This window comes from Sphingobium sp. (assembly GCF_032153725.1).
Classification (GTDB): domain Bacteria; phylum Pseudomonadota; class Alphaproteobacteria; order Sphingomonadales; family Sphingomonadaceae; genus Sphingobium.
This window is the reverse complement of record NZ_JALDYQ010000007.1, coordinates 1-91,097: the sequence shown is the minus strand read 5'-3', so window position 1 is coordinate 91,097 and position 91,097 is coordinate 1. Positions and strand designations below refer to the sequence as shown.

Sequence of the window (91,097 nt, the reverse complement as noted above, 5' to 3'; positions counted from 1 at the left end):
CGTTGACAACTCATTCTGGCACATCCGATGCCGTCGGGGGTCGTCCACATCATCATGTGTGAAGAATGGCCAGGAACCCGATCTCGCCACCAAGGTGCCTGGGATCGGCTGCGATGGTCTTGAGCGTCGCTGCGACGGCGTCGAACAAGATCGCATAGACCACCGCCTTGTTGTGGAACGCGATCTCGGCGACTTCGCTCGGCACCGTGAACACGACGTGGAAATAGGGCACTGGCATCAGATCGGCTTGACGGTCAGCGAGCCACCGTTCGCGCGTCGCGCTCTGGCACTTCGGGCAATGCCGGTTGCGGCAAGAGTTGTATGCGACGCGGGCATGCGCGCAGTCCTCGCAGGCCTCGACATGACCACCAAGCGCAGCGGTTCGGCAGAGTTCGATCGCCGACATGACGCGCCGCTCGGCGCGGCCAAGATGGCCGTCATGGGCTTGCGCATAGGCATGACCATGGCGGCGGAAAATATCCGCCACCTCCAGATCGGAACGCATGGTCCCGGCTCAGGCGGGCGGCACCACCTCAAGGGTCAAACGGTCGAGCGGGCTCTGCGCCGCAGCGATCGTAGTCGTGGCAACCTGGGTATAGCGCGCCGTCGTCGAGAGACTGTTGTGCCCCAGCAGCACTTGGATGATGCGGATATCGACGCCGCTCTCGAGCAGATGGGTGGCGAAGCTGTGGCGCAGCGTGTGCACGCGGGACTGTCCGATATTTTGTGCGCGAGGCCGGTTATCGTCATCAGATGACGAACCGTTCGCCGAAGATCACGGCGAACTGGGTCTTTGCCTCGGCCCATTCGCGCGGCGGCCGTTTCCATTCGGCGGCTGCCTTGTTGAGGACGAGGTATAGCAGCTTCATCGCGGCGTCGTCACCCGGGAAGTGGCCACGGGTGCGGACGGCGCGACGCAGTTTCGAGTTCAAGGCCTCGATGGCGTTGGTAACCGGTATGAGGCTCCCCGGTGCCAACGTTCCTGCTGCGACTCTCCGGGTTGCGGTATATGGTGCGACCATCCGGGACAGAGGCACCGGGAGCACGAAAGTGTGGGCAGGCCGATGTATACGATGAGCTGAGAGCTCGAGTTAGTAGCTGGCCGCCTCTGCGACTCGCCCGGTTGCGCCGAGAGCGCGAATCCGTAGGTGTCGTGTCGCCCATCGCTCCCGTCTTTGACTGACAGGAGGACCCAATGCGACGTGTGATCGGAATGGATATCCACCGAACCTTTGGTGAGGTGGTAATTTGGGAAGACGGCAAGCTCAGGCATGCCGGTCGGGTCGACATGACCCGAACGGCGCTGGAAGGCTTCGGCAAGAGCTTGTGCGCGAGCGATGAGGTCGTGATCGAGGCAACGGGCAACTGCATGGCGGTGTCGCGCGTGTTGTCGCCGTTTGTGACGCGGGTGGTGATCGCCAACCCGCTACAGGTGAAGGCGATCGCGCACGCGCATGTGAAGACCGACAAGGTCGATGCGGGCACTTTGGCGAGCCTGTATGCGGCGGGCTACTTGCCCGAAATCTGGACGCCGGATGCGGTGACGGAGCGCAAGCGCCGTCTCGTTGCGCGCCGCTATCAGATCGTCCGGCACCGGACACGGATCAAGAACGAGGTGCATGCCATCCTGCACGCACACCTGATCCCGCCCTGTCCGCATGCCGACCTGTTCAGCAAGGTCGGGCGCGCCTGGCTCGAGCGGCAGCCAATACCTGATGACGAGCAGGTCGCGATCGAACGACATGTGCGCGAACTGGACCGGATGGGCGAAGATCTTGGCGCTCTCGACAAGGAGATCGCCGCTGAGGCGCTCGACGATGCCTCGGTTGCGCGGCTGATCACGATCACCGGCGTCAACCTGACGGTCGCCACTGGCCTCGTCGCCGCGATCGGCGATATCAAGCGCTTCTCGAGTCCGCAGAAGCTGGTGAGCTACTTCGGCCTCAATCCGCGGGTTCGTCAGTCGGGGCTCGGGGCTGCCCATCATGGACGCATCAGCAAGTCCGGGCGCAGCCACGCCCGCGCGATGCTGGTCGAAGCCGCCTGGGCGGCAGCAAAGGCGCCGGGTCCGCTGCATGCCTTCTTCGTGCGGATCAGGGCGAAGCGTGGGCACCAGATCGCCGCTGTCGCACTCGCCCGCAAGCTCACCGTGCTCTGCTGGCACCTGCTGACGAAGGAGACCGATTATCGGTGGGCCCGTCCGGCGCTGGTCGCCACGAAGCGTCGCGCCATGGAACTGCGCTCCGGCCAGCCGCAGAAGAAGGGCAACACGCCGGGTCCGGCGCACGCCTACAACATCAAGGCGCTCCGAGATCAGGAAATGGATGTCGCGCGACACGCCGAGCAAGCATACGAGCACTTCGTGACGCAATGGGAAACACGACCGAAGGTGCGCGGACGCTCCAAGCCGGCAGAGCTATGAAAAGGCGGCCTGGCGGAACTTGCAGCCGGAGTTCCGCTCTTCGCCACGGAGTCGCCCGCGCACGAGGTCCATAGCACATTTTTGCACCTGAAGTCTTGTCGACCTCATCCGTGGTGTAGATGATCCGGCGCACCCCTTCCGGGAACGCGAAGAACGGGATCACCTGGTCCCAGTGCCGCCGCCAGCTCTGGGCGATCGCGGGGTGCCGCTTGCCCCAATGCCCCGCCTCGAACGCGTCGAGCGCCGCCAGGCCGGCCTCGGCGGTTTCGGCGCGGTAGACGCTCCGGAGCGCCTGGGCGATCGGCTTGCGGTCCTTCCACGACGCGAAGCTCATGCTGTTCCTGAGCAGGTGGACGATGCAGGTTTGAACGATCGTTTCGGGGAATGCGGCGTTGATCGCTTCCGGGAAGCCCTTCAGACCATCGACGACCGCGATCAGGATGTCGGCGACGCCGCGATTCTTGAGCTCGTTCATCACGCGCAGCCAGAACTTCGCGCCCTCGGTCTGCTCGATCCAGATGCCGAGGATTTCCTTCGTGCCGTCGGGCAGGATGCCGAGTGCGATGTAAACGGCCTTGTTGCGAACGAAGCCCTCGTCGCGGATTTTGACGCGGATCGCGTCGAAGAACACCAGCGGGTAGCACGCGTCGAGCGGCCGACCCTGCCATTCGGCGACGGTCTCCAGAACGGCGTCGGTGATCGTCGAGATCAGGTCCGGCGATACGTCGATCCCGTACAGCTCCTCGAGATGCCCCCGGATCTCGCGCACCGTCATCCCGCGTGCATACATCGACACGATCTTGTCGTCGAAGTCGGGAAAGCGGCGCTGGTATTTGGCGATCAGCTTCGGATCGAACGTCCCGGCCCGATCGCGCGGAACGTCCAGCGTCACTTTCGACGTGCCTGTCAGCATCGTCTTCTTTGACGAGCCGTTGCGGCGATTTATAGCGCCTTCGGCGCCCTCGCTCTCCAGATGATCGTCCAGCTCCGCTGACAGCATCCGCTCCGACAGCGCCTTCTTCAACTCGTCGATCAGACCGTCTTTTGCGAACAACTCCTGCGGATCACGACCAGCCAGCAGCTGGTCCAGCACGTCCTTGTCGATTGCCATATCGATGGTCCTTCCCGTTCCATCCTATGACCTCGCGCACAAAATTACCGACAGTCCCTGTGCACGCTGACCTTCTTGGTCAATCCCGCCGCCTTGGTGGCTGAGCGGCAAGCCGAATGGAGCACAGTCAGGCTCACCGCCTCCGATACGCGCAGTCCCGCGGCATAGGCAGTGGTCAGCGCGGCACGCGACTTCAAGGACGGCACCGCCTCAAGAAAGCGTACCACCTCGTCAGGGCTCAAGATCTCCGGCAGCTTGCGAGGCGTGCGCGCATAGGCGATCCGCTCAGGTATCTCGCCCCGGTTCAACGTCACGCCATAGAAAAAGCGCAATGCGCATACGGTCTGGTTCAGCGATGGCCAGGAAATCCCCTGTGATACGAGATAGACCTGAAATGCCCGGACATCCTCGAGCCCAAGCCGATCCGGTGAGCGTCCGAAGTAGCGACTGAACTTCGTGACGGCGTGAAGGTAGGAACGCTGGGTGGCCGGCGACAAGTTGCGCAACATCATGTCGTCGATCATACGGCGGCGCAGCGCGCTCACCGCTGTTGTGGTATCAGCCATGGGGTGGTCTCCTGGTAAGGGGTTGGTCTCAGCAACCAAACCTTCCCATCAGGAGGCCATTCCAACCAATACGCACGCCTCTCCCGCGTCAGCGGGTTCGTTCAATCCCCCGCGTGAGTCAGCCTCATCGGGACATGGTATAAGGGCGGTAGCCGCGATCTATGTGGATACGTATGCACACGCAATAAGCCCATGTCGGAAATCGGCCTGATTGTGCCGGACCGACCTACAATTTCGCCACGGCGTAGGGCAAGGCGCCATCGCAATTGGCTTGCCAAGATGGGCATTTGTCTTCCGACCGTCCAGTCCGGTGATCGGTCCGTCAATGCGGGCAATTTGAAAAGCAGAATGGCGCCGCGACCATGGAGCGCGGCGCCATTCGAACGCTTGCCTATGACAGCTTAGTACTTGAAGCCTGCCGTCACGCCGAACTGACGTGGGGCTGCCGGCGCAGCGATGTCGCTTGCGCCGCCCTGACCAGTGTATTGAACGTAATAATAATGGTTTGTCAGGTTGGTGCCCCAGACGCGAATGGTAAACTTGTCGTTCTGGTCAGTCCAGGAGAGAGACGCATTGACCAGTGCATAGGCATTGTTGTGCGTGCGATTGTCTATTTCGAAATAGGACTTCGAAGAGTAGTAGACGTTGCTGGCCAGAGCGAACTTTCCGACAGAGCTCGGGATTGTGTAGACGAAACCTACCGATCCGCTGATCGCCGGCGAGTTCGGCGTGTGGTTGCCCTTCGCATTGTAAGGCACTGTGGTCGGTAGTCCGGTCGATGGGTCGCAGAAGAAGCCGCCGCTGTCGTTCAGCCCTGTCGCAAGATTGAGGCAGGTGTTGGGCGCGCCAGGAAAGTCCCGGAGCTTCGAGTGTATCGTACCGATGTTGCCGTTGATCAGCAGGTTATCCGTAACCTGAGCCAGCAGATCAGCCTCGACGCCATACATTTGGGCGCCTAGCGGGCTATTGAAGGTAACGCCGTTACCCGCAATGATCTTCTGGAACTGCATGTTCTTGAAGTCGTAGTAGTAGCCTCCGACGTTAAACCGGACCTTGCCGTCGGCAAGTTCGGTCTTCAGTCCAACTTCGTAGGCGTTCAGCTTTTCCGGCTGAAAAGGATTGCTCGCGTTGAGCGGCATGGAGATGGCGGACAGGTCAAAACCGCCCGACTTCCGACCGCGATTCCAGGAAACATAGGCCATGATATCCCTGGTGAACTTGTGGTCAAGCGAGACGCGGAAGGTTGGCGCATCTTTCTTCAAGGTTGCGCTTATCGGCCCGCCGATCCCCGGCACGATGACGTTCGTTCCGCCGAAATAGGTGGTTCCTGCAAAATTGACCTTGTCCCAGGTGTAGCGGCCACCAACGGTCAAGTTGGTTTTGTCGAAAATGGGGTATGTGCCCTGGGCGAAAACCGCGAATGACGTGCTCTTGGTATGGTCCCGGAGATCGAAGCCGCCGGTGCTGCTGCACGTGCTCGAAATGGCGCAACCCGGAAAATTAGGATCAAGAAGCTGGCCGAACAAGATTTGGGGAGCGTTACCCGCCTTGTAATTGAAATAATAGGCACCAACCAGCCATTGCAATTTGGACGAGGAGGGCGAAAGGAGATGCACCTCCTGGCTATACATCTTCGCTTCCTGGTTTAGTATGGCACTGAGCCCCGTCCACGGCGAAAGATCTTGGTCAAGGGTCCAGTAGCCGTTCGTTTCGCGATAGGCGCTGATGCTCTTGACCTGGAGGGGGCCGAAATCATTCTCAACCGTTAGCGAGGCACCGCCTGTCTTGACGCCGGATTTCTGTTCGAAATCGTTGTTCGTGTTGTACTTCCCGGGATAGGGATCACCCATGCCGGTTGCCAAAATCAGCGGAAAATTGACATTTGTCGTTCCCGGAGGATTCTGCCCGTTGACGGCGCCGCTCTTGAGACGCGTCCAGTCACCCGCGAGCTTAATCGTAGCGGTGCCGAGATTAAACACGAGCTTGCTGCGGAACCCCAGATTGTATTCGCCGACCGTATCCTTGCCGGTGAAGATGTTCTTACCCCAACCATCACCCTGATTTTTGTAGAGCGCAGCGAAATTGAAGCCGATATTGTCGGTCAGCGGTGCGGAAACATAGCCTTGCGCCGAAAGCGTATTGTAATTTGCGTAGCCGATCTCGAAATTGCCTTCAGGCGAACTGCCGGGATCCTTAGTAAGGATTTGGATCACGCCGCCCGTCGCGTTGCGGCCGAACAGGGTCCCCTGTGGTCCCTTAAGAACCTCAATCCGTTCTATATTGTTGAAGTCAAATAGATTTCCAAAAGCGGAAGGATAATACACGCCATCGACATAGATCGCGACCGAAGGCTCGGCGTTCGGCGCGCCGTTCGACGAACCCAAGCCGCGCAGATAGGGCTGTGCCAGATCCGCCTGATGGGTTATCACCAAGCTTGGCACGGCAATCTGCAAGCTGGCCGTGCCGGTAATGCCCTGCGTCTTGGCGGCATCGCCGGAGATCGCGCTGATGGCGATCGGAACGTCCTGAATCTTCTGCGAGCGCCTGTTCGCCGTGACGACAATATCGCCAATGCTTGTCGTCTCGTTGTCGGTTTTCTGACCGTTTAGGTCAGTGCTGGTAGCCGCGTTCTGGGCAAGCGCCGGAGCGGTGAATGCAACTAACCCCGTGCTGGCCAGGAAAAGTGCGAGAACGCGCCTTAACCTCGGCGCCGAGAGGGCCGACGATTCCTCGTATCTACCAATCATGTAATCCTCCCCTTTTCGAAGTTGTTTTTACCATCAGGCCGCATGCAGCGAGACGTCCCGGCACCGCCTCCGAACGACCGGTCGATATCCTCGTTGCTACAAAATAAGAGGGTTGTCAATTGAGAATGCGGCCGATCCGATCTTCCGTTCCGCCATGTGGCAGGCAGTTGGCGGACGCCCGGCGCGCGACCTGACACAGACGCATTGCTGTTCCGCCATCGTCCCGCATTTCCACGGTTGCACACCGCAACGCCCGCCCTGCCGGGGACTTATACCAAGTCTCAGTGATGGTTACTCATGAGCCCAGTTGCGTAATCCTATGGACATGATGCGCCATGGCTGGTCGACGAGGCGGTTCCAGGCGAAGCAGCAGTGGTCGAGGATGTCGGCGTAGGATCTGAAGATCCTGTTCGAGAGCCAGTTATCGCGCATGAACTGCCTTGCGTCAGGGGAACCCCTGGAAAGGAGAACGGAATGTAGATCCTGAACCTTGCGGACGATCGAATTGACACCGTCCGCGCCGACGATGATGTTCGCGCCCAGCCGGGCGGGGTTTTCGATCTTTACGCCGTGATGCATCGTGACTCCCGCTTTCTCGGCAAGCGCCTGCAGCGTGCCCCGGGGGGGTGACCCTGTAGGTGCTGAACGTTTCGAACGCCCGGCGCAATTCGTCTGCCTTTTCCATCCTGCCCTTATCCTCGTTGCCGGGTTTCACCCGATTCGTGTTCAATCCCGAAACTGTCCGGCCAGCGCCATGGTCCGCTGGAGCACGCCGTCCGCCCGGGACGGATCAAGCGACGCGGGGCCCATCGCCATCATCCCGCCATCGACGACGAAATTCTGGCCGGTGATCCAGCCGGCTTCGTCGGAAGCCAGGAACAAGGCCATGTTCGCGATGTCGAGCGGGGTTCCCGCCCGAGGCAGGAGCTGGGCATCGCCGAAGATCTCCGAGACTTGGGGCAGCATGGCGTCCACCTTGTCCCGCCCGACACCGAAGAAGCCGGTTATGCCGGGCGTCGGGACGATGCCGGGGCTGATCGCATTGACACGCACTCGGTCGAGGCTGAATTCAGCCGCCGCCATCTGTACCAGTTGCAGGACCGCCGCCTTGGCCACCGAGTAGGCCGTGCTCGCGACGCCGGGCCGCAGACCTGCGATCGAGGCGGTGACCATGATCGAGCCGCCGCCCGCCGTGCGCAAGTGCGGCAGCGCGTGCTTCATGCCGAACATGGCGGCGCGGGGAATCAGCGCCATCACCGCGTCCCATCCGGCCTCATCCATCTGCGCGATCGGGGCCAACGTGCCGGCGCCTCCGGCATTGGCGAAGAGGACGTCGAGGCCACCGAACCGGTCCGCCGCGGCGTCGATTGCCGCCTGGAAGCTGTCCTCGGAGGTCACGTCGCAATGGATGTGGAAAGCCTCTCCGCCGATCTCTGCCGCTAGCGCATTGCCCGGCTCGCCCAACACGTCGGCAATTGCCACCCGCGCGCCCTGCCGGGCGAAAAGCCGCGCCGTTTCAGCGCCCAGGCCCGAGGCCGCGCCCGTGATCAGAACGGCCTTTCCTTCAAGCCTACCGCTCATGCTTCTCCCTTTCAGGGGGCGCGGTTCCGGACGGTCGCAGGCATTTGCGCGAGTCTCTCATCCAGCCGGCTCCCACGCCCGGGTTCTCTGCCTCGGGCGAGAGCGACGGTATTTAAATTACCATGGCAGTCAATAAAAATCGCCGGGCCATGTCGCGGGGGCCTTGTCGACGCCTTCGAAAGGTGGTGTCCCCGATCCTATCCGGATTTTCCGTGATATCGCCGGGGGGGGGGGCATATTAACAGTCAATTTAATTTGACGGAGTGGGACTGCATCATGGAAAACAAGGTAACCCGCAACAAGGCTGCGGTGCAGGCATGGCTCGACGTGCTGGCGCGCGGCGCGGTCGATGAATGGGACGCTATCGTCGATCCCGACGTTTCGGTGGACGTGGTGTTCATGCCGGGAAATACCGGACCGCTGGTGGGAAGGGACGCGAATCGAGCGCACATCGGCGAGTTCTGGAAGGTCTGGAAGAGTTTTGCGTTCCACGACGTTGAAATCCACGCGACCGAGAATTCGGACGTGCTGTTCGTGACGGCGCGATCGGAAGCGCAAACCGCATGGGATGCGCCTTATGCCAATACCTATGTCTTCCGGATGAAGCTGCGCGACGGGCGGATCGCGGAGCACAGGGAATTCTTCAACCCGCTTCGGGTGCTCGAAACCTTCAAGGACCATCTGCCGGCCTGAAACGGCCAGCGAGATCGGTGTGTCCCATCAGGATTCCGCGAGTTCCGGCCGGTAGATGCTGCGCACATAGTCCTCGACGCTGCGCGGCTCGCGGCCGAGCAGCCAGCGCAGCACATTGGAATTGCCCATGTAAACGTGGGCGCCATACCAGCGCTCGATCGCCACAAGCACTTCGCGGGCGAAGGCGCGGCCAGCGGGATCGTCCAGTCCGTGCGCCGATCCAATCGGCGGCCCGTCTTCCGCTGCCCATATCCGCATGAATTCGGGCCCGGTCACGGGCTTGGCTACCACCAGCCTGCCGCACACTTCGGAAATGACCTGCGCGAGTTCGGAGGCGTCGATGCTCTGTGGGCGCCCGCAGAGCTCGTACCGCGCGTAATGGTGAGCTTCCCCTTCGCGCAGCACCCTTGCGGCGGCTTCCGCCACATCGCGCAGGTCCACCACTGAATGGCGCTGTTCATGGCCGTACGCGACAGGCAGTTCGCCGGTGCGGAAGGTGGAGGGCGGCACCAGCGTCTGCATATAGTCGCATGGCTGCAGGATGGTCCACTTGAGCCGCGAGGAGACGAGCATCTCCTCTACATCGCGCTTGGATGCATGCTGCAGCAGGTCCGAGATGATCGGGTGCAGCAATGTGCTGAAAACCACGTGGCCGACGCCGTGGCGCTCCGCCTGAAAGATGATCTCGCCGCCGATGTCGCGCTCCCAATAAGCGAGCCCGCCCGGGCAGACGTGGAAGATCGCGTCCACGCCTTCGACGGCGCGGGCAATATCGTCCGCATTGCGGATATCGCCGATCATCACTTCGGCGACCCCTGTCGCGAGCAGTTCCGCCTCGCTGCCGGGCCGCCCCCGAATGGCCCGGATCCGATGGCCATCCGCCACCAGCAGAGGGATTACCTGGCGCGCGACATTGCCGTTGGCGGCGGTGACGAGGACTTTCATGCACGATCTCCCTCTGGTCCGGCTCGTGCCACGGACGAGGCCCTTATAATTATCCTGCCTGTCAATTGTTAACCCTTCTTGTCAAGCGCAACGGACGGATGAAAAAAATTGAGTGCCCTGTAATATATGTTGACGGTCGGCGGCTCGGTCGGCACATTTCGGGCACCGAACGGCCCGGCGGACCAGAATGGCGTAAGCGGCAGGCAGGAAAATTGCCGCCGCACGAGGAGAGAGCGACATGACAGGCCGTCTTGACGGGAAGATCGCGATTGTGACTGGCGGGGCCAGCGGGATTGGCCTTGCCATCGCCAGGGGCTTCGCGCGGGAAGGCGCGCACGTATGCATCGCCGATCTCGATCATGCGAGACGGCAGCGGGAGGCGTCGGCCCGGAGGCCTTCGGCCATGGCGTCGACGTTACCGATCCGGCCTCTGTCGCAAAGCTTGTCGAGGCAGTGGTGGCACGGACTGGTCGTCTCGACATTCTTGTGAACAGCGCCGGGGTGTTCGGCATGGGGGCTATCGTCGATCTGACGCCGGAGGATTTCGACCTGGTCTTCGCGGTGAACGCCAAGGGCACCCTGCTGATGATCCAGGGTGCGGTACGCCAGATGATGGCGCAGGGGACCGGCGGCGCAATAGTCACCATCGCTTCCGATGCGGGCCGGCGGCCGACGCCGGGCGCGGCCTGCTATTCCGCGTCCAAAGCGGCCGCGATCTCGATTTCGCAAGTCACCGCGTTGGAATTCGCGGCAGCCGGCATCCGCTCGAACTGCATCGCGCCCGGCATCGTGCGCACGCCGATGTGGGACCATGTCGAGACGCAGTTTTCGGCCGTGCTGAACGTGCAGCCGGGCAGCGCTGAGCAGGCCCAGGTGAGGCTGACACCGCTCGGTCGCATGGCGGAGCCCGAAGACCTTGTCGAGGCGGCGATCATGTTCGCCAGCCCTGCCTCCTCATATGTCACCGGGCAGACGCTCAACGTCGACGGCGGCATGTTCTGCAACTGACAGTTCGTTCAGACCTTCAGCACTTTCATCGTATCGACGCCAAGATCTTCCATCACCCGGATCGCCACTGCACGACCGCCGCCGTTGATGCCGCCGCCGGGATGCATGAACGGGCCGGACAGATAGAGGCCGTCGGCGCCGGGCACGCGGTAACCCGATAGCTGCGGCGTCGGCCGCATGCCCAGTGACTGATAGACATAGTTGCCCATGCCGAAGACGTCTCCGTTGCGGAACGAGGGGGAATAGCGCGCCATGTCGAGCGGCGATTCCACATATCGCGCCAGCACGTTCGCGCCCTCAAGATTGGCCGCGAAGCGGGAGAGCGAGGTCATATAGCGGTCCGCCATCTCTTCCTTGATCGCGTCCCAGCCCTCGGGCCCGGTGTCCTTCAGCGCATAGGGCACGCCGAAATAGAAGAAGGCGACGTGCTTGCCGTCCGGGGCCATGCCCGGATCGAAGTTGGTCGGGATCACTCCGGCTCCGCTGAACAGGCGCGGCAGCATGCCGTACCGCAAGTCGTCGAAACTCTTGCGGTAGTCATGCATTTCGGCGCGATCGATCAGGTAGAAGTGCTGGCACTGGTTGATGGCGGCGCCGCCGTGCCATTCCACCTTGTCTCCAAGCGCGAGATGGATCGTTAGGTCGGCAATATCGCTGCTATGGGTTCTTTCAGCCGCCTGCGTCAGTGCGGGATCCAGCCCTTCGACCATCTCGCCGAGCCGGTGTGGGGGGATCCCCGCGACAACAGCCTTGCGGGCGGCGATGATCTCTCCGTCATCTGTCTCGACCGCCCTCGCACTGCCGCCCGAATTGACGATCCTGCGTACCCGCACGCCTGTGCGGATCTCGCTCCCGTGATCCTCGATGCAGCGGATCAGGGCATCGGCGATGGCTTGCGTGCCGCCGATCGCGGGGCCGACTTCGGCAAGATGGGTCGCGCCGATCAGGAACATCAGCGAATTGCCGGTACCCTTGCTTTCAGGTACTACCCCGGCATCGCCGACCCACTTCATCATGTGCATGATGACCTTGGGGTGTTCGAAGTTCTCGACGATCAGGTCATAACTGCTCTTCATCATCGAGACGATGAAATCGGCGCCTAAGGGCATCTGTTCCATCAGGCTGATGAAGGCGCCGAAACTGCCCGGGGGACGCCCCATTCCCATGCCCATCAGCGGCATGATGGCCCGCATCCGCAGGGCCAGGCGGCGATAGGCCGCGGCGTCCTTTTCGGACATCGCGGCGATTGACGCGCACGTGCGGTCCAGGTCGACGAAGAAGGAAAGCGTGTCCCCATCGTCGAACATCGTGAGACAGGTGAGTTCACCGCTGGCCATCTTGAGCCCGTATTTGGATTTAAGCTCAAGCTCGTCGTGTGTGAGGATCGGGCTGCCGTGCAGGATTCCCGGCACTTGGGCATGAATGTTGTGCCGGAAGCCGGGGAGCGTCGCTTCGCGCGTGATACCACCGCCGCCGGGCCGGTCATGCTGTTCCAGCACCAGCACGCCAATGCCGGCGCGCGCGAGGTATGCCGCGCAGGAAAGCGTGTTGTGGCCGGCGCCCACGATCACCACGTCGAATTGCGTCATCGAAGCATCTCCCATTCCGTTTCACGGCGCTGGCGCGAGGGGCCCAGGCAGAGCTTCTCCAATAACGCATCGATACGAATGCCGCCGTGTCGCGCTCAATATCCAATATTTTTATTTGCACCCCTGATATAATTATCCCTAAAGGGGCCGGGCATGATCGCGCAACATGTTTCGGGTTGTTCGCTGCATATCGCAGCCCGGAACAGGGAGTGCATTTTATTGATGACGATGATAATATATTGGGTCGGCGGCCCCGGTGGAGAGGAACTGCGCCAGTGACATGTCGCCAGCCTGCCCGCGAAATGCCGGCCCGTCTCGCTCCGTTGGGAAATGTGGAATGACCGAAGCACCGCGAACGCTTTTCCAGAAGGTCTGGGACGCGCATGTCGTTCAGGAACTGGGCAATGGCGCCGTCCTGCTTTATATTGATCGCCATCTCGTCAACGAGGTCACCAGCCCTCAGGCTTTCGAAGGGCTGCTCCTCGCGGGGCGCTCCGTGCGGCGGCCGGGCAATACTATTGCAGTCGCCGATCACAACGTGCCCACGGACAACCGCGCGGCGGGAGTTTCGGCCATCACCGAACCCGGCAGCCGGCTGCAGGTCGAAACGCTGGAGGCCAATGCCGCTCAATTCGGTGTGCCCTATGTGCCGCTGGTCAGCCGGCTGCAGGGCATCGTTCACATCATCGGCCCGGAACTGGGCCTGACCCTGCCGGGCTCGACGATCGTGTGCGGGGACAGCCACACCTCTACGCACGGAGCCTTCGGCGCGCTGGCGTTCGGGATCGGCACGAGCGAGGTCGAACACGTGCTGGCGACGCAGACGCTTGTGCAGCAGGCCGCTAAGGCGATGCTGGTGAAGATCGAAGGCAGGCCGGGCGCGGGCGTGACCGCGAAGGATTTGATCCTCGCTGTCATCGGCCAGATCGGTACCGCGGGCGCGACCGGCCATGTGATCGAATATGCCGGCGACGTGGTGACCGGGCTCGACATGCCCGGCCGCATGACGCTGTGCAACATGTCGATTGAGGCCGGCGCCCGGGCGGGAATGATCGCACCGGACGAAAAGACCTATCGCTGGCTCGAGGGCCGGACGCTGGCGCCGCATGGGGCCGCCTTTGAAGAAGCGCGCCGCTATTGGGAGACGCTAAAGAGCGATCCCGGCGCGCGCTTCGACAAGGTGGTTACCATCGATGCCGCGCGGATCGCGCCAATGGTGACATGGGGCACCAGCCCGGAAGCGGTGACGACCATCGACGGAATCGTGCCCGATCCGGCGGCGCTTGCCGATGCGGCCAAGCGCCGCCAGGCAGAGGCGATGCTCGCCTACATGGACCTGGCGCCGGGCACGCCCCTGAAGGGACTTCCGATCGATATGGCTTTCATCGGCAGTTGCACGAATGGGCGGCTGGAAGACCTGCGCGCGGCCGCGGCCGTGATTGGCGGACGCCACGTCGCCGATCATGTCCGGGCTCTGGTCGTTCCCGGTTCGGGCACCGTGAAGGCGGCGGCGGAAGCCGAAGGACTGGACCGCGTGTTCATCGACGCCGGTTTCGAATGGCGCGATCCGGGCTGCTCGATGTGCCTGGGCATGAATCCGGACAAGCTTGCTCCGGGGCAGCGCTGCGCCTCGACGTCGAACCGAAATTTCGAAGGGCGCCAAGGCCCTGGTGGCCGCACCCACCTCATGTCCCCAGCAATGGCGGCGGCTGCCGCGCTGGCCGGAAAGATCGTCGATTCGCGGGAGTTTGCGTGATGGAAGCCTTTACCTCGCTCACGGCAATCGCCGCGCCCCTGCCACTCGCCAACGTCGATACCGACAAGATCCTGCCCGCGCGCTTCCTCACGACGATCCAGCGTGCCGGACTGGGCAAGGCGCTGTTCGCTTCGTTGCGGATCGATGACGATTTCGTGCTCAACAAGACGCCATGGAACGAGGCGCGTATCCTTGTCGCAGGCGACAATTTCGGGTGTGGTTCCAGCCGGGAGCACGCGCCCTGGGCGCTGCTCGATTTCGGCATCCGCTGCGTGATCGCACCCGGCATCGCCGACATCTTCTACAACAACTGCTTCAAGAACGGCATCCTGCCCATCGTTCTGCCCGAGGCGGAGGTCGAGGAATTGATGCGCCTCGCGTCGGACGCGGGCAGCGCCACCATGAGCGTGGACCTGGTGGGGCAGACGATAGAGGCAGGTGGGCGCACATTCGCGTTCGAAGTTGATCCCAAGCGCAAGCATGACCTGTTGGGCGGCATCGACGAGATCTCCGATACCTTGGTCCGCGGTGCCAGTATTGACGCGTTCGAAGCGAACGAACGGCGGATGCGTCCCTGGCAGCCGCAGATCAGCCTGGCGGCTTTGGCTTAAGGCTGATCCTGGCTCGCTCCACTTCGCCGGGCCCGAATTCCTATGGCTTCGCCTCCGGTGCTCGATCGCCGGAACGCATCATGTCGAGCTGCCGCATCACATAGTCGCCACGGCGCATCCCCTCGAACCAGGCCATATCGCGGTCCTGCTTCAGGATCGCGTGGATGATGTCGTGCCCTTGCTGCTTCCAGGCAGCAGCGCCGGACTCCCTCGTATGGAAAATCAGGTGAAGATCCTCGCTGTATAGCCGCATGGGGACGCGAGCGAGGAGCACGGTCAGCGGACGCTTCACCGTGCGGAACACGATGTCGTGAAACCTGACTTCGAACGCCACGTGCGCTTCGGGCCTGGCGCAGGTGTCGATCACGGCAAGCCGTGGGACGTGGAAAGGCGTCATGTCGAAGGCAAGGCAAGTTATAAGGAAGTGATGTGCGCGCCGGCTCCCCCCGCCGCAGACCGAATTCTTCGAGGGTGGAATCATCAACTTCGTGTTCCGCGAAATGTGAACGCGTCCCGGTCTTGATCAGCGCGCGGGCGCGGGATCACGCTGGTCGGCGTCGCCAATACCGCCGCGCGTACTCCGATCCGCAGCCATGTTTACGGCGCGATGATGAGCAGCAACGCCACCAGGGAACAGATGTTCGATTTCGTGTTGCAATATGCGCCGCATTCGGGCCGGCCAATGGTCTCGGTCGTCCACTCGACGGTGTTCGAACAGGCTCCCCGCGTCGAACAGGGCTTGGCCTTCGAAGCTTGAGGAGCAAATTAAATGAGCACCCCATCGGATATGACCGGTAAGGCCGCGCTCATCATCGGGACCGCTTCAGGTCGGGGGGCGGGCGGCGGCGCTGCGGCTGGCGCGGCCCGGCGTGATGGCGGCTTCGTTGATGTCAACGCTCCGCTTACTGGCCAATTATCTCCCTCGGCATCTGTCGTCCGGTCCGCCCCCACCCGCCCTGTCCTTGAGCTTTCCTTCGCACACTTTTGCCAGCACGCAGCAGGCGTCCTTGCCTGCGTTTCTAGCGCTCATCCAGTCGGCTATCGACGAGGGCGCGCACCTGGTGACCGGTGGCCCAGGAAAGCCGGACGGCATGGATCGCGGCTACTTCCGCCCGACTGTCCTCGCGGGGTGAAGCCGGGGATGCGGATCTGGCTCGGCTCTGGCAGTGCCTGCCGACAGTTGGAAAAACACTGATTGCCGCTACGAGTGTCAAGCCGCCTTCATGGCCGCCGGCAGGCGGAAAATCCACTTATTCCCCTGTCCAAATTTCCCGGGCTACCTCTCGACTTCGGGCGCCTGCATGGCACTCGGTAGCTGATCTTTGGCACTTGCAGTGCAGGACGCGGGCTACTTTCACATCCATCATTCAGGTGATGAAACATAATAGCAAGACCTCACGGAGAGGGGCTCCGTCAGTCCGCGACGGACATGCCGATGTTTTCGGCGAGGCGGATCGGGTGGTGCGCACGGTTTGCTCGCCCGATTGCACCGGCACGTGCGGCGTCAACGCCTTCGTGAAGGACGGGCGCCTGATCAAGCTTGAACCCGCGAGTTATCCCGATCCGCGATTTGAGCGCATCTGCCTCAAGGGCATCGCCATGGCGACCCAGCGGCTGCACCACCCCGACCGCCTGACCCATCCCCTGATCCGCGCCGGTGCGCGCGGCGAAGGGAAATGGCGGCGCGTAAGCTGGAAGGAGGCCTATGCCTATATCGGCGAACGCCTGAACCGAAACATCGAGAAATATGGCGCCCGCAGCAATGCGTGGATCAACAGCGGCGCCAATTACGGCTACCGCGCCATGACATCGAGCAAGCGCGTGGCCAATTGCCTGGGCGGGACACACTTCACCACCATGGCGGTCTCGTCTGACTGGGCCGGTTACATCGGCTATTTTTCGATCCTGGGCGATTACGGCCGCGCAAATGATATCTCCGAGGTCACAGGCGCCCGATATCTTATCAGCGCCGGCCGGAACATGGCCGATACGGCGCATAGCGAGATGCATTTCCTGTTCGACGCCATGGAGAACGGAACCAAATTCGTGATGATCGACCCCCGCTTTTCCCGGTCGGCGGCCAAGGCCGACGAGTGGGTGCCGATCCGCCCCGGCACCGATACGGCGCTGGTGATGGGTATGATCAACGTCATCGTGACCGATGGGTTGATGAAGAGCGATTATGCGGTTCGGCACAGCAACGCTCCATTCCTGGTCCGCAGCGACAACCGCGCCATGCTTCGGGCGCGCGATCTCAGCGAGGATGGCGGCGACGCCTACATGGTCTGGGATGAAGCAATCCAGCGCGTTTCGACCGTCTCGGATGCGACGGCGCCCCGCCTGATGAGCCGTTGCGTAGTAACCGGTGTGGACGGCGCGCAGATCGAATGCCGGACTGCATTCGACGCATTATGGGAAGGCTTGAGCGATTTCACGCCGGAGCACGCCTCGTCAGTTTGCGGCGTGCCGGCCGAACAGATTCGCCGCATTGCGCGGGAATATGCGACCACCGAACCAGCCTGGATATGGCTGGGCCAGGGTTCTCAACGCTACCATCACGGCCATATTACTTTCCGCGCATGGATTACCCTGGCCTCGCTGTGCGGCAACATTGGCAAACCATATGCGGGCGCCAGCCTGCTTGACGGTCCGCTGTTCACGATGTTCAAAACCCCGGCGCCGGACTGGCTCTCGCCGGGCGGGAAAGAGGGGCACTCGCTTCCCGGCAGTCGGCTCATGCAGACGCTGGTCGATGATGATCCTTATCCTGTGCGTTCGCTCTGGACCGCAGCCACCGGATTCGCCACGCAGACCCCGTTTTTCGCGCGATTCGTCAAAGAGGCACTACCGCGGCTCGAATTGTTCGTCGTCAGCGAGCAGATGATGACCGGTGCCGCCGAATATGCCGATGTCGTTCTCCCCTGCGTCTCCTATTTCGAGGACGATTGGGATCTCGTCGGAAGTGCGGAAAGCTGGTTCATGCAGCTTCGCCGTCGCGCGGTCGATCCTGTCGGGGAAAGCCGCAACGATTTCGATATCTACGGCGGGCTCTGCGAGCATCTCGGCATAGGCGAAGACTGGCGGATGACTCCAGAGGAATCGTGCCGCCAACTCATCGACACCCATCCTGCGCCGATCATCAACGGGCTGGATTGGGACACGCTGTGCCGCGACGGGATCGTATCACTGCCGGTCGAGCGGCCCTACACGCCTTACCGCGACATGAAGTTCAACACGCCTTCGGGCCGGATCGAGCTCTATCAGGAGCAATTCGCCGATCTGGGCGAGGAAATCCTCGTCTACAAGGAACCTTTGGAAGGCGCGCGCAGCCCGGGCGCCGACAAATATCCGTTCCAGCTCATCAGCTACAAGCATGTCCATACGGCGCACGGCACGCATGTCATGCTGCCGTTGATACAGGAAGTTCTGCCCGGACCCCGGGTCGAGATCGCGGTCACCGATGCCGAGCGGATCGGAATTACCGAAGACGATCTGGTCGAAGTCTTCAACGAGCGCGGCAGCTTTCAGGCGAGAGCGACGATCACCAACGCACTGCAACCGGGCGTGCTCGGGCTCGCCCAAGGCTGGTGGAAAAAGCATTTCCACGCCGGCCATCCTTCCACTCTGGGCCATGTTCCGGTCAACGCCGTGCAGTCCCGTGTGATCGAAACCAACGTGCCGTTATGGGATATTCACTGTCAGATACGACCTGTCGAGACGAGCCCGTCGTAAAGTATCCACGAAGTCACAAAGTAATGATAAAAAGAGGGAGAGAGTTATGAAACACAAAACCAGATTATTGATCACAGCTTGCGCGATATTGGCATCTTCAGAAACAGCCATCGCTCAGGCGCCAGCCGAACGAAAGGCTGCCCAGGTTTCGCAACCGCAGGAACAGGGTGTCCTTGAGGACATCGTTGTTACTGCGCAGAAGCGAAGCGAACGGTTGCAGGACGTTCCGATCGCCATCACGGCGGTCTCCTCGACTGCCATCGAGCGCGGCAGGATCTCAACAACACAGGATCTTCAGCTGCTCGTTCCCTCGCTGCAATATACCAGCCTCGGAACTTCCGCGACGCCGTTCCTGCGCGGGGTAGGCAGCGACATCGCCATGCCGAATGCCGAGGCGAGCGTCGCCACTTATATCGACGGGGTCTACGTCGCACATACGGTGGCCGCCATCCAGCAACTGCTCGGTGTCGAACGGGTAGAGGTGCTGAAGGGACCGCAAGGCACGCTCTACGGCCGCAATGCGACTGGGGGAGCGATCAGCGTCATCACACGGACGCCCATGCAGGAGCTGGAGGCGGGCGGAACGCTCACCTACGGCAATTATGACCGCATCGAGGGCAGCGCCTATCTTTCCGGGGGAATCGCCGACAATCTGGTGGTGGGGGTCTATGCCGCTGGATCGATGCGCGACACCTTCGTGAAACATATCACCCCGGCGACGACGGACCAGCCGGACAAGGAGAAGAGCCTGGCGGTTCGCGGGAAATTTGTCTTCTCCCCCACCGAGACGCTGAAGCTAACCGGCAGCATCGAGCATGTCGAGGTTCGCAGTCCCGAAGGCGGCACCTTCCGGAACGTCCAGAGCGACTCCGTCCTCTACAACCCGCTTGTGTTCGATCAGCCCCGGATCATCGAGCGCCGCGTGGCGGTCAACGATCATCCCAGCTACTCTCGCTCGAATCAGACCTCGGCCGCGCTGCGCACAGAGGCGGATTTCGACAGCGTAAGATTGCTTGCCATTACCGGCTATCGCAAGAGCACATTCCGGCTCTCTTCGGATCTCGATGGCACCCAGCTGCCGTTTCTGGCAATCTTCGGCGATCAGTTCGGTAAGCAATTTTCGCAGGAGGTCCAGCTTCTTTCCGGGCCGGGTTCGCCTGTAGAATGGATTGCTGGCGCCTATTATTTCAACCAGCGCGCCGGGTTCAACCCCGTTACCACCCTGTCCAACCTCCTCTTCCCATCCCCGGTTACCGGGCTGTCGAACATCGCGGCGGTCCGCACGCGGTCCTATGCCGCCTTCGCCCAGGCGACAGTACCGATCAACCAGTTTCGGATCACGCTCGGCGGCCGCTACACGGTGGATAAAAAGCGCATTGAGGACGCCTCCTCGTTCGCAGTCGACGCCGCTGGAAACCTGGTCGGGGCAGCGACGCCTTTTCCCGACGAGGCGAAAACCTGGCGCGCATTTACACCAAAGCTGACTGTGGATTACAAGACGGGGACGACACTCTTCTATGCGACCGCAAGCAAGGGCTTCAAATCAGGGGCTTTCAACATCGCAACCCCCGCCGACAACGGCCCGGTCAATCCCGAAAAGCTGACGGCGTTTGAAATCGGCTCCAAATCCCGGTTCAACGGCGGGCGCATCGCGTTCGAGACCTCCGCCTATTATTACAAAATGAAAGATCTTCAGGTTCAGGTTTTCGATCCGAGCAGGAGCGCATCGGCGCTGTTGGAGAATGCGGCTTCCGCCGAGCTTTACGGCATCGAAGCCTCTTTGTCCGCGACGTTAACAAGCGAGCTGACCCTGAACACGGCGGTCGCCTGGGAGCATACGCGCTACAAAAATTATCCGCAGGCCGCAGGCTTCGTCACGACACCGGGAGATTTCAACCAGTCCTCCACGGTCGACGCCACTGGCTTCAAACTGCCGCAGGCACCCGAGTGGGTGGTGAGCAGTTCACTGGACTATCGCAAGGAACTGGCGAACGGCGGAATCATCGGGGCGAGCGGAAGCTGGTATTATAATGACGGCTTTTTCTGGCATACGGATGGTAGCCGCCAGAAAAGCTACCATCTTGTCAAATTGTCGCTGGATTACACTTTGCCTGGCGAGCATATCATGTTGCGGGCCTTCGTCACGAACCTGACGCAGGCAAAGCGGGCGAACTCGGTCTTCTATACGCCCACATCGCTTCTGTATCAGGAAGCCGAACCGCGCATGTACGGCATCACCGCCATATTCACCTACTGAAGCATCGGTTGCCGGCTGCTTGAGAGGAGCAGCCGGCCCTGCCGGGGGAAGAAAGGATTCCGCGGCCGGGCACAAGAACTTCATCGGAAGCGCGGTATATAGTCGGAGATACGAAAATGAGCAGTGAAGAAAGAAATCTTGCCATAGACAATATGTTGGCAAAGAATGCACTAAATGATCTGGTAATGCGTTTCTGCAGGGCGGCCGATCGACGCGACTATGATCTCCTTCGTACATTCTTTCACGACGATGCCGTATATAAAGTTGGCAATGTATTTTCCGGATCTGTTGATGAGTGCCTGGAATGGCTGTCGGGTGCCATGGAAGCTTTTGAGCTTACCAATCACTTCGTTTGCAACGCCTCATACCGGATCGATGGAGATCGAGCGGATGGGGAGCTTTACTTCATCGCATATCATCGCACCATTGGCGCAGAACTCATAGCAAATCAGCGCACCAGTAGCGCGGAGCCAAAGCATCTCATCGTGACAGGGCGCTATCTCGACAACTACGAATGCCGGCATGGCGAGTGGAAGCTCGCCTGCAGACATCTGGCCTGGGACGCTGCTTTTACTGCGGAAGTGGCGGAAGCGGACGCGCGCCTGCTGCAGTCGTTCGGTGAGACAGGCGGATTGGAGAATGATCTATCCTACAGAGCCTTGCCGTTGATGGCGAGAGGACGTTAGCCGCTCTGTGATCTCCATCAGGAAGTGGGATCTGGGATGTACGGCATCACCGCCAAGTGCGCTTGCTGAAGCTTCGTCGCTGGCTGCTCGAGAAGGGGCAGCGGGAAGGGACGCGCCGAATGCCATGATCATCGCCTGGGACGTCGGGGAGAAGATGTTATGAACAAGCAGCTGGCCTTCGTCATCGACATGAAGCGTTGCATTGGGTGCGATACGTGCGTGATTGCGTGCAAGGTTGAGAATGATGTGGAGAGCGGTCGTTTCCGGCTGAAGGTTCTGGATTCGAACCGCGATCCGATTTTCGAGAAGCCGCAGGGGGTTTTTCCCAACCTGTCGCAGCAATGGCTGCCGACCATGTGCCACCACTGTGTGGATGCGCCCTGCATCAGCGCCTGCCCGACGAACACGCTGTGGCGACGGGACGAGGACGGGCTGGTGATGTTGGACGAGGACAAGTGCATCGGCTGCCAGCGCTGCGGCGAGGCGTGCCCTTATGATGCGCTGTCGTTCGATGCGGAGCATGGCACAGCGGACAAATGCACGGCGTGCGCGCACCGGCTGGAGGTCAATGAAGCGCCGAGCTGCCAGGTCGTCTGCCCGACGCGGGCGATCCACTTTGGCGACATCCACGATCCGGGGTCGAAGGTGGCGCAGTTGCTGGCCACGCGCGAGCACAAGGTGCTGGCGGAGAGTCGGGGCGCCAAGCCGCAAATCTATTATCTGGAGCCTTGAGAGATGGAGAGCAGCGGTTGGCAGACGCGCGACGAGCGTCTGGTCGTCATCGGAGGCGGCCAGGCTGCGGCGCAGATCATCGATGAAGCCCGCCGTCGCGGCTACGAGGGAGGCATTACGCTGGTCAGCGAGGAAGCGGTACTGCCCTATCAGCGCCCTCCGCTGTCCAAGCAATATCTGACGGGCCTGCACGATCAGGACTGGCTGTTGTACCGGCACCGGTCCTTCTACGAGAGATATGCCGTCGATGTGCGGCTGGGGCGCCGTGCGACGGCTATCGACCGCGCGGCTCAAAGCGTCACGCTCGATGACCGCACCGTCCTGCCCTATGACAAGCTGGCGATCGCCACCGGAACCCGCTCCCGCTTGCTCGACCTGCCAGGTGCCGATTTGCCCAATATCTTCTCGATCCGGACGCTGGACGATGTCGACCGGCTGCGGGTGCGCCTCGCCGAAAGCCGCAGCGCGGTCATCATCGGCGGCGGCTTCATCGGGCTGGAAACAGCGGCGATGCTGGTCCAGTCCGGGCTCGACGTGACCCTGCTCGCTGCATCGGATCGCCTGATCCCCAAGCTCGTGGACGGCGAGATGGCGGGCTTCCTGCTCGACCAGCATCTGATGCATGGCGTCAGCATCGTGCTGCGCGCCGAGGTGGCGGAATTGCGTCCGCTCGCCGATGGGGCGGTCGTGGTGAAATTGGCCGACGGGCGCGTCTTTGCCGGAGACATGGTGCTGGTCGGCATCGGCGCGATCCCCAATGTCGAGCTGGCGCAGGCCGCCGGCGTCGAATGCGACAATGGCATCGTCGTCGATGAGCTTGCCCGCACCAATGATCCGAACATCGTCGCGGCAGGCGACTGCACCAACCATCCCAATCCCCTGACCGGCAAGCGGCTGCGGCTCGAGACGGTCCACAATGCTGTCGAGCAGGGCCGAACCGCGGGCGCCACTATTGCGGGGCATGAACTTCCCTATATCCAGTCGCCCTGGGTCTGGTCGGATCAGTACAAGCTGCGCCTGCAATCGGTCGGCGTCTCCGAAGGCTACGACCGCACGGTGCTGCGCGGAAAGCCCGCCGACGGGCGCTTCAGCCTGTTCTACTATCGCGGCGAGGATCTGCTCGCGGTCAACTGCATCAACCAGCCGCTCGTCTTCGGCGCGGTGCGCCGTATCCTCAACGAACGCATCCCGCTCCACCCCGACGAGGCTGCCGATCCCGGCTTCGACCTCACCCGCCTGCCGCTCCCGACCGCAACCCTCGACTTCGATATCCCATGGCCAAGCAAATTCGAAAAAGAACAGACTCTCGTCGAATGGGGATTTGAGTAACGGCCAAAGATAAGCTGGAAAGGCAACCTTCCGCAGTCAGGCTTCAGCCCCGCATATCTCGGGGACTACACCCGAATTGGGCCTTGAAACTGCGGGAGAAGGAGACCGGGTTCTCGAACCCGCAGCGATACGCCACCTCCGCTATCGAAAGTCGAGGTGAATCACGCAATTCGAACGCAGCCCGATCCAGTCTCAGCATGCGCAGCATTTCGGCAAAGCCCTGCCCGGTTCCTTCGAAATGCCTGTAGAGCTGGCGCCGGGACATTCCGCACCCAACCGCGACCTGTTCAGACGTGAGGGCAGGATCGGAGAGATGCTGCTGGAGATAATCCCGAACTGTCTCCATCTGTTCGCTGGTAATGTCACTCACGCAATCCGATTGAACCCGCATCATCGTGGTCTGGATCAGTCGCGCATATTCTGGCAGCAAAGAACGAAGGGACTGGTCAGTCTCATCGCGCAGAGAGCAATCGGCCAACGCGCGCAACGAACTGGCCAGAACCGCACCCGCACCCCGATATGCCGGGATGGCGCAGCCATAAGGCGCTGGTTCGCCGAGTTCAGTCTCCAGTGCAGTGCGCGGCACGTGAGCGATTAAATAATCAAATTCAGATGGGGGCCTGAAGTCACTGCAATCTATAAACCGCAAAAGACCGATTGTGCCCGGTTTGCCAATGGATGCGGAATTCATTGCGGATATCGATCGTCCGAATGACAATACCAGAACCGCGTAGTCCGATGGCGGTCGCGCTCCAAATTCCCAACGTATATCGACGCCTTGACTTGTAGATCTAACGAAATACCAATCTGCAAGCCAAGAGAGGCGACAAGCGTAACGCTCCTTCCTGCCACCGGGAAAATCGGCACGCCACTGCTTCGCCACCTTGCAAAGCTCGTCTGGCATGCGCTGAAGGGTGGCGCGATCCACGAAAGAGAGAAAAGGTCTCGAAAGTCCCACCCTATGGCGCCTCCCCATGCATCCTCTTTTTTTGGAACCTAGCACGTATGAATTTTTTGAGAAAGGCTCGTTGGGTTCATCCCTGACCACGCGCGCCTCCGCAACAAGAAGATGTTCAAGCGGATCGTCGAAATTATCGCAGAAATCGGCCTCAAACGTCCGATCACCGTAACCAGCGTCAGGACGAAGATGGACCGCTCTACGATCTTGCACGTGGGCGCCGATTGGGAGCCTGTTGGGCGAACGCTTCTAGATTCAATTCCGGAAAGAGAAGCTTTTGGCCCGGTCGCGACAATCACTCTTACTCGTCCCTTGTTGAAGGCATAGCTCTGGCGAATGACACGGAATATGGCCCGTCGGCGGCGATCCGCAGGCGGCTGCGGCGGTTGCCCGGAAATTGCGGGCCGAGGTCGTGACCATTCAACGGCTGGGCGGCAAGTCTGGCCGTTCCCTTCGGCGGTTTCAGGAAATCGGGCAACGGGCGCGAGGGCGGCGCGATCGGCCTCACCGAATTCATGTAAGTCAAATCGATCTGCGGCATGCCGGCAGGGTGAACCGGCATGGCTCCAGACCAAGATGCTTTCGGCGGACCGGTTTGGGCCTATAGTTCTGCCTGGAGCAGCTTCTTCAAGACACGGCGGGCCAGCAGGCCGCCCATGTCGCCGTTGAAGCTCACTTCGGTGGATTCGCCTTTACCCATGTCGAGCGCAGCATTCGCCTGGATGTTTTCCAGCATGACCTTGTCCTCGCGGAAGATGAAATCAAGGCCGACCGCCAACTCTTCGGGAGAAGCGTCGGTGCCGTAATCGCGTGCGAAAATCCACCAGTAATGCGTGATGCCGGGCGCGGCCGGCGTGACGAGATGGGTGATCCAGCTCGTGTAATTCGTGCGCTCCTGCCCGGTTGCTTCCCGGTCATACAGTTCCACATGTCCCACATGGACGGCCGGCGTTTCGAACCAGGCGTTGATGACGCGGTTGAAGCGGTGATCCACGCCGACGACCGCGCGCTCGACCGCCGTAAGCTGTGTGTCCTCCTTGCGCATCAGGAATGAAACCCTGTCGCCATCCCGCGAGAACTTGGCCACCGGCGTGTCGTCGACCCCCAGCGAGTTGCGATGCGTGTAATTGAAATGCGTGAGGTCGAGGAGATTCTCGTGGATCAGGAAGTAGTTCGCATCAATCGGCGTGGAACCGCGCGCGACCAGATGGTCCGCATTTTCCGCCCAGTCGAACCGATAGGGCTTGGGTGCATCCGCAATCCCTTCGGGATCGCCCATCCAGATCCAGATGAAGGGAAACTGCTCGATCACCGGGTAGGAGCGCACCTTCGCTTCTTCGGGCACTTTATCCTGTGTCGGAAAGACGTGGCATTTGCCGTTCGCGCCGAAGCGGGCGCCATGGTATCCGCAGACAAGCTCGTTGCCTTCGACATATCCCTTGGAAAGCGAAGCCCAGCGATGGGGGCAGCGATCCGCCAATGCTGCGGCGCGCCCATCTCCCGTACGATAAAGCACGATGGCTTCGCCCAGCAGCCGGCGCGCAATGGGCTGGCTTCCAATCTCGTCGATCGTGCCTGCGACCCACCAGCAGTTACGCGGGTAATTAGGCTCGGTAATCTCATCGAAGCGCCGCTTCGCACCAATCACAGCAGGTTCTCCCGTTTTGCCCTTTGGCCAGATTGTGATCTCATCGAACTGGCGGAGCAAATCGGCGTCATAATAGTGAGCGCCAATATCTTGTTTAATCGTGCCAATCGGGCGTTTTGCAGGTTGTTGCCGCGATAGGTTTTGGCCAAATCGCCATTTCCGACGTTCCGGCACACATCAATTTGTCACCACGTCGAATCGGGCCATTCCCGCCTGGGGGGAGGGGGGAATGTAGCGGAAAGCACGAACGGAGGGATGAATGACTGATTGCAGCGCCGAAGACAGTATCCGCCGACTGATCGAGTCTTGGGTGATCTGGCGCGATACCGGGGATTTCGATCGACTGGCGGGGGCTTGGCATGCCGACGGCAGAATGATCACGACCGGAGGCGAGGCCTCGGCGGCCGAATTCGTGAGCAACGCCAGACGCGCCTGGGACGCGGGGCTCGACGTCGTCCATACCATCGGCGGACTGGCGATTGAGATCGTCGGGGAGCGCGCGGTCGCGCATTCGCGCCTGATGATCTCGCAGCGTGTCAGCCTCGACGGAATAGCCTGCGACGTCGAGTGCCGGGGGCGTTTCATCGACCTGCTCGAATGCCGGGATGGGCGCTGGGCGATTGTGCTGCGGCATCCGGCCTATGATCGTGACCGGATCGTGGCCTGCAGCGGGCAGGTGTTGCCACCGCTCGATCCGGAGCGTCTCGCGCGCTTTCCTACCGGCTACCGGCACCTTGCCTATGTCCAGTCGTTGATGGGCATGCAGGTGCACGACGACCTGCCGGGGCGGACCGGACCGGCGATGGAAGCACTGAGTGCAAAAGCGCGGGCATGGCTTGACGGTGACTAATTTCCCGCCGCAAGCTATCCGTTCTGCTCGGCCTGAATACGCCTTAGCTGGCAACGGAGTTCTTCAGGGATGGGAACCGCGGCTTTCTTTTCCTGATCGTAGGCAACGACGGTCAGCGACGCGGAGAAGGCCTGGCGCCTCTTTTTTTCGTGCCGTGCTTCCACGGCCAGGGTCAGGGTGCGCGTGCTGATATTCGCCAACCGGACCTCGATGTCGAACTGATCGTCGGGCTCGAGCATTCCGGTGAAGTCGAACGACATCGCGCGCATCGGATAGACGACCTGCTTTCGCAACGGATGGGGGCGATCCGAATGCTGGAGGACATGTTTGAACCAGTAGTCCATCGCCGAGACGACATATTCGGCGAAGCGCGGTGTATAGACCACGCCCGCCGGATCGCACTCGCCCCAACTCACGCGTCGGCGGACAATCAGCGGATCGGTGGAGATCAGATGTTCGCTTGCATCGTTCATCTCAGTCGTCACTGACGATCCGCAATACGTCACGGCCATATTCCTCGATGCGGCCCTGGAAGCCGCCGCACAGGGCGCTGTTCCAGAGTGCCGGGCCAAGGCCTAGCGCGCGGCGCTCGAAGCGCAGTTCGTTTTCGGACTTGATGGTCCAGTAGCCTGAGCGCGGGGCTTCGACCGTGCAGCCGCCGGTCTTGCGCGCGCCGTCGAGCAGAGGGGTGAATTCGGGAATGTCGGGTACGAAGATCTGTACGCCCATTGTTCAGGCCGCTTTCCCGAGCCTGCGGGCGACGAGCTCGCCCTTGGCTTTCCATACCGGCTCGATGGCGGTCAGCTTCTCGCCCCTGGCGGCCATTTCCTCCTCGAGCGCGATCGCTGCCTCGAGCGTGAGTTCGGCATCGCTCACGTCGATCGGCACGAAGGAGCGCAACGGCCGGCCGATCTCGAGATAATAGCCGTTCGGATCGCGGAAGTAGATCGATTCCACCACTTCGTGCTCGATCTGATACATGATCTCGACGCCGTTATCCTCCAGGCGCTTGCGCCAGGTCTCCAGCTCTTCCTTGGTTTCGACCCGCCAGGCATTGTGATGCGCGTCGTTGTCGAACTCGGGCCGATGGTGCAGGTGATCGGGCTGCTCATGGCCGAGGTAATAGAAGAAGGCGATAGTCGAACCGTTGCCGCTGTCGAAGAAGAAGTGCAGGAAATCGGGATGGTAACCCCGGCCCCAGCCGCGCGCCGAGACACAGTGGACCAGTTCCAACCCCAGGACGTCCCGATAGAAAGCTACGGTCTCCTTCAGCTTCCAGGTCGGCCGTGCCATGTGGTGCGCGCCGTTCAGCTTGAGTGCCATATCGGTCATTTCGTCGCTCCTGCCGGTTCGGGCTGGTCAGCTGCCAAGCGCTCGGTGATGTCCTTGCGCAATGCCGCCTTGTCGAGCTTGCCGATCTTGGTGGTCGGCAGGTCGTCGATCGCTTCGATGCGTTCGGGCCATTTGAACTTGGCCATTCCGATGCCCTGCAGGTGTTCCTGCATCTCGGGCACTTCGGGCTTGTCGAATCCCCCGCGCAGCGTGACGTAGGCGCAGACGCGTTCGCCCAGCACCGGATCGGGCATGCCGACGACGGCGCAACTGGCAACCGCCGGGTGCGACATCACAGCATGCTCGACTTCCTCGCAGTTGATCTTTTCCGCCCCGCGGTCGACCACGTCCTTGGTGCGTCCGGCGAAGGCATAGTACATCGTGCCGTCGATCACCCGCGTTTCGAGCAGGTCTCCCGGCTTGTAGAAGCCGTCCGGGGTGAAGGCGTCGCGGTTGCGTTCCGGCGCATTGTAATAACCGCTGAGCGTATAGGGGCCGCGCGCCTGCATTTCCCCGATTTCGCCCGGCTCCGCCGGCTCCAGGGTGCCCGGCTTCACCAGCCGGATCTCGTCCACCGGCGACATCGGCCGGCCCACCGTCCAGTCCAGCGCCTCGTCCGGGTCGCCCTCGCGGCAATAGAGATTCATGCCTTCAGACATGCCGAACATGTTGTAGGCCGGCTTGCGGTACTTCTCGCGCAGCAGCTTGGCCGAGTCCGGGGTCCAGAAAAAGCGCACCCGGTCAATTGCGCCGGGCGCCAGCTCGATCATGCCCTCCAGGCGGGGAACGAGGGCGCGAATGATCGCGACCACTGTCGGCGGATGGGCGCGTGCGACCTCAGCCCAGCTTTCCACCTTCATGTCCCGCGAAATCGTGTAGCAGCCTCCGGTGATCAGCATGGGCATCAGGCAGCAGATCATCGCTGCGTTGTGGATGATCGGCATTTGCATGAACATCACGTCATCGGCGCGATAGTCCAGGGTCTGCGCTGTGAGCCGGGCATTGAGCAGATAGTCATTCTGCATGCGCGGGATCACCTTGGGAACGCCGGTGGTGCCGCCGGAAAGCTGGAAGATGGCAACCTGGTACGGGTCGCGCGGCACTTCGGCTACTTTCCGCTTCGCCTCCGCTGGATCCTGATCCGCGATCAGATCCTCCAACCGCGGCACGCCTTCGGTCGGTTGTCCGCGAACGCTGATGATCCGGCGGATGGTCGGCACTTCGTCACGCGCCATGCGCGTGGCAAAGTCGATCAGGTCGCACTTCGCTTCGTCGCCCTGCACGATATGGGCGCGAGCGTCCACGTGGCGGCCGATGTAGCCGATCTCCGCTTCGCGATGCGCAGGCAGCGTGCAGGTGGGAATCAGCCCGGCCTTCATGCAGCCAATGATGGCAATGACCTCTTCGGGCGAGTTGTGGAGTTGGAACAGCACCCGCTCATAGGGCTTGAGGCCCAGATCGATCAGCGCGCCGGCGAAGCGGTCGCTTGCCTCGTCTACTTCGGCATAGGTCATCACCCGATCCGCCGTGGCGAGACAGGGGCGGTCCGCATTGGCGGCGAAGCTGGCGATCAGTTCGTCGATGATACCGGTTGTCGGAAGGTTGCCCGCGGCGACGTAGGCTTCCAACCGGTCCTGCGGGCAATAGACGACACCGGGAAGGGGCTCGCGAACGCCGATCATGCCGGAACCTCCACGAAGTGGGCATCGAGCCAGCCGACGATCGCCCTGGCGGCGATGTCCTGCCCGCTTTCCTCATCGAGACGCAGCGACTGGCCATGGTGGTTGCCGCGAATGTCGATGCGCTGTTTGTCGGTCGCTGCAATGGCGTCCTGGATCCTGGCGACATCGGAGGGAAAAACGCTGTTGTCGCCGGTGTAGTAGATGGTCAGGCTGGGTTGGGTGATCGAAGGCCCCGCCTTGTCGAAGCTGGCGTTGCTGGACAGCGCCGACCAGGTCGAAAGCCAGCTTTCCGGCGTGCAGACGCGCGCGAAGCCGACGCTGCCGACATTCGATGTGACGGGCTTCGCGCCCCAGACGCTGCCCCAGCGCCGGTCCGAGGAATCGAGCGACGTATCGAAGCAGCGCGGATCGGCATCGGTGCGCCAGACCTCGAAGATGCCCGAGTAGGTGGAGGCATAGCGGCTCTCGATCGGCTCGCCCGCCGCTTCCTGCTTGCGCGCGGCCATGCGGATATTGATCAGCGCGCGAGCCTTGGCGTCGATCTTTTCCACGCGCGCGCGCTGGGCGGCGCGGTAGCGATCGAGGAATTCAGCCGGGTAGCTCGCGCCGCTGTCCTTGCCGTCCTTGAAGCCGTTGTCCGCGCTGAACGGATCGAGCGCCGGATCGATCGAAAAGGGATCGTCCTCATCGGTTATCGAAGGATCGATCATGTTCATCAGGAGCACGCCCTGGCCGGGGTGCGGCGCGACGAATACGAAGCCGTCTGGAACCGGCATTTCGGCCTCCGCGAGCTTCACCGGCTTGCCGCCCGGCGTGCGTGCGATACGGTTTTCCGGCGCGGCGACGGCCTGCTGGTTATAGAAGGCGAACAGGCTTGCGCCGCCGCTGTTGCCCAGCATGACGACGTTTTCGAAACCGAGGCGCTTCAGTTCGACCACGCCTGCGGCGACGTCGAGAATAGCGCTCTCGTGTTCCAGGCGAAGGTCGTTGCCCACGGTACGCGGCCCCTGGGTCCAGACGGCATAGCCAGCGTTGACGAGGTGTGGGACCATGTAGTGCGTCACTAACAGTTCGCGCGGGTGCATGATGAATACCGCCGTACGTTCTCCGCCCTTGCGGTGCAGATAGCCGATCACCGGCGCATCATCCGCAGTGCGGAGCGGGTGCACGGATGTCCGCATATCCTCCGATACGAGTTCGGGGTTCCAACTTGCTCCCCGCAGTCCCGCCGTTACGCGTCGCTCCAGTTTGTCCTGACCGTCCGTCATCGCTTCATCCCGAACATGTTAGCATTCGCTATCGTTTTCAATCGCCGGCACCAACGGCATGAGGCTCCGACATCCGCGGATCGTTCCGGCCGGGTGGCCGGAGCAACCGTCTCAGCAGAACATTTCAGTGGGCGGTCCGCCCAGCGCCACCGAGCCAAAGCTCGCGAACGCCGAATCGAGATTGCCGCCAGGATGCGCCGAGATGGCGTAAACGTCGCGAAGCGCACGCTGTACGGTCGCTTCGTCCTTCAGGCCGCGTCCACCCGCCATCTGCATCATGCTGTCGAGCACTTCGCGGCAGGTGAAAGCGATGAATGCCTGGTTGCGGCGATTGCGTGTACGGATCTCGTCGCTTGCGGATTTGCCGGCCATGACCAACGCTTCCGATTCCTGCAAGCTCGATTGGTAAAGCAGTTCGCAGGCGTCCAGCTTCACCGAGATTTCGGCGAGCCGCTGCTGGATGGCCGGTATGCGCGCCGCGAAGATCGGATCCTTGCTGGCGGCCTTTTCGCGCATCGCGGCGACGGTATCGTTATAGGCCGCACGCGTGATACCCGTCGTCGGGGCGAGGATGGAAAATCCGAACAGCAGCCAGATCGAGGTGCGATACAGCGGATTGCCGTGGATCGCCGCGCCGGGTGTCTTTCCGTTCATGACATCGGCGTTGTCGAGCATGCGTTCGTCGGGAACGAACATATCCTCGACCTTCACTGTCTTCGAGCCGGTGCCCGACAGACCCATCATGTACCAATCGTCGACGATCTCGTATTCGCTGCGTTCGAGCATGAACAGGCCGAGACGCGGCGGACCGCCTTCGCCAAAGATGAGGGAGCCCACCACGACCCAGTCGCAATGGTCAATACCCGAGCAGAAGCCCCACTGGCCGGTCAGCCGGTAGCCGCCGTCAACCTTCGTGACTTTGCCCTGGGGCTGATAGCTCGACGCGCAAAGCGGACGCGGTGAGGCCCAATAGGTGTCCTGCACGGCCTTGGGATAAAGGCCGACCAGATGGTCATGGCTGTTGGTGACGCAGTAGACCCACGCAGTCGAGCCATCGCCTTCTGCAAGGATTTGGCCGATCTGGAATACCAGCGACATGTCAAGTTCGGGCCCACCGTAGAGGGCGGAGCGCGTCAGGCCCATCAGCCCGGCATCCTGCAGCCGCTGGATCACGCTTTCCGGGACCATGCGGGCGCGGTTGATGTCCGCGCTCATGGCCCGCAATTCGGGAACGAGGGCTCGGGCCGATGCCAGGATCTGCGATACGTCGGGAGATTTAAGCGTGGGCGCCGTTGCCATCCTGTCCTCACATTACGCGTTCAATGCAACCGTGGCTCCTCCGGCGGTCGGGTGGAATCCGCAGTTCTTCTCTTTTGCAATTTGCTCGCAGATAGCTCGCCTTGTCAATATATATTATCTGGGATAAAAATTAAACGGGTTCGCATTCCAGGGTGCGCGCGGATGTCAAGGGGGCGGGATTCCTGGCCGGCCCACGTCCTCGGGCAGTTCCGGAAATGCGTGTGTCGCCAGATCCATTTGTCCGGTTTGCGCTTGCAGCCTCTCGACAAGACCAGTTGCTCTGGTGTAGTTGCAATTGAATAATTGTCATGAATGTTAATTTGACTGGGGCAGGCGCTCGTTGCTGGTGTCCCATCAGATCGGGAGAGGTGACGCACAATGTCTGCAAAATTCGACGTCGTGATCGTGGGTGCCGGTCACAATTGCCTGACCGCGGCGGCTTATCTGGCCCGGAGCGGCGTTTCGGTGCAAGTGCTCGAGCAGCATGATTTCATTGGCGGCGGCACCGTCAGTCGCGAACTGACCGTCCCCGGCTTCATCCATGATCCGCACGCAACGGGTATTGCGCACCTTCAGGCGCATCCGATTGTCACGCATGACGAGCTGGGCCTGATATCGCGCCACGGTCTCGAATTCGCCTATCCCGACGCGAGTTTCATGACCGTGTTCGACGATGGCGAGACCTTGTCGTGCTATAAGGATCTGGATCGTACATGCGCGGAAATTGCCCGTTTCAGCGAGCCCGATGCCGCCTCCTACCGCCGCATGGCGGAATTTATGGCAGGAATCGGACCGGTCGTTGGCATGGCAATGAACCGTCCGGCGCCCGGTTTCGGCGCTTTCGTCGCCATGCTTGAGCAAATGCCGGTCGGCCGCGAGTTGCTGCTGGCCATGCTCAAGAGCGCCTATGACGTCGTGATCGAGAATTTCGAGCACCCCCGGGTGCGGATGCACTTCCTTAAATGGGCGGCCGAGACGCTGTGCGGGCCCGAGGAAAAGACCACCGGCATCAACATGTTCTTCCTGATCGGATCGTCCCACTCGGCGCCGGGCGGCCTGGTCAAGGGCGGCACGCAAAAGCTCAGCAATGCGCTACGCGCCGCGATCGAGGACAATGGCGGCGAGATTCGCTGCGGAGCCCAAGTAAAACGCGTGCTGGTGAGCGGCGGCACTGCGCGCGCGGTCGAACTGGCTGACGGCGAAGTAATCGAGGCGCGCAAGGCGGTGATCGCGGCTATTCATCCGCACATGCTGGGTGCGATGGTCGAGGGTATCGATTCCGGCGTGGCCGCCCGGGCTGCCGCAACGCATGGCAGCCTGTACGCAGAGGTCAGCTTTCACTGTGCGCTATCGGAGCGGCCGAAATGGAATTGCGGCGAAGGACCGAACAATTCGCTCGGGGTTAATCTCATCGACTCGATGGAGTTCGAGGAATTCCGCCGCATTTTCGACGATCTGCGCTATGGCGACATCCCGAAGCGCTTCATCGGACATGTCGCGTGCCATACCAATCTTGATCCGAGCCGCGCGCCCGAAAGCAAGCATACGCTCTATTACATCCATCTCGTGCCCTTCGAACTGCGTGGCGGAGCGCAGCGTTGGGACGAGGTCAAGGAAAAGCATGCAGACTACCTGCTCGAGCGGCTCGGTCGCTATGCGCCGAACGTGCCCGGCGCGGTCATGGGACGGCACATTGAAAGCCCGCTCGACATGCAGCGTTATTCGCGCAGTTTTACGCGCGGCGACGTGATGGGGCTTGGCTCTTACATCTACCAGTCGCTGGGTATGCGCCCGACGATGGAACTGGCGCAGTACCGTGTTCCCGGCGCGCAGGGGCTTTATCTTTGCGGCCCCTTCATGCATCCCGGCGGCGGCGTCACCGGCGGCGGGCGTCCTGTGGCCATGCGGGTGATGGACGATCTGGGCGTGGACTACAGCAAGGTTATCCGGGCCTGATCGTAATCGGATCAGGAACGATTCGAACTTCGAGGAGCGGCGAGTTGCAGGCAACATTAGCGGGGCTGAGAGTCCTCGAAATCGGCCATTTCGTGGCGGCCCCTTTCTGTACGCGCCTGCTGGCCGATCTTGGTGCCGACGTGATCAAGATTGAGCCCAAGGGCGGCGATCCCGTGCGAGACTGGGGCGAAAAGGTCGAAGGCCGTTCGCTTTGGTGGTCGATGCATGGCCGCAACAAACGCAGCGTCACGCTTGACCTCAAGTCCGACAGCGGACGCGAGATTGTCAAGAAGCTGTCCGGCGAATGCGATGTGGTGGTCGAGAATTTTCGGCCCGGGCAACTGGCCAGGCTGGGACTGGCGCCGGAGGCGCTGCGAGGCGTCAATCCGCGCCTTATCGTCGCGCATATCTCAGGCTACGGGCAGACAGGGCCCGGGCGTGACCGCGCCGCTTTCGGCGTGATCGGCGAGGCTATCGGCGGCCTGCGCTATCTTTCCAACCATGCGCCGGGCACCACCGACCTGCCGCCGGTTCGCGTCGGCGTCAGCATCGGCGATTCGATTGCCGGGCTCTATGCCGCCTTCGGCATCATGGCGGCGCTCTGGCAGCGCGACAGGACCGGAGGAGACGGAGAGGCGCGGACTGTCGACGTCGCGCTCACCGAAAGCATCCTCAGCATGATGGAGGGCATGCTTCCGGAATACGGCCGGCTCGGCAAGATCAAGGAACCGATGGGCGGAGGCATCGCGACCGCCGCGCCTTCCAACGCCTATCCCACGCGTGACGGTAGTTGGGTGCTGATCGCCGCCAATTCGGAGCCGATCTTCGCGCGGCTCGCGACCTTGATCGGCAAGCCCGGATGGATCGGCGCGCCAGGCTATGACGGCAATGCGGCTCGGGTCCGCAATGTCGTCGAAATCGACGCCGCCATCGCCGGCTGGTCGCGCCAATTGGATGCGGATGCGCTCATCGCGATCCTGACCGAGGCCGACATCCCCAATTCCAAGGCCTATACCGCGAAGGACTGTGCCGAGGACGAGCAATATCTTGCCAGGGGGATGGTGCGCGAAGTCATCGATCCCCATTTTGGCAAGGTGACGCACGCCGGATTCGTTCCCAACATCATGGAGACGCCAGGCGAAGTGCGCTGGACCGGGCCGGATATCGGTGAACACAACGAAGACGTGCTTGGTGGTTTGCTCGGCATGAGCGAGCAGGAAATCGCCGCCCTGCGCGAAGAAGGAGTGATATGATGGGCGCTGCGAAAGACCGGGTGGAGATCGTCGAGGTCGGCCCGCGCGACGGCTTCCAGTCGGTGGCGCCGTTCATCCCCACCGCGCGCAAGATTGCGATCATCGAGGCGCTTTATGCCGCTGGCATCCGCCGCATGGAAGCGACATCCTTCGTAAGCCCCAAGGCTCTGCCGCAACTGGCCGACGCCGCCGAGGTGCTGGCGGCAGCCCAGGCGCTGCCCGGCCTGGAGGCGCAGGTGCTGGTGCCCACCGCGCGGCACGCGGAACGCGCCCTGGAAGCCGGGGCCAGGCACCTCGCCTTCGTGCTGTCGGTCAGCGAACGTCATAATCGCGGCAACGTGCGGCGCGCTCCCGCCGAATCAGCCGAGGAATATGCGCGGATCGTCGCCATGTTGCCCGAGGGCACCGGGCTGCGCCTGAATCTCGCGACGGCTTTCGATTGCCCGCATCTCGGGCGCATCGACGAGGCCGAGACGCTGGCGCTGCTCGACGGCATGGCGGATATGGCCCCGCGGGCGGAAGTGGCGTTGTGCGACACCACCGGACGGGTCAATCCGGCCCACGTGCAAGGGCTGTTCACGACTGCGATGGAGCGCTTCCCGCAAGTGGCGCGCTGGGCATTCCATGCGCACGACACCTACGGTCTTGGCGCGGCCAACACACTGGCGGCATGGAACGCCGGCGTGCGCGTGTTCGACGCTTCGGTTGCCGGGTTGGGCGGTTGTCCTTTCGCTCCGGGCGCGACCGGCAATGTCGCCACCGAGGACCTGGTCTACATGTTCGACGGCATGGGCGTGGCAACCGGCATCGATCTGAGCTCTCTGGCCGCGGTCGCGCGCGAGGTCGCCGAACTGCCAGAGGCGCAGACCGGCGGGCGTGTGCGAGTGGCCCTGGCTGCCCGTGCCTGCATCGCGGATATCGCTGCCTGAGTGCTTGCCAAGTTAAGCTTTGACAAAAACTGTCCATCCGGACAATGAAATGTTCAATCACCTTGGGCTGCGCCTGACTTGCGGGTGTGCCTGTTGCGAATCCGGGAGAATGTCATGTCGGCCGAAGCCACGATCCTCGAACTCGAAGCCGCGCGCTGCAAGGCGCTGACCGACGCGAACTATGCCGTGCTGGGCGAAATGATCTCCGACGATCTCGTCCATATTCACGCCAACGGATCGTGCGACGACAAGCGGGGCTATCTGGAAGGCATTGCCGCCAAGCTCGAATTCCTCGCCGTATCGCGGCCTGACGTGACGGTAAGGATTTTCGGCGAGATCGCCGTGGCCACCGGTCCGATGATCCAGACGGTGCGGATCAAGGCCAACGGAGCCACGGTCGAAATGGATGCGCGGGCGACGATAGTCTGGCGCAACGAGGGCGGATCGTGGCGGATCTGCAGCTTCCAGGCGACCAGCGTCGCGCCGCATTGATGGCCCCCGCGGGCCTGTTCCACCGTTCGTCCCGGATTCCGGCGGGTGAATCACGTCGCCGTCGCCTGGATTGACCTCGCCGTGCCGGACGCTCTAATCGGCATGGATGAGCGGGTAACAGGAGGCACCGAGGCTTGGACAAGGCCGTGAACGTGGCGGATCAATCGACCGACGGCGTCCGCCGCAGGCGGAGCACGGGGGAGGGCGCGCGGCGGGCGGATCGCATGCGGGAAATCATTCTCGACGTCGCGCTCGACAGTTTCAGCGCCGCCGGTTTTATCGGAACGTCCACCCGATCGATCGCCAAGCTTGCCGGGGTCCAGCATTCGTTGGTGAACTATCATTTCAAGAACAAGGAAATGCTCTGGATCGCGGTGATGGACCGCGTCCTTTGCCAGTTGACCGATCTGATCGACGAAGCGATCGGCGAGGATCCAAACCGATCGGCATCCGAAAAGCTGCGGCTGTTCATAGAGATTTACGCCAAGACCGCCGCATCATCACCGCAGGCGTTCAGAATTCTAACGCAGCAGAGCACGCAGGCTTCGGAGCGGCTGGACTGGCTGATGGAGCGCTATCTGCGCGAGCAGTTCAAGCAAATCACCGGGCTGATCGCGGACGGCCAGGCGGAAGGGACCGTCATCGAGGGCGATCCCGCGCACGTGTTCTTCCTCATCCTGGGCTGCACAGGCACGTACTTCGCGGCGACGCGCGGCTATACCATACTGACCGGCAAGGATCCGGCCAGCGCGGCCGAGATGCACCGGCTCATTTCATTCATCTGCAGCGTGGTGTTCAAGGGGAAGTGAGCGCTGCGCGTCCCCAGTCAGACGTCAGGCCGGTTCCACCACCTTGATCACCGCCAGCGGGTTGAAGTGCTCCCAATGCTCGATGATCTTGCCGTCGCGCACCTTATCGAAGAACACGTACGTGTTGGCATAATCCCTGCCGGACAGGAACTTCGCTTCCGAGCGTGCCGTCGTCACGAAAAATTCGGGATCTTCGGTTGCCTTGATGTCGATGTCGAGGAAGGCGAAGGTGTCGACCATGTCGAACAGTCCCTTCGTGGCTCCGTGAAATGCGTCGAAACCATCAAATCGCGCCGGGAGGAATTCGGGCGCATAAGGAAAATGGGCAACGACCTTCGCGTCGACGAGGTCATTCCACGCCGCGAAGTCCTTTTCCTGCAGGGCCTGCATGAATGCGGCGATAACGCCCTTGGGATCCGTTGCGGACATCGCTTTAAAGCCTCTCTTTGTCAGGGTTGATCATTGTGGGTCGAAAGCGCGCATGGCGGCCAGGGGGGTCGACATCGCGATAGTTATTGACCATATGGATAACTTGTCAAGGCGGTCTGTCCGGCAAGGGGCCTCTTGAACAGGACGGTTCAGAGGAGAGTGAGATGATCTGCGTTCTTGGTTTCTACAAACGCAAGCCCGGCCTCACGCACGAGGAGTTCTGCAGTCATTGGAAGAACGTGCATGCGAAGCTGGCGATGGAAACGCCGGAAATTGCAAAATACATCCGTAAGTACGTTCAACACCGGCTTCATCCGACGGATGTCTTTCCCGGTGTCGAGTCGGCCGGCTACGATGGCATGTCGGAAGTATGGGTAGATACGATCGACGATTTCCGCGCCATGGCGATGGAGCCGAAATTTCAGGAGCTGATGGCGCCTGACGAGGAAAAGTTCATAGATCTGGCTGCCAAGCGGATCATGATGGTGGACGATCCGCAAATCATCCGCTGAACGCCCATGCGCCAATGGCGAAGGCAGCGGAACGTGCGCCACAGCTTGACTTTGGCGACGGGCCAAATATTGTCCAGATGGACAAACTTATTGCAAAGGCTCGGCGGAAGGGCGGCCGGTCGCGGGAGGGTATAAAAGGAAATGGCCTACACGCATGTCGACAAGCCGATCATGATCGGCAATGTGGAGCTGAAGAACCGCGTGGTCCGTCCAGCCCATGCCACGCTGCACGGCAGGGGCTACATGACAGACGACCTGATCGCCTATCATGAGCGCAGGGCGATCGGGGGTGTGGCGCTTTCGATCATAGAGGTAGGCTCGGTTCATCCTACCACGCCGTTTTCGCTCAACCTGTTCGATCCGTCGATCGGCGACGGCTATCGCAAGCTGGTCGACGTCGTGAAGCCGCACGGCATGAAGCTGTTCCAGCAACTCTGGCACGCCGGACATAACGCGCATCTGTTCGACGGTTCGCCGCCGTGGTCGGCGTCTGATCTGCCGGGTCGCTTCGGCAATGTCGCGGCGATCCCGATGACCAAAGGCATGATCGACGAAATCGTCGGCTCGTTCGCCGAGTGCGCGCGGCGTTGCGAGGAATACGGGCTCGATGGGCTCGACGTGCAATGCGGCCACGGCTACCTTATCGCGCAGTTCCTGAGCCCGATCACCAACAAGCGCGAGGACGATTACGGCGGATCATTCGAGAACCGCGCGCGCTTCATGATCGAGGTGATGGAGGCGGTGCGCAGCGCCGTTTCGAAGGACATGGCGGTGGGCATCCGGATCTCGCCCGATCTGCTCAAGGGCGGCCTCAGCCCTGAAGAATATCTGCGCGCAACGCGGATGCTCATCGATCGCGGGTTGACAGACTATGTCAGCCTGTCGTTCGGCAACTATCACATGTTCCCACCGATTTCGGCGGGTATGGACTCGCCGATGGGCTATGAACTGCCGACCTCGACGCAGATCACCCGCAAGCTTGATATCCCCACGATCGTCGTCGGCCGGTTCCAGACGATGGACGAGGCCGATCAGGTGATCCGCCAGGGCGACGCCGACATGGTCGGCATGGTGCGCGGGCTGATCGCCGATCCCGATCTCGTCAACAAGAGCCTCGCCGGGAGAGCGGACCAGGTGCGTCCCTGCATCGGCTGCAACCAGGGCTGCGCCGCCGGCGCGCTGGTCGCCATGCGGATGGAATGCACGGTCAATGCCGCGGTGGGCCGCGAACGCGTGATGGGCGACCACTTCCTCACGCCTGTCGAGAGTCCGAAGACGGTGCTGATCATCGGCGGCGGGCCTTCGGGGATGGAGGCGGCGCGAGTTGCGGCGCTGCGTGGCCACAAGGTGATCCTGGCCGAGGCTTCCTCGAAGCTCGGCGGCATGGTCGAGGTCGCAAAGCGCTCCGCCGGCCGCCATAAGCTGGGCGACATCACTGAATGGCTGGAGCGCGAGATATTCCGGCTGGGTGTCGACGTGCGGCTGAGCACTTATGTCGATGCCGAGGATGTTGCGGCTTTCGGTGCGGACGAGATCATCGTCGCCACCGGATCGTTGCCGCGGATGGACGGCGTGCAGGTCTCCCATCCGCAGGAGCCAATCCGGGGCATGGACCAGCGGCACGTAATCTCGTCCTATGATCTGTTCATGGATTGCGATCTGCCGGATGGTGGCTCGGCCGTCGTGATCGATGATGCCGGCCACTACGAGGCGCTTGCCTGCGCTGAAGAGCTGGTCGGCAAGGGCTTCAAGACAGTGCTCGTCACCCAGTTGCCGGGTATCGGCCCCCAGCTTCACATGGGTGGCATCGTCGAGCCGGCGCTAAACCGCATGTACAAGGCAGGCGATTTCAGCTTCCACATCCGCACGCGGGCGATCGCTATTGGCGAGAATTCGGTGCGCGTCGGACCGGAGTCGTTCTGGTACGAAAGCGGCTTTGGGGAGTTCGATATCCCGGCGGACGTCGTCGTGTTCGTTTCGACGAACCGCAGCAACCGGGATATCTATGTTGATTTGCAGGAACGGGGCTTTGGGCCACGCATCATCGGCGATGCTCTGTCGCCACGGTATCTGCAGGTTGCAATCCGCGATGGACATTCCGCCGGGGCTTCGATCTGATAGCGGCGGAGATGGGCGCTCTTCCAGGGAAAGCGCCCGCTCCGGATCGAACGCCGCTATGCGGAAGTTGCTGAGGATGAGCTCGTCCAGCTCGCTGTCGAACTTTGTCGCACTTGCCCCGATCATGGCCTTCGCATCGGGATCCACTGGATGGCGAGCATCCGGGTTTTCGGCATTGACCACCTCGACCAGGTACCGAGCTACCGCCTCGGACTGCATGATGTTCGGATCCTCGACCGCCGATTTGAGCCGATAGATCATCTGCCAGTAGCGCTGGCCCTAGAGTGCCCACTCCTGTTCTGACAGGCTGCCTGGTTTGGCGTTCAGCGATTCCACCTGATTGAATACGGTCGGCATAGCGAAGTCCCTCGGCTCGATGAGCTAGATATCTACACCCCCAGTCAACGCGTTCAATGCGCATGGTGCCTGTAAGCGGCTTAGCGCGAATTTCAGCGTGCTGTAAGGATCCCGGTAGTGGCACTGAAACCAAGCTCTCTAACGAGCTGGTGAAGACGATCGTCCCTTGCTTGCCGCACGCGGCAAACGATAAGGACATGGCGGTTCGAATGCATTTTCCCGAACTGCCTTTAAGGACGTTTGACCGCGTACCGGCGGCGTTCTTGCCTTGCCCGATCTCTGCATCGCCCATAATGTCCATGTGGTTAATTTAGCGTCGAGATGTCAGGCCCGAACGGAGGTAAGCATGGATGCGGAAGTGGCGGAGTTTTGGCGGCAAGTGGTGCCGCGCTGGTCTCTGGGCGAACTGCTGTTCTTTGTTGCGGAACGCCGGATTGCGGACGCGATCGGGGACGGCGCCAGCATTGCGGAGGTCGCTCGCGCAACCGGCACTCATCCAGTCAGTCTGCACCGCGTCCTGCGTGTGCTGGCCGTTCAAGGCATATTCACCGAACTGGGTGATGACCGATACGGCCCTTCCGCCCTGTCGGCGCCGCTGCTCTCAGATCATCCGGAATCGCAGCGTGCCTACATCGCGCTCGGCCATCTGGTTATGAACCCTGCCTGGCAGGCGCTCGCCGGAACGATGGAGACAGGCAAACCCGCCTTCGACCTTGCCTTTGGAGCCTCCAGCTTCGAATACATGAAGGATCATCCGGCCATGGCCTCGGCCTTTGCCGAAGGCATGTCGGCGACCACTCGCCGCATCGAGGCTGCACTGATCGAGGCCGACCCGTTCGGTGCGTTCAGCAAGCTTGTCGACGTCGGCGGCAGCTTCGGCAGTCTCGCGAGGCTGCTGCTGACGCATCAGCCCGAGGCGACGGGCATCGTCTTCGACCGGCCCGAAATCGCCGCCAGGGCGGAGCAGAACTGGAAGGATGACCCTGTAGCGTCGCGGCTTTCGGCGGTCGGCGGGAATTTCTTTGAGGCAGTGCCGGCGGGCGGCGACCTCTATCTGATAAAGCAGATCCTGCACGACTGGGACGACGAACAAGCGATTGCGATCCTGCGCTGCATACGGGCGGCGGTGACACGGGAAAGTCGCCTGGCCGTCGTCGAGTACGTGCTGCCCGAGGAGCCGGTGCCCCACTCAGGCTGGATGTACGACATGCTGATGATGACGGTGACCGGCGGACGCGAACGGTCGGCGTCGGCCTACAGGCGGTTGTTGGAGAAGAGTGGCTTCGAGGTAACGCAAGTCTGCCCGACACGCTCACCCGCCAGCGTAATCAATGCCGAACCCGTCTGACGAATATTTCTCGCGCTCTGGATTTTGTTAAGAACAACCCGCCCGAACAGATTTGGCTTCAGGCAGGCTGTCAGTCAGCGTGAATAGTCAATCCGCGGGCCGGAATTTCGTCATCTTCAGTGCCGTGCGGGCGCGCCAATCGCCGATCGGTTCGAAGCCCGGCGAAGCTTCGCAGATGGCCTTAGTTTCCGCAATTATCTCGTCGTCGGTCTTGGAAAAATCGAGCGGCTCAAGTGCAGGCTGGTCCATGTACCAGTCGGAATCGACGAAGCATTCGAGCACGTTTCGCTCCGGATCGGGGAAGTAGATGCTCCAGCCGAGGCCGTGGTTGGCGCAGAGCAGGCCCTCTTCCTTGTAACCGCCGGCCAGAAGGCGCGTGTGCATGTCGCGCAAGTCCGCAAACGATCCCATACGGAACGAGATCTGGTTGATGCACGGGCCGAACATTGGATTGCCAGTGTTTTCCGGCAGAACTTCAGGACGTCCGGTCGCGAGAACGATCTGGTGGTGATCGAGCGGGTCACGCGACATGAACACGACGTCGAGCCCGGCGACCGGCCCACGGTCGGTCACCGTAAAGCCCATCATGTCGGTATAGAACGCTTCCATCTTTGGCAGGTCCGTAACGGAAATCCCCAGATGGCTGAACATAAGGTTTGGTTTGGTACTGGTCATAATCGCTGATCTCCCGTCAATGTGCAGGCTGATTATCTTTCGCGAGGCCGGCCTTGGCCAGGTCGGCGCCCGAAGCCTTGCGCAGAACCGCGCCAGGATCGGCCCCGATAACTGAGCCGCGCCATGCGATGTGCTGGTCGGGGCGGACAAGCACCGCTGGCGCGCCGTATAGACCGGCAAGCCCCTCTTCGTTCGATAAATCGAGGATGGATAGATCGAGCCCAATGGCCGCAGCCGCGTCAGCCCAGGTCGTCGCGTCAGCCTTGTTGATGAGCAGCAGGGTGAAGTCGCGCCCGAGCCGGTCGAACAGCGATGCGCCGTCTGTCAGCCATGTATGCGGCAGTCTGCCACCGGGCTTGCCGCTGGGGATATAGAGGGTGGGCGAATCCTCGGGCGATGGTTCCTCATCGGCGAAGACTATCGAGGAACCGTCGTAGCGGGCGCCGAGCTGGACGCCCGGTGTGTTAAATTCGCGCCAAGCGAACTTGCGCAGGTGCTCCACGGCGACTTCGCGCGCCGCTTTGCCGGCTGGCGTTTGTTCTTCAAGATTGGGCGTGACCGGACAGGAGCCGGCCGCGCTCGCCAGATTCAGCGCAAATCCGGTGTTGCGCAGGCCAATCGGGTGACGCTCGCTGTTATAGGTTTCGAGAAGCCCGGCAGGCGAAATTCCCTGGCAGACGGCGGCCAGCTTCCAGCCGAGATTGTAGGCGTCCTCTATACCCGTGTTCAGTCCGAAGCCTCCAGTCGGGGTGAAGAGGTGGACCGCGTCGCCCGCCAGCAGGCACCTGCCCTGTGCATAGCGTTCGGCAACCAAGCCGAGCCCAGCCCGCCATTCGGCGCTAGAGAGGATTTCGTGCTCGACGGACTTGCCAACCACTGCCGCGAGCCGATCCGCGAAGGGCGTATCGTCGGCCTTCTCGTCAGCCCCAAGCTGGACGTGCATGAGAAATTCGTGCCTGGCGGGATCGATAACCAGGAAGATCCCGCGCGCGCCGGGCTGCATTGTCCAGTGCATCCACGTGTCGGCGTGCGGAAAACTAGCGAGGAAGCCGGGCGCGCGGAAATAGGTTGCGAGCATCCGTCCGCCCATGAACTCCATCTCCAGGCCGTCGTCGCCCAAATAGCGGATGTCGAGCTTGCGGCGAACAAAGCTGCGCCCGCCGTCGGCGCCCACCACATAAGCGGCGCGAAGCACTTCCCGTTCGCCTGTTTTGACATTCTCGACCGTAAGGGAAACGCCGGCCCCGTCTTCGGTCATATCGACGGCGGAATGACCGAAGCGGACCTCAACAGTGGGGAATGAGCGGGCCCGTTCGAGCAGCCTCGGCTCGAGCAGCATCTGCGTCACACGGTACTGTGGCTCGGGCGTCGGCCATTCCGGATCGCCGGCAAGCGCCTTGGCCTCGGTATCGCGAGGGCTGTCCAAGGGCACGCGGTGCAGCTCTTGCCCGAACAGACGGGTGAAATAGCCGACGTCTGTGCGCCGGTCGGCCGGGAGGCCATTCTCGCGCAGGCCGCGACTCAACCCATGGCGTCGATAGATCTCCATCGAGCGCGCGGACTGGGTGTTGGCTTTGGGATGACGCAGGTGGCTGGTCCGTGCCTCGATCACCGTCACCGGAATATCGCGCAGCCCCAGTTCACTGGCCAGTAGCAGGCCGACAGGGCCTGCGCCGACGATGATAACCGGCAGCGGGCTACTTGCCATTGATGGGTTGAAAGTTGTCATAAAGGTAATTGCCTGTTCCTATTGGATGTCGCGCCCGCCAGCCTCAGCAAAAGCCGTGGCGCAGTTCACCAATATCCTGGATCGACAGCCGGAGTTGTTCGCCGGTCTGGAGCCAGCGGTTTCGACCCATGCCGACACCCGAAGGGGTGCCGGTCAAGATCACGTCGCCGGGGTACATGGTGATCCGGGCGGAAATCTCCTCGATCTGCTCGGCGATCGAAAAGATCATGTGCTTCGTGTTGGAGTCCTGCATCAATTCGTCCCCGATCCAGAGCTTGAGATCGAGGTTCTGCGGATCGGCGATGGAACGGGCCGGGACGATGAACGGGCCCATCGGGCAGGCGCCCTGGAATCCCTTGTGCGACAGCCAGTCGTAGCGGAAGGGCGAAGCCGGATCGATCCCTTCGCGTGCCACGAAGTCGCGGGCGGACAGGTCGTTGGCGATGGTATAGCCGGCGACATAGTCGAGCGCGTCCTCGGCGCTGACCCGGTAGGCCGGCCGGCCGATCACAACCGCAAGCTCGATCTCCCAGTCCACCTTCTGCGAGTAGTAGGGCAGGGGATTGAGGGAACCGTGACCCACGATCGCCCCGCGTGAGGACTTCGCGAAATGCCAGGCGCGGCCGCCCGCAACCGTCTTGGCGTTGACCGCGGCGTACTCGCTGTCCTCCATCTCGCCGATGTGGTCCTGGTAATTGGCGCCGGCGGCCCAAATCTGTCCCGGATAGAGGATCGGCGCAAGAATGCGGACATCGGAAAGCGGCTTGCTTTCTTCCCCCGCACCGTCTTCAGCCTTGGCCGCGAAGAAGGCGTCGGCCGCCTGCCAGTCTTCTAGAACGCCCAGCATCGTTTGATAAGCAGGATTGCCGCTCAGCTTTTCGGCGCTAAATACCCTGTCGCCGATCAATACCCCCACGCGGGGGCCGATTGAGGTGTCGCATGTCAGGAGCTTGTAACTCATAGGGTGTTCGAAGCCTTCCGTAACCGATAATTTGATATAGCTATCCGGCGGGAAGTGAATCGGTTCGCCCACGGCGTTCCGCGAACGCAACCTGCCACATCCGTCTCCAGGCCACCTGCTCACAACTTTGATCAGGCGATCAGTAAATTCAGCTTGGCAGAAATTGATAGGATAGTCAATAAATGGCGCAGCGATTCGAGCGAGAGGAAGGACGAAGATGCGAAGCCGATTTGTACTGGATCTGAAGGAAGCCGAAGCGGCGGTGGCTGCCGGCCATGCGGAGGCGGCGAGCAATCAATGGCCGGTGACAGTGGCGGTGGTTGACGCTTCCGGCGCGGTGATCCTGTTGTCGCGGATGGACGATGCCAGCTCCGCATCGGTGAGCACCGCGATCGAGAAGGCTCGCACCGCCGCACTTGTCGGTATTCCGACCAAGCTGATCGAGGCTATGATCAAGGACCGTCCCGGCCTTCTTAGCATGGACCGGGTGGCGGTAGAGGGCGGCGTGCCGATTCTCTTCCACGGCCAGAAGCTCGGGGGCATCGGCGTTTCGGGCGTTCAGTCGCATCAGGACGCGCTAGTCGCGGAGGCGGCGCTGGCCGCTCTCCAGCCGATGCTCAAGGCGGACTGAGCGTCTGGGGATGTCGGCCCGTCAGACGGCATCCCCAAGCGGGAGCGCTGTCTTGTACTTCGCCTGCTTCAGGGCAACGCTCGAACGAATGTTGGCGATGCCGGTGATCTTCGAGAGCTCGTCGACGATGAAGCGTTCCAGCGAGCGGACATCCTCTACTATGACGCGAAGCAGATAGTCGGAATCTCCTGTCATCAGGTAGCACTCCATGACTTGCGGGTGACGGTTCATCGCGGCTTCGAAATGCTCGAGCGCCTGTTCGACCTGCCGTTCGAGCGTGACTTCGATGAATACCGACAGGTTGAGGCCTAGCCTGGCAGGTTCGAGCAGCGTGACGTAGCGATCGATCACGCCGGATCGCTCGAGTTCGCGCACGCGCGCCAAGCAGGGGGACGGTGACAGATTCACACGGTGGGCGAGATCGACGTTGGTGAGGCGACCATTCTCCTGCAGTTCGCGCAAGATGCGAAGATCCTGCTGATCGATCTTGTTTGGCATATTGTGCTTCAGCTCTCCGATATGGAAGTCGGTTATGCTGAAGATGTCTGGATGGCAAGGCGAATTCGATATGTTATGCCGCGCCGTTTCGTGTATTGTCGGATCTATTAATTCAATGGGAGAGTCCCTTGACCGCGTCCTTTTCGCTTGATGCCGCGCGTGCTTATCCGGTCGCCGATCCGGACCCGATCGAAACCCGTGAATGGCGCGATTCTTTCGATGCCGTCGTGCGCGAGCTTGGGCCCGAGCGCGGCTTGTTCCTGTTGAGCCAGCTTGAAGACCAGGCGCGCGAGCAAGGAATCTTCTCTGGGCATCAGCCCTTTTCGGCCTATCGCAACACCATCCCGCTCGAGCGGCAGGGCGCCTATCCCGGCGATCTGGCGATCGAAGAGCGGATCACCGCTATCATGCGCTGGAATGCGCTCGTCATGGTGGTGCGCGCGAACAAGGCCTATGGCGAGCTTGGCGGACACATTGCCAGCTATGCCTCTGCCGCAGAGATCTTCGAGGTGGGCTTCAACCACTTCTTCCGCGCCGGCACCGACGGGGACCTGATCTTCTACCAGCCGCACTCCGCGCCCGGCATCTATGCCCGGGCGTTCTTGGAAGGGCGGCTGAGCGAGGAGAACCTTTCGAACTACCGCCAGGAAGTGGGCGGGCAGGGGCTGTGCTCCTATCCGCACCCCTGGCTGATGCCCGACTTCTGGCAGTTCCCGACCGGCTCGATGGGCATCGGCCCGATGAGCGCGATCTATCAGGCGCGCTTCATGCGCTACATGGATCACCGGGGGCTGCGGCCCTGCGAAGGCCGTCACGTCTGGGGAGTGTTCGGCGACGGCGAGATGGACGAGCCGGAATCGATCGGCGCGCTGACCCTCGCTGCCCGCGAGGGGCTCGACAACCTGACTTTCATCATCAACTGCAACCTGCAGCGTCTCGACGGGCCGGTGCGCGGCAACGGCCAGGTCATCCAGGAGCTGGAATCGCTCTTTACCGGCGCGGGCTGGAACGTCATCAAGGTCCTCTGGGGTTCGGAGTGGGATCCGCTCTTCGCGCGCGACGACAAGCACGTGCTGCTGCGCCGCTTCGCCCAGACGGTCGACGGCGAATACCAGAATCTGGGCGCCAAGGACGGCGATTACAACCGTCAGAAGTTTTTCGATCTTGATCCGGAATCGCAGGCGCTGGTTGCGCATATGTCCGATGCGGAAATCAATGCGCTCAAGCGCGGCGGGCACGACATGCGCAAGCTCAATGCCGCCTTTGCCGCCGCCAAGGCGCACAAGGGTCGGCCGACGGTGATCCTTGCCAAGACCAAGAAGGGTTACGGCATGGGCGGCGCCGGTGAATCGCGGATGACCGCGCACCAGGCCAAGAAGCTGGACATCGAGGCGCTGATCGAGTTCCGCGATCGCTTCTCGCTGCCGTTGTCAGATGAGGCGGTGACTTCGCTGCAGTTCTACAAGCCGGCCGACGACAGCCCGGAAATGGCTTACATAAAGGCGCGCCGCGAAGGACTGGGCGGGGCCATGCCGGCTCGCCAGCGCAAGGCGGAAGACATGCCCGCCGTGCCCGCGCTTTCAAGTCATGCCGAATTCGCGCTCAGCGCGGACGGCAAGGAAATGTCGACCACCATGGCGGCCGTGCGCATGCTCGGCGGCCTGCTCAAGGACAAGCAGTTGGGCCCGCGCATCGTGCCGATCGTCGCCGACGAGGCGCGCACGTTCGGCATGGCCAACCTGTTCCGCCAGATCGGCATCTATGCCCCCGGCGGCCAGATGTACGAGCCGGAAGATGCCGGCTCGATGCTCTACTACAAGGAATCGAAGGACGGCCAACTGCTGGAAGAAGGCATTACAGAGGCCGGGGCGATCTCGTCTTGGGTGGCTGCGGCAACCTCCTACAGTGCGCACGGCAAGGCGATGCTGCCGTTCTACATCTACTATTCTATGTTCGGCTTCCAACGCGTGGGCGACCTGATCTGGGCCGCTGCCGATCAGCGCGCGCGGGGCTTCCTGCTGGGAGCCACGGCGGGACGCACCACTCTGGGCGGCGAGGGGCTGCAGCACCAGGACGGCACCAGCCACGTCATGGCCTCGATGGTGCCCAACTGCCGCGCCTATGATCCGGCCTATGCCTATGAGCTCGCCGTGATCATGGACCACGGTATGCGCCGGATGATGGAGGAGCAGGTCGATGAGTTCTATTACGTCACGGTGATGAACGAGAACTACGCCCAGCCATCGCTGCCGCAGGGCGTGAGGGACAATATCGTCAAGGGCCTCTACAAGCTCGGCGAAAACGGTCCGGCGAAGGCGGAGGCGCGCGTGCGGCTGATGGGTTCGGGCACGATCCAGCGTGAGGTCGAAGCGGCGGCGGCGCTGCTCTCGGAGGACTTCGGCATCGCCAGCGACGTGTTCAGCGCCACCAGCTTCAGCGAACTCGCCCGCGACGCGCGCGAGGCGGAGCGGTTCAACCGCCTGCACCCCGAAGCCGACCCGCGCGAGAGCCATCTGGCTTCGCTGCTGCCGGGCAAGGCGCCGGTGATCGCTGCGACCGACTATGTGCGGGCCTATCCGCAGCTAATCGCGCCTCACATCGACGCGCGCTTCGTGACGCTGGGCACCGACGGCTTCGGGCGCAGCGACACGCGGACGGCGCTGCGCCGTTTTTTCGAGGTGGACCGCCATCATATCGTGCTGGCCGCGCTTGACGCGCTGGCGAAGGAAGGCACGGTCGAGCGCAAGCTGCTGGCCGATGCGATCACCAGGTACGGCCTCGATGCCGAAGCACCGGCCTCCTGGAGCTGCTGACCATGAGCAAGATTGAAACAATCACCATCCCCGACATCGGGGACTTCAAGGACATCCCGGTCATAGAGATTCTGGTCTCGCCGGGCGACGAGGTCGCCGTTGACGACACGCTGATCGTCCTGGAATCGGACAAGGCTACGCTCGACGTGCCTTCCCCGCAGGCGGGGCGCGTCAAGGAGATCAAGGTCGGTTCGGGCGACAAGGTGAGTCAGGGCATGGCTTTCCTGGTGCTGGAAGTGGCGGCCGACGGAGCGTCTGCTGCGCCAGCTCCGGCAGAAGCCGCGCCTGTTCCGGCGGCTCCGGCCGAACTCGTTCCTGCTCCGGCCGCCGCGTCGCCGGTTCCCGCCGCGCCTGCTCCGGTGGCCGCGCCGTCCGCTCCGGATGGCAAGGCGCCGCACGCTTCTCCTTCGATACGGCGCTTTGCGCGCGAACTGGGCGTCGATCTCGCGCAGGTTCCCGGCACAGGACTCAAGGGCCGCATCAGCAAGGAAGACGTGCAGGCTTTCGTCAAGGCGCGGCTTTCGGGCGGATCCGGCGCGCCTGCGCCTGCGGCGGCGGGTGAGGGGCTGGGCCTGTTGCCTTGGCCGAAGGTGGACTTCGCCAAGTTCGGCCCGATCGAGCGCGCGCCGCTTTCCAAGATCCGCCGTATTTCGGGCGCGAACCTGGCGCGCAACGCCACGATCATCCCGCACGTCACCAATTTCGATGAGGCGGACATCACCGACCTCGAAGAGTTCCGCAAGCTGCTCAACAAGGAGCACGAGAAGACCGGGCCCAAGCTCACGATCCTGCCTTTCGCCATCAAGGCGGCGGTTGCGGCGTTGAAGGTCTATCCCTCTTTCAATTCGTCGCTCGACGGCGAGGAACTGATCCTCAAGCAGTATTACCACATCGGCTTCGCCGCCGACACGCCCGACGGGCTGGTGGTGCCGGTGATCAAGGACGCCGACAAGAAGGGTATTGCCCACATCGCCGAGGAGGCGGTGCGGCTTGCAGGCGAGGCGCGCGAAGGCAAGCTCAAGCTTGGCGACATGCAGGGCGCCACGTTCACCATTTCCTCGCTGGGCGGGATCGGGGGCACGAACTTCACTCCGATCATCAACGCGCCCGAAGTGGCGATCCTGGGCATGACCCGCGCGCAGATCAAGCCGGTGTGGGATGGCAAGGCCTTCCAGCCTCGGCTTATCCAGCCGGTCAGCCTCTCATGGGATCATCGGGTCGTGGATGGCGTGGCGGCGGCGCGTTTCCTGGTCACGCTGTGCAGCGTGCTCTCAGATTTCCGCCGTATCGCATTGTGAGGACGCTCGTGAAGAAAGACATCCAGATTCCGGATATCGGCGACTTCGAGGACGTGCCGGTTATCGAAGTCCTGGTGAAACCGGGACAGGTCGTGGAGCAGGAAGAAACCCTGCTTGTGCTCGAAAGCGACAAGGCGACGCTCGACGTGCCTTCGCCCCAAGCCGGGACCGTGGTGGAGATCAAGGTCGCTGCCGGGGACAAGGTCAGCGAAGGCAGCGTCGTGCTTGTGCTGGAAACCGTCGCCGCTGAAACGGCTGCGGCGCCTGCAACAGCCCCTGCAGCGCCGTCACCGGCGCCCGTGGCTCCCGCTCCCGCCGATGCAGTGGCGGGCGATGCCGATCTTCACGCCGAAGTGCTTGTGATCGGTGCCGGGCCGGGCGGCTATACCGCTGCGTTCCGTGCCGCTGATCTTGGCAAGAAGGTGGTCCTCGTGGATCGCCGGGCCAGCCTGGGCGGCGTTTGCCTCAATGTCGGCTGCATCCCGTCCAAGGCCCTGCTCCATGCCGCCAAGGTGATCGAGGAAGCGCGCGGCGCTGCCGCGCACGGTATCCGCTTCGGTGAGCCCGAGGTGGACATCGACGCGCTGCGCGGTTGGAAGGACGGCGTGGTCGGTCGCCTGACCGGCGGACTTTCCGGCCTTGCGCGCAAGCGCAAGGTGACAGTGGTGACGGGCGACGCGCGCTTCCTCTCGCCAAACCAGCTTGCGGTCACAGGCGAGGACGGCAACAAGCTGATCGCCTTCGACCAGGCGATCATCGCCGCCGGATCGGAGCCGGCAAGCCTTCCGTTCATCCCCAAGGACGATCCACGCGTGATCGATTCTACCGGGGCGCTTGCGCTGAAAAAGGTGCCCGGACGGCTGCTGGTGCTGGGCGGGGGCATCATCGGGCTTGAGATGGCGACCGTCTATATCGCGCTGGGCGCGAAAGTGACGATAGTCGAGATGACCGACCAGATCATCCCCGGCGCGGACGCGGATCTCGTCAAGCCGCTGATGAAGCGGCTGGAGCCGCAGTGCGAAGCCATTCGCCTCAAAACCAAGCTCACTGCGGTCACGGCGGGGACGGATGGTCTTGTCGCGACCTTCGAGGGACCGGACGGCACGGTGCAAACCGATACGTTCGATCAATTGTTGGTCGCCATCGGCCGTGTGCCAAACGGCGGCCGGATCGGTGCCGAGGCGGCCGGTGTTGCCGTGGATGCGGGTGGCTTCATCGCCGTCGACCGGCAAATGCGCACCAACATTCCGCACATCTTCGCCATTGGGGACATCGTGGGCCAGCCGATGCTGGCACACAAGGCCACGCATCAGGGCAAGGTTGCGGCCGAAGTCGCGGCGGGCCACAAGAGCGGGTTCGACGCGCAGGTCATCCCTGCTGTCGCCTATACCGATCCCGAAGTCGCCTGGGTCGGCCTCACCGAGATCGAGGCCAGGGCCAAGGGCATCAAGATCGGCAAAGGACAGTTTCCCTGGGCGGCCTCGGGACGCGCACTGTCGATGGCGCGCGACGAGGGTTTGACCAAGCTGCTGTTCGACAAGGAGACCGGTCGCGTGCTCGGCGCGGGGGTCGTCGGGCCGAACGCCAGCGATCTGGTGGCGGAAGCCGCGCTGGCGATCGAGATGGGCGCGGACGCGGCTGATATCGGCCTGACCGTGCATCCTCACCCAACGCTTGCTGAAACGCTTGGGCTTGCTGCCGAAGCGTTCGAAGGTACGCTGACCGACCTGTAACTGGGGAAGACGTTCTATGCGGCGAATACAGTATCACCGTTATGGCGGACCGGAAGAAATGCGGCTGGAGCAAGCACCCGAGCCGGTCGCCGGCAACGGCCAGATTGTCGCCCGTGTGGTCGCGGCAAGCATCAACCCGATAGACTGGCGCGTTCGCGGCGGCGCGATGAAGATGATGACCGGAAAAACTTTCCCCAAGGGAATGGGATTCGATTTCGCCGGCGTGGTTGAAGCGGTCGGATCGGACGTCAGCGACCTCAAGCCCGGCGACGAGGTGTTCGGGACCGGGATAATGAAGGTCATGGGCGCGTTTGCCGATAAGGTGCTGACCGAAACGAAGCTGGTCGCGCGCAAACCCGCGGGGGTGAGCTTCGAGCAGGCAGCGGCTTTGCCGACAGGCGCCGGAACCGCACTCCAAGCGCTTTCCGAGAAGGGCAATGTCGGGCCGGGGCACAAAGTGTTCATCGCAGGCTGCATCGGCGGCGTCGGGCAGGCGGCGGTGCAGATCGCTAAGATGCTGGGCGCGCATGTCACCGGATCGTGCAGCGCCTCCACAGGTGAACAGGCCAAGCAACTCGGCGTCGATGAAGTGATCGATTACGCGAGCGGAGACATGGCGGTGCTGGCCAGGAGCTTCGATGTCGTCTTCGAGACTTCCGGCAAGATGAACGTCGACGATGCGCTGGCCTTGGTCAAGCCCGGCGGGCGGCTGTTCGACATCAACCCGGAACCTGGCAAGTTCCTGCGCCTGCTGACCGGCAAGCCTATCCGCTTCGTATTCGGAGGAGCAAGCCGAGCACGGCTGGAAAGCCTCGCCACGTTCGCTAGTGATGGAAAGCTGCACATCGCACTGGGAGAAACCGTGCCGCTGGAGGATGCGATACCGTTGATCACCCGGCTTGAGCAGGGCGGCAAGGCAGGCGGCAAGGCGATAGTCCGCATCGATTGAGTGTCCGGCGTTTGCTGCGATCAGCCAATATGACCCGGCGCGGACGCCTTTATTGACATATATGATAATTGAGTTCAGTTCTTGCGACGCAGGTGGGCCTCGAAGCCTCATTTCAGGATTGGGAGAGAATTGATGGGTGGGACACAGGCCCCGGATGGTCAGAACGGTGGCGCCCATGATGGAAATGCTCAGGAGCTGGTGGTTTTCAGCCGGTCGCTGATTCCCACGCTGCGGGAACGCGCGGCGCGCGCCTGGGACTTGCGGCGTCTTCCCGACGAGACGATAGCTGACATTGAAGATGCCGGCCTGCTTCGCTTTGCTATGCCGCCCCGCTTCGGCGGTGTTCAGGGATCGCATGAGCAACTGGCCGAAGTGCTCACGAACCTCGCGCTCGGTTGCGGTTCGACGTCATGGACCGTCGGCATCTACATGACGGCCCCGCATTTCCTGTCGGTGATGTCCGACGAGGCGCAGGAGGAAGTGTTTTCCAAACCGGGTGCGCGAGCATGCGTATCGTTCCTTCCTACCGGCAAGGCGGTTGCTTGCCCTGGCGGCTACACGGTAAGCGGGCAATGGCGCTTTTGCAGCGGCCAGCATCACGCCCAGTTCGCCCTGCTGTCGACGTTCGCGCAGAGCGCCGATGGCGCCGATCTGGGCCCGGCGCAGATGATCGTTCCGCGCAGCCAACTGGAGTTGGTAGACGATTGGGACGTTTCGGGCCTGCGCGGATCCGGTTCCAACTCGTTGATCGCCAGGGACGTCTTTGTTCCGGCGCATCTCGGCGTGCTTCTGGCGGAGGTTGACGAGGCAAAAGCTTCGAAGCTTCGCGTCACCGATCCCTATTATCAGATCCCGCTCATTCCGCTGTTCTCCAGCCTTTCGCCCTATACGCCGCTGGGCATGGCGATCGCGGCGCTGGAGATATTTTCCGAGCGCGTCCAAAAGCGCGGCATAACCTACACCGAATACGGCCGCCAGGCCGATGCCACCGTCACCCAGCTTCAGATGGCGGAGGCGCATATGAAGCTCGATCAGGCGAAGTTCCATGCCGAACGCCAGCAGCGCGACACGATCGCCATGCAGGGCTACAGCGGCACGCTGCTTGAGCGTGCGCGATGCCGCGCAGATATGGCGTGGTCGGTGAAACTCTCCCGCGAAGTCGCCGAAATCGTGCAGAATGCGTCGGGCGCCAGTTCGATCAGCAATAGCGATCCGCTACGCCGGATCATTCAGGACCTGGAAGCGCTTTCGTTGCATTCCTTCATCCTGCATTCGACCAATGCCGAGCTCTATGGCCGCGTGCTGTGCGGCAAGGACCCTGGCGTGGTGTACATCTGAGGAAATTGGAATTTGCAGCTGCAGCAGTTCGTCGGAGGGGATCACTCCCCGCTGAATATTAGAGCTGCGCCCGTTGCCGGTGCATTTTCCAATTTCAGACAGAAGGATCATCCATGACCGATCGGAATCCACCCGTGCGCTACGTCATATTTCACCGCCCGGGCCCGAACTGGGTTGAGGGAGTGAGTCCCCTGGATCAGCCGGGAGCAGCCGAACATACCGCCTACATGTCGCGGCTGCACGACGCCGGCAACATAGATTGCGCGGGTCCGCTTCTGACTCCCGGCGCTGGCGGCATGTGCGTGCTCGCGGACGGCGTGACCGGGGAACAGGCGGACGCCTTCGGACGGGAAGACCCCGGCGTCACAGGCGGATTGATCACGTTCGAAGTCCACCCGTGGATGCAGGTCTATCGTTCAAGCTGAATGCCGCACTGACATTCAGCTCTTCGATATATTGGCTTCATCAAAAGGCCTCGCGACTGTCCGGGCGAGGATCGGCAGGGCTCTCGCCCCGCCGTCGCGAGATGCCGGCACCGGGGCGGCTGCCCGGAGCGCGCCGCGTAAATATAAATCGCATCGCGAGGGGCGAAGCCCCGAAGCAATCCAGGGCGCTGCGCGCGCGGCCCTGGATTCCTCGCCTATAATTCGCAAAGACGAAGTGGCGCAGATGTTCTATAAGCCTCAGAAGCCAACCTTGTCTCCGCCCTTGAGCTGGAGGATGTCGCGCGCCTCGTCGGGGCTGGCGATCTCGCCGCCCAGGCCTTCGATGATCTGGCGCACCTTGGCGACCTGGGCGGCATTCGTTTCGGCGAGTTGCCCCTTGCCGATCCACAGCGAATCCTCCAGTCCCACGCGCACATGGCCGCCCATGGACGCCGCCATGGCCGCGACCCGCATCTGGTTCGATCCTGCCGCCAGCACCGACCAGCGGTAATTGTCGCCGAACAGGCGGTCGGCCGTGCGCTTCATGTGCATCACGTCCTCGGGATGCGCGCCGATGCCGCCGAGCAGGCCGAAGCAGGTCTGGATGAACAGCGGAGCCTGCACGAGGCCGGCTTTCCAGAAATAATGCAGATTGTAGAGGTGGCTGGTGTCATAGCACTCGAACTCGTAGCGGGTGCCGGTCGCGTTCAGCGTGTCGAGCGCATAGCGAATGTCCCTGAAGCTGTTGCGGAAGACGAGGTCGTGGCTCGCCTCGAGCATCTCGGGCTCCCAGTCGAACTTGAACTCCTTGAAGCGCTCCAGCATAGGGAACAGGCCGAAGTTCATCGAGCCCATGTTGAGGCTGGCGACCTCGGGCTTCCACGTTTCGGCTGGCTTCACCCGGTACTCGACCGGCATGTAGGGAGAGGCGCCGGTGGTGATGTTCACCACGACGTCCGAACTTTGCTTTATAACCTTAAGGAAAGGCTCGAAGTCTTCCGGTGTGTGCACCGGCTTGCCGGTTTCCGGGTCGCGCGCGTGCAGATGAACGATCGCCGCGCCGGCTTCGGCCGCTCCCAGCGCGCTCTCGGCGATCTCGGCTGGGGTGACGGGCAGGTAAGGCGACATCGAAGGCGTGTGGATCGATCCCGTGATGGCGCAGCTAATGATGACTTTGTTTTTCATGGTCTTGGTCCTGAGCGGCGCGTCGTTTGCGGCGGGCCGGATGGGGGATGGCTCAGGCCTGTCGGGCCTGCGCATCCTGCTGAAAGATCGCGAACTGGGTGCGCGCGAATTGTTCGAAACTGGTTAGTGGCCGCCCCAGCAGCCAGGTCAGCACATTGGGATTGCCGACGAAGTCGTGGCTGGAATAGCGCGCGCTGATCCCGCGTAGCACATTGATCTGGTGTGTGAACTGGCTGCGATCGCCATCGCCGAACAGCGCGGTGAGGTAATCATCGGCGCCGATCTCCTCGACCGCGATGGGCCTTCCGGCAACCTGCGTAAGGATCGCGCCCATGTCATGCCCGGTAAAGCGACCCTCGCCGCACAGCTCGTAGGTTGCGCCATAGTGCCGCTCACGCTCCTTGAGGACGAGGAGCGCGACATCGGTGATATCCCCGATATCGACCATCGACTGGCGCCGGTCGAGCGACCACGACAGCCGGAATACGCCGTCGCGAAAGGTCGGTTGCATGCGCCAGGGCGCCATGTAGTTGGCCGGCTGGAGAATGGTGAATTCCAGCCTGGAGGAAAGCAGGTGCTCCTCGATATCGCGCTTGATCTCATGCTGGACGAGGTCGGTGGTGATGGCGTGCAGCACGGAACTGAAAACGAAGTGACCGACCCCCGCGGCGCGCGCGGCGTCGACCATCCGAAATCCCATCTCGCGCTCGCGCGGGTGGGCGGAAGGGCCGATGTGATAGATCTGGTCCACGCCGTCGATTGCCCGGGCGAGCACGTCCGGCTCGGCGATATCGCCCACGATCACGTCATGGACACCGGAGGCGCGGAGCGCAGCAGCGGATTCCTCGGTGCGCGTGCAGGCGCGCAGGACAAAGCCTGCCCGCAGCAGCTTGGGTGCCAGCAATCGCCCCTGGTTTCCGTTCGCGGCGGTCAAGAGCAGCATGATTGGATTTCCTGTCCCCAAATGCCGATGCAAGAGCGCCGGTTCGCCGGGTCCTTCGGCCTCGCGTTCCGTGCCGCGAGTCTGGCCGGATCGTCCATAATTATCTTGCATAAAAATTAAATGCTGGCAATTCGTCGCCTTGAGTATCGGGCATCGGCCCGTCGCCGAAATCCGATGCAGCGGCTAAGGGAGAGTGCCATGAAGTGGGTGACAAGGGATCATATTCACATGGACCGGGTCGCTTCTCCGTGGCTCATCCTGCGCTTCATCGATCCCGAGGGTGAGATTGGCTTCCTTCCTTTCGCCGACAGTTACGACATTCCCCAAGACGCGATCCCCTTTGCCATTCCCGGCGTGGAGATCGGCCCTCACGACGCGGAAGGTTCCACCTTCCGCAAGCTGATGCGCAAGTACGATGTGCAGGATCCCGCGCTCGAACTGATGGCGGATGTCATCGAGTCGGGCGTCCATCATGTGTTCCATCACCATGAGCCCGGCTACTCGGTGGCAGACCTCAAGGAACCCATCGGCGTCGGTCTGGATGCGATCGCGCATGGCATGCTCTGCGCGTTTCCCGACGACGCTGAGAATCTGCGCATGAGCATGGCCATGTACGACGGGCTCTACATGTATTGCCGTTCAGTGCTGCTGCTGCGTGAGAAGCCCGAACTCGGAAAGCTTCCCCCGCCCGCAATGTGGGACCGCCAGCGCGAGGAACTTCACCGCAAGCCGTGACGGCCGCGTCGATCAGCCGCCGCGCTGGGAGAGCAATCGCGCGACCCGGCTGAAGTGGAACAGGCACCAGGGCAGCGTCAATCCGACGGTGATGAGCATGCCCCACCGCAGCGATTGAGCGCCCAGCGACGGTGCGAGCCAGTCGCTGATCATGCCGATCATCAGCGGGCCGCCGCCGAGGCCGATAAACGCGGCGCACATTGCGATCGCGGCCGCCGCAGTCGCGCGGGCTTCGCGCGGGACAAGGCTCTGCACCAGCGCCAGCAGCGGTCCGCCGGGGATTGCCAGACAGAATCCCATCATGGCCGAGCAGGCGAAGGCCCGGTTCGGTGTCGTCGACAGGTAGAGGCCGAGCATCGGGGCTGCGCCAAGCAAGACACCGCCAATCGCTACGCGGACCGGCCAAACCGCGCCGCGCCGGATCAGCCTGTCCGCCAGCAGCCCTCCGGTCACCATCCCGGCGATCCCGGCCAGCCCGTTGGTCATTGCCAGCGTCGGGCCGATCTGCATGCGGGGCAGGTCGAAGCTGCGTTCGAAAAAAGCGGGAAGCCACTGCGTCTGTGCGAACATGAGCAGCGCCAGGCTTGCCTGCGCGAGCGGGATATGCCGAAACAGAGGGTCCGCGAGCAGCTCTCGCAGCAGGCCCATCGATGACTTTGGCTGGGTCATGGCGGCAGCCTTGCCGGAGCCGGGCTCAGCGATGGTCAGCCAGATGAGCAGGGCCAGCACTACGCCGGGAGCGGAGACCACGACGAAGGTCATGCGCCAGCCGAGCCGGGCCTCGATCAGGCCGCCGATCAGGAAGGCCGTCAGCAGCCCGATAGTGCCGCCGCTGCCCAGAACGGCCAGCGCCGTGTTGCGTTGCTGGGGCGGGAACAGGTCGGCTATCAGCGCCTGAGAGGAGGGCAGGGCGCCCGCCTCCCCCGCGCCCACGCCAAAGCGGGCGAAGGCGAAGGCGGTAAAGCTACGCGCCGCTCCGCAGATCGCGGTCATCACGCTCCAGACCACCAAAGAAATCGCGATCACGTCGCGCCGGCGGCCCCGGTCGGCCAGTCGGGCAATCGGTATGCCGAAAACAGCGTAGATCGCCGAAAAGGCAAACCCCGTCAGCAGGCCCAGTTCGGTATCGGAAAAGCCAAGGTCTGCCTTGATCGGCTGCACCAGCACGGCCAGCACATAGCGATCGATATAGCTGACGATCACCGCCAGGGTCAGCATCGTCAGAACATACCAGGCGCGAAATCCAGAAGCGGCGGGTTGCAGGTCAATCGTAGCCATCCCGATCCATTATCTCCCGTCAGGCCTGCCCGATGCGGGGTTGCAGTATTTCATATGTCTGTCAATATTCATTGAAGGGATGATGTCGGGAGAGAGTTGTTATGAGTGGCGCATCTGTTCTGATCACGGGCGCGAGCAGCGGCTTCGGCAGGTTGATCGCGACTACCCTAGCCGAGGCGGGGCACAGGGTTTTTGCGGGAATGCGGGCTATCGATGGCCGCAATGCGGATGTGGCGCGCGAGATTGCGGCGTTTCCCGCAGAACATCCCATCGTCCCAGTGGAATTGGACGTGACCGACGACGCGTCGGTCCAGAAGGCGGTGCGCACGGTCCACGACACGGCCGGCCAGATCGACGTGTGCATCTCCAATGCCGGTGTAATGTGGCTGGGCAACGCCGAAGCCTATTCGGTCGGCCAGTTCGAGGATATCCTGCAGACCAATCTCATCGGGCCGTTTCGCTTGTACAAGGCCGTGCTGCCCGGCATGAGGGCGCGTCGGGACGGGCTGCTGATCACGGTTACATCAATTGCGGGACGGGCCGTCGCTCCAGGTTTCGGCATTTATGGCGCCGGCAAGGTGGCGCTGGAAACCTTGACCGAAACCCTGGGTTACGAAGTGGCGGGGCTGGGTATCGATGCCGTCACCGTTGAGCCAGGGCCGTTTCCGACGACCAATCTTGCGGCAAGCCAGCGCGACCCCGAGGATCAGGATATTGTTGCCGCATACGGCGAATTCGGGCGCTTCCGCGAACGGATACAGGAAAATTCACGCGTCGTCGGGGCGCAGCACATGGATCAGATGGATCCCGCTCTGGTCGCCAATCTGATCCGCGATCTCATCGCCATGCCGAAGGGCGCGCGTCCGGTCCGTCAGACGGTCGGGATCGATTTCGGACTTCAGGAAGTCAACGAGGCAAGCAGGCGGTTCCAGAAGGGGTTTCTGGGCGCGCTTGGCGTCGGCGATGTCGAACGGCCCCGGCGCGAAGAACTTGCCTGACGGAATCTTTGCTCCTGGTCCGATCGGACGATTGGCAGGGCAGCGCCGTGTTGTCCGGACAGTAGGCGAGGCGAGGGCGGGAATTGCCTGGTGAAATTTGACAAACGGGAAAAATTCGTCTGGTTGCAAGGCTCGCGGGCACTATGGGTTCGGGGATGCTGCAGTGCCGTTCAGGTATGCAGTTCGCAAGATAAGGTCTCAGCGTGGCAAGGCAGAAAAGTACTATGAACGATCGGGGCACAGCAGGGAGCGACAAGTCGGCTACTCGTTCCAAGCTGGTCGCGCCCACCCGCCGCCCCGGGCGTCCGCCCGCAAGCGAAAAGGGTGAAATTAGCCGTCAAAGCATTATCGAGGCCGCGCTCAAGCTTTCCAAGACCATTTCCCTGCAGGATCTTTCGATCGTGGTCGTGGCACGTTCGATGAACGTCACGCCGGCGCTTATCCATTACTACATCGGCGGGCGTGACTGGTTGACGTCCGGCGTCATGAACCTGTTTTACAAGAGCCTTCTGCGCAAATGGCCTCAGCCGACGGGTGACTGGGAAGAAGATCTCGTGGCGGCGGGGAGGCGGCTCTTCACCCACCTCTCGGCCTATCCGGGCATTGCCGCCTATCTGGTTTCGCACAATCGCTTCCGCATCTTCCAGATGGTGGGCTTAGGTGACAGGGACTATGGCGTCGAAATGCTGGAACGCTTCGCCGGCATTGTGCGGCAGGCGGGTCTCTCGCCCGAGCGAACTGGTATATACACCCATCTCATCATGGACTTCCTGATCAGCACGGCTCACGGCACGTCTCAGAAGCTGTTCCCAAGCGAGCACCGGCAGTTCCTTGAGGAAAAGGTGGCCAAGCTCGATCAGGAAAAATCCGCAAATATCCTGTTTGCCCGGGTATCCCCGCTTCATCTCGACGGGGCGCTTGCATTCGAGGAAGGCATAAGCCTGTTCAAGCTCGGCCTGCAGCGTGACCGTGAAGTTGAAGGCGTGGTGAAGGGGAAAACGGCAAGGAAGCCGCGCAAGACGGCCAAAGTCGGGGCATAATCCGCCGCAAACGGTCTTCGTCTACCCTAAAAGTCTGGGCGAAGGGGCTTGAGGCGAGGCCTCCCGTGCGAGGCGCGGCGAGCTGCGGAAATGGGGTTGGGCCGGGATATCTGGCACGACAGGCACCGGTTCTGGCATCCAGAAGGTGTGGGCGCGCCTCCATGGAGATTGACGCGACGCCCCATCATTGCTACCCCTATTAATTGTTTGGAGAGGAGTTTCCATATGTGTGTTTCGGTTGATGCCGTGCTTGAACGGGAAGTGATTGTCCCGGTCGGCTCCGAGGAGGCTTTGAGTCAGCTCGCCGCCTACCGGAACAAGCATGGACTTCCCGGCGTGATAGAGCCGCTGGATACCGAAATGCTGCAGTACCACGAGACGGCCTTGGTGGTTTCGAGCGAGGACGAACTCGATCAGTGGGTGCGCGCGACGCATCCCTACCAGATCGAATTGCTCGGCGGCGTTCATGAGCATGGTGCCGCGCCCGGGATCTCCGACGCCATTCGTTATGTCGTGCTCCGCGCCAATGGCGCCGAAGGTGTGATCGGCGGCGCGAAGCCGGGAGAGATTTCGCCCGCCGCGCGGGGTTGGAGCGTTTGGGTCAGGTATTATCCGAATGGCCGCACCATTTTCGAAAGGCCCAGCGGCGACAAGGATCTGTTCCCAGGGCGTCCCTACAATATTCTGTTGCCTCAGCGTCGCGGCCTTCCGCCTGCCACCGGTTCCACCTTGCCGCACCAGCAGCTTACCGAACTCTCGCCGCCCGACATCCGGGCCCAGATGCGGCAGTGGATGGATACGTCCTTTGACTTCGTCCGCACCGGGCCGAGTATGGTCTCGGACCATGTTACCCATGCGATGCACCTGAAAGGCGTTCCGCTTGGCAATAAGGCGCGCATCCTGACGCCGTTCCCCGGCGCCACCGAATTCGCGCACCAGCATGTCGATGGCAGTTGGCATCTCTCGCTTCCCGCCGAGGATCGCTGGGAAGTTCTGGTGAAGGGTTGGGGCGCGATTCATCCGGTCGCAAAGTTCGGTGTAAATGCTATCATGTTCTATGCGCCGCGCAACGCCAATGAGATGGCCTTGCTGAAAGAAGCCGTCATTTTGTCTTACCGCTATGCGCGCGGCGAGGTATTCTGAAGTTTGACGGGTGGCGCAGGCTGGGTCTGGCAAGTTGATGCGATCCGCCACCGCCTGGATGATGAAATTGGGAGAATTGACATGATCATCGAAGATGCCGCGTTCGAACCGAACAACCAGAAGTCGATCGTGAAGCCCTATGCGCTCACGCATGGCACGATGGAGTGCCACGACCTCAAGCAGACCCGCAGATTCCTGGAGGAATTCCTCGGCATGGAATGTGTGCGGCACGCGCCTCCGGGCATGGTGATGCGGTGCGGGATGAAGTTCCACATCGTCTGCCTCGAAGTGGGTGACGAGGTGCGTCCTTGCACAATCGCCAATCACTGGGGTCTCGACGTGCGCACGAAGGAAGAGGTCGACCAGGCCCATGTCAAGCTCACAGAGCTGAAGGACTACTACGGAATCAAGACGATCATGCCGGTGGAAATGCAGCACGGCGTCTATTCGTTCTACTTCGAGGACATGAACAGCGCGTGGTGGGAAATCGAATATTACGACGGTTTCCTGCACGATGATTTCTTCGACTTCGGCGACCGCTACACGGATACTGTGCTCGAAACCGACATCAAGCAATAATCCGCGATCCCCATGCCGCCGGCGCCGGGCGTCGGCCGCATGCTTGGGGAAGGATGCAAGAACGGACCCGTCAAAGCGTTATTGGGAGAAAGTGAGCTTGAGCTACGTCGTCAAAATTCAACCGAGCGGCAAGACCTTCGAGGTGGAATCCGGCGTGTCGATCCTGAGCACGGCGCTCAAGCGGGGCATCAATCTGCCCTATGGTTGCCGCATGGGCACTTGCTGCACCTGCCGCGGCCGGGTGACCGAAGGCAAGGTCGATCTGGGTCATGCGCACCATTCGTATCTTCCGCAATCGCAGCGCGATGAAGGTTATGCGCTGCTGTGCCAGGCCTCCGCGCTGAGCGATATCACCATCGAGGTCGATGAACTGCCGCCGCTGGCGCCAGCAGTCGAATTTCCGGCCATGGTCAGGTCGATCGAGATGCTGGCATCCGACGTGGCGAGAGTGGTGCTTCGCGTGCCCTTGCACCTCAACTTGCGCTTTACGGCCGGGCAATTCGTTGACTTGATTCTCGGTGACGGCGTGCGCCGCAGCTATTCGATCGCCAGCGCGCCCAGGCTCGAAGGTATGGTCGACTTCGAATTCCACATCCGGCACACGCCGGGCGGCCTGTTCACTGACCGCGTTTTCGGCGACCTCAAAACGCGCGAGAAGTTCAATTGCGAAGGGCCCCTCGGCACCTTCTTCCTGCGCCAGTCGGACAAACCGGCGATCATGCTTGCAAGCGGCACCGGATATGCCCCGATTCGCTCGATCCTGCTGGATACGCTGCCGAAGAACGGCGATCGCGAATTCGTCCTCTACTGGGGCGCCCGCGTCAGGCAGGATCTCTATCTCAATGACGAGGTTGAAGCGCTTGCGCGCGAATACCCGAATTTCCGCTATATTCCCGTACTTTCGGATGCGACGGTAGCGGATAACTGGACCGGTCGGACGGGCTTCGTCCACCGCGCAGTGATGGTAGACTATCCGGATATGTCGGAAGTGCAGGTCTATGCCTGCGGTGTCCCGATCATGGTCGATTCCGCCCGCGCCGACTTTGCTGAGCGCTGCAGCCTGCCGCTCTCCGAATTCTTCGCGGATTCCTTCGTCACGAGCGCCGAAGCTAACGTGGGTACGACGGAAAGCCCCTGACGTTGAATCAATAGCAGGTGGGGCATGGTGGCCGCCGGACATATCCCACCCGCATCCCATTAAATGTTGGGGCCAGGCTCGAAGACTGCAGCCGGCGTAAAGAGCTAGATTATCGATACGATGATCTGAAATGGAGCAGGGAACTTCAAATACGGGTATTGGGAGAGGAGGGCCGCTCGATGAAGCGGAACGCCACCGAGGGTTTTCAGAAGCGAGATTACAACAGAGCCCTTCGACGCGAAAAGATCCTGGATATCGCTCGTCGATCGTTCATGGAGCACGGCTATTCCGCGACTTCGATGTCCGATGTCGCGGCGGAACTGGGTGGCTCGAAGGGGACGTTGTGGAGTTATTTCCGCTCCAAAAGCGAACTGTTCAGCGCGGTTCTCGATGAAGCGACGGCTTCATTTCAGCGCGAACTTAAAGACGAACTTATTCTGTCGGGAGACTTGGATCAAACCGTTCGGCAGTTCTGCCAGCGATTCTGCCGGCGGATTACATCGCGGGAGGGCCTGAGCCTCCATAGACTTCTCGTCAGCGAGACACTGCGACAGCCAGAACTGGGCACGATCTATTACAATCAGCTTTTCAGACCTAGCGAGGAATTTCTTGCCGCCTTCTTCGACAAGTGCGTTAAGCTGGGCACGCTGGGCACGCTGGGCACGCTGGGCACGCTGGGCACGCTGGGCACGCTGGGCAACGAAAACGGACGCAACGCGGCGCGCGCATTGATTCGCATCTGCTTCGGGTACCTGCATGAGCGGCTGCTTGAGGGGCGGGTCGAAATTGGCACCGTCGAAACGGAAGCCGAGGCATCCCGGGTGGCCGAAGTGTTCCTTCGTGCATTCGCTCGATAGAAGTCACGAAATTGGAGGGTTCGAAGAACACCGTCGGCATCAAACGAGCGGAATTGAAGATCGGCCTCGCCAATGTCGTCTACAATATAGGCCTCAGCTCGAGCGTATCAAAGCAACTTGAGCAGTACACCCACGGGGCTGGAGTTACCGGCAAGAGGCCGGAGCGACATAAATCTTCGCCAGCATCCCCCGACAACGCTCAAATTATCAGCCTCACAGCACAAAATCCGGTTCTTCCATCCATCTTCCGGCTCAATCAATCAGCGCGCGCAATCCGATTCAGGCGGATCAAAAAGCGCTCTGTTGAATGAGAATGTTCTGATCGACCTTCTCCACGGTACGGCATCTGGCATGATCGAGCTGTGTGCCGCCGTGGTTCGAGACCGAAATCCCATCTGCCCCGGCCGCAAAGGTTGCAACGGCATCCTCCGGATCCAGTACGCCCTTGACCAGAATCTTGCCGGCCCAGCGGCTCCAGAGCCATTCGATATATCCCCATGTGCGCCGGGATCGAGGACGTTGGCGAGGCCTTCTGCAGTGCTGAACTCCGGGCCGCTGAAGTTGCCTGTTCCCAGCTTTTTTCCGCTGGCGATCGTCGACAGCAGCCAACCCGGCTGAGCGAGATAATGGCCCACCGCCCTGGCATCCGGGCGCTGCCCAAGCCTATTTCGCAGATTGTTATGGACCTGTGCCGGAACCTGCGAGTCGACCGTGACTATGAGCACTGGCGCGCCGAGTGCGGCGGCCCGGTCCAGCAGCGACTGCATATGGCCGCGATCCTTGAGCGGCATCACATGGAACCAGAAGGGGTAGTCGATTTCTCTGCTGATCTCTTCCATCGGTGCGAGCGACAGCATGCTCAACCTGAACGGGACGCCTGCTCGCCTGCGGGCGCCCGGAGAATGGGCGCCCTGAACAAGCTTATCATCCTTCGTGGTTTCGACAGCGACTGCGGTTCCTGGCGGAACGGAAGAGATTCGGGGAGTCCGGAAATCCGTTTGGTTGTGCCGATTTCTGCTGGGACTGAGTCTGGTCTCGATAGCTACCGGCTTTCCCCGGCTTTTCCGCGATCGAGCCGGGGGACCACGGGCCTTATTACGAAATTCGAACCTACCGGATGAAGCCAGTCGGGCTAGCGCGCCTGATGCCCGAATGGGCGGAGATTGCGCCGCAACGGAGCCCCTTTTCCCCCTTGCTGACGGCCGCTTATGCGATCGACGTGCCGACACGAATGATCCACATCTGGCCCTATGCCAGACTCGAAGCCCGAGCCGATGCAAGAGCGGACGCGGCGCGGAATTGTGAAGGCTGGCCCACGCCGTCGGGCTTTGACTGGATTGACGCTGACAGCATGAGCAACGCGATTTTCGTGCCATATCCTGGTTCGCCGCTGCACCAGCTAGCGCCACATGCCAAGGCCCGATGCGTCGGACCTTGGCATCGACTGTCCTTATCGGCCTATTCGGGGTTGAAAGTGACCGCGATGAGCTTGTTGCCCACCGGGTCGCGCAGATACGCGCCGTAATTTCCCGGAGGGCCAGATTCGCGGTGGCCCGGCTTGCCCTCGCAGGTTCCGCCGCTGGCGCATCCCGCTGCGTGGAACACCTCGACGGCGCTGCGCGTCGGCGCCTTGAAGCCGATAGTGATACCGTTCCCGAAAGTTGCCGGCTCCCCGTTTATGGGCACAATCACGATCAGTTGCGGCGCGGCATCGCCATACATGACGTAGACGTCGGGAATGCCGCCCAGGTTCTTGATGCCGAGCGGGGCCAGCGCGGCGTCGTAGAAGCGCTGCGATTCGGCAAGATCGGCGGTGCCGACGGTCAAATGGTTGAAGATGGACATAAGCTCTCCCGGTTTGCTGCTGCGATCGGCCGGTGCCGTGCCGGCTATGGCTAACAATAATTGACAGGTTGCTCAATAAGACTGGTGCGGGAATTTGCGCTCGTCCATGTCGATCGAAGCGGGCATTGACTTGATGATACCGGCCGGTATCATCAATGCATGAAACGGGTTGCCGCAACCGATCAACGGAAGGACCTCCAAGCCGTGCGCCGGCTAGCGATAGTGGATGCTGCGCGGACCATCTTCTTTGAATTCGGCTTCGGCGGCGCCTCCATGAATGCGATCGCAGCCAGGATCGGCGGTTCGAAGACCACGCTCTGGGCCTATTTCGCCACCAAGGACCTGCTGTTCGAGGCCGTGGTTGACGACCTGGTCGAGCGCTACGGTTCGGTAATCGAGGGAGTGGCGCTGGATTCCGCGGATGTCGCGGGCACTCTGCGCCATTTCGGGCTGGCCGTTCTGGAGACGGTGACCTCGACCGAAGTCATGGCGCTTCATCGCCTGGTGGTGGCCGAGGCGGAGCGTTTTCCGGCGCTGGGCCTGTCCTATTTCCGCAAGGGGCCAGGGCGAGCGCTGGAACGGCTCGCCCGCTTCTTCGCCGATGTCGCGCGCGGCGGGCTGCTTGCAGTCGAGGATCCTGATCGCGCGGCTGCTTATTTCCTGGCGATGTGCGAGACCGGGGGTGCGCAAAGCCTTCTGCTGGGCCTGGAAGCGCCGCTGGCCCCGCAAAGGCTGGGCAAGGATGTCGACGAAGCCGTCAGAACGTTCTGTCGCGCCTTCGCGAAAAGAGGATAGCCGCCCCGTCGCCGGTTTCGGTGTATGGTTGGGCAAGGAGAGGATAAATGCGGATCATGAACGAAAGCCCGGAGGGCATCACGCGCGGCATGGACAATGTGCCGATGAATGCCTGGTACGTCGTCGCGGGCGTCGAGGAAATCGGCGCGGACCTGCTGTCGCGACGGGTCTGCGACATCCCGCTGGTGCTTTATCGCAAGGCCGATGGCGACCCGGTGGCGCTATTCGATCGCTGTCCGCACCGCTGGATGCCGCTTTCGCTCGGTAATCGCCTGGGCGACGAAATCCAGTGCCGGTATCACGGCGCGCAGTTCGCAGCCTCGGGGCAGTGCACGCTTATTCCCTCGCAGGAGCGCTTGCCGCCCGGGCTGGGGGTGCGGCGTTTCCCGCTTGTCGACAGGCCGCCGTTCACCTGGATCTGGATGGGGCCTGAGGAAGCGGCCGATCGGGCGTTGATCCCCGATCCCGGCCGCGTCCGCTCCGATTACGTCCAGTATTTCAACTTCTGCTATCCGATCGAGGCGGACCACCTGCTGATGTTGGAGAACCTGATGGATACGAGCCATCCGACCTTCCTCCATCCCGGCTCGTTCGACGATGGGCAACTGGCGGGTGCGCCCATGCGGATAGAGACCGGGCCCAATCTGGTCCGCCTGATCCGCGACGTCGGCGTGCATGTGCCGGGGGAAGGCACCACGCGCTTCTTCGAACTCGATCCCGGCAGGCCGGTGCGCCAGACGACCATCACCGAGACCTTCGCGCCTGCTCTCAACGTCATCGTCTACCGGTTCGACTATCCCGACGAGCCGGAACGGCCAATGAAGGACTTCGTGGTGCTGGCGCCGATCACCCCGTCATCGCCGCGCTCCTGTTATCATTTTGTCGCGTCATGCTTCTCGTGGCCGGTGGGCTTCACGCGCGAACAGGTGACCATCGGAACGCTGGAGATCATCAAGGATGACAAGCTGGCGCTTGAAGCCGTCGAGGCGCGCCGCGACGAGGCTCTGCCGGGAGAGAAGGAATTTCATTTCCGCGCCGACACCGCCTCGCTTCATCTGCGGCGGATGATCCAGGAAATGGCACGGACCGAACGCCTGCAACCCGTTGATTGAGGAGAGGGACGATGGTCGCTTCAACGCACAAATCCGCCCAACTGGTGCCCGCCTTCAAGCGGCAATTCGAACTATGCGCCCTGAAACCGGGCGAGACGGTGGTCTTCCTGACCGATCGCGATACCGACCGGGAGCAGGTCGTTGCCGGGCTGGCGGCGGCGGCCGAACTCGGCAATGTCGCCTACGAGATCCATGTCGATCTCAACATGAACATCCCATTCGTCGGCATCAATCCACTGTCTGACCAAGGCGTGCTGGAAGCCTTGAAGCGGGCGGGGCTGGTGATCGCCTTCTACGTCGGCTTCTTTGCGGAGTGGCAGCCGGAAATCCGCAAGGCCGGCGGGCGCATCCTCAACATTCTCGACACCAGCAGGCAGTTGCTGCGCCTGCAGGGGACACCTGCACTGCGCGCCGCCGCCAAGGCTGGCGAGGCGAGGCTGCGCAAGGCCCAGCGCGTTCGCCTGACCAATGCGGCGGGAACCGACCTCCGTTGGGAAATCGACCAGCAGGCGCCGTTCCTCTGCCACTATGGCGCCGCTGACGAAACCGGCCGCATGGACCACTGGGGGCAGGGCATGATCGCACACTTCCCGGTCGAGGGCTCGGCCAGCGGCCGCGTCGTCGTGCAGCCGGGCGATGTCTGGATATTCCCCTATCAGCGCTTCGTGAGCAGCCCGATCGAACTGGAAGTGCGCGACGGCTTCATCCGCGAAATCGGGGGAGGGCTCGATGCCAAGATGTTCCGTTACTTCCTCGAAGAGGCGCAGCTTTCTGAAAGCGACATGGACCCCTTCGCGATCTCGCACATGGGCTGGGGCCTCAATCCCAGGGCGCGGTGGGACGACACGGTGGCTTTCAATGGCAACCTCGAGGATCTCGCCGCCTCTGCGCGGGCCTATCCGGGCAATTTCCTGTTTTCGACCGGCCCTGGCTACAAACGCAAGACCAAGGGGCATATCGACATGCCCATGTGCGACTGCACGGTCGAGCTTGACGGCGACGTCGTGGTCGATCGGGGCCGGCTGGTCGATCCGGCGATGATCGCAGATCCCGAACGCGCGTATCACTGAGGGGCGGGCCATGACGGCGATGGATGAGGCCAAGGCGCGGATTGGCGAGATCGGCGCGCGAATTTCGCCGGATATAATGCTGGAGATGCGCGCGCTGTTCGCGCAGCTGTTGCCCCCTGCGGATCCTGCGATCCGCGTGACGCATGATCTGGCCTATGGCAAGCACGAACGCCATAGGCTTAACCTGTGCGCGCCCGCCGGCATTACGGGCGCGCCGGTGCTGATCTTCGTTCATGGCGGCGGCTTCGTTGCCGGCGACAAGGATGAGGCGCCGGGCGCGTTCTACGACAATGTCGGGACCTGGGCGGCGCGCAGGGGTATGGTCGGCATGACCGTCAACTACCGCCTGGCGCCCGACCACGCATGGCCCGCCGGACGCGACGATGTCGCCGCCGCTGTCCGCTGGGCGAGTGAAAGCATCGGGCCGTACGGCGGCGATCCCTCGCGGCTGTTCCTCATGGGGCATTCGGCAGGTGCGGCGCATGTCGCCGCTGCGGTGGGCGAGGCGGGGACGGCCGCTTCTCTGGCCGGGTGCATCTGTTTGTCCGGCATCTACGACCTGTCGATCGCGCCGGTGAATCCCGCCTACTTCGGCGAACCCGAACTGCATGCGCCGCGCTCGCCGCTGGAGGGCCTCGCAAGCGCGCCGATTCCGCTGCTGACGGCAGTGGCCGAACATGATCCGCCCTTCATTCAGCGTCACACTGCAAGCCTGTGGCTGGCTCGACTTGCCGCAAGGGAAACGTTGCCGATGATCTTCCAGTTGCGTGGCCACAACCACTTCTCGGGCGCATTCCATATCGGCAGCGAGGACGACGCGTTCGGTCTGGCGATAAGTGATTTCGTCGCTGCTGCAGGGAAAAATTGATAGCCATGTTATTTTTTTCTAGGCTCGGTCTGTCGCTCCCGTCAGAGGAGTCGCAACGTCCTGGGGGAGAATGCCGTGCCTACGATGCCGTTACCGCCCGCCGATTTCGTTCACATGGATCAGGCGCTGCAGAGCCAATTCGAAATGATGCAGTTGCCGCCGCTGATCCTTACGACAGCCCTCGTGCTGTGGGTTGCCTGGAAGCAAAAATCTCTGCTGCCGATTTATCTCTTTCTGTCCGCCGGCATAGCCTACATGGCCGAACCGCTGTCGCAGTTGCTCGGATTGGGCATCTATCCCCCGGAAGGCATGCATGCGGTATGGCGGGCTTTCAATCGCTCCGTGCCGCTGTTCGGCTTCCTTGCTTATTTATGGTTTCTGGGCGGTCTTTCCTGCTTCGCTTATGGTCGCTTTATCAAGGGGATCACGACCAGGGGCATTTTTATTATGTACGTTGTCCTGGTCGTCATAGAGACCATTCTGGAGATTCCCGGTCTTAATACCAGTACCTTCATGTATTATGGACCGCAGCCATTCGTGATGATGAAGTTCCCTGTCTGGTGGGCTTTCGTGAATGCCGGCGCGGCCATGCTGGCGGCATGTCTCGTCTTCAAGATGAGAGATTATGTGAAGCCGATCTTCTATCCAATTTTCCTCTGGAGCGTTCCGCTCGCCAATAGCGGCATCATGGGCGGCGCGGGACTGCCGGTGCAGATCGCGCTTAACCGGAACGACAGTCTGCCGGTTACGCACATCGCCGCCGTGTGTACGATCGCGCTATGCTTCTTCGTCATCTACATGATCGCGCTGTTGTGCGCGACTGATTCTGGGGCAACGGTCAAAGGCGAGTAAGCCGGGACGGCTGAAATTTCGGCCTACCGGGGTTGCGCGGCAATCCGGCGCAGTTGCGCTGCACTGGATTGCTTCGCCGGCGGCCCGCAATGATGACCGGGGGCGTGTGCCGGCCACCAGCCGGTCAATCTTGGCTGGTGCGGGCCTGTGCTTCGTGCATCCGGTAGTGCCGGGGCGAGCAGCCGACATGTTCGCGAAAGGCGCGGGATAGCTGTGACGTGCTGACGAACCCCACCAGCCGGGCGACCTCTGAAACCGGCAGGCGGGGATGGAGGATCAGCGTGTCGCGCGCCTTTTCGATACGCAGCCGCTTCATCGAGGCGGCAAGGCTTTCCCCGCCTTCGAACAGACGAAACAGTTGGCGTTTGGACAGGCCGCATCCCGCGGCCACCTTGTCCGCATTGAGCGACGGATCATCCAGATTGGCTTCCATGTAGGCTAGCACTTGCCCCGATCGGTCGGGGGAATCCGTCAGTTGCAAGTGGGCTTCACTGCTTTGGTTGAAGGCGGTGACGATCAGGCGCGCCATATCAGGCAGGATCCCCGCAAGACTCTGCCGGGCGGCGTCGAGGCGGGCCTGCTCGGCTATTCCGCGAATAGCCGCATGGAGCGCGGCACCAGCCCCGACGTAGGCGGAAAGGCGCCGCCCGAACACCACCGCCCTCGTATCGCCCAGCGCGGCCTCAATGTCCGGTATCGGGATATGCGCGATGAGATAGCGGTATTCGCCGGAGGAAATGACCTTGCTGGGCGCTGTCCAGCGCATCAGCGCCATTTCTCCGGGCCGCGGCCAGCCGCCATGATTGCCGTCTGGACGGTTGCGCCCGCTCAGGGATATGGCAAGCAGGGCGTAGTCCAGTTCCGGTCCGGCATTTCGATCGACCCTGGTCTCGATCACACCGCGCCCTTCGATTGTGGTGAACCACCAATCGCCGGCCCAGGAAATGCAGGTTCGCTGCCGGTTGCCTTCGTTCTGTTCGAAAGCAACGCGGATGGATGACAACGCCGCCCTCGCGCGGGGAGGGAGCAAGGCGATATCACGTTCTTCGAACAGATGCGCTACAGGCATGAGTGCGCGCGCCTCGAAAGGGCTGCCGGAATTTCGCGCCATTACCTTGCGGTTACTTTCCGCTACCGCCCGAACGGGTTCGGACATCGGGGCCTCCTCTCAGCCCCATTCTAGCAAGGAAAGCATCCCGTTCCAATCTCCCTAGGGCGCGGAAAGTCCGCCATCGGCGATGAATTCGGCCCCGGTGCAATAACTCGCCTCGTCCGAGGCGAGGAACAGCACGAGGTTGGTCAGTTCCTCCGGCTCGCCGATACGTCCCATCGGGATCAGCGGTTCCACCAGGCCCGGTGTGTCCGCTGCCGACGCCATGGGCGTGCGTATGACCCCGGGGTGGACCGAGTTCACGCGAATGTTGAGCTTGGCCACTTCCACCGCGAGCGCCTTGGAAAGGCCCCTGACGGCGAATTTCGAGGTGCAGTAGACCACGCCCTTGGGGAAGCCGCACAGGCCCGCTACCGAGGAGATGTTGACGATCGAGCCGCCGCCGGCCCTTTCCATCAGGGGCACCACGGCGCGGCAACCGAGAAACACGCCGGTTTGGTTTATCGCGATGACGCGGTTGTATTCCGCATCGCTGACCTCGGTGAAGGTGTTCTCGGCCACGACGCCCGCATTGTTGACGAGGATCGAGACCGGGCCGACACGCTCCGCCTCTTCGCAGACGTTGCGCCAGCTTTCGCCATCGGCAACGTCATGCTCGACGAAAAGGCAGGCCTCGCCAAGTTCGTCCGCCACGGCGCGTCCGCCCTTCACATTGATGTCCGTGCAGATCACCTTGGCGCCTTCGCGAACGAAGCGCCGGCAGTGGGACGCGCCCATGCCGCTGCCACCCCCGGTGACGATCGCGATCTTGCCTTCAAGCCTTCCCATTGGTTCGCTCCCTGATCTTGATCCTTGTTGTTCCACCCGCATTGTTTCGCGCGGTCAGGGCCGATAGGCCGGTATCGGCGGCGTGCGGTCCGCGTTGATCATGCGCTGGATGCGATTGGGATAGGGCAGGGGCGTCTGGCTGGCTTTCTCGAGCGAATTGAATTCGTCCTCGCCGAGCGACCATTCCATCGCCTTGAGATTGGCCACGAGCTGCTGCTCGGTACGCGCGCCAAGGATTAAGGTGTCGATCCAGGGGCGACGCAGCACCCAGTTCAGCGCGACGTCGCCCACGGTTCTTTCCCGCTTCTCGGCGATCTCACGCAGGACGTCGAGCACATTGTAAGCCAGTTCCGGATTGGCCGGCGGGGGATAGTTCGGCAGCGCTTCGAATCGTGATCCCTTGGGCAGTGGCTCTCCGCGCCGATACTTGCCGCTGAGGAAACCGCCGGACAGCGGTCCCCAGGCCATGAGGCCGACGCCCTGGTCGAGTGCGGCCGGGATCAGCTCGTTTTCGGCATCGCGGTCGATCAGCGAATAGCACATCTGATGCGAGACGAAGCGCTCGATCCCCAGCGTGTCCGAGGCCGCCAGGGACCGCATCATGTGCCAGCCCGAATAGTTCGAGCAACCGACGTACCGCACCTTGCCGTCGCGCACGAGATCGTCGAGCGCGCGCATCGTCTCCTCCGCCGGCACCAAGTAGTCGGGGTAATGGAGCTGAAAAAGGTCGATCCAGTCGGTCCCGAGCCGGCGCAGGCTGTCCTCGCACGATTGCACGATATGCCGCCGCGAGGCGCCGCGGTCGAAAGACCCGGTTCCCATTGGCATCGTCGTTTTGGTGCCCAGGGCGATATCCTTGCGATACGGCTTAAGGGCCTCGCCGAGGATCTTCTCAGAATCGCCGGTCGAATAGACGTCGGCCGTATCGAAATAGGTCACGCCGGCGTCGCGGCACAACCCGATCAGGCGACATGCCTCTTTGGTCTCGACGACTCCGATATTGCCCACGGCGACGTCCGCCGACGTCGGAAATCCAAAGGTTGCCGCGCCAAATGACAAGCGCGAAACTTCAAGTCCCGACTTGCCGAGAAAGCTGTATTCCATGTCCTGATCCTCTCCGCGACATGTTTATGGGCGCGCTGAGCACGTATCCATCGGGGCCGCCGCGCAGTGGTGTGTGCCGCAGCCCGATCCTTTATCAGCCCGGCCGGGCTCAGGCCGGAGCGTTGGCCTGCGCGTTCTTCTCGTCGTCTCGGCCGAAATAGGTTGCACCATGTTCTTCGAACGATTGGCCTAACACCTTCATGGCCAGATCGGAGTCGAGATAGTCCCGGAAGCGCACGACCTTGCCGTCGCGAATGATCATCGCGTAGTGATATTTGTTGTTGTAATCGCGGCCGTCGACAGTCTTCGACTCTCCCGAAAGCTCCACGTGCACCCTGTCATCCTCGGCAGTGATGGTGTCGATGGTGAACTTGAGCCCGCCGGGAATGACATCGCGCATCGCCGGAAATTCCTTGGCGAGATCGGTCTTGGTCTTGCTGCCGGCAAGCGCGAACTGGCCTGGGGTTTCGAACACCACGTCGTCGGCGAGGCAGTCAAGGAAACCCTGGGTGTCGAGAGCGCCGAGCGTTTCGATCAGCCGCCGCGCAACCACCTTGTTCTCCTCACGGCGATCCTTGCGAGTAGTGTAGATTTCCTCGCACATGAGACCCATGGCCGTGGGCATGTCGAGGGCGTCGATCATGCTCAGATTCGGCGCGGCGTCCAGCAGCGCCTTGGCGCAGCGTTCGGCATCATCGACCTCGTAGATCGCGAAATATTGGTACGTCGGCTTTTCGGCGGGCGGCACGACCTGGCTCGCTACCCGGTAGCGGGTGAACGACCGGAAGCCAGGCAGGGCGATCGCCTCGGGGCCGTGTACCTCGTTGAACCAGGTGTTGAATTCCTCGTCCTTCTCCGGCGAGATGACATTGGACATCGAGATGAGTAGCGTCTTGTTCATCGATCCTGCTCCTTATCCATCATTTTTTCAGTTCTTCGGCGCCCCCGCGGCGATCCACGCGCGGATTTTGGCGATCGAGGCATCGTCGAGATATGGTCCGCCAAACGGCATGCGCGCGCCCTTGCCCCCGACGCTGGCCTGCGTGCCCTGCAACTTGTGCAGCAGATAGCTCGCGTCGGGCTTGCCGGCCTTTACACGGGGCAAGGCGGACTCGGTCGAGGCTTTGCCGACAAGCTGGGCATAAGCCAGGCCGGGCGCCAGCGACATACCACCGGGTTCGCTGCCGGTGACATGGCAGGCCACGCAGCGCCGCTGGAAGATCGGCAGCACATCCTTCGAGAAGGAGGCAGCGGTCGGCGATTTGGCGGCCGGCATCGCCGCCGTGCCGCCGACACAGACCAACATGGCCAGCAGGCCAAGGACGGGCGCGCGCTTAGACATGGGCGCTGTTCGCTGCGATGTAGGCAAACGTCAGCGCGGGGCCGATCGTGCCGCCGCCGCCGAAATACTGTCCGCCGGTGGGGCTGGAGATGCAGTTCCCGGCGCCGAACAGACCCGGTATCGGTTTGCCCTTGCTGTCAAGGATACGCGCCTCGGCGTCGGTGAGCGGACCGCCGCAAGTGTCAAGTGCGCCAGGGCCGAGGAGGATTGCGTAATATGGGCCGTTGTCGGTGAGTGGGTGCAGCACAGAATTGGGATATCGCTGTTCTTTATCGGCGGGCGGGGCACCCGCGCGACGTGGAGAAAAGAAGGGCATCCATTCGGCCTCGTGCGGATTGCTGCCGCGTGCGAAATCCTCATCCACGCCGGTCCGGGCGAACTGGTTGAAGCGGGCAACGCTCGCCTCGAGGTTTGCCGCGAAATCGCTTGCGAGCGGTGCCTCGCCGATGATGGTCTTGAGCGTGGCCATCCGGGCGGCGATGGCGCTCGCCAGATCGGCCAGCGTGTTCCCGGTAATGATGTAGGGCGAGTCGCCGGCTTTTTCCGGAATGGGATAGGCGCCGCCGTAGATGTCGATCCCCCGCTGGTCGAAGATCATGATCATGACGTCATTGGGGTAATCGTCGTTAGTCAGGCTGTATTCGAAATGCACCTGGGTGCGATCACTATAGTGGCGCTTTTCGTTTACGGCGCGCTTGCCGAGCCGGTTCACTTCAAGCATGGCATCGCCTGGCGGAATGAATACGCCTTGTGCGAGCACGCGATTAGCCATGGCTTCTTCGAGCACCACCTGCATGCGCCAGGCGGTGGAGAGCGTGCCCATGGCGGCACCAACCGCTTCGGCGATCGGAATGAAATCGCCCGTCGACGATGGCATTGCGCAGGAACCCAGCACGGGCGGTTGATGCAGGCGCAGCAGCGTCTCCGAATGAGCGAACCCGCCGGAGGCGAAGATCACGCCCTTGCGCGCACCCAGCCGGATGGTGCTGTCCGCGGTCTTTACTTCAAGGCCCGTGGCGCGGCCCTGTGCCATGATCAGCGCGGTCGCTTCATGCCCTGTGAGGACTGGTACGCCTTGCTTTTCCAGCCAGCCGGTCATCCGGGCGATCATCGCGGGGCCGCCGAAAGTGCCGTCCGGCATCGGCTTGGCCCACATCGTGCGTCCGCGAATGCCCTTGTTCTCGGGTAGTCCCGGCGCGTAGTCCGTCGCCACCGTGGTGGAGCCGGGAATCTCGAAAGTGACAAGGTCGAGCGCGCCGAGCTTGCGCAGCCGGTCCTCGACCAGGGCTGCGTTGCGATAGAATGCCCTCAACAGGGCCATGCGCTCGGGACCGACCCCATAGTCGGGCAGGTCGGGCGCATATTGGCGCGGATAGGCAAAGCGGCACATGTACCGTATGCACGCGTCTTCATCATCAGTCTGTCCGGCGGCGGCTTTCATCATGCTGTTGCCGGGCAGCCAGGCGGCGGCGCCGGACTTGAGCGTGGTGCCACCGGCGATCGGTTGCTTGTCGATGACGATGACCTTGTCGCCGTTGGCGGTGGCGGTCACCGCCGCGGCCAGTCCGGCGGCCCCCGAACCGACGCAGATAATGTCGACTTCCTGGTCGAAGCCGCGCGCGTCCTTGGCGCCCGCTTCGGTCGAAGCCGAAAACGACGCCGCTACCAGCCCTGCGCCGCCTAGCGCCAGGACTGAACGACGATCGACATTACTCTGACCCGATTTATCGCCCGCCAATGCTTCTCTCCTCGCGCGGCAGGCTCTGGCTCAATCCGAACGCCCGGGCATGAAGCCCATGTTGCCGTGTGTTTTGTCGACTGTGATAGTGTGCCGCGCGCGACTTCCGCGCAAGGCATATCTTTGGCGTAGAACGCCAAATAGTTTGCATATCATGCCAGTTGAGGTGGGTGTCGCAATTGCCCGTTTCGACGTCAGGATTGTGCGGCGGCCCGCGCCGCATCGGGTGGCTGTACCGCATGGTTCAGGCGCAACGTTTTTACGTCGCGCATCGGCGGTGCGCCGAACAACCGGCGGTATTCGCGGCTGAACTGAGTGGCGCTTTCATATCCGACCCTGAGCGCCGCATTGCCCGCGTCAAGTTCTTCGCTCAGCATCAGTCGCCGCGCTTCGTGCAGGCGCAAGTGCTTCTGGAATTGCAGAGGGCTCATGGCCGTCATCAGGCGGAAGTGGTGGTGCAGTGTTGAGACGCCCATGCCCGTTACGTCCGCCAGAACACCGATGCGCAGCGGCCGCGCGTAGTTGTCACGCAGCCAGGCTATGGCACGGGCAATGCGGTTGCCCTGGGTTCCGAGGTGGACGATCTGTCGAAGTCGTCCGCCGGCCGGACCTGTCAGCACGCGATAGAGGATCTCGCGCTGGATGAGCGCGCCAAGGATCGGGATGTCGGTGGGGCTGTCGAGCAGTCTGATCAGCCGGGCCAGTGCGTCGAAGAGCTCCGGGCCCGCCGGTGCTGTCGCCATGCCTGACCCGTTCGGCGCGGCATCGGGATCGGCCAAGTCGATATCGGCAATCATCTTCTTCGCCGCGACAAGATCTAGCTTGAGGAGAGCGGAAATGTATGGCCGTTCCGGGCTCGCCTCCAGAACCTGTGCAATGGTCGGCAGGTTCACCGTGGTCAGCAGGAAGCGCGATTCATTATAGCGATAGGCCGCATCGCCGAGCAGCACACGCTTGCTGCCCTGCACGATCATCGAAAGGCTGGGCTCGAAAACAAAGGATGCGGGTGGTTCCGGCGCATGGCGGCGCATGATCAGCAGTCCGGGAATCGTCGTAGCCAAATCATCCTCATTACCAAGCAATCGGGCAATAGTTCCCGCCAGATCAGCTCTGACAGATGCGGTTGCGGCGCGGCGCCGATCGTCCTCTTTGGCAGAGTTAAACTGCATTTCAGCGATATCCTTCTTCAAGGATGACCATAGCAGGCATGCTTTCCGGTGCACGTCTCAACTTGCCATCTCGGATTATCGGGCAAGATTTCGGTAGGATCGGGCTACCTGCCGGACGGAACGGATCGGTATTGAGCAAAGGCATCGGGAGCTGTCGGCCGTTTCCATCGCTTGAAGCGGCGGGCTCTCCCGCCCGGCACCACCATCAAGAGGGAATTAAGGCATGACGGACATCGCAGGAAAAGTCGCGCTGATCACCGGCGCTTCGAGCGGTATCGGCGAGGCTGCCGCTATCAAGCTGGCAGCAGCGGGCATGAAGGTCGGCATTGCCGCCCGCCGCGTCGGTCGGCTGGAAGCATTGAATGCGCGAATCGCCGAAAGCGGCGGCGAGGCGCTCGTTATCGAAATGGACGTCGCCGATGCCGCATCGGTCAACTCCGGCGTTGCGAAGCTGGCGGAAGCCTATGGCGCGGTCGACGTGTTGTTCAACAATGCCGGGGTCATGCCCATGTCCCAGATCGACGAGCTGAGGATCGATGACTGGAACCGGACGATCGACATCAACTTTCGGGGTGTGCTGAATGCCACGGCGGCCGTTCTCCCGCACATGATCAAGCAGCGTTCCGGTCACATCCTCAACACATCCTCGATCGCGGGTCGCAGGGTCAACATCGCCCCCGGCCTGACCGTCTATTCCGCCACAAAATTCGCCGTCAATGCCTTCACCGAGGGGCTGCGTACCGAGATCGGCCCGAAGCACAACATCCGCGTGACCTGCATCCAGCCCGGCCTGGTCGCGACCGAACTCGGCGAAAAGACGGGAGATCCCCAACAGGCCGAGCAGGTCAGGGCCTTCAGCCAGATGATCAAATTCCTGGATGGCGCCGATATCGCGGACGCCGTGCTCTACGCGATTCAGGCGCCCGAGCATGTCAATGTGTCGGAACTCTTAGTCGTGCCGGTTCAGCAGCCGGTTTGACCTGTCCCGATCAGGGGCGAGGACCCAAGGCCCTCGCCCCCAGGGTTTGCTTATCCCGCCCGTTCTTCCACACCCTGCGCGGCAAGCGCGGCGGTGATGGCCTCGGCCAGGGCGTCTTCGCTCTGGCCGCCGGCGATGGCGATGCCGCCGCCGAAGATGAAATGGGGAACGCCGCTGATTCCGCGCGCTGACGCGGCCTGAGCTTCGGCAAGGGTCTTGGCGAGTTCCGCTTCGGAGCGGACCAGCGCCAGGGCCTGCGCACGATCGAAACCGTGTGCGGCGCCGATATCCGCAAGCACCTCCGGATCGGCGATATCCCTGATTTCGACGAAATGCGTGAGACCGAGCGCGACCGCGAGCCGGTGTTCGGTGCCGAGCGGGCGGGCGCCCCTGATCAGCGTGTGCGCCGCGATGGTGTTGGCAATGCGCGGCTGGCGCGCAAGGTCCAGCCCCAGGCCGGATCTGCGCGCTTCCGCTTCGGGCCGCTCATAGAAGGAGGCGGCGTCGAACTTGCCGAAACGCTGGGTAAAATAGGCCGCCACGTCGCGGCCCTCACGCGGCGTGTCGGGCATCAGCAGCACGGGATGGTGCTGGATTTCCACGCTCAGCCCCTCGAAGCGTTCGGCCAGCACTTTGTCGAGCCGGTGACTGCCGATGGCGCACCATGGGCAGATGACATCGGTGTAAAGTTCGATCTTGAGCGGAGCGGCCATGCTCATGCTCCCTTCGGCTTGATGTTCTTGTTGAAGCGGAACAGGTTCTGCGGATCCCACTTCGTCTTGAGATCGACCAGGCGTTCCCACTTGGCGGGCTTGCCGTAAAGCCTGCTCAGCCACTCCGGACCGCGATCGGTGGTGAGATTGCAGTATCCGTTGCCGAGCATCAGTGGCTGCAGCGTGTCTCCGTTGCCATCGACCCAGGCAGCAAACGTGTCGTCATTCTCAGGGCTGTCCCATTGGGCGACGCTTTCCCAGAATATTCCGGCCCCCTCGCGAGAGAAGGATACCGAATCCTCGTCGAAATCCTCCGAGATGGCGCCGCCCATGAACCAGATGTTCTGCACGGTGCTCGGCCCCGGCACTTCCGGCGGAGGTGCAATGGCCGCGCGCGAGGTGGTGATTTCGATGATCTCGTCAGTGAGGGCTTCGAAATAGCCGCCGCGGGTGTGTACCCTTCGGCCGTAGGGTGCGGCTTCGTCCAAGATGCTGTTGACGATGTGCCAGGGCATCGGCTGCACGGCGACAGCGGCTGGTGTGCCAAGCGCCGCCAATTCGCCCACGACACTGTCCAGGTTCGCGAGATCGCCGGTATAGACGGTCAATAGCGACATCTTGACGACGCCATAATATTCCTCGGGAACGCCGGGCATGGGCGGCGTCGGAACAAGTGCAGCGATCATGCTGAGCTCGCGCGGAGCCGTCTTCATGTATTCGCGCAGCTTCTTGAGAACGGCAGGGGCATCTTCCAGATGGTAGATCACCGCGCCGCCGCCGACAATCGGACCCGCCTTGTGGGCCTGGAAGGTGAGGGACGTAACGACGCCATAGTTGTGGCCAGCGCCGCGCAGGGCCCAGAACAGGTCAGGGTTTTCGGTCTTGCTAGCGGTCACGACGCGGCCATCGGCGGTTACGACCTCGCAGCTCAGCATGCTGTCCACCGTCGCGCCGAAGCGGCGCATGTTGTAGCCCACGCCGCCGCCCAGCGCCAGGCCGGCAACGCCGGTGTTGCTCACCGTGCCGGCGGGCACCACTAGACCATGCGCCTCGCTCGCCGTGTCCATTTCACCCAGGACGACGCCGGGCCCCAGGGTCACCTGAAGCGTTTCGAGATCGAATTCGATGTCCTTGAAGGCCGAAAGATCGATGACGAGTTGCCCTTCGGGCATCGCCGAGCCGTCGACGCCGTGGCCGCCGCCGCTGCGGATGCCGACCGGGATCCCGCGCGCGGAGGCGTAGCGCATAACGCTGGCCACTTCCTCGGTGTTCTTCGGCTTGACGATCAGCGCCGGATCGCGGCCGACCCAGCGCGTATTGAAGATATAGCGGGATTCGCCGAAGGCCGGGGTTCCGGGACGCAGAATCTCGCCCTTGAATTCCGATTCGATGTCCGAGAGATCCGGGATGGATACGGACGTGGTCGGGTCTGCCATTTCAGCCTGCCTCCTCGCTTCGTCGGGCATGCGCCGCGCCGTTCTGTTCGATTGAAAGCGCCGCGCTTTGCGTGCGCTGAGCCGTCGGAATAGCCAGAAGCGCGTACGCGGGCAAGGCAATTGACAGTGATATTATTTACTCGCCGCGTTTTTCGCGTCGCGTCGCGACATTGCGGAAGGGGGACGGATGTGGCGGCGTAATTAATAGGAATGACATTTTTGTTGACGATGGTGGAGCGGTGCAGCATCTTCGCGAAGCCTTGGCTGGTCACCCAGCGGCCGGCCGGGAGTGTCCCGAGAGATGCTTCTGGCCGAACCGGCGAAAGGGTGCGCTGAAGGCCGTGCAGGGCTGGCGTACGAGCATGGGAACGATCGCTTGAGTATGCAGATAGTCGTCAATGGGGGCGGGCCTTCGGGGCTCTATTTCGCGCTGCTGGCGCGCAAGCGGCTGGGCGCACGGGTGACGGTCTACGAGCAGAATCCCAGGGGCGCTACTTATGGCTTCGGGATCGTCCTCGCGGAGCGCGGGCTCAATCGCCTGCTCGCGGCGGATGCGGAAAGCTACCGGATGCTGATGGATGCCTGCTATGTTTCGCGGCATCGGGTGCTTGCCCTGAACGGCGAGCGAATCTTCATCGACGGTGGTGGATATGGCGGCGCGATCGCACGGCTTCGCCTGCTTGAAATCCTTGAGGATTGCTGCGAACGCGCCGGTGTCGAGATCCGTTACGAGACGCGCATGAATGGGGGCGAGTTCGACGGAGCCGACCTGATCGTCGGCGCCGACGGGGTCAACAGCGCGGTGCGCCGCGCGCAGGACGAGGCCTTCGGCACCACGACGCATGTCTTGACCAACAAACTGGCCTGGTACGGCACGCGCGCTCACTTTCCGTATCCGATCCTGTCTTTCCGCAAAACCGAGCTGGGGCAGTTCTGGTGCGTGGGCTATGCCTATAGCGAGACGATGGGCACGTTCGTCGCCGAATGCGATGCCGAGACTTGGGAGACCAGCCTCTCGGGGATGAGTGACGACGAGCGGACCTCGATCGCCGAAGGGATCTTCGCAGAGGAACTCGATGGCAAGCCGCTCATTTCCAACCGCTCGATCTGGGCGAGCCTGCCGGTCATCCGGGTCCGCAACTGGAATGTCGAAAACCGCGTGCTGATCGGGGACGCCCTGCACAGCGCGCATCCCTCCATCGGCTCCGGCACCCGGATCGCGATGGAGGATTCGATTGCCCTGTGTTCCGCGCTTGAAGACGCGGGCGGCGATTTCGCGCGGGGACTAGCCTTGTTCCGTGAACAACGCGAGCCAGCAAAGAACAAGCTGGTCGCCGCCGCAGAGGCCAGCATCGACTGGTACGAGCATATCCACACGCGGATCGGCGGCATGACCGCGCCGCAACTTGTGTTCGACTACATGATGCGGACCGGCCGCGTCGGCGACGAGCGCCTGCGCGAAGAATATCCTTATTTCATGGAGCGCTATGCGCGGGAGTGGGCCGAATTCCAGCAAGCGCCTGAACGTTGGCCGCGCGGTGCCGTCCCCGGGGAGCGTGGAGATGCGGTTGTATCACCGATGAAATAAAGTGGCTGAAAATTTTACCATAAAGCGGTGCCGATGCCGCGGAACGGGAGAGGTGAAATGGCGATGGTGCGAAAGATGTTTGTCGTGGGCGCGGCGCTGATGGCCGGGGGGCTCCTGGGTGCCGCCTCTCCCAAGCCGGCGCCGCAAAGCGATCCCGCGGCTGAGATCACGGCGGCTGAACGAAAGATGGAGGCGATCTACAATTCGCCTGAATATCAAAAAGATCCGACGATCATTCATCCTTATCTCTCGCCTGACATGATCCTGTTCGACGTCCTGGAACCGGGCGTCTTCGCGGGAGAAGCCGCGATCCGGCGCGCTGACGATATCGCCAGCGAATATCCCGGCGGTAAGGTTGCCTTTGGCGATATGAAGGTCCATGCCCGGGGCGATATGGGTTATGCGGCTTATATCCAGCAATTCACCGGCAAGGATGCCGCCGGCAGACCCTTCTCGATGAAGATTCTCACGACCGACACCTGGGAAAAAACCGATGGCCGGTGGTGGATCGTGCATCAGCAAGCGACGGTACCGATGGATGCGGCCACGTTGGTTCAATTGGTGAAGCCCAAGACCAATTGAAATCGAACCCTGCGACGGGACATCGATCTTTCCCCCCGGCACGGCGCTGGCTATGCCGGGGAGGGATTGTTCCGGAGTTCCCGCGTCGCAAACATCGCGAGGTATTGCCCGAGCATCAGTGCGATATCGTCGATCAGAGCCCGCTTCGAAAGGTTGGGCGGCGGTGCGCGCAGATAGGCGCGGATGCTGTCCATCATGACCCGCTCGGTGAAGAAGACCGCTCTGTCGAGCGCGCTGGGCGTGACGGATCCGATCGTGTTGGCGACGAAGGCCTTGACCGCGCCGCGCACGATATTCTCGTAGGACACCGGATGCCATTCAAGGTGAAGTTCGGGCATGGCGTCGATAAGATCGAGGAGGACCAGCTTGTTCTGCGCATAGCCCGCGAGGATACTCGTGGCGCCATAGCGCACCGCGTCTTCCACCGGCATTTCGAGCACATCGCCGACCAGCTTCCTCATGGATGTGGCGAACCGGATCGAGGTGTCCTCATAGAGCGCCATGAGGATTGCCTCGCGGGTCGCGAAGTACTGGTAGAGCGAGCCCACGCTCACGCCGGCGCGTTCGGCGACGCGCACCGTGGTCACCGCGCCAAAACCCTCGGTTGCCGCGATTTCCAACGTGGCCTGCTTGATCCAGTCGACCGTGGCGCGGGAACGACGCTGTCTGGGCGTGCGGCGCCGGCCGCCGCCGCGTTCGTCCGGATCGCTTGCCATGACTTTCTCCCTGCCGATCCGCCGTGTCACGGCGGCAACCGTGCTTTCTTCCAACGCGAATTGAATCTGAATAAATTTCACTATAGCAACGACGCGAAGTACGAAAGAGGCAGCTTGAAACGATGGCGATGAAATTACTGAACCTTGACGGCACCACGCTCATGCAGGTGGCATCCCTCTCGCGCGACGAGAGCAACATGGTCATCAAGGGGGAGATCCTGGGATCAATGCCGATCACTTGCGTCCTGACGCCGAAGGAGGCCCGCTCGCTCCTGAAGATGCTGACGCCCAGGATGTTCCTGTTCCTCCTGACGTTCATCTTCCGGGAGTAAAAACGTCAATAACCGGCATATCGCCGAACCGGAGACAAACATGTCTGACAGTGAATTCGACGTGATCGTCGTGGGCGCCGGGCACAATTCGCTCGGCGCAGCAGCCTATCTGCAGCGCTGCGGCCTCAAGACCCTGGTGCTTGAAAAGAACGCGGTGCCTGGCGGCGGCGCGATCTCCGAAAGCCTGGGCATGGAAGGCTATGTGCATGATACCCATGCAACAGGCGTCGTCCATCTGCAGGGGCATCCGATCCTCACCGCCGACGAACTGGAGCTGAAGTCGAAATTCGGCCTCAGGTTCATCCACCCCGAGATCAGCTTCATGAGCGTCTTCGGCGATGGTACCACGCTGGCGTGCTATGCCGACCTCGACCGGACCTGCGCCGATATCGCGCGCTATTCGGCAAAGGATGCCGCAGCCTATCGCGAGATGGTGCAGTTCATGAGCGGCATCATGCCCATGATCAACATGTCCATGGCGAGGCCGCCGCTGCCGTTCGCCGGGTTCCTTGGCATGCTTGGCAACATGCCGGGCGGAAATGATCTCCTGCTCATGTTCCTCAAGAGCGCGCAGGACATCGTCGTCGAGCGCTTCGAACATCCCAAGGTGCAGCTCCATCTGCTCAAATGGGTGGCGGAAGGGCTGACTTGCTCGCCCGAACAGAAGACCACTGGCATCGCGATGCTCTATCTGATCGGCCTTTCGCACGAAGCGCCTCCGGGCGTGCCGGAGGGCGGCATGCTGTCGCTGTCGCTGTCGATGATCCGCTGCATCGAGCATTATGGCGGCGAAATCCGGCTGGGCGTGAAGGTCAAGCGGATCATCAATTCGGGCGGTGTCGCCAGGTCGGTGGAACTGGACAGCGGCGAAGTGCTTACCGCGCGCCGGGCAGTGGTAGCCACCATTCACCCGCATCTGCTGGGAGACATGGTCGATGGCCTCGATCCCGCGCTGGTCGCAAAAGCCGGTGCGGTACAACTCAGCGATTTCGGCGGGCTGCGCATCAACTGTGCGTTGCGTGAGAAGCCGATCTGGAAAGCCGGGCAACAACCGGACGATTGCCTCTACATCAATCTGATGGATGACACCGAACTGATGTCCTTCCGTGAGTACATGGAAGCGATGAAGCTCGGCAGGCTCAACGAGCGGCCGATCGCCTGTGTGTCCTGCCACACCAATTTCGACCCCACGCGCGCGCCCGAAGGCCGGCACACGCTCTACGTCTTCGCGCTTGCGCCGGGCAAGCTTGCCGATGGCGGGATCGAGGGGTGGGACGGTATCAAGGAAGAACGCGCCGACCGGATCATCGAATGGCTGGGCGGCTATATATCCAACCTGACGCCGGAGAACATCATTGCCCGTCATGTGGATTCACCGCTGGACATGATGCGACACAGCCCCTCCTTCCAGAACGGCGACCTGAACGGCATCGCGATGTTCCTTTACCAGATGATGGGTGCGCGCCCGATCCCGGAACTCTCGCAATATCGCGTGCCGGGTGCGGAAGGGCTCTATCTGACCGGTCCCACAATGCATCCGGGCGGCGGCATGACCGGCGGCGGACGTCCGGTGGCTATCCGCATCATGGAGGATCTGAAGGTCGATTATTCCGCGGTCATCCGCAGTTGAACGCGGAAATGGGATGGTAAGAAAATGAGCCGATAAGCCAAAAGCTTATCGGCTCATTTTCGTTACAGGCCGAAGAAGTTCGTGCGGAATGTTGCAATAACGATGGCGCCGATGGCGATCCACCAGCATTCGGCGAAGAGGCGCATCGGGCGCGGAGCGTGGCGCAGCTCCATGAAATCGAGCAGGATGAAGCGCGTCTTCAGGAAGGCGATGGCCGTGACCGCCATCCCGCCGACATAGGGCGCGTTGAGCCCGGGTAGGCCTTTGAACAACTCCACCGACAGGCAAGTGGCTACGACCAGTCCGAGCCAGATCAGTGTAGCGCGGTTTGCGACGAGAGATTGCATTGTATGGACCTTAGCGCATCAGGTAGAGCAGCGCGAAAAGCACGACCCACAACATATCGACGAGGTGCCAGAAGGCAGCGCCGCCTTCCAGCGTGACCAGCCTGGCCGCGTGAGAGGATCGCGCGCCGACCGTCCGGTACAGGTAGGCCAGCACGCCCAGCCCGATGATCACGTGGATCAGGTGTATCCCCGTGAACATGAAGTAGAACATGAAGAATTCATTGGTTTCGACAGTGATGCCGTGCCGGAACTTGTCGCTCCATTCGATCGCCTTCGAAACGATAAATGCCATGCCCAGCACCCCGGCTCCCGCCAGCAGGTATTTGCTCGTAGCGATCCGCTCACTGCGAAACGCGCGCAGGGATTGGACCACGCACCAGCTGCTCGTCAGCAGGATGAGCGTATTGGCAAGACCGAGCGCTTGGTTCAGTTGCAGTTGCGAGCGGGTGTAGAGCGCCACGTCGTGGGCCCGGTAGTAGTTGAAGGTCACGAAGAACACGGCGAAGAAGAGCATGTCCCCGAAGATGAACAGCCAAACGCCTTCTTCACCGGGCATGTGCCTTTGCCTGCTGACTTGGGGCCGGGCGGCCTCGGTGTGGGAGCCGTGCATTTTGCCCTACTGCTCTAATACCTGTGTCCAGCGCCCCGACTTGATTGCCCCGAGCATCTGGAAAGCCAGGATATTGGCCCAGACGCCCACGATGCCGGCGCCAAGCCAGAAGCTGAACAGGCCGTTCCAGGCAAAGGGGCCGCTCTTGAACAAGACGCCGAGGATGACCGGTGCAAAGATCACCGCGACCCACAGCGTGAAATAACCCATCCAGCGCGGCAGCAGCTTGTTCGGATCGGCCAGCACGGCCAGTCCGATCGCGACCGACTGGAACACCGCCGGCGGCGCCGCCAGGATGAATACAATCCACGAAATGTCATTCATCAGATAAGTCAATTCGGGCGCGCGATCAGGCCGGTAGGCAGTGATCGCAAGCAATAGGCCGCCCAGGAAGAAGCACGCGACGATGACCGTGCCATTCATCGCCTGGGTCCAGGTGTATGGCTTCTCGGCCCGAGGCTCCATGCGCCACATGAAGGCCGAAGTGGCCGCGAAGAACGGGCCGAACATCGATGCGCCGAACATCATCAATATCGCGCCGAGGCGAATGCCGAGGGCATTGTTGCGATAGAGTTCAGCCACCTGATCCATGCCGAGCGTAGGTGGCGGAGGTGGAAGGAAATGGGCGAAGGCGATCAACCCGATCCCAAAGAGGCCAAATCCTGCCGGTCCCGACCAGATGCACAATTTCAGTCCGCGATGCATCGCTTCCCCCGTTGCTGTTGTTATTTGCGGGCACGCTATCGCAGCTATATTGATATGGCAATCAATATTGGAGGTCGATATCGACGAATCCTGGATACCGCATCCCCTGCGCAGCGACTGGATGGCTCGAGACGAGGCACGGAACGGCGGGCCCGAGGGGTTGCGAAAATGTGCCGTGACCGCCACGATATGTTGGGATCGTGCCAAACCTCGAATGGCCGCAACTATGCGCACGCGCGTATCTAACCCGCGGGAATCCAATGGTCTCTGGTGCTCAAACTGCGTTTTTCCGCGCTTCCCGCGATATGGCCTGACGCGAGCGCGCATTGCCGAAGTTCGGGGGAACGGGTAATTTAGCTGTCAATAAATTGTGTGCGGCCGGGAGGTCGTGGGAAAGGAGCTAATGATGCCTGATCAACTCGCTGCAAACGGCAGGGACGCATCGCAGGACATGATCTTCCAACGGCTCCATGGCCGCATTCGCGACACCGACTCGCACGAGATGTACCCGGCCAGCGTCTGGGTCAGGGAATTCGGACCTGTAGTCGCGCCGCTCGTGAAGGTCTTTCAGGAAGGCCAGTCGAAAAAGGTGCCTAATTCGTTTTCGGTCGACGTCGATGAGGATGCCCGTGCCGTCTCGCCGGACAGCATCGGCGACTCATGGGGCGCCGGTTGCTTCGCCGTCGGCGCGTTTGACATGGAAAAGCGGCTTGAGGTCATGGATGTTATGGGCGTCCGGGATTGCCTGCTGTTCGGGTCGGTGATGGCGATCTACGGTCATCAGATGGCGGCGGTGGGCGGTGATCTGCTCACCAATCAATATGAAGAGGCGGGCGACGACGAGACCATGCCGTCGGCGATGGAATTCGGCCAGGCGGTGCTGAAGGCTCACAACGACTGGTGCATTCGCACGGCTGCCATTTCGCCCCGCCTGCGTCCCGTGGCGACGGTGCTGACTGACGATCTCGATGCTGCGCTCGCCGAAACGAAGCGCATGATCGACAATGGCGTGCGCGCCATCGCCATTCCCGCCGGCTCGCCGATCGGCGGCAAGTCGCCAGCCCATCCGGACAACGACGCGCTGTGGAAGCTGCTTTCGGACACGCGCACCGCGGCCCTGTTCCACGTTGGCGGCGATATCGCCTTCCGTCGCGAGACGACCGCCTGGACCGATGCGCCGCTGTTCGCCTCGAACAATACCGTGCCGACCGAGATTCCGATCGACCCTTACAGCATGGCGACATCGAACCTAGCCGTGCAGAACTATCTGACCAGCCTCGTTCTCGGCGCGGTCTTCGAGCGGTTCCCCGATCTGCGCTGCGGCATCATGGAATATTCCGCGGGCTGGCTGGGTCCGCTGGCCGAGAGCCTGGACGGCTGGGTTGACCAGTTCAAGACCCGCTTCACCAGCGCGCTGACGATGAAGCCTTCCGAATACATCCGCCGCAACGTGCGCGTCGCGCCGTTCGATTTCGAGCCGGTGGACCGCTATCTGGAAACCTATCCCTTCATGGCCGACGTTATCTGCAGCGCGACCGACTATCCGCATTTCGAGGGCGGCAAGGATCCGATCGCGAACATGTTCGACAAGGTTCAACGCTTTGGCCCTGAAGTGGTGGAAAAGGTCCTCGTCACGAACGCAGAATGGATCATGCCGGACTGAATTGGCCCATT

Annotated in this window: 85 protein-coding genes and 5 pseudogenes; 46 read left to right on the top strand and 44 right to left on the bottom strand. The window is 62.0% G+C overall.

Features of this window, described 5'->3' with window-relative positions:
* Window positions 1-55: 55 nt before the first annotated feature.
* From RUH75_RS04415 to RUH75_RS04405, 3 genes and pseudogenes are all read right to left on the bottom strand, one after another.
* Window positions 56-505, bottom strand: a pseudogene (locus RUH75_RS04415) (transposase zinc-binding domain-containing protein); the annotation flags it as partial.
* A gap of 9 nt (window positions 506-514) precedes the next feature.
* A complete protein-coding gene (locus RUH75_RS04410; RefSeq protein WP_409592318.1) occupies window positions 515-721 on the bottom strand; it encodes a tyrosine-type recombinase/integrase in 207 nt (68 codons plus the stop codon).
* A gap of 28 nt (window positions 722-749) precedes the next feature.
* Window positions 750-962 (bottom strand): annotated as a pseudogene (locus RUH75_RS04405) (transposase); the annotation flags it as partial.
* Window positions 963-1,213: 251 nt separating this feature from the next.
* Between RUH75_RS04405 and RUH75_RS04400 the strand changes: the two are divergent.
* Entirely contained in the window at window positions 1,214-2,422 is a 1,209-nt protein-coding gene (locus RUH75_RS04400) for an IS110 family transposase (RefSeq protein WP_313802559.1), read from the top strand.
* Between the two features lie 97 nt (window positions 2,423-2,519).
* Here RUH75_RS04400 and RUH75_RS04395 read toward each other — a convergent pair.
* The 5 genes and pseudogenes from RUH75_RS04395 to RUH75_RS04375 all read right to left on the bottom strand — a co-directional run.
* Window positions 2,520-3,533 (bottom strand): annotated as a pseudogene (locus tag RUH75_RS04395) (IS256 family transposase); the annotation flags it as partial.
* Window positions 3,534-3,577: 44 nt separating this feature from the next.
* Complete coding sequence (locus tag RUH75_RS04390) at window positions 3,578-4,099, bottom strand: phage integrase N-terminal SAM-like domain-containing protein (protein ID WP_313802555.1); 522 nt, start codon at window positions 4,097-4,099, stop codon at window positions 3,578-3,580.
* A 401-nt stretch (window positions 4,100-4,500) separates the two neighbouring features.
* Window positions 4,501-6,846, bottom strand: coding sequence for a TonB-dependent receptor (locus RUH75_RS04385; protein ID WP_313802553.1), 2,346 nt, complete (start codon window positions 6,844-6,846; stop codon window positions 4,501-4,503).
* 291 nt (window positions 6,847-7,137) lie between these two features.
* Window positions 7,138-7,284, bottom strand: a pseudogene (locus RUH75_RS04380) (IS630 family transposase); the annotation flags it as partial.
* Between the two features lie 288 nt (window positions 7,285-7,572).
* Window positions 7,573-8,427 (bottom strand): SDR family NAD(P)-dependent oxidoreductase, encoded by an 855-nt coding sequence (locus RUH75_RS04375; protein WP_313802551.1) that lies wholly within the window; start codon window positions 8,425-8,427, stop codon window positions 7,573-7,575.
* Window positions 8,428-8,703: 276 nt separating this feature from the next.
* Here RUH75_RS04375 and RUH75_RS04370 point away from each other — a divergent pair, with 276 nt between their 5' ends.
* Window positions 8,704-9,120 carry a nuclear transport factor 2 family protein gene (locus RUH75_RS04370; RefSeq protein WP_313802549.1) on the top strand — a complete coding sequence of 139 codons (417 nt, stop codon included), beginning with the start codon at window positions 8,704-8,706 and terminating at the stop codon, window positions 9,118-9,120.
* 27 nt (window positions 9,121-9,147) lie between these two features.
* On the opposite strand, the gene RUH75_RS04365 is transcribed toward RUH75_RS04370, so the two are convergent.
* Window positions 9,148-10,065 carry an SDR family oxidoreductase gene (locus RUH75_RS04365; RefSeq protein ID WP_313802547.1) on the bottom strand — a complete coding sequence of 306 codons (918 nt, stop codon included), beginning with the start codon at window positions 10,063-10,065 and terminating at the stop codon, window positions 9,148-9,150.
* Between the two features lie 339 nt (window positions 10,066-10,404).
* On the opposite strand from RUH75_RS04365, the gene RUH75_RS04360 reads away from it, so the two are divergent.
* The gene (locus RUH75_RS04360) at window positions 10,405-11,073 is read left to right on the top strand and encodes an SDR family NAD(P)-dependent oxidoreductase (RefSeq protein WP_313802545.1); all 669 of its coding nucleotides are present in this window, start codon (window positions 10,405-10,407) and stop codon (window positions 11,071-11,073) included.
* A gap of 8 nt (window positions 11,074-11,081) precedes the next feature.
* Here RUH75_RS04360 and RUH75_RS04355 read toward each other — a convergent pair whose 3' ends face one another.
* Window positions 11,082-12,662: an NAD(P)/FAD-dependent oxidoreductase gene (locus RUH75_RS04355; RefSeq protein WP_313802543.1), complete on the bottom strand. Its 1,581-nt coding sequence runs from the start codon at window positions 12,660-12,662 to the stop codon at window positions 11,082-11,084.
* Between the two features lie 337 nt (window positions 12,663-12,999).
* On the opposite strand from RUH75_RS04355, the gene leuC reads away from it, so the two are divergent.
* Together leuC and leuD are read left to right on the top strand one after the other, a co-directional pair.
* Window positions 13,000-14,418 carry a 3-isopropylmalate dehydratase large subunit gene (leuC, locus tag RUH75_RS04350; protein ID WP_313802541.1) on the top strand — a complete coding sequence of 473 codons (1,419 nt, stop codon included), beginning with the start codon at window positions 13,000-13,002 and terminating at the stop codon, window positions 14,416-14,418.
* Window positions 14,418-15,029 (top strand): 3-isopropylmalate dehydratase small subunit, encoded by a 612-nt coding sequence (gene leuD, locus RUH75_RS04345; RefSeq protein ID WP_313802539.1) that lies wholly within the window; start codon window positions 14,418-14,420, stop codon window positions 15,027-15,029. Before leuC ends, leuD begins: the two co-directional genes overlap by 1 nt.
* A gap of 40 nt (window positions 15,030-15,069) precedes the next feature.
* Here leuD and RUH75_RS04340 read toward each other — a convergent pair whose 3' ends face one another.
* Window positions 15,070-15,426 carry a hypothetical protein gene (locus tag RUH75_RS04340; protein ID WP_313802537.1) on the bottom strand — a complete coding sequence of 119 codons (357 nt, stop codon included), beginning with the start codon at window positions 15,424-15,426 and terminating at the stop codon, window positions 15,070-15,072.
* Window positions 15,427-15,639: 213 nt separating this feature from the next.
* Here RUH75_RS04340 and RUH75_RS04335 point away from each other — a divergent pair, with 213 nt between their 5' ends.
* From RUH75_RS04335 to RUH75_RS04310, 6 genes are all read left to right on the top strand, one after another.
* Window positions 15,640-15,786, top strand: a complete 147-nt coding sequence (locus RUH75_RS04335; protein WP_313802535.1) for a hypothetical protein — start codon at window positions 15,640-15,642, stop codon at window positions 15,784-15,786.
* A gap of 617 nt (window positions 15,787-16,403) precedes the next feature.
* Window positions 16,404-18,761 (top strand): molybdopterin-dependent oxidoreductase, encoded by a 2,358-nt coding sequence (locus RUH75_RS04330; protein ID WP_313802533.1) that lies wholly within the window; start codon window positions 16,404-16,406, stop codon window positions 18,759-18,761.
* Between the two features lie 88 nt (window positions 18,762-18,849).
* Entirely contained in the window at window positions 18,850-21,018 is a 2,169-nt protein-coding gene (locus tag RUH75_RS04325) for a TonB-dependent receptor (protein WP_313802531.1), read from the top strand.
* A 116-nt stretch (window positions 21,019-21,134) separates the two neighbouring features.
* On the top strand, window positions 21,135-21,704 hold the full coding sequence (locus RUH75_RS04320) for a nuclear transport factor 2 family protein (RefSeq protein ID WP_313802529.1): 570 nt from the start codon (window positions 21,135-21,137) through the stop codon (window positions 21,702-21,704).
* 159 nt (window positions 21,705-21,863) lie between these two features.
* A complete protein-coding gene (locus tag RUH75_RS04315) occupies window positions 21,864-22,436 on the top strand; it encodes a 4Fe-4S dicluster domain-containing protein (RefSeq protein WP_313802527.1) in 573 nt (190 codons plus the stop codon).
* A gap of 3 nt (window positions 22,437-22,439) precedes the next feature.
* Window positions 22,440-23,765 (top strand): FAD-dependent oxidoreductase, encoded by a 1,326-nt coding sequence (locus RUH75_RS04310; protein ID WP_313802525.1) that lies wholly within the window; start codon window positions 22,440-22,442, stop codon window positions 23,763-23,765.
* 43 nt (window positions 23,766-23,808) lie between these two features.
* Here the strand turns inward: RUH75_RS04310 and RUH75_RS04305 are convergent, their stop codons facing one another.
* From RUH75_RS04305 to RUH75_RS04295, 3 genes are all read right to left on the bottom strand, one after another.
* Complete coding sequence (locus RUH75_RS04305) at window positions 23,809-24,669, bottom strand: AraC family transcriptional regulator (RefSeq protein WP_313802523.1); 861 nt, start codon at window positions 24,667-24,669, stop codon at window positions 23,809-23,811.
* Between the two features lie 355 nt (window positions 24,670-25,024).
* Window positions 25,025-25,264 carry a hypothetical protein gene (locus RUH75_RS04300; protein ID WP_313802521.1) on the bottom strand — a complete coding sequence of 80 codons (240 nt, stop codon included), beginning with the start codon at window positions 25,262-25,264 and terminating at the stop codon, window positions 25,025-25,027.
* Window positions 25,265-25,324: 60 nt separating this feature from the next.
* Window positions 25,325-26,545, bottom strand: coding sequence for an aromatic ring-hydroxylating dioxygenase subunit alpha (locus tag RUH75_RS04295; protein WP_313802519.1), 1,221 nt, complete (start codon window positions 26,543-26,545; stop codon window positions 25,325-25,327).
* 85 nt (window positions 26,546-26,630) lie between these two features.
* Between RUH75_RS04295 and RUH75_RS04290 the strand changes: the two genes are divergently transcribed.
* Window positions 26,631-27,221, top strand: a complete 591-nt coding sequence (locus RUH75_RS04290) for a nuclear transport factor 2 family protein (protein WP_313802517.1) — start codon at window positions 26,631-26,633, stop codon at window positions 27,219-27,221.
* Window positions 27,222-27,235: 14 nt separating this feature from the next.
* Here the strand turns inward: RUH75_RS04290 and RUH75_RS04285 are convergent, their stop codons facing one another.
* The 6 genes from RUH75_RS04285 to RUH75_RS04260 all read right to left on the bottom strand — a co-directional run bounded on the left by RUH75_RS04285 (window position 27,236) and on the right by RUH75_RS04260 (window position 32,802).
* Window positions 27,236-27,694, bottom strand: a complete 459-nt coding sequence (locus RUH75_RS04285) for an acyl-CoA thioesterase (RefSeq protein ID WP_313802515.1) — start codon at window positions 27,692-27,694, stop codon at window positions 27,236-27,238.
* Between the two features lies 1 nt (window position 27,695).
* Window positions 27,696-27,950, bottom strand: a complete 255-nt coding sequence (locus tag RUH75_RS04280; RefSeq protein WP_313802513.1) for a hypothetical protein — start codon at window positions 27,948-27,950, stop codon at window positions 27,696-27,698.
* 3 nt (window positions 27,951-27,953) lie between these two features.
* Window positions 27,954-28,553: a VOC family protein gene (locus RUH75_RS04275; RefSeq protein ID WP_313802511.1), complete on the bottom strand. Its 600-nt coding sequence runs from the start codon at window positions 28,551-28,553 to the stop codon at window positions 27,954-27,956.
* Window positions 28,550-30,235: an AMP-binding protein gene (locus RUH75_RS04270; protein WP_313802509.1), complete on the bottom strand. Its 1,686-nt coding sequence runs from the start codon at window positions 30,233-30,235 to the stop codon at window positions 28,550-28,552. The genes RUH75_RS04275 and RUH75_RS04270 overlap by 4 nt, the downstream gene beginning before the upstream one ends.
* A complete protein-coding gene (locus tag RUH75_RS04265) occupies window positions 30,232-31,503 on the bottom strand; it encodes a hypothetical protein (protein ID WP_313802507.1) in 1,272 nt (423 codons plus the stop codon). The genes RUH75_RS04270 and RUH75_RS04265 overlap by 4 nt, the downstream gene beginning before the upstream one ends.
* Before the next feature lie 111 nt (window positions 31,504-31,614).
* Window positions 31,615-32,802 carry an acyl-CoA dehydrogenase family protein gene (locus tag RUH75_RS04260; RefSeq protein WP_313802505.1) on the bottom strand — a complete coding sequence of 396 codons (1,188 nt, stop codon included), beginning with the start codon at window positions 32,800-32,802 and terminating at the stop codon, window positions 31,615-31,617.
* Window positions 32,803-33,180: 378 nt separating this feature from the next.
* Between RUH75_RS04260 and RUH75_RS04255 the strand changes: the two genes are divergently transcribed.
* The 5 genes from RUH75_RS04255 (at window position 33,181) to RUH75_RS04235 (ending at window position 38,241) form a co-directional block, all read left to right on the top strand.
* Window positions 33,181-34,758, top strand: a complete 1,578-nt coding sequence (locus RUH75_RS04255) for an NAD(P)/FAD-dependent oxidoreductase (protein ID WP_313802503.1) — start codon at window positions 33,181-33,183, stop codon at window positions 34,756-34,758.
* Between the two features lie 44 nt (window positions 34,759-34,802).
* Entirely contained in the window at window positions 34,803-36,011 is a 1,209-nt protein-coding gene (locus RUH75_RS04250) for a CoA transferase (protein WP_313802502.1), read from the top strand.
* On the top strand, window positions 36,008-36,940 hold the full coding sequence (locus RUH75_RS04245; protein WP_313802500.1) for a hydroxymethylglutaryl-CoA lyase: 933 nt from the start codon (window positions 36,008-36,010) through the stop codon (window positions 36,938-36,940). The genes RUH75_RS04250 and RUH75_RS04245 overlap by 4 nt, the downstream gene beginning before the upstream one ends.
* Window positions 36,941-37,054: 114 nt before the next feature.
* Window positions 37,055-37,432 (top strand): nuclear transport factor 2 family protein, encoded by a 378-nt coding sequence (locus RUH75_RS04240; protein ID WP_313802498.1) that lies wholly within the window; start codon window positions 37,055-37,057, stop codon window positions 37,430-37,432.
* 134 nt (window positions 37,433-37,566) lie between these two features.
* Window positions 37,567-38,241, top strand: coding sequence for a TetR/AcrR family transcriptional regulator (locus RUH75_RS04235; protein WP_313802496.1), 675 nt, complete (start codon window positions 37,567-37,569; stop codon window positions 38,239-38,241).
* A 24-nt stretch (window positions 38,242-38,265) separates the two neighbouring features.
* On the opposite strand, the gene RUH75_RS04230 is transcribed toward RUH75_RS04235, so the two are convergent.
* The gene (locus RUH75_RS04230) at window positions 38,266-38,670 is read right to left on the bottom strand and encodes a nuclear transport factor 2 family protein (RefSeq protein ID WP_313802495.1); all 405 of its coding nucleotides are present in this window, start codon (window positions 38,668-38,670) and stop codon (window positions 38,266-38,268) included.
* A gap of 164 nt (window positions 38,671-38,834) precedes the next feature.
* Here RUH75_RS04230 and RUH75_RS04225 point away from each other — a divergent pair, with 164 nt between their 5' ends.
* From RUH75_RS04225 to RUH75_RS04215, 3 genes are all read left to right on the top strand, one after another.
* Window positions 38,835-39,182 carry an EthD domain-containing protein gene (locus tag RUH75_RS04225; RefSeq protein ID WP_313802494.1) on the top strand — a complete coding sequence of 116 codons (348 nt, stop codon included), beginning with the start codon at window positions 38,835-38,837 and terminating at the stop codon, window positions 39,180-39,182.
* Window positions 39,183-39,353: 171 nt separating this feature from the next.
* Window positions 39,354-41,300, top strand: coding sequence for an FAD-dependent oxidoreductase (locus tag RUH75_RS04220; RefSeq protein WP_313802493.1), 1,947 nt, complete (start codon window positions 39,354-39,356; stop codon window positions 41,298-41,300).
* Window positions 41,301-42,003: 703 nt separating this feature from the next.
* Window positions 42,004-43,005 carry a methyltransferase gene (locus RUH75_RS04215; RefSeq protein ID WP_313802491.1) on the top strand — a complete coding sequence of 334 codons (1,002 nt, stop codon included), beginning with the start codon at window positions 42,004-42,006 and terminating at the stop codon, window positions 43,003-43,005.
* A gap of 87 nt (window positions 43,006-43,092) precedes the next feature.
* On the opposite strand, the gene RUH75_RS04210 is transcribed toward RUH75_RS04215, so the two are convergent.
* Genes RUH75_RS04210 through RUH75_RS04200 form a run of 3 tightly spaced genes read right to left on the bottom strand, consistent with a single transcriptional unit; the run spans window position 43,093 to window position 46,370 of the window.
* Window positions 43,093-43,680 carry a VOC family protein gene (locus RUH75_RS04210; RefSeq protein ID WP_313802489.1) on the bottom strand — a complete coding sequence of 196 codons (588 nt, stop codon included), beginning with the start codon at window positions 43,678-43,680 and terminating at the stop codon, window positions 43,093-43,095.
* A gap of 16 nt (window positions 43,681-43,696) precedes the next feature.
* The gene (locus tag RUH75_RS04205) at window positions 43,697-45,409 is read right to left on the bottom strand and encodes an FAD-dependent monooxygenase (protein ID WP_313802487.1); all 1,713 of its coding nucleotides are present in this window, start codon (window positions 45,407-45,409) and stop codon (window positions 43,697-43,699) included.
* A gap of 43 nt (window positions 45,410-45,452) precedes the next feature.
* Window positions 45,453-46,370, bottom strand: a complete 918-nt coding sequence (locus RUH75_RS04200; protein WP_313802485.1) for a fumarylacetoacetate hydrolase family protein — start codon at window positions 46,368-46,370, stop codon at window positions 45,453-45,455.
* A gap of 217 nt (window positions 46,371-46,587) precedes the next feature.
* Between RUH75_RS04200 and RUH75_RS04195 the strand changes: the two genes are divergently transcribed.
* The gene (locus RUH75_RS04195; protein WP_313802483.1) at window positions 46,588-47,001 is read left to right on the top strand and encodes a GlcG/HbpS family heme-binding protein; all 414 of its coding nucleotides are present in this window, start codon (window positions 46,588-46,590) and stop codon (window positions 46,999-47,001) included.
* Between the two features lie 21 nt (window positions 47,002-47,022).
* Here the strand turns inward: RUH75_RS04195 and RUH75_RS04190 are convergent, their stop codons facing one another.
* Window positions 47,023-47,499 carry an Lrp/AsnC family transcriptional regulator gene (locus RUH75_RS04190; protein WP_313802481.1) on the bottom strand — a complete coding sequence of 159 codons (477 nt, stop codon included), beginning with the start codon at window positions 47,497-47,499 and terminating at the stop codon, window positions 47,023-47,025.
* A gap of 128 nt (window positions 47,500-47,627) precedes the next feature.
* Between RUH75_RS04190 and mdeB the strand changes: the two genes are divergently transcribed.
* From mdeB to RUH75_RS04160, 6 genes are all read left to right on the top strand, one after another.
* Entirely contained in the window at window positions 47,628-50,312 is a 2,685-nt protein-coding gene (mdeB, locus tag RUH75_RS04185) for an alpha-ketoglutarate dehydrogenase (protein ID WP_313802479.1), read from the top strand.
* 2 nt (window positions 50,313-50,314) lie between these two features.
* Window positions 50,315-51,610, top strand: a complete 1,296-nt coding sequence (aceF, locus tag RUH75_RS04180) for a dihydrolipoyllysine-residue acetyltransferase (RefSeq protein ID WP_313802477.1) — start codon at window positions 50,315-50,317, stop codon at window positions 51,608-51,610.
* Between the two features lie 8 nt (window positions 51,611-51,618).
* Window positions 51,619-53,343: a dihydrolipoyl dehydrogenase gene (lpdA, locus tag RUH75_RS04175; RefSeq protein ID WP_313802475.1), complete on the top strand. Its 1,725-nt coding sequence runs from the start codon at window positions 51,619-51,621 to the stop codon at window positions 53,341-53,343.
* A gap of 16 nt (window positions 53,344-53,359) precedes the next feature.
* Entirely contained in the window at window positions 53,360-54,292 is a 933-nt protein-coding gene (locus tag RUH75_RS04170; RefSeq protein WP_313802473.1) for an NAD(P)-dependent alcohol dehydrogenase, read from the top strand.
* Between the two features lie 132 nt (window positions 54,293-54,424).
* Window positions 54,425-55,630 (top strand): acyl-CoA dehydrogenase family protein, encoded by a 1,206-nt coding sequence (locus RUH75_RS04165; RefSeq protein WP_313802471.1) that lies wholly within the window; start codon window positions 54,425-54,427, stop codon window positions 55,628-55,630.
* Window positions 55,631-55,812: 182 nt separating this feature from the next.
* Window positions 55,813-56,055: a hypothetical protein gene (locus RUH75_RS04160; protein WP_313802469.1), complete on the top strand. Its 243-nt coding sequence runs from the start codon at window positions 55,813-55,815 to the stop codon at window positions 56,053-56,055.
* Between the two features lie 258 nt (window positions 56,056-56,313).
* Here RUH75_RS04160 and RUH75_RS04155 read toward each other — a convergent pair whose 3' ends face one another.
* Together RUH75_RS04155 and RUH75_RS04150 are read right to left on the bottom strand one after the other, a co-directional pair.
* On the bottom strand, window positions 56,314-57,240 hold the full coding sequence (locus RUH75_RS04155; protein ID WP_313802557.1) for a 3-keto-5-aminohexanoate cleavage protein: 927 nt from the start codon (window positions 57,238-57,240) through the stop codon (window positions 56,314-56,316).
* A 52-nt stretch (window positions 57,241-57,292) separates the two neighbouring features.
* Window positions 57,293-58,183 carry an SDR family oxidoreductase gene (locus RUH75_RS04150; RefSeq protein ID WP_313802467.1) on the bottom strand — a complete coding sequence of 297 codons (891 nt, stop codon included), beginning with the start codon at window positions 58,181-58,183 and terminating at the stop codon, window positions 57,293-57,295.
* A 198-nt stretch (window positions 58,184-58,381) separates the two neighbouring features.
* Here RUH75_RS04150 and RUH75_RS04145 point away from each other — a divergent pair, with 198 nt between their 5' ends.
* Window positions 58,382-58,918 (top strand): chromate resistance protein ChrB domain-containing protein, encoded by a 537-nt coding sequence (locus RUH75_RS04145; protein WP_313802466.1) that lies wholly within the window; start codon window positions 58,382-58,384, stop codon window positions 58,916-58,918.
* A 12-nt stretch (window positions 58,919-58,930) separates the two neighbouring features.
* Here RUH75_RS04145 and RUH75_RS04140 read toward each other — a convergent pair whose 3' ends face one another.
* A complete protein-coding gene (locus RUH75_RS04140; RefSeq protein ID WP_313802465.1) occupies window positions 58,931-60,196 on the bottom strand; it encodes an MFS transporter in 1,266 nt (421 codons plus the stop codon).
* Window positions 60,197-60,297: 101 nt separating this feature from the next.
* Between RUH75_RS04140 and RUH75_RS04135 the strand changes: the two genes are divergently transcribed.
* From RUH75_RS04135 to RUH75_RS04110, 6 genes are all read left to right on the top strand, one after another.
* Entirely contained in the window at window positions 60,298-61,194 is an 897-nt protein-coding gene (locus tag RUH75_RS04135; protein ID WP_313802463.1) for an SDR family NAD(P)-dependent oxidoreductase, read from the top strand.
* 224 nt (window positions 61,195-61,418) lie between these two features.
* Window positions 61,419-62,234, top strand: coding sequence for a TetR/AcrR family transcriptional regulator (locus RUH75_RS04130; RefSeq protein ID WP_313802461.1), 816 nt, complete (start codon window positions 61,419-61,421; stop codon window positions 62,232-62,234).
* A 225-nt stretch (window positions 62,235-62,459) separates the two neighbouring features.
* Window positions 62,460-63,377: a luciferase family protein gene (locus RUH75_RS04125; protein WP_313802459.1), complete on the top strand. Its 918-nt coding sequence runs from the start codon at window positions 62,460-62,462 to the stop codon at window positions 63,375-63,377.
* Window positions 63,378-63,458: 81 nt separating this feature from the next.
* Complete coding sequence (locus RUH75_RS04120) at window positions 63,459-63,956, top strand: VOC family protein (protein ID WP_313802458.1); 498 nt, start codon at window positions 63,459-63,461, stop codon at window positions 63,954-63,956.
* Window positions 63,957-64,053: 97 nt separating this feature from the next.
* Window positions 64,054-65,094, top strand: coding sequence for a 2Fe-2S iron-sulfur cluster-binding protein (locus tag RUH75_RS04115; RefSeq protein ID WP_313802456.1), 1,041 nt, complete (start codon window positions 64,054-64,056; stop codon window positions 65,092-65,094).
* Between the two features lie 179 nt (window positions 65,095-65,273).
* Complete coding sequence (locus RUH75_RS04110; protein WP_313802454.1) at window positions 65,274-65,951, top strand: TetR/AcrR family transcriptional regulator; 678 nt, start codon at window positions 65,274-65,276, stop codon at window positions 65,949-65,951.
* A gap of 288 nt (window positions 65,952-66,239) precedes the next feature.
* Here RUH75_RS04110 and RUH75_RS23640 read toward each other — a convergent pair whose 3' ends face one another.
* Both RUH75_RS23640 and RUH75_RS23635 read right to left on the bottom strand, forming a co-directional pair.
* The gene (locus RUH75_RS23640) at window positions 66,240-66,560 is read right to left on the bottom strand and encodes an alpha-hydroxy-acid oxidizing protein (RefSeq protein WP_409592316.1); all 321 of its coding nucleotides are present in this window, start codon (window positions 66,558-66,560) and stop codon (window positions 66,240-66,242) included.
* A pseudogene (locus RUH75_RS23635) lies at window positions 66,536-66,928 on the bottom strand (alpha-hydroxy-acid oxidizing protein); the annotation flags it as partial. The gene RUH75_RS23640 and the pseudogene RUH75_RS23635, both read right to left, overlap by 25 nt.
* Window positions 66,929-67,020: 92 nt before the next feature.
* Between RUH75_RS23635 and RUH75_RS23630 the strand changes: the two are divergent.
* Window positions 67,021-67,476 (top strand): NIPSNAP family protein, encoded by a 456-nt coding sequence (locus RUH75_RS23630; protein ID WP_409592317.1) that lies wholly within the window; start codon window positions 67,021-67,023, stop codon window positions 67,474-67,476.
* On the opposite strand, the gene RUH75_RS04100 is transcribed toward RUH75_RS23630, so the two are convergent.
* Window positions 67,410-67,796: a VOC family protein gene (locus tag RUH75_RS04100; protein ID WP_313802450.1), complete on the bottom strand. Its 387-nt coding sequence runs from the start codon at window positions 67,794-67,796 to the stop codon at window positions 67,410-67,412. The genes RUH75_RS23630 and RUH75_RS04100 overlap by 67 nt on opposite strands.
* A gap of 159 nt (window positions 67,797-67,955) precedes the next feature.
* On the opposite strand from RUH75_RS04100, the gene RUH75_RS04095 reads away from it, so the two are divergent.
* The 5 genes from RUH75_RS04095 to RUH75_RS04075 all read left to right on the top strand — a co-directional run bounded on the left by RUH75_RS04095 (window position 67,956) and on the right by RUH75_RS04075 (window position 72,493).
* Complete coding sequence (locus RUH75_RS04095) at window positions 67,956-68,591, top strand: TetR/AcrR family transcriptional regulator (protein WP_313802448.1); 636 nt, start codon at window positions 67,956-67,958, stop codon at window positions 68,589-68,591.
* A 47-nt stretch (window positions 68,592-68,638) separates the two neighbouring features.
* A complete protein-coding gene (locus RUH75_RS04090; protein ID WP_313802446.1) occupies window positions 68,639-69,703 on the top strand; it encodes an aromatic ring-hydroxylating dioxygenase subunit alpha in 1,065 nt (354 codons plus the stop codon).
* Between the two features lie 11 nt (window positions 69,704-69,714).
* On the top strand, window positions 69,715-70,773 hold the full coding sequence (locus RUH75_RS04085) for a hypothetical protein (protein ID WP_313802444.1): 1,059 nt from the start codon (window positions 69,715-69,717) through the stop codon (window positions 70,771-70,773).
* Window positions 70,774-70,792: 19 nt separating this feature from the next.
* Entirely contained in the window at window positions 70,793-71,641 is an 849-nt protein-coding gene (locus RUH75_RS04080; RefSeq protein WP_313802442.1) for an alpha/beta hydrolase, read from the top strand.
* Window positions 71,642-71,755: 114 nt separating this feature from the next.
* Window positions 71,756-72,493: a hypothetical protein gene (locus tag RUH75_RS04075; protein WP_313802440.1), complete on the top strand. Its 738-nt coding sequence runs from the start codon at window positions 71,756-71,758 to the stop codon at window positions 72,491-72,493.
* 124 nt (window positions 72,494-72,617) lie between these two features.
* Here the strand turns inward: RUH75_RS04075 and RUH75_RS04070 are convergent, their stop codons facing one another.
* The 7 genes from RUH75_RS04070 to RUH75_RS04040 all read right to left on the bottom strand — a co-directional run bounded on the left by RUH75_RS04070 (window position 72,618) and on the right by RUH75_RS04040 (window position 79,806).
* Complete coding sequence (locus tag RUH75_RS04070) at window positions 72,618-73,649, bottom strand: AraC family transcriptional regulator (protein WP_313802438.1); 1,032 nt, start codon at window positions 73,647-73,649, stop codon at window positions 72,618-72,620.
* A 54-nt stretch (window positions 73,650-73,703) separates the two neighbouring features.
* Window positions 73,704-74,432, bottom strand: coding sequence for a glucose 1-dehydrogenase (locus tag RUH75_RS04065; protein ID WP_313802436.1), 729 nt, complete (start codon window positions 74,430-74,432; stop codon window positions 73,704-73,706).
* 54 nt (window positions 74,433-74,486) lie between these two features.
* Window positions 74,487-75,536: an aldo/keto reductase gene (locus RUH75_RS04060; protein ID WP_313802434.1), complete on the bottom strand. Its 1,050-nt coding sequence runs from the start codon at window positions 75,534-75,536 to the stop codon at window positions 74,487-74,489.
* A 109-nt stretch (window positions 75,537-75,645) separates the two neighbouring features.
* Window positions 75,646-76,437: a nuclear transport factor 2 family protein gene (locus RUH75_RS04055; protein ID WP_313802432.1), complete on the bottom strand. Its 792-nt coding sequence runs from the start codon at window positions 76,435-76,437 to the stop codon at window positions 75,646-75,648.
* A 27-nt stretch (window positions 76,438-76,464) separates the two neighbouring features.
* Window positions 76,465-76,878, bottom strand: a complete 414-nt coding sequence (locus tag RUH75_RS04050; RefSeq protein ID WP_313802430.1) for a hypothetical protein — start codon at window positions 76,876-76,878, stop codon at window positions 76,465-76,467.
* Entirely contained in the window at window positions 76,871-78,616 is a 1,746-nt protein-coding gene (locus tag RUH75_RS04045; RefSeq protein WP_313802428.1) for an FAD-dependent oxidoreductase, read from the bottom strand. The genes RUH75_RS04050 and RUH75_RS04045 overlap by 8 nt, the downstream gene beginning before the upstream one ends.
* 194 nt (window positions 78,617-78,810) lie before the next feature.
* The gene (locus RUH75_RS04040) at window positions 78,811-79,806 is read right to left on the bottom strand and encodes an AraC family transcriptional regulator (protein WP_313802426.1); all 996 of its coding nucleotides are present in this window, start codon (window positions 79,804-79,806) and stop codon (window positions 78,811-78,813) included.
* A 202-nt stretch (window positions 79,807-80,008) separates the two neighbouring features.
* Between RUH75_RS04040 and RUH75_RS04035 the strand changes: the two genes are divergently transcribed.
* Window positions 80,009-80,764, top strand: coding sequence for an SDR family oxidoreductase (locus tag RUH75_RS04035; RefSeq protein ID WP_313802424.1), 756 nt, complete (start codon window positions 80,009-80,011; stop codon window positions 80,762-80,764).
* A gap of 50 nt (window positions 80,765-80,814) precedes the next feature.
* On the opposite strand, the gene RUH75_RS04030 is transcribed toward RUH75_RS04035, so the two are convergent.
* Together RUH75_RS04030 and RUH75_RS04025 are read right to left on the bottom strand one after the other, a co-directional pair.
* Window positions 80,815-81,477 carry a DsbA family oxidoreductase gene (locus RUH75_RS04030; RefSeq protein WP_313802422.1) on the bottom strand — a complete coding sequence of 221 codons (663 nt, stop codon included), beginning with the start codon at window positions 81,475-81,477 and terminating at the stop codon, window positions 80,815-80,817.
* A 2-nt stretch (window positions 81,478-81,479) separates the two neighbouring features.
* A complete protein-coding gene (locus RUH75_RS04025) occupies window positions 81,480-82,943 on the bottom strand; it encodes an FAD-binding oxidoreductase (protein WP_313802420.1) in 1,464 nt (487 codons plus the stop codon).
* Window positions 82,944-83,214: 271 nt separating this feature from the next.
* Between RUH75_RS04025 and RUH75_RS04020 the strand changes: the two genes are divergently transcribed.
* Both RUH75_RS04020 and RUH75_RS04015 read left to right on the top strand, forming a co-directional pair.
* Window positions 83,215-84,501 carry an FAD-dependent monooxygenase gene (locus RUH75_RS04020; RefSeq protein ID WP_313802418.1) on the top strand — a complete coding sequence of 429 codons (1,287 nt, stop codon included), beginning with the start codon at window positions 83,215-83,217 and terminating at the stop codon, window positions 84,499-84,501.
* 57 nt (window positions 84,502-84,558) lie between these two features.
* Window positions 84,559-85,083 carry a YybH family protein gene (locus tag RUH75_RS04015; protein ID WP_313802416.1) on the top strand — a complete coding sequence of 175 codons (525 nt, stop codon included), beginning with the start codon at window positions 84,559-84,561 and terminating at the stop codon, window positions 85,081-85,083.
* Between the two features lie 50 nt (window positions 85,084-85,133).
* On the opposite strand, the gene RUH75_RS04010 is transcribed toward RUH75_RS04015, so the two are convergent.
* A complete protein-coding gene (locus RUH75_RS04010) occupies window positions 85,134-85,799 on the bottom strand; it encodes a TetR/AcrR family transcriptional regulator (RefSeq protein WP_313802414.1) in 666 nt (221 codons plus the stop codon).
* Between the two features lie 122 nt (window positions 85,800-85,921).
* On the opposite strand from RUH75_RS04010, the gene RUH75_RS04005 reads away from it, so the two are divergent.
* A complete protein-coding gene (locus RUH75_RS04005; RefSeq protein ID WP_313802412.1) occupies window positions 85,922-86,131 on the top strand; it encodes a hypothetical protein in 210 nt (69 codons plus the stop codon).
* A gap of 40 nt (window positions 86,132-86,171) precedes the next feature.
* On the top strand, window positions 86,172-87,761 hold the full coding sequence (locus RUH75_RS04000; protein WP_313802410.1) for an NAD(P)/FAD-dependent oxidoreductase: 1,590 nt from the start codon (window positions 86,172-86,174) through the stop codon (window positions 87,759-87,761).
* Between the two features lie 62 nt (window positions 87,762-87,823).
* Here RUH75_RS04000 and RUH75_RS03995 read toward each other — a convergent pair whose 3' ends face one another.
* The 3 genes from RUH75_RS03995 to RUH75_RS03985 are packed head-to-tail and all read right to left on the bottom strand — an operon-like array spanning window position 87,824 to window position 89,300.
* Entirely contained in the window at window positions 87,824-88,108 is a 285-nt protein-coding gene (locus RUH75_RS03995) for a cytochrome C oxidase subunit IV family protein (protein ID WP_313802408.1), read from the bottom strand.
* Window positions 88,109-88,118: 10 nt separating this feature from the next.
* Complete coding sequence (locus RUH75_RS03990; RefSeq protein ID WP_313802406.1) at window positions 88,119-88,664, bottom strand: cytochrome c oxidase subunit 3; 546 nt, start codon at window positions 88,662-88,664, stop codon at window positions 88,119-88,121.
* Window positions 88,665-88,724: 60 nt separating this feature from the next.
* Window positions 88,725-89,300: a hypothetical protein gene (locus RUH75_RS03985; protein WP_313802404.1), complete on the bottom strand. Its 576-nt coding sequence runs from the start codon at window positions 89,298-89,300 to the stop codon at window positions 88,725-88,727.
* A 529-nt stretch (window positions 89,301-89,829) separates the two neighbouring features.
* Here RUH75_RS03985 and RUH75_RS03980 point away from each other — a divergent pair.
* On the top strand, window positions 89,830-91,086 hold the full coding sequence (locus RUH75_RS03980; RefSeq protein WP_313802402.1) for an amidohydrolase family protein: 1,257 nt from the start codon (window positions 89,830-89,832) through the stop codon (window positions 91,084-91,086).
* Window positions 91,087-91,097 lie beyond the last annotated feature (11 nt).

Excerpts from the sequence above, each read along its gene's own strand:
- aceF (WP_313802477.1), top strand. The coding sequence starts at position 50,315 with ATGAGCAAGATTGAAACAATCACCATCCCCGACATCGGGGACTTCAAG.
- RUH75_RS04030 (WP_313802422.1), bottom strand. The coding sequence starts at position 81,477 with ATGGCCGCTCCGCTCAAGATCGAACTTTACACCGATGTCATCTGCCCA.
- RUH75_RS03990 (WP_313802406.1), bottom strand. The coding sequence starts at position 88,664 with ATGCCCGGTGAAGAAGGCGTTTGGCTGTTCATCTTCGGGGACATGCTC.
- RUH75_RS04195 (WP_313802483.1), top strand. The coding sequence starts at position 46,588 with ATGCGAAGCCGATTTGTACTGGATCTGAAGGAAGCCGAAGCGGCGGTG.
- RUH75_RS04315 (WP_313802527.1), top strand. The coding sequence starts at position 21,864 with ATGAACAAGCAGCTGGCCTTCGTCATCGACATGAAGCGTTGCATTGGG.
- RUH75_RS03980 (WP_313802402.1), top strand. The coding sequence starts at position 89,830 with ATGCCTGATCAACTCGCTGCAAACGGCAGGGACGCATCGCAGGACATG.
- RUH75_RS04320 (WP_313802529.1), top strand. The coding sequence starts at position 21,135 with ATGAGCAGTGAAGAAAGAAATCTTGCCATAGACAATATGTTGGCAAAG.
- RUH75_RS04310 (WP_313802525.1), top strand. The coding sequence starts at position 22,440 with ATGGAGAGCAGCGGTTGGCAGACGCGCGACGAGCGTCTGGTCGTCATC.
- RUH75_RS04080 (WP_313802442.1), top strand. The coding sequence starts at position 70,793 with ATGGATGAGGCCAAGGCGCGGATTGGCGAGATCGGCGCGCGAATTTCG.
- RUH75_RS04070 (WP_313802438.1), bottom strand. The coding sequence starts at position 73,649 with ATGTCCGAACCCGTTCGGGCGGTAGCGGAAAGTAACCGCAAGGTAATG.
- RUH75_RS04000 (WP_313802410.1), top strand. The coding sequence starts at position 86,172 with ATGTCTGACAGTGAATTCGACGTGATCGTCGTGGGCGCCGGGCACAAT.
- RUH75_RS04355 (WP_313802543.1), bottom strand. The coding sequence starts at position 12,662 with ATGACGCAATTCGACGTGGTGATCGTGGGCGCCGGCCACAACACGCTT.
- RUH75_RS04125 (WP_313802459.1), top strand. The coding sequence starts at position 62,460 with ATGTGTGTTTCGGTTGATGCCGTGCTTGAACGGGAAGTGATTGTCCCG.
- RUH75_RS04075 (WP_313802440.1), top strand. The coding sequence starts at position 71,756 with ATGGATCAGGCGCTGCAGAGCCAATTCGAAATGATGCAGTTGCCGCCG.
- RUH75_RS04130 (WP_313802461.1), top strand. The coding sequence starts at position 61,419 with ATGAACGATCGGGGCACAGCAGGGAGCGACAAGTCGGCTACTCGTTCC.
- RUH75_RS04205 (WP_313802487.1), bottom strand. The coding sequence starts at position 45,409 with ATGACAACTTTCAACCCATCAATGGCAAGTAGCCCGCTGCCGGTTATC.
- RUH75_RS03995 (WP_313802408.1), bottom strand. The coding sequence starts at position 88,108 with ATGCAATCTCTCGTCGCAAACCGCGCTACACTGATCTGGCTCGGACTG.
- RUH75_RS04270 (WP_313802509.1), bottom strand. The coding sequence starts at position 30,235 with ATGATCGGCGTTCGCGAGCCCCTTCCCGGTGTCGTCTATTGCCCGCAG.
- RUH75_RS04155 (WP_313802557.1), bottom strand. The coding sequence starts at position 57,240 with ATGAAAAACAAAGTCATCATTAGCTGCGCCATCACGGGATCGATCCAC.
- RUH75_RS04370 (WP_313802549.1), top strand. The coding sequence starts at position 8,704 with ATGGAAAACAAGGTAACCCGCAACAAGGCTGCGGTGCAGGCATGGCTC.
- RUH75_RS04090 (WP_313802446.1), top strand. The coding sequence starts at position 68,639 with ATGCGGATCATGAACGAAAGCCCGGAGGGCATCACGCGCGGCATGGAC.
- RUH75_RS04365 (WP_313802547.1), bottom strand. The coding sequence starts at position 10,065 with ATGAAAGTCCTCGTCACCGCCGCCAACGGCAATGTCGCGCGCCAGGTA.
- RUH75_RS04060 (WP_313802434.1), bottom strand. The coding sequence starts at position 75,536 with ATGGAATACAGCTTTCTCGGCAAGTCGGGACTTGAAGTTTCGCGCTTG.
- RUH75_RS04220 (WP_313802493.1), top strand. The coding sequence starts at position 39,354 with ATGATCGGCAATGTGGAGCTGAAGAACCGCGTGGTCCGTCCAGCCCAT.
- RUH75_RS04020 (WP_313802418.1), top strand. The coding sequence starts at position 83,215 with ATGCTTCTGGCCGAACCGGCGAAAGGGTGCGCTGAAGGCCGTGCAGGG.
- RUH75_RS04005 (WP_313802412.1), top strand. The coding sequence starts at position 85,922 with ATGGCGATGAAATTACTGAACCTTGACGGCACCACGCTCATGCAGGTG.
- RUH75_RS04215 (WP_313802491.1), top strand. The coding sequence starts at position 42,004 with ATGGATGCGGAAGTGGCGGAGTTTTGGCGGCAAGTGGTGCCGCGCTGG.
- RUH75_RS04390 (WP_313802555.1), bottom strand. The coding sequence starts at position 4,099 with ATGGCTGATACCACAACAGCGGTGAGCGCGCTGCGCCGCCGTATGATC.
- RUH75_RS04120 (WP_313802458.1), top strand. The coding sequence starts at position 63,459 with ATGATCATCGAAGATGCCGCGTTCGAACCGAACAACCAGAAGTCGATC.
- RUH75_RS04360 (WP_313802545.1), top strand. The coding sequence starts at position 10,405 with ATGCATCGCCGATCTCGATCATGCGAGACGGCAGCGGGAGGCGTCGGC.
- RUH75_RS04145 (WP_313802466.1), top strand. The coding sequence starts at position 58,382 with ATGAAGTGGGTGACAAGGGATCATATTCACATGGACCGGGTCGCTTCT.
- RUH75_RS04135 (WP_313802463.1), top strand. The coding sequence starts at position 60,298 with ATGAGTGGCGCATCTGTTCTGATCACGGGCGCGAGCAGCGGCTTCGGC.
- leuD (WP_313802539.1), top strand. The coding sequence starts at position 14,418 with ATGGAAGCCTTTACCTCGCTCACGGCAATCGCCGCGCCCCTGCCACTC.
- RUH75_RS04335 (WP_313802535.1), top strand. The coding sequence starts at position 15,640 with ATGAGCAGCAACGCCACCAGGGAACAGATGTTCGATTTCGTGTTGCAA.
- RUH75_RS04210 (WP_313802489.1), bottom strand. The coding sequence starts at position 43,680 with ATGACCAGTACCAAACCAAACCTTATGTTCAGCCATCTGGGGATTTCC.
- RUH75_RS04240 (WP_313802498.1), top strand. The coding sequence starts at position 37,055 with ATGTCGGCCGAAGCCACGATCCTCGAACTCGAAGCCGCGCGCTGCAAG.
- RUH75_RS04050 (WP_313802430.1), bottom strand. The coding sequence starts at position 76,878 with ATGTCTAAGCGCGCGCCCGTCCTTGGCCTGCTGGCCATGTTGGTCTGT.
- RUH75_RS04025 (WP_313802420.1), bottom strand. The coding sequence starts at position 82,943 with ATGCCCGACGAAGCGAGGAGGCAGGCTGAAATGGCAGACCCGACCACG.
- RUH75_RS04225 (WP_313802494.1), top strand. The coding sequence starts at position 38,835 with ATGATCTGCGTTCTTGGTTTCTACAAACGCAAGCCCGGCCTCACGCAC.
- RUH75_RS04245 (WP_313802500.1), top strand. The coding sequence starts at position 36,008 with ATGATGGGCGCTGCGAAAGACCGGGTGGAGATCGTCGAGGTCGGCCCG.
- RUH75_RS04095 (WP_313802448.1), top strand. The coding sequence starts at position 67,956 with ATGAAACGGGTTGCCGCAACCGATCAACGGAAGGACCTCCAAGCCGTG.
- RUH75_RS04305 (WP_313802523.1), bottom strand. The coding sequence starts at position 24,669 with ATGCCAGACGAGCTTTGCAAGGTGGCGAAGCAGTGGCGTGCCGATTTT.
- RUH75_RS04065 (WP_313802436.1), bottom strand. The coding sequence starts at position 74,432 with ATGGGAAGGCTTGAAGGCAAGATCGCGATCGTCACCGGGGGTGGCAGC.
- RUH75_RS04385 (WP_313802553.1), bottom strand. The coding sequence starts at position 6,846 with ATGATTGGTAGATACGAGGAATCGTCGGCCCTCTCGGCGCCGAGGTTA.
- RUH75_RS04330 (WP_313802533.1), top strand. The coding sequence starts at position 16,404 with ATGAAACATAATAGCAAGACCTCACGGAGAGGGGCTCCGTCAGTCCGC.
- RUH75_RS04190 (WP_313802481.1), bottom strand. The coding sequence starts at position 47,499 with ATGCCAAACAAGATCGATCAGCAGGATCTTCGCATCTTGCGCGAACTG.
- RUH75_RS04400 (WP_313802559.1), top strand. The coding sequence starts at position 1,214 with ATGGATATCCACCGAACCTTTGGTGAGGTGGTAATTTGGGAAGACGGC.
- RUH75_RS04200 (WP_313802485.1), bottom strand. The coding sequence starts at position 46,370 with ATGAGTTACAAGCTCCTGACATGCGACACCTCAATCGGCCCCCGCGTG.
- RUH75_RS04035 (WP_313802424.1), top strand. The coding sequence starts at position 80,009 with ATGACGGACATCGCAGGAAAAGTCGCGCTGATCACCGGCGCTTCGAGC.
- RUH75_RS04165 (WP_313802471.1), top strand. The coding sequence starts at position 54,425 with ATGGGTGGGACACAGGCCCCGGATGGTCAGAACGGTGGCGCCCATGAT.
- RUH75_RS04085 (WP_313802444.1), top strand. The coding sequence starts at position 69,715 with ATGGTCGCTTCAACGCACAAATCCGCCCAACTGGTGCCCGCCTTCAAG.
- RUH75_RS04255 (WP_313802503.1), top strand. The coding sequence starts at position 33,181 with ATGTCTGCAAAATTCGACGTCGTGATCGTGGGTGCCGGTCACAATTGC.
- RUH75_RS04015 (WP_313802416.1), top strand. The coding sequence starts at position 84,559 with ATGGCGATGGTGCGAAAGATGTTTGTCGTGGGCGCGGCGCTGATGGCC.
- RUH75_RS04150 (WP_313802467.1), bottom strand. The coding sequence starts at position 58,183 with ATGCTGCTCTTGACCGCCGCGAACGGAAACCAGGGGCGATTGCTGGCA.
- RUH75_RS04010 (WP_313802414.1), bottom strand. The coding sequence starts at position 85,799 with ATGGCAAGCGATCCGGACGAACGCGGCGGCGGCCGGCGCCGCACGCCC.
- RUH75_RS04280 (WP_313802513.1), bottom strand. The coding sequence starts at position 27,950 with ATGGGCGTACAGATCTTCGTACCCGACATTCCCGAATTCACCCCTCTG.
- RUH75_RS04230 (WP_313802495.1), bottom strand. The coding sequence starts at position 38,670 with ATGTCCGCAACGGATCCCAAGGGCGTTATCGCCGCATTCATGCAGGCC.
- RUH75_RS04300 (WP_313802521.1), bottom strand. The coding sequence starts at position 25,264 with ATGCCGCAGATCGATTTGACTTACATGAATTCGGTGAGGCCGATCGCG.
- RUH75_RS04170 (WP_313802473.1), top strand. The coding sequence starts at position 53,360 with ATGCGGCGAATACAGTATCACCGTTATGGCGGACCGGAAGAAATGCGG.
- RUH75_RS04055 (WP_313802432.1), bottom strand. The coding sequence starts at position 76,437 with ATGAACAAGACGCTACTCATCTCGATGTCCAATGTCATCTCGCCGGAG.
- RUH75_RS04100 (WP_313802450.1), bottom strand. The coding sequence starts at position 67,796 with ATGTCCATCTTCAACCATTTGACCGTCGGCACCGCCGATCTTGCCGAA.
- RUH75_RS04140 (WP_313802465.1), bottom strand. The coding sequence starts at position 60,196 with ATGGCTACGATTGACCTGCAACCCGCCGCTTCTGGATTTCGCGCCTGG.
- RUH75_RS04375 (WP_313802551.1), bottom strand. The coding sequence starts at position 8,427 with ATGAGCGGTAGGCTTGAAGGAAAGGCCGTTCTGATCACGGGCGCGGCC.
- RUH75_RS04260 (WP_313802505.1), bottom strand. The coding sequence starts at position 32,802 with ATGGCAACGGCGCCCACGCTTAAATCTCCCGACGTATCGCAGATCCTG.
- RUH75_RS04290 (WP_313802517.1), top strand. The coding sequence starts at position 26,631 with ATGACTGATTGCAGCGCCGAAGACAGTATCCGCCGACTGATCGAGTCT.
- RUH75_RS04110 (WP_313802454.1), top strand. The coding sequence starts at position 65,274 with ATGAAGCGGAACGCCACCGAGGGTTTTCAGAAGCGAGATTACAACAGA.
- RUH75_RS04285 (WP_313802515.1), bottom strand. The coding sequence starts at position 27,694 with ATGAACGATGCAAGCGAACATCTGATCTCCACCGATCCGCTGATTGTC.
- RUH75_RS04275 (WP_313802511.1), bottom strand. The coding sequence starts at position 28,553 with ATGACCGATATGGCACTCAAGCTGAACGGCGCGCACCACATGGCACGG.
- RUH75_RS04340 (WP_313802537.1), bottom strand. The coding sequence starts at position 15,426 with ATGACGCCTTTCCACGTCCCACGGCTTGCCGTGATCGACACCTGCGCC.
- leuC (WP_313802541.1), top strand. The coding sequence starts at position 13,000 with ATGACCGAAGCACCGCGAACGCTTTTCCAGAAGGTCTGGGACGCGCAT.
- RUH75_RS04265 (WP_313802507.1), bottom strand. The coding sequence starts at position 31,503 with ATGACGGACGGTCAGGACAAACTGGAGCGACGCGTAACGGCGGGACTG.